This window comes from Candidatus Thiodictyon syntrophicum, from assembly GCF_002813775.1.
Taxonomy (GTDB): Bacteria; Pseudomonadota; Gammaproteobacteria; order Chromatiales; family Chromatiaceae; genus Thiodictyon; species Thiodictyon syntrophicum.
In genome coordinates, this window is sequence record NZ_CP020370.1 from 6,241,942 (window position 1) to 6,357,284 (window position 115,343).

Genomic DNA, 115,343 nt, shown 5'->3' on the forward strand with positions numbered 1-115,343 from the left:
CGGGCACGCGCACCCAGCCCTCCATCAACACCCGGGCGCTGCGGCTCATGATGGCCTTGGTCACGACCCATTCGCCGTCGACCTGGTTGGCCTCGGCACCGACCCGCAGGGTCCCCGAGGGATGACCGAAGCGCACTGCGGTGCGCGCACCGCCGCCGGCGGCGAGGTTCACCAGCGTGCCCGGGATCGCCGCCGCGGTGCCGATGGCAACCGCGGCCGTGCCCATCATGGCGTGATGCAGCTTGCCCATCGAGAGTGCCCGCACCAGCACGTCCATGTCGGCGACCGCGACCTGCTTACCACTCGATGATACATAGGCCGCCGGCTTGGCGACAAAGGCGACCTTGGGGGTGTGCTGGCGTTTGGCAGCCTCATCGATGTGTTTGATGAGCCCCATACGCACGGCGCCATAGGCACGAATGGTCTCGAACATGGCCAGGGCCTTGGCATCGCCGTTGATGGCGTCCTGCAGCTCGGTGCCCGTATAGCCGATGGCATCCGCATTCACGAAAATGGTCGGGATGCCGGCATTGATCATGGTGACCGTGAGCGTGCCGACCCCAGGGACCTCGAGCGTATCCACCAGGTTGCCGGTGGGGAACATGGCGCCCCCCGCGCCCTCTTCCTCGGCCGCCGGGTCCATGAATTCGAGCTGCACCTCCGCGGCGGGGAAGGTCACGCCGTCGAGCTCGAAGTCACCGGTTTCCTGCACCGCACCGTTGGTGATGGGCACGTGCGCGATGATGGTCTTGGCGATGTTTGCCTGCCAGATGCGCACGATCGCCACGCCGTCGCGCGGAATACGGGCGGCATCGACCAGCCCGCTGCTGATCGCAAAGGAGCCGACCGCGGCGGAGAGATTGCCGCAGTTGCCGCTCCAGTCGACGAAGGCCGTGTCGATGGACACCTGCCCGAACAGATAATCGCAGTCGTGATCGGGCCTGCTGCTCTTGGACAGAATGACCGTCTTGCTGGTGCTGGAGGTCGCCCCGCCCATGCCGTCGATCTGTTTACCGTAGGGGTCGGGGCTGCCGATGACCCGCAGCAATAGCGCGTCACGCGCCGCGCCCGGCACCTGCGCGCTTGCGGGAAGGTCCTGCAGGCGGAAGAACACGCCTTTGCTGGTGCCGCCGCGCATGTAGGTGGCGGGAATCTTGATCTGGGGTATGTGAGACATAAGGAATGTTTTCCGGGCGTTGCTAAGGCGATGTCAGGAGGACCTAGCGCTAAAGGAGCGGGGGCGTCCCGCCCCCGCATGGCAGGGTGTCGGGGCGGGACGCCCCGACTCCTTTGGGCTAGGCCGCTTTTGACGACTCGAGGAAGTCCTGCGCGAAGCGCTGCAATACCCCGCCGGCATCATAGATCAAGACCTCTTCGGCGGTATCGAGACGACAGGTCACCGGCACCTCCACACGCTCGCCGTTCCTGCGGTTGATCACCAGGGTGAGATCCGCGCGCGGCTTGCGCTCGCCGAGCACGTCGAAGGTCTCGGTGCCGTCTATACCTAAGGTCTTGCGGTTCACTCCCGGTTTGAACTCCAGCGGCAGCACACCCATGCCGACCAGATTGGTCCGGTGGATCCGCTCGAAGCCTTCGGCCGCGATGGCCTCCACACCGGCCAGGCGCACGCCCTTGGCGGCCCAGTCACGCGAGGACCCCTGACCATAGTCGGCCCCGGCGATGATGATCAGCGGCTGCTTGCGCTCCATATAGGTCTCGATGGCCTCCCACATCCGGGTGACCTTGCCTTCCGGCTCGATCCGGGCGAGCGATCCCTTCTTGACCTGCCCGTCGACCACGGCCATCTCGTTCACCAACTGCGGATTGGCGAAGGTGGCGCGCTGGGCGGTCAGGTGGTCTCCGCGGTGGGTGGCATACGAATTGAAGTCCTCTTCCGGCAGGCCCATCTTGGCCAGGTACTCACCGGATGCGCTATTCGCCATGATGGCATTGGACGGCGACAGATGGTCGGTGGTGATGTTGTCCGGCAGGACGGCCAGCGCACGCATACCCTTCAGCGTGCGCGCCCCCGCCAGCGCACCTTCCCAGTACGGCGGACGGCGGATGTAGGTGGACATCGGACGCCAATCGTACAGCGGGGTGACCTTGACGCCATCGTCCTGCGCGACGGCGAACATCGGGATATATATTTGGCGGTACTGTTCCGGCTTCACGCTGGCGGCGACGATGGCGTCGATCTCTTCATCGGACGGCCAGATGTCCTTCAAGGTGATCGGCTTGCCGGCGGCGTCCAAACCCAGCGCGTCTTTCTCGATATCGAAGCGGATGGTACCGGCAATGGCGTAGGCCACCACCAGCGGCGGCGAGGCCAGGAAGGCCTGCTTGGCATAGGGGTGGATACGGCCGTCGAAATTGCGGTTCCCGGACAAGACGGCCGTGGTGTAAAGGTCGCGGTCGATGATCTCCTGCTGGATCGCCGGGTCCAGGGCACCGGACATCCCGTTGCAGGTGGTGCAGGCATAGCCGACGATGCCGAAACCAAGCTTCTCCAGTTCGGTCAGCAGTCCGGCCTCTTCCAGATACAGTTTGGCCACCTTGGAGCCCGGCGCGAAGGAGGACTTGACCCAGGGCTTGCGCACCAGACTAAGCTGATTGGCCTTGCGCGCCAGCAGGGCCGCCGCCACCACGTTGCGCGGATTGCTGGTATTGGTGCAACTGGTGATGGCCGCGATGATCACGGCGCCATCGGGCATTTCGCCCTTCTTCTCTTCCCAGGCACCGGCGATGCCGCGCGCGGCCAGGTCGGACGTCGGCAGACGCCGGTGCGGATTGGAGGGGCCGGCCATGTTGCGCACCACGGACGACAGATCGAACTCCAGCACCCGCGGGTATTCGGCGTCGACCAGGCTGTCGGCCCATAGACCGGCAGTCTTGGCGTAGTTCTCGACCAGCGCGACCTGCTCCGGCTCGCGACCGGTCAGCTTGAGATAGTCGATGGTCTGCCGGTCGATATAAAAGAGGCCGGCGGTGGCGCCGAATTCCGGTGTCATATTGGAGATGGTGGCGCGGTCACCGATGGTCAGGTCGGCGGCACCTTCACCGAAGAACTCGAGATAGGCGCCCACCACCCGCTCCTTGCGCAGGAACTCGGTCAGGGCCAGCACGATGTCGGTGGCGGTGATGCCCGGCTGGCGCCGGCCGGTCAGCTTCACCCCGATGATATCGGGCAGACGCATCATGGACGCACGACCCAGCATCACGGTCTCCGCCTCCAGCCCGCCGACGCCGATCGCGATCACCCCCAGTGCATCGACATGCGGGGTATGGCTGTCGGTACCGACACAGGTATCCGGGAAGGCCACGCCGTCACGGACCTGGACCACCGGCGACATCTTCTCCAGATTGATCTGGTGCATGATGCCGTTGCCGGCCGGTATCACATCGACGTTCTTGAACGCCTTCTTGGTCCAATTGATGAAGTCGAAGCGGTCCTCATTGCGCCGGTCCTCAATGGCGCGGTTTTTGGCGAAGGCGTCCGGATCGAAGCCGCCGCACTCCACGGCCAGCGAGTGGTCGACGATCAATTGGGTCGGCACGACCGGGTTCACCTGGGCGGGATCACCGCCCATCCCGGCGATGGCGTCGCGCAGGCCGGCGAGGTCGACCAGTGCGGTCTGGCCGAGGATATCGTGGCACACGACCCGGGCCGGGAACCAGGGGAAATCCAACTCCTGCCTGCGCTCGATGAGCTGCGCAAGCGAGTCGGTCAGCGTGTCGGGGTCGCAACGGCGCACCAGGTTTTCGGCCAGCACGCGCGAGGTATAGGGCAGCCCGGCATAGGCGCCGGGCTTGATCGCATCGACTGCGGCACGCGCGTCGAAGTAGCTCAGGTCGGTGCCGGGCAGGGGTTTGCGGTTGGTGGTATTCATGGGGCTATACTTCTTGGGCGTTAGGGTGCGTCGCGATGGACGGTGAGAACAGGGTCATTGCCGTGTCGGCACGCCGCGAGGGCCTCGCACCGATGCGCAATTTTCAGAAAGTTAAACCCCCCGATTTTAGCCACCCGCAGGGAGCCGGGCAAGGGCCGCCGACCGCGGCGCACGCGCCAGCCGTAGGATGGGCAAAGCGAGAGCGATGCCCATCATCGAGGATCGCGCCGACAGATGGGCATCGCTGCGTTCTGCCCATCCTACAGGCGTCGCCGACCACATCAGGATCAGCCTGCGACACCCGGCGCTACCGCCGGGCCCGGCTGCCGGGCCGGCGGGACGGACTGCCGCGGCCTGTACCTTGCCCAAGCCGCAGACAATGACTACAATGCTATCAATGCAAGCATCCCCGAGGACTCGCCCATGGCGGCGATCACGATCCGAAATATCGACGACTCACTCAAGACCCGCCTGCGGATCAGCGCGGCGCAACGCGGCTGTTCGATGGAAGAAGAGGCACGGCGGATCCTGCGCGAGGCCCTGGGAGCACCCGCCGCCGAGACCTGTCTCGGTACCCGCCTGCACCAGCGCGTGCTGGAGGTCTCGGGGGGTGCCGAGCTTGCACTCCCGACCCGTTCCCAGCCCCGTGCGGCCCCTGCATTCGGCGACGACGAGCCGTGATCCTGCTCGACACCAACGTCGTTTCCGAGTGGATGAAGCGGGAGCCGGAACCGGCCGTCATTGCCTGGCTCGACGGCCAGCTCGCCAGCCGTTTATTCATATCCGCAGTGACGCGAGCAGAGATTGAAGTCGGCATCGGGATTCTGCCCGAGGGCCGGCGCAAGACCGCCCTCACGGCCGCCGCGCAGGTCGTGCTGCGGGACTTCGAGCAACGGTGCCTGGCATTCGACTGCGCCTGCGCGACGCGGTACGCATCCATCCTGGCCGAATCCCGGCGCCTGGGGCGGCCGATCTCGGTCGAGGACGCCCAGATTGCCGCCATCGCCTTGCACCATCAGGGACAATTGGCTACGCGCAATATCGCGGATTTCGATTTTCTCGCCGACCTGCAACTCGTCAATCCCTGGACCCGGCAACCATAGGTAGCTCGACCACATACGCAGAGACCTGCTTCGACTCCTACTCAGCGTCGTCGCTACCCTGGGCCTGGCCCTCACGCTGATTCGCTGGTTCGCCCCCGGACTCCTTGGTATCCCCGTCGACCTGCAACTCGTCGCCCTCGGCAAAGAGTCTCCGCCCAAGGTTGTGGTTGTCGCCATTTATTCCGGTAACGATCCGCTGGGCGCCTTCCTGCCGGCCTATGGCAACCCACTGTGGGCCGATGACCGTTCCAACCCCGGACTGACGGCGAGCGCTGCCCCGGCAGTCGCTTTTCCGGCGCCTCCCGGGCAGCAATGGCAGGCGCAGTTTGGCAATGGCGAACGGATGATCTTCACCCCGGAACTGCGCCACTCCAACAGCCGCGATCAGCCCGCAGTCAATGCCCGCTGGAAAATCATGGAGAAGGCCGCACGCCGTCTCGCGGAGTATATGGTCGGGACACAATCGGGTCTACGCGCCGAGCTACGCCTGATCACCCGGGAGGGGTGGTGGACCTTCGCGGACGACGCGCTGATCCTGGCCAACGGCTGGGGCACGCGAGACGCCGGCGGCGAGACGTCCCTGCAAGCCGAGCGTTCGGACGGGCGGGTCTTTTCCACTTGGCCTTATCTCGGCCGCATCGCGACCATAGAGCCACACCGCTTCGGGCCCATGGCGCACGCGCCCGCCGCCCCTGGACCAGGGCCGGCAGGTAACTGAGGAGCGGAACCGTGCCGATCCTGTAACGCCGCTCACAGTTCTGAGAATGACAACGACTTACAGCACCCGCAAACGACACCCTGGCCCTGAGACACGCCCACTGCTACCGGCGAAATCGCCCCAATCACGTCAGAAAGTGACAATTCTCGTCACCTTTTGCAGGATTTTGGCGCATCTCCCAAGGGCGCCAGGCCCGATGAACGGGTAGTGAACCGCGGCGCGCCTTTACTATCCTTTACATCACAGATGCTTGGCAGGAAGATCAGGGGCCCGGCAGGGCGGCCCAAGGCGCTGGCCCGGAACATGCTTGGGCCGATAGCGGGAGACAAGCAGGGCGCGGCTGCACGGCAACCGCGGCAGCCTCCCGGCTCAGCCGGTTCCACCCATTCACCCAGAGAGAATAGCCATGAAAAAGTACCAACAAGGCTTCACCTTGATAGAACTGATGATCGTCGTCGCGATCATCGGCATTCTGGCGGCCATCGCCATCCCGTCCTACCAAGATTTCACCACACGCAGCAAGGTGGCGGAAGGACTCAACCTCGCTGGCTCGCCGAAAGCTTCGGCGGCCGAATTTGCGCTCAATAATGGCCATTGGCCGGCAAGTGGTGTCGGGAGTCTCGGCTACCAGTCCCCGACGACCAAATATGTTCGGAGTATCGCCGTCGCCGGAAGCCACATCACGATCACGTATGCGGGCACCGCGGGCGTAGTGGCTGGCAGCAACATCATCATCGCCGGCTCGCTGAACGCAGGCGGCGCCAAGTGGGTGTGCACCGGCGGCAACGTTAACATCAGATATCGGCCGTCCAACTGCCGGCCATAGGCACTAATATGACTGCGTCGCAGTGGTTTTTCGCCTGATAGTAACCTGCACGCCGGCGATCAGATACTGCCTCAAGCCCCGGGGGACAATCCGGGGCTTTTTGGTTTTTCGAGCACACCCGCGGGGCCCACCAGGACTCCGACCCATGCCGAGGCCCATTAATCCGGAAAGAGCAGTTGTCCACAGATGAACACAGATTAATGGCTTGTGATTGGCCGTTGGCTCAGCTTGCCGGTGAATGTGACATCAGCGACAAGCATAGACAATGCTAAAGAATATCTGTGTTCATCTGTGTTCATCTGTGGATTTAGGGTTAACTATTCATGATGAAACTGCACACCTCCTTGCGCAACCCGGCCCTGATCGCGCTCACGCTATCACTGATCCTCGGCCTCGGCTGGTTCGCGTTTGCGCCCGGCTTGTCCGGCCCCTTTTTCTTCGACGACCAGATTCACCTGCCCAAACTCGCCGGTTCGGGTAACGGCATCCACACCCCGGATGAGGTGATGCGGTTGATACTGCCGGACGATGGGGGTTCCGGGCGTTCTCTATCCTACCTGTCGCTCTTGGTGGACGACAACGGCTGGCCCACCTCACCCCAGGCATTCAAGCGCACCAATCTCCTGCTCCATCTCTTGAATGGCGTCTTGGTATTCGTCTTTTTACGCGGGCTCACCCGCCTACTCCAGCCCGCAGGTGCCACCACTCACCACGCCGACTGGGTCGCATTGGCAGGGGCCGCCCTCTGGTTGCTGCACCCGCTGCACCTGTCGCCGATCATGATGGTGATACAGCGGATGACCCTGCTTGGGGGTACCTTCTCGCTGCTGGCGCTCATCGCCTATCTCCACGGTCGCGGGATAGCCGCGGAACGCCCCTGGACGGCCCTGTTTTGGCTGGGGCCGGTCTTCGGGGCCTGTCTGGTGCTGGGTATTCTTAGCAAGGAGACGGCCTTTATGACCCTGGCCTATGTGGCAACCCTGGAACTGACGGTGCTCGGGGCAAACCGACCGCCCCGCCCCGCCTGGTGGCGCGCCTGGTCTGCCGTCTTCCTGATCCTGCCCCTGATCCTGCTGGGGCTCTACTTCGCAACGGTCTTCAGCACCATGGCGGATGCATACCAGGCACGCGCCTTCAATCTCAGCGAGCGCCTGATGACCGAGGGCCGGGTCCTGATGCAGTACTTGCGGGTCATTCTGCTGCCCTCACTCAGCGAGTCCACGCCCTTTCGGGACGATTTCGCGATCTCGCGCGGGCTCCTCGACCCACCCCAGACACTGGCGGCCTTGGGGGCAATCGCCCTGCTGCTCGCCCTGGCGATCCTTAAGCGGCGCGCCTGGCCACTGTTCGCCTTGGCAATCCTTTGGTTCTTTCTTGGGCACCTGCTCGAAGGGACAGTCCTGCCACTCGAGATCTATTTCGAGCACCGCAACTACCTCCCGATGCTCGGTCCTATTTTCGCCCTTTGCTACGCGGTATTCGCGGTCCCCCTGGCCTATCGACACCTGCTCACCGCCGGTCTGCTGGGTATGATCGCGCTGGTCGGGGCCATTACCTGGAGTTCCGCGCGGGTCTGGGGCAATGCCAGGTCGATCGCCATCCTGTGGTCCGCCGAACGTCCGGCCTCCCACCGTGCCCAGGTCGTCGCGATCAACTACTGGGCCAACCAGGGGGATTGGGGACGGCTACGGACCCAACTCGACCAAGCCACGGCGGCGCAGCCGACCAATGCCAACTTACCGCTCTTTCGCTATGCCTTGGAGCACTGCACAGACGCGCGCCTGCCAAGCCTCGGCGCCGACGTCGAGGAGATCGCGCGGGTGGCGCAAACGGCCCCCTTGGACTTTGGGAGCCTGGAGGGCCTGAAATGGATCATCGACCGGGACCGAGACGGACATTGCCGGATCGACCCCAAGGAGATACAGCGGATCTTCGACATTTACCTGGCAAGTCCCAAATTCACCGCCAGCCCCATGCCCCACCGCCAGTTGGCGACCCTGCTCGCCTCCTACCGGCAGCAACAGGGTGACCTGGACGGGACCATCCGGGCACTTGACCGCGCCTATGCGGCTTCACCGTCTTTTACCACGGCCCTGGATCAAGCCTATTTTCTGATGAGCGCGGGGCTTCTGGACGATGCCAGGCATTATGTGGATATCGCTGTCGCGACTCCACCACGAAATCTGTTTCAATGGCTGGAACGCGATCGTCGGCTTGCTGCCTATCAGGACTTCCTTCGCGACAAGGGGGCGCAGAATGCCGCCCAGGCGCATGATGCCAAAGCTGCTTTGGAGGGCGAAGCGCAGACGCCTCGGGGGCACTGAAACGCCGGCAGACAAGACGCCCGCGCGGCACCTGGACGTCCGACAGCTACCGGGACTGCGCCCGACCCGGCGTCAGGTCCGCCAACCCACACCGGAGCAACCCATGCAAACCTACGAAGTCGATGTCGGGGCCCGGGCCAACGAGCAGGCGCGCCTGCCAGGTACCCGACGCTTCGCGCGGTTGCACAGCGAGCACATCGCCGAGCAGATCGAGGACGCCGGCAACGGTGTTCGGGGATGACCCCGCAGATCTTGAGAATGAAGCCTAAACCTCTGGTCACTATCGGTATGCCCGTCTACAACGAGGCGGGGTTTATCCGGGCAGCATTGGAATCGCTGGTGAACCAGGACTACCACCATCGCGAGCTCATCATTTCAGATAACGCATCCACGGACGATACGGGTGAGATTGCCCGCGCTTTCGTCGCGCGTTACCCCTGGATGCGCTATCACCGCTTCGCTGAGAACCGCGGGCCGGGTGACAATTTTGCATTTGTCCGAGACCAGGCACAGGGAGACTACTTCATCTGGGCGGCCGGACACGACAGCTGGTCGGAGAACTACCTGTCGGCATGCATTTGCCTGCTGCAATCCCACCCCCAGGCGGCCCTGGCGTTCGGCAGTACGACCTGGATCGATGCCAACGGGCACCCCATGACACGGGAAACGGGGTGGACCGACACCCGGGGAATGGATAACGCGGCACGCTACTTCAGCGTGCTATGGGGAAACATGAATCCCATCCTTGGCGTCATCCGCACGGATTACCTGAGGGACTGCCCGATCATCAATACGGTGGGAAGCGACCTTATTATCTTGTCCTATCTGGCTCTGCGCGGCGATTTCCTCCATGCGCTGGATGCTCGTTGGCAACGTCGTGAATTCCGCCAGGAGCGGCGTTACGCGGACAAATTGGCGCGCTACCGCACCCGGGAATTCGGACTTGCCAGGGGTTTCTTCAATCGCGCCTTTCCACTGGTACGCCTGCCCTATGAACTCATGCGGGGTGTCTGGCGATCATCCCACCCGCTTACGCGACGACTGTCCATTGCCGGGCTGCTGATTCCAACCATGTTCGTACGTTACCTGTCGGGACGACAGTGAAGACCTACCTGGCGGGTGCGCGGCTGAGAAATCTCGCGGAGCGTGCGCGGCCGGCGCGACGCCTGGCGTCCCGACTTTTCACCCCTCTGGCGCTCATCGCCCTGCTCTGGGCGATCTGGCACGGACGCCAGACGCTGGCGACGCTCGTTGTGGATGCGCGGCTCGACCTGCTGGCGGCCTCACTGTCGATTTGGCTAGGCCTGCATCTCGTGTCACCACTCTTTACGCTGCGCACGCTCCGCGGCTGGGGCCAGCCGCTGCGGTATCGCGACGCCTTATGCATTCACGTCGTCCGACTCCCGGCCAAGTACCTGCCGGGCGGAATCTGGCACAGTGTCGCCCGCGCCGCCGACTATCGACGCCTCGCCGTCAACCACCGGGTCATTGCCGCCTACCTTCTGATCGAGACCCTCACACTGGCCGGGGTCACGTTGTTTCTGGGTGGTGCGGGGGTATTCGCCACCGGCGTGGTGACTGGCGCCTGGGCGATCGCGACCGGGCTATGCGCCGTCCTTGGCGTCTGCGTGCTGTTGGCGGCGCCATGGGTGTCACAGACGTTATTCATAACCATTGAACCAAAGCTGTCTCTTCGTCAATATCTCATCAACGCGGCTGTGCTGGCTGTCTATTGGGGCTGGGCCGGTATGGCTTTCGCCCTGTTCCTGAATGCGTTTCCAGCGCTGAGACTGGCGGCGTCGAACGTTGAAGCCGCTGTTATCTATGTCTTTTCCTGGGGTATCGGATTTGTCACCCTGTTCGCCCCCCAGGGAATCGGCGTCTCGGAGTTGGTCGCATCCCATCTCCTGGGGGAACGCGACAGCGTGGTTACCTTGGCGGCCCTGCTGGCCGGCTTTCGGGTCGTCATCCTCGCCGCGGATGTCGCGGCCTGGCTGCTGGCGACGCTGCCACACACTTGCGGTCGCCCAGCGTCCGGCGTCGCGTCGCAGCCCCCCCCTCGCGAATCCTGAGGACTCTAACCATGAAAGCAGTCATTCTTGCGGGCGGCCTTGGAACCCGGATCTCCGAAGAGACCTACCTCAGGCCCAAGCCGATGATCGAGATCGGCGGCAAACCGATCCTGTGGCACATCATGAAGCTCTATGCTGCCCATGGGGTGAATGACTTCGTGATCTGCTGCGGCTATAAGGGCTATCTGATCAAAGAGTATTTCGCCAATTATTTTCTGCACATGTCGGACGTGACTTTCGACATGCGGAACAATACCATGCAAGTACATGAGCATCATGCCGAACCCTGGCATGTGACGCTGGTGGATACCGGCGAGGACACGCTGACGGGCGGCCGACTCAAACGCGTGGCCCCCTATGTGCAGGACGAGGACGCCTTCTGCTTCACTTACGGAGATGGCGTGGCTGACGTCGATATCACGCGCGAAATCGCCTTCCATCGGGGACACGGTAGATTGGCGACAGTGACCGCCGTGCTGCCTCCTGGACGCTACGGTGCCCTGCAACTGGCAGGGGATCAGGTGACTGGATTCATGGAAAAGCCGCGTGGTGATGGTGGACTGATCAACGGCGGGTTTTTTGTGCTCGCCCCGCGGTGTCTGACACTCATCGAGAATGACCAATCGAGCTGGGAGGGCGAACCTCTGACGGAGCTGGCACGGCAGGGCCAGCTCATGGCCTTTGTGCATCATGGCTTCTGGCAACCGATGGACACCCTGCGCGACAAGAATCAGCTCGAGGCCCTGTGGGATTCAGGCCAGGCACCTTGGCGGGTTTGGTGTTAGCGGATGATGAGAATCGGTATGGTTAGGCTTCGCACGCAAGTGTACATCAGACCTGATTTCGGCTACCCTGACCGTGACAAGGCACAACCCTGAATTCAGGAAAGCACAGGGGGATATCCGCCATGCTGATCACCCTCCACACGACGAAGCAACGCTATACTTCAGGTGCGTGATGGGGACCGGACACCCAGCATCCGACTCCGACCTGCAAGTACCCAGGAAAAATGATCTGGACCAACAAGAGCGTGCTGATCACCGGCCACACCGGTTTCAAAGGCGGCTGGTTGGCTTTGTGGTTGAATCGGCTCGGGGCCGAAGTGCATGGCTATAGCCTCGCCCCCCCAACCGAACCCAACCTGTTCGGGGTCGCACGGGTGGGTGCGGCGCTGGCATCGGACATCCGTGGTGATTTGGCCGATCTGGCCCGGCTCAAGACGGCGTTCAGCAACGCAGCCCCGCAGGTCGTCTTTCACTTGGCCGCTCAGCCGCTGGTCCGGGAAAGCTATCGCGACCCGCTGGGCACCCTGGTTACCAATGTCCTGGGTACGGCCCGTGTGCTCGAGGCCGTTCGAGGATGTGAGTCGGTGCGTGCCGTGGTATTGATTACCACCGACAAGGTCTACCAGAATCGCGAGTGGGCCTACCCCTATCGGGAGGTTGACGCGCTCGGCGGACACGACCCCTACAGTGCCAGCAAGGCGGCGGCGGAGGTGGTGGCTGCCAGTTACCGGGCAAGTTTCTTTTCAGAGACCGCCGGGCATCCGGCGCGGATCGCTACCGCCCGCGCCGGCAACGTCATCGGTGGGGGCGACTGGGCTTCCGACCGACTGGTGCCGGACTGTGTTCGCGCCTTTGCAGAGGGGGAGCCGGCCCGCTTGCGTTTCCCAGGCTCGGTGCGTCCCTGGCAGCATGTGCTGGAGCCGCTGGCCGGCTACCTGCGACTGGCCGAGCAACTGGTCCAACCAGCCGGCGGTCCCTTGGCCCGGGCCTGGAATTTCGGACCCGACGCCGGCAGCGATGCGACCGCGGGTGAGGTGGCCATGGCGCTGGCCCGGCTGTGGGGCGCGGGTGCCCGGGCGGAGGCGGGTCCAGACGTGGAGCAACCCCATGAAGCGGGCCTGCTTCGACTTGATAGTACCCTGGCCCGCTCGGTGCTGGGCTGGGCGCCGCGCTGGACCTTGGCGTTAGCCCTGGCGCAGACCGCCAGCTGGTATCGGGCATGGCTGCGGGGCGCGGACATGACGGCCTTTTGTCTCAGCCAGATTGACGACTATGAAGCGGCAGCCTCACCGTGACGACGACCTCCCGTTTTGAGATCCTGAACACGCCGATCAGTGGATTGCACCTGATCCGGCGTCGCCCCTTGGGTGACCGGCGGGGCTATCTGGAGCGCCTGTTCTGCGCGGAGGAACTGCGGGGGCTTATCCCTGGGCGAGGTATCGCGCAGGTCAATCATTCATTCACTAACCGGCGCGGCACGGTGCGCGGAATGCACTTTCAGTATCCACCCCATACCGAGACCAAGTTTGTCAGTTGCCTGCGCGGCGCGGTGTTCGATGTCGCGGTGGATCTGCGCAGAGGCTCCACCACCTTCCTGCGCTGGCACGCCGCCATCCTGAGCGCCGACAATCATCAGACCATTCTGATCCCGGAGGGCTGCGCCCACGGTTTTCAAACCCTGACTGACGATTGTGAGCTGCTGTATTTACATACCGCAGCCTATCAACCCAGCGCCGAAGGGGGCCTGAACCCGCGGGACCCCCGACTCGGCATCCACTGGCCCGAGGTCCTGACTGAGGTATCTTCCCGCGACACCGCACACCCCCTATTGACCGAAGCTTTCGGCGGGTTGGAGGTATGAAATGCCGACACTGCGGCGCTGACCTGAAACTGCCGCTGGTGGATTTGGGCAGTGCACCGCCGTCCAATGCCTATCTCACCGAATCCACGCTGCGGGCACCGGAGCGATGGTTTCCGTTGCGGGTACTCGTGTGCGAGGACTGCTGGCTGGCGCAGACCGAAGACTTCACCCAGGCGCACGAGCTATTCTCTACCGACTATGCCTATTTCAGCGGCTTTTCCCGGACCTGGTTGGCACACTGCGAGCGCTACGTAAACGACATGGTGATGCGCCTGCAGTTGACCGCCGCCAGTCAGGTAGTCGAGATTGCGGCCAATGATGGCTCCCTGCTGCAATACGTGCTCGCCCGCGGGATCCCCTGTACCGGGGTCGAGCCCACTGCCGACACCGCCGCCGCGGCGCGCGCCAAGGGCATCCCGATCGTGGCAGAGTTCTTCGGGGTACGCCTTGCGCAAGACCTGGCCGCCCAGGGTCTTCAGGCGGATCTCGCGGTTGCGAACAACGTGTTGGCCCACGTACCGGACATCAACGATTTCGTCGCCGGCGTTGCGCTCCTCCTCAAACCGGGCGGGGTCGCCACCTTCGAGTTCCCCCATCTGCTGCGGCTTATCGCCGAGAACCAGTTCGATACCATCTACCACGAGCACTTTTCTTACTTGTCTCTAACAGCGGTTCGGCGCATCTTTGCCGCCAACGGGTTGGCGGTCTTCGACGTCGAAGCGCACCCCACCCACGGCGGCAGCCTGCGTGTGTTTGCCCAGCGCGCGGCGACCGGCCGGCAACCATGCAGCCCGCGGGTGGCGGCCTTACTGCATCAGGAAGTCGCGGTCGGGATGACGAGTGCCTCGTATTACAGGGGTTTTCAGACCCGCACCGACCGGGTCAAGGATGATTTCCTGGCCTTTCTCCTGGACGCCAAACGGCGGGGGAAGACGGTTGCCGGCTACGGCGCCGCGGCCAAGGGCAACACGCTGCTAAACTACGCCGGGGTGCGGCCGGATCTGCTGCCGTTCGTGGTCGACCGCAATCCGGCGAAGCAGGGCAAATACCTGCCGGGCAGCCGGATCCCGATCACCGGCGAGGAGCGCCTGCGTCGCACCCGGCCTGACGTGATCCTTGTATTGCCATGGAATTTGAAGACCGAGGTCATGCAACAGCTCGCCTACGCACGTACCTGGGGTGCGCGGTTCGTGACGGCGGTTCCGACGTTGGAGAACGTATGAAGCCTCGCATCTACTATACTAAGCCCTCGATCACCGATTTGGAGATTCGGTACGCGACGGATGCCGCCGCCAACGGTTGGGGTGATCACTGCTATGAATACATTGCCCGCTTTGAAGACGGGTTCAAGACCCACCTCGGGGTTGATTACGCCATCGCGACCTCCAGTTGCACCGGCGCCCTGCATATGGGCATGGCCGCGCTTGGTATCGGCCCAGGCGACGAAATCATCCTTGCCGACAGCAACTGGATCGCTACGGCTGCCCCGATTGTGCATCTCGGTGCCACGCCCGTGTTCATCGATATTCTGCCCGACAGTTGGTGTATCGACCCACAACTTGCCGAGGCGGCTATTACCTCCCGCACGAAAGCAATCGTTGCCGTCCACCTATATGGCAACCTCTGCGACATGGACCGTCTGTTGGCGATCGGCGAGAAGCACGGGATTGCGATTATCGAGGATGCCGCCGAGGCGATTGGGTCCGTGTATCACGGCAGGCGCGCAGGTAGCATGGGTCGTTTCGGCGCTTTCTCGTTCCATGGGACCAAGACAGTGACAACGGGCGAGGGGGGCATGTTTGTTACCAACGACGCCGCCCTCTACGAACGCGTCCTTACCCTGAGTAATCATGGGCGCGCGCGCGGCCAGACAAAACAGTTCTGGCCCGACATGGTTGGCTTCAAATACAAGATATCCAATATCCAGGCCGCTATCGGGTGTGCGCAGATGGAGCGGATCGAGGAACTGATCGCGCGGAAACGCCAAATACTCGCCTATTATCGTGAGCGTATGAAAAACCTGCCGGGCCATCACATGAATCCGGAGCCTGCGGGAACGATAAATGGGGCATGGATGCCGACCGTTGTATTCGATGAAGAGACCGGCATTGGACGTGAAAGGATACAGGCTGCGTTCGCCAAGGACAATATCGATGCCCGCGTCTTTTTTCAGCCACTATCAAGTTTGCCGTTTTTTCAGGAGCAGCCGCGAAATTACTTCGCCTTTGCTGTTCCCGCACGCGCCATCAACCTCCCAAGCTTCCATGATATGAGCGAGTCAGAGCAGGAGCGGGTGATCGTGGTGTTACAGCAGATTTGTGATGCTTGAGATCACTCGCTATGTGTTATGGGGTAGCGCCGGACATGCGAAGGTGCTTGCTTCTTTAATAAATCTGCGAGGTGGAATCGTAGTCGCCCTGTTCGATAACGACCCTCAGGCCGAACCGGCCTTGTCCGGTGTGCCATTATATTTCGGTCTTGAAGGACTGAAACGCTGGGCCGATGATCAAGCGACCCCTCATTCGTTTCGCGGCATTGCGGCAATCGGCGGCGCACGAGGGAGAGAGCGGGTGGTCATACATCAACATTTTCGAGATCACGGAATCCAGGTCACCTCCCTGATACATCCGAGTGCTTCGGTGTGTGGAACAGCATCGATTGGTCACGGTACTCAGGTTCTCGCGCACGCATTGGTCGCAGCGGATGCTTGCGTCGGCGAGGCTTGTATTCTCAACCATCGCGCTGCCGCGGACCATGAATGCGTCCTCGGCAACGGGGTACATTTGGCGCCGGCATCAACTCTTTGTGGCTGCGTGGAAGTTGGCGACAACGTCTTGGTCGGAGCGGGGGCAGTCGTATTGCCGCGACTGGTAATCGGTAAGGATACGATCATTGGTGCCGGCGCGGTTGTGACCCGCAATATCCCCGAGGGAGTCGTCGTCGCCGGCAATCCTGCGCGGATGGTAAGAATCAACGTAAGCAAAAGTCCCTGAGGTGTTGAAAAAATGTCCCCGTACGAAAACTTCAAGATTGAATGCCGGGATGAAATTACTCGCCAAGGAGCCGATAGCCGCCTCTTACAGGCTTCGAGCACATGGTTTATATTAGCGAACGGGGGGAAATACTCCTATCACTTCGCGTGGCTTGGCCGGCCCATTATCCAATACCCCCAAGACATCCTCGCCATCCAGGAACTCATCTGGCAGGTCAAGCCCGATCTCATCATCGAGACCGGCATCGCCCACGGCGGCTCGCTGGTCCTCAGCGCCTCCCTGCTCGCCTTGCTGGACTATGGCGATGCGGCAGCAACCGGGACCCTGCTCGATCCGACGAAACCCAGGCGCACCGTGCTTGGCATCGACATCGACATCCGCGCCCATAACCGCGCAGCCATCCAGGCACATCCGCTGGCCAGCCGGATCGACATGATGCAGGGCTCGTCCGTCGACCCCGACATCATCGCCCAAGTCCACGCAAAGGCTGCCGGGAAGGAGCGCATCCTCGTCTGCCTGGACTCCAATCATACCCACGCTCATGTACTGGCGGAGTTGGAAGCCTACGCCCCCCTGACCACGGTGGGCAGCTACTGCGTCGTCTTCGACACCATCATCGAGGACCTGCCTGCCGACATGTTCCCCGACCGCCCCTGGGGACCCGGCGACAACCCCAAGACCGCAGTGTGGGCGTATCTCAAAACCCACCCGGAGTTTCAGATCGACAAAGCGATCGACCACAAGCTCCTCATCAGCGTCGCTCCGGATGGGTATTTGAAGCGGGTGGGCTGTCAGCCGGCCGATACATGAGCTGGGTGATCTGCTCCGATACCAACCCGATCAAAAATACGACCACGGCCGTGGTGAGCATGAAGACGGTCATGATGGAGAGACGTGCCGAGAGGCTGTAGGTGTAGGCCCAATAACCGCTGCCGAGCAGGAAGAACAGGATGGAGACCGGCAGAAAAAGCTTGAGCGGGGAATACAGAGTGCCGATCTTGAAGATAATAAGGAGAAAGCGCAGGCCGTCCTGCAGGGGCCGCAGGTGGCTCTTGCCGATGCGTTTGGCGGCGGTGATCGGGACGTAAGTCACATGATACCCGGCGCGGAAGAAGGCCATGGTGATGGTCGTCGGGTAGGAAAAGTGGTTGGGCAGCAGGTAGATGAATTCCCGGAACAGATCGGCGCGGGCGATGCGCAAGCCGGAGGTTAGGTCCTCGATCCGCTGGCCGGTCATGTAAGAGGCGAGTCGGTTATAGAGGCGGTTGGCGAGGCCGCGTGCGAGGCTGGCCTGGGACCCCGCGCGGCGGGCCCCGACGACCATGTCGAAGCCTTGCCGGTAACGCTCCAGCAGGCGCGGGAGGTCCGCCGGGTCGTGCTGGGCGTCGGCGTCCATGAAGATCAGGGTCTCGCCGCTGGCCGCCCGGGCGCCGGTCTTGATGGCGGCGCCGTTGCCCTTTTGGTAGGGGTGGCGGATACAGCGTGCACCCTGGGCGGCGGCGATCTGCGCGGACCCGTCGGTGGAGGCATCATCCACCACCAGCACCTCCGCCTCCGGGAGGACCTGACGGATAAGCGGGAGCAGGGCCTGCAGGGCGGCGGCCTCGTTGCGGCACGGGAGGATGATGCTGATCTGGGGGGGCACGGCTGATTGAGATCTTGGGCCTGGGGTTTGGGACCGGGTTCGTCGGGGCGGTGCCGCTCTGGGTGGCGCGCCACGATGAGGAGTTTGGCAGATTTTCGGCTGGTTTGCTGTGCCGCGTTTCGCGGTGTGCAGGCGTTGGAGGCCGGCTGCAACGGCGTCGGCGGCCCGATCGCCGAGTTGGTGCTACTGCCCTTCGCAGAGCAGGCGGTCGAAGTGGCTAGTGGTCCTGGTGAGCCCTTGCCAAGCGGTATCCGGGGTTCCCGGTCCAGATCCCCGCCACCAAGGGCAGCCGGCTCGGCGAAGACAACCCGACCCCGTCGCGCGCGCGTAAGGCCATTTTCGCGCAGACCCTCGCCGCCCCGGGGGCACTCCAGCGATACTCACGAGGCGACTGCGGTGCCTGGCGCCGCGAGGTCGGCGACCAGGACCATATTTATGATGCAGGGCGTGGACGTGGTTGAGCGACTGGCAAACGATCGGCAGGAACCGTCCCTGAACCAGCCCGACCGGGTGAACCGGCGCTGCAACCTGAGCCCCTATCCCGAGTTGCGTTAAAATGTTGTTTCCCCTCCCCTTGTGGAAAACGGCGGGACCGGGGGTCTGAACGGTCATGTCTCGCGCCAGGCGCCCGACGATGATCGAACCTTGCACCCACCGTATCGATGCCCTATCCATGACCACATGGTCATTCTTGGGAATTTATCATGCGCAGCGTACAAGTCGTAGAAGCAAAAGCAAAATTTTCTGCCCTTTTGGCGGCGGTCGAAGCCGGCGAAACGGTCGCGATCATGCGGCGCGGCCGGGTCGTCGCGCAGCTTGTCCCGGATTCCCCACGCATGGCCGCCGACCCATTCAGGCCCCTCTGGGCCGAGCAAGACGACATCGACCTGGTCCGGCCGGCGGATCTGGCCGCCGAACCCGTCACGCCGATCTAGAATGCGCTACCTGATGGACACCAACACCTTCATCGCCGCCATGAAAGGCGTCGCAGCTGTGCGCGACAAACTTGAGCACACCCCGCTGAGCGACCTGGTGCTTTCTCCCGTGGTGCTTGGCGAACTCGAACTCGGTATCGAAAAGAGTGCGCATCGCGAAAAGAATGCCGCCCGTTTGGCCGGCGTCGTGGCAAGGATCGAGTTGCTGCCGCTCGATGCCAGGGTTAGCCGGCATTACGCCACCATCCGCGCCGACTTGGAGCGTAAGGGCACTCCGATCGGCGCCAACGATTACTGGATCGCTGCGCAGGGTCTCGCCTTTGGCGCAGTGGTCGTTACAGACAATGAAGCCGAATTCACCCGCGTCCCGGGTCTGGCGGTCGAGAACTGGCTCCGCGCCGCGCCTTGAGTCGGAATGATCAGGACAACGGCTCCCAACAACGCAGCAGCGAGAGCCCCGAAGGGGCGTGACATCAGGCCGCACCGACATCGCCGGATGTTGCGACGCTGATCACCTGCGCTAAGATTCATGTCCACCGGAGAGACGATCATGACCACCGAATCCCTGAAAGACACCTTCCGACGCGAACTGCCCGACTGGTTACGCCAAGACCCCGACCTTCGCGCTTATATTCTGGACCTCACGCGGCAAGAATACGCCAACCGCAAGGACACCCAAGACCAGTTCTACGAATTGCTGACCGAGTTGCGCCGTGACCGCGACGATCAGAACCGTAAATGGGATAATAACCAGGCAGCGATGAGCAAAGAATTCAAGCAACTCTACGATGCGCTCAAAGCCCAGGCCGCCAAGCAGGAACGCGGTATCGGCGCCCTCGGTTCCCGCTGGGGCCTGCAATCGGAGAAGGCCTTCCGCGACGCCTTGGCGGGGATTCTGGAGCAGAGTTTCGGCATCGAGGTCATCAATGTCAATGAATACGATGATGAGGGCGTCGTGTTCGGCCGCCCCGATCAGGTCGAACTCGATGTGATCATCAAGAACGGCCTCCTGATCATCTGTGAACTGAAATCGTTCATCGACAAGGCCGGGATGTACAGCTTCGAGCGCAAGGCGCGCTTCTACGAGCAACGCCACGAACGTCAGGCGAGTCGCCTGATCGTCATTTCACCGATGATCGACGCCCGCGCCCGCCCGGTCGCCGAACGCCTGGGGATCGAGACCTATGGCGACTCGATCGATGTGGAGGCACTTTGACGCCCTGCATCGTCAGTCCCGACAATGGAGGTCGAGGCTTTAGCCGGCCCGGGTCTTGATCATAAGTCCGGCCAAGCGCCCTTGCGGCAACCCGTCGCGGCCGGGGGGCCGCTCCTACGGCGTAGGAGCGGCCCCCCGGCCGCGACGGATATCGCTGAGGAATTCGCGGCGTTCTGCAGCAGCACGGGGTTGCGGCTCGTACCGGTGAGTCGCGGTGCCTTCGCGCAGGCCGCGCGCCTGGCACGGACGGCAGGCAGCGGACTGCGAGCCGGCGATTCACTCCATCTGGCGGTGGCGATCGACATCGGGGCCGGCAGTCTCGCCGCGGCCGACGGCAACCTGGAGGCGAACATGCGGCGCCAGGGTTTGGCAACCGTCATATTTTAGGCGATTTCCGCGAGATCGTCGGCGAGCCATTAACCTGCTCAAGACGTCCCGCGGCTTGAGCGCCGACCGGGCGGCGCGGCGGCGGCGGCGGCCCTGTCGGGTTTTTGTGCACAGGGTCAGGGGCTTGACAAACGGCCTCAGGGGCTTGGGACCCGGGACCCGAACGGCGCCTGGCGACAAAATGCAAGCCACTGAACAACAATGATAAATCGTAGTCGGTCAATTTCCGGCCAATCTGTTCCAGCGGCAGTGAGGACGCGCCCTTAGCGACCCTGCCCAAAGGTTGCACACAGACTTATCCACAGGACCTGTTGGCAGTTCGCGCAAAGTCTTACGGCACACCGTCTTACCGCAGGCTCCGGGGTCGCAACGGCTGCGGTTGCGGCGGGCGACGCGACCGTGCGCCGCCGGACGGTCGGACTTGGACCGGCACTTGCGCTTATACTGGCGGGCTAACCAACCCTGGACCCCCGGGCAGCGCCGCGACCACCCACCTCCTGGCCCACCCCCCCGCCCATCCCGTCGGAGCATCCCCCGTGATCGAAAACCTTCGCAATATCGCCATCATCGCCCATGTCGACCATGGCAAGACCACGCTGGTGGACAAGCTGCTGCAGCAGTCGGGCACCCTGGGGGAGCGCTTCGGACCGGTCGAGCGGGTGATGGACAGCAACGATCTGGAAAAGGAGCGGGGCATCACCATCACGTCCAAGAACACGGCCCTGCGCTGGAAGGACTACCGGATCAACATCGTCGACACCCCCGGGCACGCGGACTTCGGCGGCGAGGTGGAGCGGGTGCTGTCCATGGTGGACTCGGTGCTGCTGCTGGTGGACGCCCAGGAGGGGCCCATGCCGCAGACCCGCTTCGTCACCAGCAAGGCCTTCCAGCACGGGCTGCGCCCGATCGTGGTGATCAACAAGATCGACCGGCCGGGCGCCCGGCCCGACTGGGTGATCGACCAGGTCTTCGAGCTGTTCGACCGGCTCGGGGCCACCGATGAGCAGCTCGACTTCCCCATCGTCTATGCCTCCGCCATCAATGGCTACGCCGGCCTGACCGACGACGTGCACGAGGGGGACATGACCCCGATCTTCGAGGCGATCATCCAACATTGCCCGCGGCCCCCGGTGGACCCGGACTCGCCCTTCCAGATGCAGATCTCCACGCTCGACTACTCCAGCTTCGTCGGTGCCATCGCGCTCGGGCGCATCCGCCACGGCAGCGTGAAGCCCAACCAGCAGGTGGTGGTGGTGAAGCCCGACGGCGTGCGCTACAAGGCCAAGATCGGCCTGGTCTACGGCTACCTGGGGCTGGAGCGCTACGAGGTACCCTCGGCCTCCGCCGGGGATATCGTGGCCCTGACCGGCATCGAGGCGCCCAACGTCTCCGACACCCTGTGCGACCCGGACCATGTGGAGGCCATGCCGCAACTCACGGTGGACGAGCCGACGGTCACCATGACCTTCCAGGTCAACACCTCCCCCTTCGCCGGGCGTGAGGGCAAGTACCTGACCTCCCGCCAGCTCAAGGAGCGGTTGGAGCGCGAACTGATCCACAACGTGGCCCTGCGGGTCGAGGAAGGCACGGACCCGGAAAAGTTCCGCGTCTCCGGGCGCGGCGAGTTGCACCTGTCGATCCTGCTGGAGACCATGCGCCGCGAGGGCTATGAGTTGGCCGTGTCGCGCCCGGAGGTCATCTTCCGCGAGCTCGACGGCATCATCTGCGAGCCCTACGAGCAACTCACGGTCGATGTGGACGATCAGTACCAGGGGGCCATCATGCAGGCCCTGGGGGAGCGCAAGGGTGAATTGAAGGACATGGTCCCGGACGGCCAGGGCCGGGTGCGCCTGGATTATGAGATCCCCTCGCGCGGCCTGATCGGCTTTCAGACCGAGTTCATGACGCTATCCTCCGGCAGCGGGCTGAAGTATCACAACTTCGACCACTACGGACCGGCCAACCAGGGCGGCATCGCGCCGCGGCGCAACGGTGCCCTGATCGCCAACGGCCAGGGCAAGGTGCTGGGCTACTCGCTCTTCAACCTGCAGGACCGCGGCCGCCTGCTGGTCTCCCCGGGGATGGAGGTCTACGAGGGCCAGGTCATCGGTATCCACTCGCGCGACAACGACCTGGTAGTGAATCCGCTCAAGGGCAAGCAGTTGACCAACATCCGCGCCTCGGGGACGGATGAGAACATCATCCTCACCCCGGCCATCCGCTTCACGCTCGAGCAGGCGCTGGAGTTCATCGAGGACGACGAACTGGTCGAGATCACCCCCGGGGCCATCCGTATCCGCAAGCGCTTCCTTACTGAGATCGAGCGCAAGCGCCATGCGCGCGCGCCGCGGGCCGAATGAGCCGGGCCGCCTCGGCAACCCCGGCACACCGTTGGGAAAGTCGGGGATCCAGTAGCACCTGACGCAATTGCTCGGACCATTGGCGTAGGGTGCGCCGTGCGCACCGTGAGAGGCTGCGGTTGATCGCGGCGGCCAGGGTTTCGGTCGGCGCCACGGCGCACCCTACAAACGCGGTGCGGTCAATAGCCCGAGCATTTTCATCATGCGGTACTGGTGTTTCAGCTGATCTTGCCTATCGACCCCAACGGGGTCGAACATACCAGCCCAGGGCAACGCCCTGGGTATGGGGTATCGCAGAGCCCAGCCCTGAAAGGGCGTGACATAACGGCGCGGCGCCTTATGTCACGCCCTTTCAGGGCTAAGCGGAATAAATAACGCTATCCCAGGGCGGTGCCCTGGGCTGGTATAACGCGCCCCTGCGGGGCTTGCGCAGGCGCAAGAATAGACTGGTATCGGGAATCGCGCTTCACGGTACTGGTGTGTAACCCTACCGAACCCGCGCCCCGATCCCACCGGAGCCCCTGGAGTCGCGGAAGGAATCCCAGGGGCCAAACCCGGAGTCATCGTCGCCCCAGGGGTCCGACCGCTGGTCGGCGGCCGCAACGCTGCCGTCGACTACCCGCTGCAGCCGCTCGAGCACATCCGCGGCGAGGCGGGCATTACCCTTACTTTCGTGATAGTGGGCGATCTCCATCAGCTTGGAAACGGCGACCTGCGCCTGCTCGGTCCCGGATTCCTGTTCCACAACCTTCAGGTACAGGCCGGCCGCCAGGTGCAGCCGACCCTCACCGTGGCGCTGCTGCGCCATGCGCAGCATCAGGTCGCTGCTGGTGCGATCCAGGTCCCCGCGGCCGGTGCCGACGGCGGGCCCGGCGACCCGGGCGGGAGGGACGGGCGGGAGGGACCGGACGGACGGGGAACAGGAGGCCCGGGAACCCTCGCTCATAGGGCAAACCCAGGGCTCGGATTGACCCGAGGCGCACAGGACCGGGGCGATGAGGCTCCCGATGATCTCCATCAAGGCGAGATCGGACTGGGGGGAGCACTCCTCATCGTAGCGGCGCAGTGCGGCCAAGACCCCGATCGGCAACTGCTCACGCACGATGGGCACGGCAAGAAAGGCGATCGGCTCGGGCGGGATTGCGTCCCGGTCTTCGACGCGGGCCAGAAAGCCGGGGTCCTGATGCACGTCGGCGACCAACACGGCCACGCCGGTTTCAAAGACCCGCCCCGTCACCCCCTCCCCGACGCGGTAGCGGCCGCGACCCACCTCTACCGGGGTCAGCCCGTGGGCGTAGCGGACGTAGATCTCCCGCGCGTCGGGGTCCGCGATCAGTACCCGTCCGCGCACCAGCCGGTGGGACACAGCCAGATAGCGCAGGATGTCCTGGATACGGGACTCGGCATCATCCCCACGGCTGACGATGCGGGAGATTTGCAGCAGTGCCAGCAAATCGGCCCCGGGAGGGGTGTGGCTCAAGGGTGTATCCATGAAGAACTCCGGTTGACAGGATCATCTTCATAGTTATGCCGACCGCCCGTCGCAAGCCAGTAAATATGCGTAAATTTACGCATTCTTAACCAATTGATCCAAGCGCGACGGGCCGGGGACCCGCGTTACCGAAGCCGCGCCGCAATGCCGCCGGAGCCTCCGGAGTCGCCGAAGGAGTCCCGGTCGGTGGTCGCGCCACCCCGGTCGCCCCAGGAATCGAGCCCCCGACCACCGTCCGCACGGCCGCCGCCCTCGTCGAGCGCCCGCTGCAGCCGATCCAGCACATCGGCGGCCAGCCGGGTAGCGCCCCGACCCTCGTAATACCCGGCGATCTCCAGCAGCTTGGACTTGGCGAGCAGGGCCTGCTCGCTCCCGTGATACTGCCCCGCGACCTTGAGGTAAAGGTCCGCCGCCTGGTGCAGCCGCCCTTGCGCGTGCCGCTGCGCGGCCATCCGCGCCATCAGGTCGCGGCTGGCGCTGTCCGGGTCCGCGGCACCCGGACTGACCAGGGAGCGCGCCGACCGCGGCTCCTGCGGCATCGGCGCGGCCCAGGGCCGGGCCTGCGGATCGGTGCACAGGATCTGGGCGATCAGGGTCGCGATGACCTCCATCAGTGCAAGATCGCACTGGGCGGAGCGCTCGTGGTTGCGCAGCCGGTGGGCGGCCAGGACCCCGACCGGCAGGTGGTCGCGCACGATCGGCACGGCAAGAAAGGCGATCTGCTCGGGCGGCAGCGCGCCCCGGGTCACGGCGCGGGCCAGATAGCCGGGTTCGTCGTGCACATTGGCGACCAGCGCGGCCTCCCCGGTCTGGAAGACCCGCCCGGACACGCCTTCACCGATACGGTAACGGCCGCGCTCCAGTTCGGCCGGGGTCAGGCCGTGGGCGTAACGGATATAGATCTCGCCCGCGGCGGGGTCCGCCAGCATGACGCGGCCGCGCACCAGCCCGGGGGAACCGGCCAGGTGGCGCAGGATGTCCTGGATACGTGACTCGGCGTCGTCCCCGCGGGAGACGACGCGGGCAATTTGCTGGAGCGCCAGCAACTCGGCGCCGGGGGCGGTGTCGATTTCGGTGGTGTCCATGGGATTTCCGATTGAAAGTGTGACTTGAGTCACATTATGCAATCATTGGACCAGGCGCCGCCGGACTTGCCTGAAATCCGGCACCGAGGCCCCGGCGAAAAGCCCGTCGCGAACACAATAAATATTTCTTATCATTGGCTTACGCACCATTGCCGGATCTCCGCCCGGGACCCGCGCCGAGCCTCGTCAAGCCTTGGCGATTGTTCGCGTTCCTCCACGGACTCAGGCGCCTTCCAGGACCATGCGCGGCTGAGTGTGCATTTTCGGACGCTTCCTGCCGCGGCATTGCCCCAAGCCGACGGCGTTTGGTCAGGCGGCGTTGGAAAGCTAACATGGACCCCCCTGCCCAGGCCGGCTACCGCTGCCGCTAAGTCAAGCGCCGACGGCCAACCCTCTCGTTCCCACGCTCCCGCGTGGGAATGCCGTGCGGGCGCTCCGCGTCCGGTCTTGGCACTGGACGCAAAGCGCCCGCACTTAGCTCCCACGCAGGAGCGTGGGAGCCAGAAGGGCCTAGCTTAGCGGCAGTGAGGCCGAGGTCCTTAGTGATCGGCGACGGGTCATGCCCCCCACTCTTCCAAGGTGCCCAGATGTCTTTACCGCGCTCCCTATCGTTACCCTCCTGGCCCCTGCTCGCGTCGCTCATCGCGCCCCAGGCCGGGGCGGTCTGCCCGCCCGGCGGGGGTCTCACCCTGCTGCATTTCAACGATTTCCACGGTCAACTGGAGTCCTACACGGACCCCCGGGAGCAGGTCGAACGCGGCGGCATCGCCCACCTCGCCGGCACCATCGCCGACCTTCGGGCGCAGGTCCAGGCCGGTCACCCGGGCCGCCCGGTGCTGCTGCTGTTCGGCGGCGACCTGCTGCAAGGCACCCTGACCTCCAGCCTCTTTCTGGGCGTGCCGGACCTCGCGCTCTTCGGGCGCATGGGGGTGGACGCCGCGGTGATGGGCAATCACGAACTGGACTATGGGCAGGACACCTTTCGCCGCCTGGCCGCGCTTGCCCCCTTCCCGATCCTGACCGCCAACGTTGAATCCAACCCGGAGCCGCTGCCGGTGCGGCCCCAGGTGCTCATCGAGCGGCCGGTCGCACCGGGAACGGGCGCGGTGCGCGTGGCGGTCCTGGGACTCACCGCCCCGGAACTGTCCACCGCCACCCACCCGCGCAACATGATCGGTCTGAGCGTGGAAGAGCCGGTGGCCGTCGCGGGGCGCCTGGTGCCCGACCTGCGTGAGGGGGCCGACCTGATGGTCGTGCTGTCGCACATGGGGATCGCGCAGGACCGCCGCCTCGCCCGCACCGTCCCCGGGATCGACCTGATCGTGGGCGGCCACAACCACAATCTCTATACCGAGCCGGTGCTGGAGGGCGAGACGGCCATCGTCCAGGTCGGCGAGCGGGGCGGCTGGCTGGGACGCATGGACTTCGACTGCCGGGACGGACACCTGGCCCGCACCGGTTACCAGGTCCTACCGATTACCGCCGCGAGCCCCGAGGACGCGCCGATGGCGGCCGAGGTCCGGCGCATCGCCGCGCAGGCGAACCTGGAACTCGACCAGCAGGTCGGCACCAGTACCCGGGGACTGAGCGCCCAGCGTGAGCTGATCCGCCGGGGCGAGGCCCCCTTCGGCGACTTCGTCGCCGACCTGGCGCGCGAGATCACCCTGACCGAGGTCGCCCTGTTCAACGGCGGCGGCTTTCGCGCGAGCATCCCGGCGGGTCCGGTCACCCTCAAGGCAATCTACCTGGCCATGCCCTTCCGCAATGAACTGGTCGTCGGCAATCTGAGCGGTGAGCAGCTCCAGGCCGCCCTGGAGCGCAGCGCCGCGCTGGACCCGCTGGACAACCCCGGGGGCTTCCTGCAGGTCTCCGGGCTGCGCTATGTCATCGCCGGGGGACACCTGGCCTCCGCCACCCTGGCCGGTGCACCCATCGACCCGGCGCGGCGCTATCGCGTCGTCACCTCGGACTACCTGGCCGCCGGCGGCGACGGATACACCATGCTCAAGGCCATGGACAATCAGGTGATGACGGGGCGCCTGATCTCCGACATGGTGATCGAGGCCTTCCGCACCGCCAGCCCCATCGACCCGCAACCGGACGGGCGCATTCAGATTCAGGATTTACGCGCAGAGCAATCCGCGATCCCGGACGCCCGGAGGCGCGTAAATCCTGAAAAATAAGGGATGGAAATGCTCGGACCATTGACCGCTCCGCAATCGTAGGGTGCGCCGTGCGCACCACGGCGCCGACCGAAACCCTGGCCGCGGCGATCAACCGCAGTCCCTCAAGGTGCACACGACGCACCCTACGCCAATGGTCCGGGTAAGTGCGTCGGGTGATACCAGACTCTCAGCCCGGACGCGCCGCTCGCGGCCGCCCGCGCCGCCCCGCCGTCTCCGGCAGGCCCAATGCGGACAGGATCGCCAACCTGGCCTGGCCGGACAGGGAGCGCGGTCCGGCCTCCGGTCCCGGGTGGATCGGGGTGAGGAACTGCACCCTGGCGGCCAGGCCCGGGTGGCGCAGGACGCCCCAGAGGTTGGCGGCCAGGGTCTGATCGCCCACATAGGCGATACTGCGATCGGGCGGGGGCGCGTCGGTGCAGCGGTAGCAGAGTGCGACCGGCTGGACCCCCAGGCCCGGTTGCAGGGCGATGGCGAAGAGGGGGGGATAGAAGCGGGCCACCCCGTCCCCGTCGGTGGTGGTGCCCTCGGGGAAGATCACGAGCGAGCCGCCGCGGGCGATGCGCGCACCGATCTCCGTGGTGACCGCGCCGACCTGGTTGGCACCGCGCGCGATGAAGAGGGTCCCGACCACGGCCGACATCCAGCCGATCACGGGCCAGTGACGGACCTCGGACTTGGACAGGAAGCCCAGTTGCCCCTGGGCGCCCAGCACCAGCACGTCCAGCCAGGTAATGTGATTGCAGACCAGGAGACAGCGCTCCGCGATCGTGCCCGTCACCTCCACCCGCACCCCCAGTGCCCGGCAGGCCCGCCGGTACCACCACTGCACGAGCGCGGGCAACCAGGCGGGGCGCGCCTCGGCCCGGGAGACCAGGCGGACCCAGCCGAGGATCAGTATCCCGGTCGTCACATGCTCGAAGTAGCGCAGGCCGCGCCAGAGGGTGGTCAAGGCCGCGGCGCGTCTTGGTCCGGAGTTGGACATCGGCTCAGGCACCCAGTCCGGGGATACGCCGGCGCGCGGCGATGGCCCAGAGGGCGCCGACCACACAGGCACTGAAGCCGACCAGGGCCCACTGCGCCAGGCCGAGCCCGAGGATCGGCGGCCCGGCCTCGTCACAGAACCCGGTGGCCAGAAACAGCGTCGGCAGGCGTTCACCCAACCAGTCGACCAGCGGGTCGATGAAGCCCAGGGGCCCGCCGCCGCAGGAGGCGCTGTCCGGCGGTTGGAGTTGCAGCCACACCTGGTAGGCGCTGATCCCGACCCCGGCCAGCGCGCAGGACAGCACGAGCAGCCCCGGGACCAGGGCCGCCCGACGCGGCCCGAGCCCGGCCGCCGCCAGGGCGAGCAGGCCCAGGACGATGAACAGCAGGCGCTGGAAGATGCACAGCGCGCAGGGGCGCAGATCCAGCCAGACGGTGAGGATCAGGCTGCCGACCACGAGCGCCAGACAGCCGGCACCCAGCACCGACCAGAGCAGGCGCGCGCTCGGACGGATCATGACGCCACCCCATCGGTGAAGCCAAAGTCCACCGGCACCCGCAGATAAAAGAGGTTCAGACCCTGCGCCACGATGTGGGCGAGAAAGCGGTCCGCCTCGTCCGCCGTGACGACAAATCCCACCTCCACCGGCAGGTCCCCGGCCAGCTCGAAGAACTGCTCCTCGTGCAGCCGCCCGTGGCGCCCGTAGCCGGCCAGGGCGCGGAAGGCCGAGCCGCCGTTCAGGCCGAGCGTCTTCGCCTCCTCCAGCAGCCACTCATAGGCGAGACGATGGCGGTGGCGGCGCTTCTCCGCCACATAGAATTTGAGAAAGCAGCCGTTCATGATGGGTTTCCTATCGGTTCGTCAGGGTCCGCGGCGGCCGATACCATAGCAATCATCCACAGATGAACACAGATGAACACAGATTATTCATTGGCTTAGGCTTAGTCGTGGGCTCACCTTGCGGGTGACGCCGGCAGGAGCGATAAGCGCATGACGATTCAAAGAAAATCTGTGTTCATCTGTGTTCATCTGTGGATTTTTTGGTTAAGGGCAAGCGTCAGGACCGTAGCATGATCAGGTTGGCCAGGGCCATCCCGAGCGCCGTCAGCGCGAATGAGCCGGCCAGGTGCGAGCCCGCGGCAGCAAGGCCCCAGCCATATTCGCCCCGGGCCAACAGGGAAACCACCTCCGCCGAAAAGGTCGAAAAGGTGGTGAGGCCACCGAGAAAGCCGGTGATGAAGAAGAGCCGCAGCTCCGGCGGCAGGCCCGGATGACGGCCGAGCCAGGCCACCGCGAAGCCGACCAGCAGGCCGCCCAGCAGGTTGGCCGCCAGGGTCCCCAAGGGCAAGGTGGGAAAGACGCCATTGAGCCGCAGACCCAGGCCCCAACGCAGCAAGGCGCCCAGACCGGCGCCGGTGAAGACGGCAAAGACAGCAATCAAGTTCTCAGGTCCCCTGGAGGAAAGGCCGACCGGATCAGCGGGCGGCGCGGCCGGGATGGCGCCGACCCCGAGGGTCCGGTCCGGCGTACAGGGACGGGGGCATCCGCCGGCGCACCGGCACCTGGCGCGCACTGCCGTCCTCTGGCCCCACATGCTAACCCGCTCGGCCGGGGATCGCCACCGGGGGACCGCGGATCGGCAGCCTCATCACCGTAACGCTTGAGTCTGACCCCGCCGAACCACGAACGGGCGACCACGGCCGTCAGACAGTCCCGCTGCGGACACCGGTCTGTCGTAGAATCGCCGGGAAACCCGACCCACCCGCAACCGGCCTTGTCGGCAGAATCCACCCCTGATGAATGACCTGAGCACCAAGCTGCGTCTTGACCTGCGAAGCGGACTGGCGGCGATCTATGGCCCCAGACTCAAAGGACTTTTTCTGTTCGGCTCCTACGCCCGCGGCCAGGCACAGTCCGAATCCGACCTGGACGTCCTCGTCGTCCTGGATCGGATCGACCACTACGGCGCCGAGATCGACCGCACCGGTCATCTGGCCTCGCGGCTGTCGCTGGAGCATGGGGTTACGATTAGCAGGGTCTTTGTCTCTCAGGCCGACTGGAAGGAGCGCCGAACCGCCTTCCTGGTCAATGCGCGTGCAGAGGCCGTGGCGGCGTGACCAAAGAGGCCGATCAGCTGTTGGAAAAGGCCGGCCGGGCCATCCGGGCCGCGACCGCGTTGTTGGCGGACGACGATGCGGACTTTGCCGCCAGCCGGGCCTATTACGCAATGTTCTACTGTGTGCAGGCATTGCTGATCGAAAAAGGACTGCGTTTCTCAAAACACAGCGGGGCTATCGGGGCCTTCGGCGCGCATTTCGCCAAGACCGGCGACCTCGACCCGCGCTACCACCGCTGGCTGCTGGACGCCTTCGATAAGCGCCAAATCGGGGATTACGGCATTGATGCCGTGCTGACGCAGGATGAAGTGCGGGAGATGATCGAGCGAGCCGACATACTCCTGGCGGAGACGGCAAGATATTTGACGGCGCCTGAAGGCGACTGATGCTCCCTCAGGTGGACGCCAACCGGGAGCAAAAGGCGAGCAAGTTAACCGGCGACAGGTCACGTTTCAAGACGTCTGCCTGCAGCGCTTCGATCTCGGCATCTGCCTCGGCCGGGGTCGCGAAAGGCTCAGGCGCGACGATGCACCGCAAGGCTTCCTCGACCAACAGGCACAGGGGAACGCCGCGCGCCTTGGCGACCGCCTGGACGTGCCGTCGCAGATGGCCGGCATTCGCCCTTGACCCTGCACCGCTCCAACCGAGGTGCCCAAGGCGCGTCCACCCAAACACAGAGTGCTGCTATGCCCCTGGTTACCATTTCCATACTGAAAGGAAAATCCCCCGACTATATCAAAGCGGTCGGGGATGCCGTCAATGCCGCCGTCATCGCGACGATGGACTTCCCCTGGGATGACCGTTACCAGATCATCCACCAACTCGAACCGCAGTGCCTGCAGTTGCAGGAGCGTGCGGGCGACCGGGTGATGATGCATCTGGTCATGCGCGCCGGGCGTTCAAACAAGGCCAAACAGGCATTCTACCAACAGGTTGTGGCAAACCTGGCCGCCAATCCCGGCATACCGCCCGCCAATGTGCTGATTACCATTACTGAGAACCACGATATCGACTGGTCATTCGGCGAAGGAGTGGCGCAGTTTGTGGTTTGACCTCTCGTCTTGATCATTCGCTTCACGGCCTTGATCATCGTTCCAGCCGCAGGGAGACAGGAGGTCGAGGCTTCAGCCGGTCGACATCGCAGATCAGCAATCCTGGTCCGGCTAAAGCCTCGACCTCCGGTGCGAAATGCCTGGGCGGCGGCCGGAACGACGATCAAGGCTCGCTGCCCTGCGGCTGCGGCGCCCCTACTCCGTTCATCGCAGATCATGAGGTTGCACAACAGCCATGCCCCCTGACCGCACCAAGCCGCTGCTGATTGCCTTGACCGTTCTGCTTGGCCTGCTGGCTTGGTCAGGCGCCCACCCCTACGACCGCCTGACCTGGGTTATGGAGGTCTTTCCCATCGTCCTGGCGATCAGCGCCGCTTACGAGCTCATCGAGTGGGGTGCCGCCCTGGCGCTGGGCACCGGTGCCGACGAGTTCCTGGGCACCCAGGGCGATCCCTGGGACACGCAGTCTGACATGTTCTTCGCACTCATCGGGGCGGTCACCTCGCTGCTCCTGCTGTCGAAGCTCCACGACCATCAACTCGAGCGACTGGAAGGTGCCGACGCGGCCTGATGCGACAACTGCCTTGACATCGACCGTTCTGGTCGCGCCCGGTAACGGACTACCCGTCGCGCCGACGCGACACCAGGAGTAAAAATCGGCGCCTATAACTCACGGTTCTCCCATTTCTTGAGCGATAAACGCACCCGCTATGCCTCATGCGCTGGAACTGGCAACAACCCGACTGGCCTGCCTTCACGTTTGACCCGGCGCCGCTGGCGGCCCTGGAGGCGCGTCTGCTGCATGAGTCCGGGCGCCTTTTCGGGGCCTTTGCCCACCTTGACGAGACCGAGCAGCGCCGACTGACCATCGACTGCATCGGCGACGAGGCCCTGATGACCGCCCGGATCGAGGGTGAGTATCTGGACCGCGACAGTCTTCAGTCCTCGCTCTTGTGTCAGTTCGGTCTGGCCTATGACGAGCGGCGTGTCCCCCCGGCCGAGGCGGGAATGGCAGAGCTGATGGTGGACCTCTATCGCCGGTTCCAGGCACCCCTGTCGCATGACACCCTCCGGGCCTGGCAGGCCATGCTGATGCGGGGACGCTCGGACCTGGATGAGGTCGGGTGCTATCGCCGTCGGGCGGAGCCGATGCAGGTCGTGTCCGGCGCCGTCTATGCACCGCGGGTTCATTTCGAGGCGCCGCCCGCGGCGCTGGTACCCGCCGAGATGGAACGCTTTCTCGCCTGGTTCGAGCATACCGCCCCGGCCGGTGCCGGCGCCCTGCCCCCCTTGACGCGCGCTGGTCTTGCCCATCTGTATTTCGTCAGCATTCACCCTTTTGAGGACGGCAATGGCCGTATTGCCCGGGCCATCGCCGAAAAGGCCTTGGCGCAGGGCCTTGGGCAACCCACCCTGGCGGCCCTCTCCCATTGCATCGAGCGGCACAAGAAGGCCTATTATGCGGCATTGCAAAGGGCCAACAAGGGGGATCCGGTCGACGACTGGTTGAATTACTTCGCCCGCACCACGCTGGACGCCCTCGACTACTCCCGGGCACGGGTCGGCTTACTCATCGTCAAGGCCAGGCTGTACGATCGGCTCAAGGGCCAATTGAACCCGCGCCAGGAGAAAGTGCTCGCGCGTCTGTTCGCGGCCGGACCCGAGGGTTTCCGCGGGGGCTTGAGCGCGGAGAACTATATCGCGCTGACGCGCACCTCGCGCGCCACCGCCACCCGCGACCTCCAGGACCTGGTGGCCAAGGGCGCGCTCACCCGCAGCGGGGAGCGCAAGCATACCCGCTATGCCTTGCAGGTCCCGGCGACGCCGGGACAGGGTTCGGATTCAATGGCTTTATTCTCATATCGGCGTATCGCACCGCATGGAGACAGGAGATCGAGGCTTACCGTGAAAGTGCGTAGTCAGGCCATCCTGGCCTGACGGTGTCGGGGCTGGAACAGTCAGGGCTGGAAGCCCTGACTACGCCGCCCCGCACGCTGGCCATCGAGCTAGCGGTCGCTGCGCGACGTTCACGGCGGGGGCTGAGGGACCGCGGGCGCGGGGTGAACGCTTGGTCGCGCGCCCCAGCGGACCGGCTGCTCGGCGGGCTCCGGCTGGAATGTGACGTGCTCGATCCCCAGGGCCCGGGCGGCGCGGCATAGGCCCTCCAGCGTCGCGGGCCAGTCCAGCAGGTCCGGGACCCGCACATGGGCGGACAGGGCGACGCGCCGCGACGACAGGGACCAGATGTGCAGGTCGTGGACCTCGGCGACACCGGACACCCGGGCCAGGGCCATCCCGACCGTCTCCAGGGGCAGGGCGCCGGGCACGCCGTCCAGCAGGGTATGCAGTGATTCGCTGAGCAGCGACAGGCTGGCGGAGAGGATCAGGCCGCAGATGAGAAGCGACAGCAGGGGGTCGATGGGCGTCCAACCGGTGGTCCAGATCACCAGGCCGGAGACGATGGCGGCCACGGACCCCAGGGCGTCTCCCATGACGTGCAGCAGGGCGCCGCGCACATTCAAATCCGGCTCGCCGCGGGCCAGCACCCAGGCGACCACCAGGTTGATCGCCAGACCCACCACCGCCACACCACTCACCGTCAGGCCGTCGATGGCCCGCGGCGTCTGCAAGCGGCCCCAGGCGGCGGCGGCGATCAGGACCACTACCGCCAGCATGGCCGCGGCGTTGATCAGCGCCGCCAGTGACTCGGCGCGCCCCAGGCCGTAGCTATGGCGGGGCGAGGGCGGGCGGGCCGTCAGCCAGGCGGCCAGCCCCGCCAGCCCCAGGGCGGCGGCATCCGTGACCATGTGGCCGGCGTCCGCGAGCAGGGCCAGTGAGCCGGACCACCAACCGGCGGCGGCCTCGACCAAGGCATAGCCCAGGGTGAGGATCAGGGCCAGGCGCAGGGCGGGCAGTGACGCCGTGTGATCCTGGCCCTGGGCCTGATGCTCGGCGTGATGGTGGTGGGCGTGACTCATCGCTGCTCCAATCGGGACTTCGGCACTTGTTCGGGACCATTGTCGCACCGCACCCGCCCCCGCCGGGCGGCCGAAGAAATGGCGCGCCGTTTGCTTGATATCATCGAAATGTGACCGGCGGGTGTCTGCCGGGGGCCTTTTGCGAAATTAATGATATCGATAAATTGCCTGTCGGCGTCCTTTGTCGTAAATTCGGCGTTGTGCGATGCAGCATTGTCGCAAACACGCTATTTTTGTAGGTTTTCCCGAGGTTACCGACGTGTCAGTCTCCCCTGCCGGCCCCCGTTTTCCGAGTCGCAATGCCGCTCCCGGCGAGGCTCGCAGTGCATTCGGGCCGACGGCCGATGCCTGAGACGATGCACACCCTGGATCTCGGCCCCCCCGATTTCGTCGAAGGCACCGCCCGCGTGGTGGAAGTCGTGGGGTCGACTGCCTGGCTGGAGCCGGAGCAGACCACCAGTTGCGGTCATTGTGCGGCCTCCGCCGCCTGCGGCGCCAAGGGTCTGGGCACGATCGCCAACCGCATCGCGGCGCGGCGCTTTGCCTTGACCGATCACCCGGGGCTGCGCGTCGGCGAGCGGGTGGTGGTGGGGATCCGCTCCGACGCACTGGTCAAGGCGGCCCTCACCGCCTACGCCATCCCGCTGTGCACCCTCTTTCTGGGCGGCGGTCTGGCGCAGTGGGCCTGGGGCCAGGATGGTACGACCATCGTGGGCGCCGTGACCGGTCTGTTCCTGGGCCTGGGCGCCGCCCGGCTGGGGGCCGCCCGACTGTTCGCGGGCGGCACCAGCGCGCCGCGGTTCCTGCGCCGGGCGGGGCCCGCGGACTGTCAACCGGCCCTCAAATAGAAACGGTCAACCGGCCATTAAAATCAGCATAAGGTACAGGTAATGCAGGAATATCTCCTTCTGATGGTAGGCGCGATCCTGGTCAACAACGTGATCCTGGCGCGCTTCCTGGGGCTGTGCTCCTTCATGGGCGTGACCACCCGCGTGGATACGGCCATGGGCATGGGGCTCGCGACCACCTTCGTCATCACCGTGTCGTCGATGCTCAACTGGGCCGCGCAGGCCTACCTGCTCGAACCCTTCGGCCTGGGCTATCTGCGCACCGTGGTGTTCATCCTGGTGATCGCCGGCGCCGTACAGTTCACCGAGATGACGGTGCGCAAGGTCTCCCCGCCTCTGTTCCAGATGCTGGGCATCTACCTGCCGCTGATCACCACCAACTGCGCGGTGCTGGGTGTGGCCCTGCTGCTGATCGAGGGCCGCATGAGCTTCATCGAGAGCACCGTCTTCGCCTTCGCCTCATCGATAGGCTACAGCCTGGTGATGGTGATTTTCGCCGGACTGCGCGAGCGCCTCGCGCTGGCCGAGATCCCGCGGCTGTTCGCCGGCCCGCCCATCGGCTTCATCACGGCCGGGCTGCTCGCCCTGGCCTTCATGGGCTTCTCTGGCATCAGCACGGTCTAGCCACCGGGGCGCTGCCTCTCCTGATTTTCTTTAAGGGTCTGCGATGAGATTGGAGGTCAACCATGTTCTTGTTGCTCGCGGTCGGTAGTCTCACCATCATCGGTGTTGTCTTGGGCGGTATCCTGGGTACCGCGGCCCGCCTTCTCGCGGTCAAGGTCGATCCGCTCGAGGCCGATCTGCAGGCCCTGCTGCCGGGCTCCCAATGCGGTCAATGCGGCTACGTGGGCTGCGCCCAGGCCGCCAAGGCGCTCGCCGCCGGGGATGCGGCGCCCACCGTCTGTCCCCCGGGGGGCAAGGCGACGGCCGAGGCCCTGGCCAAGCGCCTGGGGGTGTCGATCGATCTCTCCGACCATGTCGAGCGGGGACCCGAGTACGCCGCGATCGACGAAGAACTGTGCATCGGCTGCACCCGCTGTCTCAAGGAGTGTTCGGTGGACGGCATCTTCGGCGCTACCAAACAGATGCATACGATCCTCGCCGAGTCCTGCCACGCCTGCGGCAAGTGCATCCCGGTGTGCCCCACCGAGGCCATCACGATGCGCCCGATCCCGGTCACCCTGGGCACCTGGCACTGGCCCAAGCCGGTCACGGCGCATTAGCATTCTGGAGTGCGAGCGATGAAACTGTTTGCGATCCGCGGCGGCATCCATCCCGAATACCGCAAAGAACTGGCGAGCGACAAGGCGATCACCGCCCTGCCGATGCCGCAACGGCTGCGCATCCTGCTGCACCAGCACATCGGGGCCCCAGCCCGGCTGCTGGTCGCCGCCGGCGAGCGGGTCCTGAAGGGTCAGATGATCGCCCAGGGCCAGGGGCCGGTCTCGGCCCCCGCCCATGCCCCCACCTCCGGGTACATCGAGTCGGTCAGCGAGGTCACGGCCCCGCACGCCTCCGGCCTGGCGCAGACCGCCGTCGTCCTGGTGCCTGACGGCAAGGAGGAATGGGCGCCCCTGCCCACCCCGCTCGCCGACCCCCTGACGGCCGAACCGCAACTGATCCGCGACCTGGTGGCGCAGGCGGGCATCGTGGGTATGGGCGGCGCGGCCTTCCCGTCGGTGGTGAAGTTGCACCTGGGCACCCAGCGCAAGCTGGAGATGCTGGTCTTGAACGGCGCCGAGTGCGAGCCCTACCTCACCTGCGACGACCGGGTGATGCGCGAGCACCCCGACGAGGTGATCGACGGCGCCCGTATCATGGCGCACGCCCTGGGCGCACCGCTGGTGATCATCGGCATCGAAGACAACAAGCCGGAGGCCCTGGAGGCCATGACCCGGGAGGCCGCCGCCTTCCCCGAGGTGCAGGTGCGCCCGGTCCCGGTCCAGTATCCCATGGGGTCGGAGCGCCACCTGGTGCAGGCCCTGACCGGCCGCGAGACCCCGGCCGCCAAGCTCACCGCCGACATCGGCGCCGTGGTGCACAATGTCGCCACCGCCCAGGCCATCCATCACGCGGTGCGCTTCGGGCGCCCCCTGATCGAGCGCGTCGTCACCGTGAGCGGGCGTGCCGTGCGCGAGCCGCGCAACATCCTCGCCCCCATCGGCGCCCCCGTCACCGCCCTGATCGACTTCTGCGGCGGCCTGGTGGGCGTGCCCGCGCGCCTGGTGCAGGGCGGCCCCATGATGGGCCAGCCGTTGCCGAGCCTGGACGTGCCGGTGATCAAGGGGACCTCCGGCATCCTGGCACTCAACGCCGAGGAGACCGGCGAGGCCGAGGCAGGCCCCTGCATCCGCTGCGGCACCTGCGTGGCCATCTGCCCCTGTGGTCTGGTGCCCCTGGAGATGGCCGCCTTCATCCGCACGGACAACCTGGACGGCGCCAACAACCTGGGCGTGACCGAGTGTCTGTCCTGCGGGAGCTGCTCCTGGGCCTGTCCGTCCCATATCCCGCTGGTGCAGTATTTCAACTACGCCAAGGGGATGCTGAAAACCAAGGAGCGCGACCGGACCAAGCACGAGCGCACCAAGACCCTGACCGAGGCCCATCGGGACCGGCTTGAGCGGGCCGCTGCCGCCAAGGCGGCGGCCGCGGCGGCCAAGGCCACCACCAAAGGAACCCCGCCGGCCGCCCGTCAGCCGCGGGCAGAGGAGCCGGCAGAGGCATGATGATCGAGACCGCGACTACCAGCGCGCCCTATACCCATTCGGCGGCCAGCGTTCAGAAGACCATGACCACGGTGATCCTGGCCCTGGTGCCGGCCACCGCCTTCAACCTTTATCTCTTCGGCTGGCCCGCCGTCTTCCTGTTCGCCGTCACCGTCGGCGCCTGCGCGGCCATGGAGGGCCTCGCCCTGCTGATCAGCGGGCGCCGCCTGATGCCCACCCTGGGCGACGGCTCGGCCGTGCTGACCGGTTGGCTGTTGGCCATGACGCTGCCGCCCTGGGCGCCCTGGTGGACCGGGCTCCTGGGGGCGGTCTTCGCGATCCTGCTGGGCAAGCAGATCTTCGGCGGGCTGGGCCAGAACCTGTTCAACCCGGCCATGGTGGCGCGCGTCGCGCTGCTCGTCTCCTTCCCGGTGGCCATGACCTCCTGGGTCGCCCCCCATCCGCTGTTCTGGACCGGCACCCCCGGGTTCCTGGAGGCCCTGGCGATCACCTTCGGCGGTCAGATACCGGACGGCTACAGTGCCGCGACCGCCCTGGGACTGGTGAAGACCGGACTCTCGATGGGCCAGACGGTATCCCAGTCCGTGGGGCAGTTGCCGGACCTGATGGACATGGGCCTGGGGCTGCGCGCCGGCAGCCTGGGTGAGACCTCCGCGCTCCTGATCCTGGCCGGCGGGCTCTTCCTGATCTGGAAAAAGGTCATTACCTGGCACGTCCCCGCGGCGATGCTGGGGACCCTGTTCGTGGCCGCGACCCTGGGGCACCTCGCCAACCCGGAGCGCTTCACCGACGGGACCTTTCAAATCCTGTCGGGGGCGGCCTTCCTCGGCGCCTTCTTCATCGCCACCGACTATGTCACCTCGCCGGTCTCGAAGACCGGACAGCTCATCTTCGGCTTCGGGGTCGGGCTGCTCACCTGGATCATCCGCAGCTTCGCCGGCTACCCGGAGGGGGTGGCCTTCGCGGTCCTGCTGATGAATTCGCTGACCCCCATCATCGACCAGTACACCCGGCCGCGCCGGTTCGGACGGACCCGCCGGGGCGAGCCGCTGGCCCCCCAGGGGGACAAATGAACAAGAACAGTTCTCTCTATCACGGTCTGGTCCTGGGGGCCTTCTGTCTGGGCTTCGGGCTGCTGCTCGCCGTCACCGACGCCCTGACCGCCAAGGACATCGCCGCGCGGGCCATGGAAGACCGGCAGAACTCGCTGGCCGCGGTGATCCCCGACGCCATCCATGACAACAACCCGGTCGTGGACACCATCCTCCTCGACGTCGCCAAGGACGAGGGGCTGACGGTCTACCTCGCCAAGAAGGACGGCTTGGTAACCGGTGTGGCCTACGAGGTCAGCGGCATCGGCTACGCGGGTCGGATCAAACTGATGCTGGGGGTCGGCGCCGACGGACGCGTCCTGGGTGTACGGGCCCTGGCCCACAAGGAGACCCCCGGACTCGGTGACAAGATCGAGATCAAGAAAGGCGACTGGATCGAGCGCTTCACGGGCCTGAGCCTGGGCCATCCGCCGATCGAGAAGTGGAAGGTCAAGAAGGACGGCGGCCAGTTCGACCAGTTCAGCGGGGCCACCATCACCCCCCGCGGCGTGGTCGGGGCCATCCGCGAGGGCCTGGTCTTCTTCGACGCCCGCAAACAGGAGCTGACCCAGCCGCAGCCCCCCCAGAAAGTGAACGAGGTACGCTGAGATGGCAACCGGATACGGCAGAATCGCCCGCGACGGACTCTGGGACAACAACGGGGTCCTGGCCATGCTGCTCGGCATGTGCCCGACCATGGCCATGACCACCAGCGCGACCAACGGCCTGGGCATGGGGCTGGCCACGGCGGTCGTCATGGCCGCCTCCGGGGGTCTGGTCGCCACCTTCCGCGACTACATTACCCAAGAGGTGCGGATCCCGGTCTATATCCTGATCGTCGCCTCCATGGTGACCTTGGTGGACCTGACGATGAACGCCTACATGCACGACCTCTACAAGGTGCTCGGGCTCTTCATCCCGCTGATCGTCTCCAACTGCCTGCCGCTGGCGCGGCTGGAGTCCTTCGCCTCCAAGGAGCCGGTGCTGCCGTCGCTGGCGGACGGGGTCTTCATGGGCCTGGGCTTCACGCTCGCCTTGACCGCCATCGGCGCGGTGCGCGAGATCCTCGGTGCCGGCACCCTGTTCGCGGACGCCTCGCTACTGCTCGGCCCCGCGTTCAGCTTCATGGAGGTGCGGGTCATGCCGGAGACGATGGGGACCCTCATGATGATCCTGCCCCCGGGCGGATTCCTGGTCACCGGGTTCCTGGTCGTCGGCAAGCGCATGATCGATGTGGCCGGCGGTAAAGCCATCCAAATGGGCGGCGCCCACGCCGTCTGACGCCTCCCCAAGGGATCGATGCGATGAAGGTTCAACTCGTTTACGCCAACCCGGCGCGCCAGTTCTGGGTCTATGTGGAGGTGCCGGACGGCGCCACGGTGAGAGACGTCGTGCTGCGCTCAGACGTACTGCGGCAGTTTCCGGAGATCGATCTGGAGCAGCAGAAGCTGGGGATTTTCGGCAAGCTCACCCCCTTGGATGCACCGGTAGCGGACGGTGACCGGATCGAGATCTATCGCCCGCTGGTCGCCGACCCCAAGCTGGTGAAACAGCGCGGCAAGGCGGGCAGCGAGGCGACTTAAGACGCGGCGGTGCCCCTAAGCCCGCCCGCCACGATGACCGTAAGACGCGCATTTGGCGGCGCCTTCATTACTCCGGCCACCCTGTTGGACGGGAGCTCGCTGGCCCGCACAGCGGACCCTACGGGCTTAGTAAATCCTGGGGGCCTTGATCCCAATCTCCAATGCCACGTCATCTTGCGTCACGACCCCAACGGGGTCGTACATACCAGCCCAGGGCAACGCCCTGGGGATGGCGTTATATTGCTCAGGCAGCCCTGTAAGGGCGTGACATAGATGCCGTCTGGATGTCACGCCCTTACAGGGCTGAACTCAACTGCACCTCGAACCCAGGGCGTTGCCCTGGGCTGGTATGTCGCGCCCCTTCGGGGCTTGAATCGGCGGCGAGATTAGCCGAAATGCCGTACCAGTACCGCACGATGCAAATCCTCGGACTATTGACCGCACCGCGACCGTAGGGTGCGCCGTGCGCACCATGGCGCCGACCGAGACCCTGGCCGCAGCGATCAACCGCAGCCTCTCAAGGTGCGCACGGCGCACCCTACGCCAATGGCCCGAGCAATTGCGTCAGGTGGTACTAGCCATCGACGGTCGAGGCGAGACCAAGCTCGCTCAATGCCGCCTTGAACTCCTCGATCTGCTGCGCGGAGAGCCCCCCCGGCGGGCTGACAGCGACATTCACCCGCACGGTCAAGGCACCCGAGTTGACGAACTTTGCCAGGACCTTGGTGTAAAAATTCATCCACTTCTGCGGCGGCACCTGGCCCGACCAGTTGATCCCCGGGTTTGCTGGGGGCACCTTGCGCCGGTCGACCGGGTCCGTCTCCTGGCGCTTGACCCCAATCCGGACCGTCGCCCTGGTCATGCCGCAGGCCGCGGACACCGTGTAATCGCCCTCCTCGTCGCCCGCGCGGAACACGCCGGCCTCAGTCATCTCGCCACCGGTCGCCGACCAGTTCAAGGCCCCCAGCGGGTACTCCTGGCCGTGCTGATCCAGCCCCTTGAAGGTGAAGGCCAGGCTCTTGCCTGGCTCGACGCTTGCGTGATCGGGGTGCACCTCCAGATATTTCAGCGTCGGCGGCTCGATGCGCTTTTTCGCCTCCAGGGCAGTGACGATGAATAGATCGTCGCTGAACTCGATCTCGGCCGCGTCGAGGTCCTGCGCAAAGACGAAGGGGTCATAGCGCCCATCCGGGGTCTTACCGGCATAGGCGATCAGGCCGCTCGCCACCCCGCGGGCGATGGTGTCCTTGAGCTTGTCGATGACCAGCAGCCGCGGGAACCGGGGCGAGGCGAAGAAGGCGTCCCTGACGGACTTGGTGCTCCATTCGGTCAGGGCCGGCGGCCAATTGCGGACCAGGAAATTCGCATTCACAGCGTCCACGGCCTCGTCGTCCTGACGCAAGCGCCCGAGGATGAGCCCGGCCAGACTGTCCGCCGCGCTGGAATGCACCAGACCGAGGTCGATCGTGCGGATCTGATTGTCGCGCCCCAAGAGGCCGATCGTCTTGTAGGTACGCCAGACGGCCTCCCGCAGGTCCCGCTCGGATTTCTTCAGGCTTTGGGCCAGTTGCAGCCTTTGGGCATCGTCCAGGCGGTCGGATTCTTCCTCGTCGATGTCCTGCCAGGCCAGGAGCTTACGCGCCTCCTCCAAGAGACCCGCGGCCGCCTCGGGGATGGACCAGATCAAGGCGCTCTTGTAGGTGCGGCCCGAGTTCCCGTAGTCACGCGTGACCTGCTCAATGAAGGGCAGCGTCTGCGCATCGCCCAACCCCTGATCCGGCGCCAGGACCACGATGGCGATGACGGGCCGGTCCGGGACCTGGTTGCTGCGCTCCGGAAAATAGACCCGCTCGACGCCCGCCTGACTGGCGAAGACCTTCTGGACTTCGGCCCTTACCCGCTCCTCGATGCGCGGCGGCTTGATGTTGGCCCGGCGGTCGGACAGGAGCTTGTTGAGGTTCGGCGTCAGGCTGAAGCGATACCGGTTGTTATGGCTGGTGAGGAAATAGCAGTTGGTTTGGAGTTCCTCCAGCACCGTCTCGACGTTGCCGATCTCAAGACCAGGCTCGGCGACCGCCAGGCGAATCTCCGCCAGGCTCGCCTCCTTGTGCTGCTGCCCCCCGCTCGACTCGAAGAAGATGCTGGTGGCGACCTTGCGGTGCAGGCGCGCCTTCTTGATGGTGTCGACCGCGGTGCTGTCCAGGCGTATCGCGAATGAGTCCGGCTTGCCGATGATGTCGGTGGTGATCGCGCCCTCAAGGCGATCCTCGCCCAATTGCTCGAACATGGCGCGGCGAAACAGCGGGTCATCGAGCGGGGCCGTGCCCAGACCGATCAGACCGTCCCGATGGGCACCCTTGAATCCGCTCAGATAGGCGTTCGACACCCATTGCGCCAGCAGCCGCAACATGCCGCGGGTCTGCTGAAAGCGGGGGAGCGTTTGCCACTTGCGCTCGAAGACCGAGAGCACGACCGGATGGAAGGGATAGGTGGCGGCGAACTGGCGGCGCCCATCATCGACGGGGAACTCGGCGGGGATCGATTGGCGATGCTCCAGCAGCCAGTCCGCATAGTCATTGCAAGTGGCCAGCGCATCCTTCGTGAGCAGCACCCGCCCGTCCTGGCCGACGGCCCGCAGGTCCCACTCGAAGAGTCGGCGCCGGATGATCTCCGAGGTCTCGGCCTCGGCCGACATCACCACCGGCTTACCCAAGCGGTCCAACATCTTCTTGAAGCGGTCGTAATCGGACTGGTCCTCCGCCGTCATCTCCAACTCGGAGGCCGGAATGGACACTACCAGGACGCAATTGCGCTGCCCACGCGCCGTTTCTGACAGGTTGTGCAGGAAGTCATAAAGCTGAGCCGATAAGCCGCTCTTGCGGCTGCGGCTCACATAGTTCATCAATTCGTCCATGAGGATGAGTGCGGGTCTATCCTTGGGCAGGAAGTCGCGGATGACATCACCCGCCGGGGCCGTACCCTCCTGGTCGTGGCGTGCGACCGTCTCAAAGGCCGCCGCGCCGCCCAGTTGGAATGCGATCTCGCCCCAGGGCGTCAGGCGTTTCGGGGTGCCGTCGTCCCCACCACGCCCCCGGATGGAATCGAATTCGGTGCCGACGAAAACGGCGGTGGCCGCCGCAGGCACAGCACTGACTCCCGCCGCCAGAAGCAGCGTTTGTACACCCGTCCATCTGGATGCCAGAGGGCCGTGTTTGGCCAGGTGATAGACCAGGGTCTCCGCATGGGTCTTGCCGCCGCCGAACTGGGTCGCCATGTTGAACACGGCCGAGGTCTCGGTGACCTCGCCCGCGAGGCGCCGGATGACCTGAGAGGCCAACAGGATCAGACTCTTGGTGAGATAGGTCCGCTCAAAGAACCGCTCCGGGTCCTGGTAGTCCACCGCGGCGCGGCCGTCCCGGACATGATCGAGATGGACGGCAAATTCAGCGGCATCAAGCGGCCGGCCCTCGCGCAGGTCCTCGCGCGGCGTTGCGACCTTGTACCAGGGTTTGATGGCCATCAGCTTCTCCCAGCCTCAGTTTTCGGAATGACCCCAACGGGGTCACGCATACTAGCCCAGGGCAACGCCCTGGGTTGGCAGTTCAATCAAGTCCAGCCCTGAAAGGGCGTGACATAGAGAATCGCCGCCTGTAACGAACATCTATGTAACGCCCCTTCAGGGCTGATCGGTTGCGTGGCGCGAGCCCCAGGGCGTTGCCCTGGGCTGGTATGTCACGCCCCTTCGGGGCTAACAATGTTCCCAACATCTTCAATTTGCTGGCCGAACCGACGCGCGATCCGAATGTCCCGAGCGCACCGCCGCAAACTCAGGTGTCGAGCAGAGTCTCATGCCCCCCCGCTGACGATCAGAGGCTCGACCCGCTCAGTCTCGACCATCCGATGGGCGTAGGCTAGACAAGCGAGTATGTCCTCTCGTTCAAGCCAGGCGTAGCCCGCCAGAAGGGTGTCAGGGTCGTCGCCGGCCGCAAGCATTCCCAAGACATGCTCCACGGCCAGCCGACGACCACGAATGATCGGCTTGCCGCCGAAGATCGCCGGATTGATGGTGATGCGCTGTAACAGTGGATCTTGGTTCATTCGCTTATCACCGTGCTTCACCAATCTCCGCACGGTGCATTTCCTCCATCACCTCCTCAAAGGTCACCTGGACCACCTGAATCCGCCGACGCGCAAGCTCATCAATGAACTCCGCCCGCGAGAGACCGGCGATCTCCGCCCCCTTCTCTTGGGAGACCCGTTGCTGGTCATACCACTGGGCCGCCGCTTCGATACGCATCTCTTGAAGAAACTCATTCGGTGCCCGGCGCAACGCGGGGAACACGTCTTCCGGCAGGTCGATGGTCAGCGTCGTCATGTGGACATCCTCAAAAGCCGAGCGATTTTTTGCGCGCCAGGACCCCATCGACCCAGCGCTTCTCTTCGGTATGGGCAGGGTAGAGCGCGGAGAGTGCCTGGGCAAGCCCCCAGAAGCGCTGATCGCGACCCGCGCCGTCTTCGACCAGGAAGCGCTTGAGCGCCTCGCCGCGGCCGGCGGCGAACAGGATCATGCCCTGGTGGATGCGGTCCAGGGCCGTCTCGCCGGCCTTGGGTGCGCCGGTAACGCCCCAGCCGACCTCCTCCTCGAGGTCCTTGAGATCGGCGAACAGGTCGCCCTGAACCGGCTTCTTGTGGCCGCGACCGCGCATCGGGGTCTGTGCCTCGTCCTTGCCGAAGAGGTGTTTGGTGCGCTCGCAGACCGGCAGCAGTCGGGCCTGATCGCCCTTGATCTCGACCAGGTGCGGCAGTTCTTCCAGGTGGGCGCCGAGACCCTGGGCGATCTTGCGGGCGGCGTCGTATTCCAGCGTGAAGCCGCCCTTCAACTTGCCCTTGGCCACGGGTTCATCGTCGTCCGGCGCCGCGCTGAACAGATCGTCCGGACCCGCTGGCGGGTCGGCATTCGCGCCCGCGTTCAGCGTCCACAGCCACATGGCGGTGAGCCGGGCATCCGGCTCGAAACCCGCGGTATCGGCCCCGGCGAAGACCAGCGACAGGGCCTCCTTGGCGACCGCCGCCCAGACCTGCTCCAGGTACTCCTTGAGCGTGACGGTCTCGCCGCTGGCCTTCTCCACCCGGGCATAGCGCGAGAAGATCTCCAGGGCCGGACCGAGACAGGCGAAGATGGCGTCCGCGCCGACGACGCCCTCCTCGGCCAGGCGGGGCATCCAGTCGTGGATGCGCACCGGCAACTCGGCCAGCACGTCGCGCCAAGCACCGATGTCATCGGTGCGGACTGAGCCGTCGGGGTGTTCGCGCGGGCGGCAGACGAGATGGACGGAGGAGGCGAGGCGCGATTGGCCTTGGGCCGCAATCCGCGCTTCCCTCTCTGTGTCAATAGGCCAAGATCCGGTAATGATCCAACCGGCATCGACCACGGCCTTCAGAATCGCCTCCCAACTGGCCGTCGTCTTGCTGGCAAATACGATAGTTCCGATGGCGTCCGGTTTGGCGATTCGTCGGCCTTCCGCAAAGGCCTTGGTCAATTCGCTTTCGTAAAACTCGATGTCGTGCGTGGTAACGCTGAGTTCATGCGTCCGGTCGACGACGATCTCAGCATCCTTTGGGACCGCAGGCCCCTTGAATAAATCCGGGTGAACGTGACCAACGCTGCGCCGCAGCCAGACATAAAAAAAATCGGAGAGATAGGCGTAAGGTACCGCATCATAATAGGGCGGGTCAGTGACGAAGGCGTCCGCGCAATCGCTCGGTAAGGTATGCGCCGCGGCCGATGCCGCCTGCGCCACCCCCACTGTGGAAATGACCGCTTGGCGCTGGATAAACTCCAGCATCGTTTCAAGTGTCACGGAATAGTTCCCGGCCGCGTCGGCAAAGACCTGTGGCTCGGCGAAATCCCAGACCATTGGCACCGCTTGCCGGCCGAATAGGTTATGAACCTGGGTCTTCGTCGCCTCCCAGCGACAAAGTGAATTACAGATGTCGGTCCAACGGCTGATGGCCAGCCCCAGTATCGTCTGAACCGCCGCTGACATTCCGTCCGCAGGACGTTGCTCGGCAGCCGCCTTCACCAGTGAAATATAGGTAGTGAGCGCCAACAATTGGCGGGGAGAGAACAAATCTCCCCACACCGTCATTCCATAGATAGGAACACTGATTCGCCTGATTCCGTTGAGAGAGATTTCTTCGCTTGGAGACAGGCTCAGACTGCCACCGTGGGCCATTTTCCTACGCTTCAGCTCATCATCAGCCTTCTGAGCCGCCATCAGGTCAGCCGGAGTGGGCAACCGAAAAGATCGCCCCGGCTCATTGTCGCGCGATGCAACAATCGCCAGCAGTCTGGCATCTGCCGTTCCACCACGCCTTTCCTTCAACTGTTTGCGCACGTTCGCAACCGCTGTCGTATATCCGCAGCACGGGCATGTCGCAGAACCGCGTTTGACGGTACCATCCAAATCCGGGTCTCGGATCTGGTATGAGGGGTCGTCGTTATCCAACCAGCCATCGCGCGCTTTGCGGATGATCCGAAAATCCACCCGCTTGGCCTCGGGTCTCGGTGCCAACTGCAAGGCGATGGAGCGGGTGGCCTTCTTCGCCAACCAGAGCGAGCGGATCAGCGGCACCTCCGCCCCGCATCCCGGCCCCTCACATCGAATGGTCCGCGCCCACAGATAGGCAATAGGCGTCGCCCCGTCCGCGTCCTTGGGATAAAACTCGGCCAACTCCTTCTCGGCCTCGCGCTTGATCCACTCCCCCCACTTGCGGACCTCATCGGCAAGCCGCTGCCCGTACTTGGGAATATATTCGAGCACGACCTTGTTGAGCAGCACGGCCACCGGATTGAGGTCACTGGCAAAGGCATCCGCCCCCACCCGCAGCGCCTCCAGCGGGATGGAGCCGCCGCCGGCAAAGGGATCGACCACCAGCGGGCGGGTGCCCGGCTCCCCACCCAAGGCCTCATGCGCCGCCTGGGTCAGGGCGCGACTGGTGGCGAGATACGCGGGGACGGTGGAGTTGTCCCAGTTGGCGAAGTCGGCGATGAAGTCGAGCAGCGCCCGGCGCAACACCAGCGGGTCTGCGAGCCGGTCGGGGTCCTTCTGGGTGGCAACCATCCGCGCGGCACTCTCAGGGCTGGCAAGCCGCAGGTGCTCCCGCGCCCAGTCGAGCATCCGCTCCTTTGCCACGCGCGTGAATGCCTCCGGACAAAGGTCATCCGCCGGGTCCGGCCACAGGGCCGCGCAGATCACCGCCCGGCAGGCGGCCAGCGGACGTCGCGCCCACCAGATATGCAGGGTCGAGATATGCCCGTGCCGGATCGACTTCTCGCGCCGCGCATGGGCGGAGATGCGCTTGATCGGCAGGTCGACCTCGATCAGGCGTTTGGGGTAGGCGGTCACAAACAGGCGTCTCCATTTTCCAAAGGGCTTGCAAGCCCCGAAGGGGCGTCACATACCAGCCCAGGGCAACGCCCTGGGTGTTGCATATCACCATAGCCAGCCCTGAAGGGGCGTGATATCCGCAACGATTGCTGATTAGAAGGCATTTATGTCACGCCCTTTCAGGGCTGGTGATTCTCATGTATCCAACCCAGGGCGTTGCCCTGGGCTGGTATGTCGCGCCCCTTCAGGGCACGGGCAAAGACAACCGCGCCCAATAAGGTGCCAAGAAAACGGCGGGGCGCGGCTATAAACCCCGTCCCGCTCAGTAAGCCGTTCTGGCTCCCACGCTCCCGCGTGGGAGCAAGTGCGGGCGCTCCGCGTCCAGTGCCAAGACCGGACGCGGAGCGCCCGCACGGCATTCCCACGCTGGAGCGTGGGAACGAGACGCAGGAGGTTTCGCCTCATCATCAGTGGTCTTCATTCGCAGTGACCGTGCCATGTGTTCAGTTCGACGCCGCGAGGATCTGCTCCGCGCCGACATGGTAGTGTTCGATCTGAACCACCGGTTGCCAACCCAGGCGCGCCGGGTCCTGCACCAGATGGACCTTGGGCGTCGTCGCACAGGTGAAGACGGCGTAGAGCCAGTAATCGCGCTTCAGGCGTTCGGCGGTCTTGTACTCGTTGCTCGTCAGGGCGATTTCCCCCACCGCGGCGCGTCCCTTCACCTCGATGAAGCGGACCTCGACGGCCGTGGCGGGGTCTTCCGGATGCGGCCGTCGGGAGATCAGGTCAAAACCGCGGTTCTCCTGCTCGACACTCTCCACTACCCAACCCCGTGCAGTCTCGTGGGCGATCACCGCCGCGACTGCGATCCGCTCGATTTCTTCATCCCGCACCATGGGAGCGATGCCTGGCGATTGGCGCTGCGGATGCGGCAACACCCAGGCCCGGCCGTGATGCTGGATATCGGCGATGGTGCAGTGCCGCTCGCGATCCAGATCAGCCAGCCGGGATTCGCGCCGGTGATTCAGTTCATCGAGTCGTTCCTCGCTGCGCTTGAGCGCCGGCCGGAGATTGACCTCGCCCGCCTCGACACGCAGATGCAGGTCGGCGTACTTCAGGCTTTCGCGGTTGATCAAGGCGTTGAGACTGATCTCCAGATGGCGGCGGACGATGTCCGTCTCCCTGAGGCGCTCGTCGGCGACCTCATGGAGCAGTGGATCCAGGGCCTGCTCGATCAACGCCTGCTTGACCTGGGCGTCGCCCGCGAAGGTCGCGCCGTCAGGGATTGTATGCCCCGATTCACCTGCAACCAGGTCGAGAAACAGGGTCGGCTGTCGGATGTTGAGCCGACCATCCGCCTCTGACTCGACGACGAAAATGCGGCGATGCACGACGTTTCCGCGGCCGTCTTTGACGGCGCCGGAGAAGCAATCGAGGCGGGCTGGCGAGGACCGGTGGATGTCATAGAAGACCGCGCCCCGCTGTAAGTCTTCGCCGGTCTTCCCGGCCAGGTCCTCGCGTACCACCTCGAATAGCGGATGTCCGGGCGTGACCCATTCCAGGGTCGCGTCAAGCCCCAGGAACGACTTGTCGAAGACGATCTGGCCATAGTCCCGGCCCAACCGACCAAAGCGGGGTTCCTGGCGTTCTCCGACACCCCAGAGACCGCGGGGGACCTTGCCGATCTGATAGATGTGGGCGTCCTTGCGCACGCCCTTGGTACTCACTGCCTTCGTGCTCAGACCGGCGATCGGGCTCGCCTGGAGAAAGAAGTCCTCGATCACCTCGGGCACCAGGCGTCGCTCCTTGGCCGCCGCGGACCGGCCGATGATGGCCGAGAGATTGAGTTCGCGCTTGGCGAGTCCCTCCAGGGTGGAATGGGTGATGGAGCGGAAGCGTTCAGTGTCCACTTCCTTGACGATGCGCTCCTTGATGGCGGCCTCGGTCTGATTGCGGGCATACATCTCGCGCACCATGCGCTCCAGGAAGTTGACCGGAAACACCTCGCCCAGGACGTTGAAGACACAACCAGTCTGCTTGGGGTCCAGGTCGTCTTCGATGCGCTTGATACGCTCGAAGAGCTTGGCCATGACGCGGCCTTCGCGGGTGCTGATCGCCACGAAGTTGATGATGAGACAATCCTTATCCTGGCCGTAGCGATGGATACGGCCCATGCGCTGCTCGAGGCGCACCGGATTCCATGGGATGTCGTAGTTGATCATGAACCAGCAGAACTGGAGATTGATCCCTTCACCTGCCGCCTCGGTCGCCACCATGACCTGGGCCGACTCGCGAAAGGCCCGTTCGGCATGGATGCGGGTGCCGGGGGTGTCCCGGTCGCCGATCTTCATGCCACCGTGGATTTGCGTGACCGTGAGCCCCCAGGCGACGAGCTTACCCACGAGGTAATCGAGCGTCTCCTTGTGTTCGGTGAAGATGAGCAGTTTCATCCTGGGGTCGCTGAAGACCCCTTGCTCGGTGATCACGGCCTGAAGCTTGGTGAGCTTGGTCTCGATGGCGCGCGCTTCGAGTACACCCGCCTCAGTGATGAGTCGGGTCAACCGGGCGATCTCGTCGCGCAGCGAGGCGGGGTCGATACTCGGTACGATCTCCTCCAGGCGCAGCATGAGGTCCTGCTGTTCATCGTCGGGCAGATCCTCGAAGTCCTCCGGAATACGCCTGAGGATTTGCTCCTGCCGATAGGCGTCCGGATCGGCCAGGATGCGCTCGCGGGTCGCCTTCATACGCTCCAGGCTGCGCCGGACCGCATAGACGCTGGAGGCAAAGCGGCGCTGGAGCATGGCCATCGTGAAGCCGAGCGCCCGGCCGCGGGCACTGTCGTCCTCCGATGCCTTGATGGACTGATCTTCGACATAGCGCGTCAGCTCATCGTAGAAATCCATCTCCTCGGGGTTGAGCTTGAACGGTGCGGTCTGGACCTTGCGCCGGGTGAAGAGTTGGTGAACTTCCCCCGTCTCCGGGTCAGGGAAAGACACGAGCGCCTCCTTGACCCGCCGCAGATAGAAGGGCGCCTCATGTTCCCGCATCGCCTCTTCGAGACTGGTGATGTCGCCATACACGTCCTTGTCGAGCAACTCCAGGAAGAGCCTGAAGTTCTCCGGATCGCCCTTATGGGGCGTGGCGGTCATAAGTAGAAAGTGATCCGTCATTGCGGAGAGATGCTCCCCGAGCTGATAGGCCAGCGTCTTCTTGTCGCGGCTGTAGGCGCCCATCTTGTGGGCCTCATCGACGATGATGAGGTCCCAGTCGCTGCGCAGCAGACTCTCACGGGCATCCTTGATGCGCGAGACCCAGGAAACCGAGGTCACGACTTGGTCACGTTCCTGCCAGGGATTCATACCGTAGTTGGCGCGCAGGGTGTCGCCGCGGATGACCTCGAACGACTCGCGGAACTTGTCGCGCAGTTCGCGTTGCCACTGAAAGGTCAGGTTGGCCGGGGCGACGATCAGGATGCGGCGGATCAGGCCGCGGATCTTCAGTTCCTTGATCAGCAGCCCGGCCATGATGGTCTTGCCGGCGCCGGGATCATCGGCCAGGAGAAAACGGATACGCGGCACCCGCAGAAAATAGTCGTAGACCGCCTCCAACTGGTGCGGGAGCGGATCGACCCGGGCGATGGAAAGGCTGAAATAGGGGTCGTACTCGTAGGCGAGCCCCAGGCGCATGGCCTCGATGCCGAGACGGAAGCGCTTGGCATCGCCATCGAACGGGGCCTTCGCGGGAGGGGCCGTCAGGAGGGCAATCTGTTCCCGGCTCAGGATCGGGTCGTGGAACTGACCGGTTTCCAGGCCCTTGCCCAGGACCTGGGTCGCGACCCCCATGGGGATCACCGCGACGACCTGGATCGGCTCGGGGATGACGGGGCCGCGGATGATGACGCCGGGCTTGAGGTTTGCGGGTTCCATTTATCCTAAGAAAAGTATTTGGCCGCAAATGAACGCAAATAAGCGCAAATAAATCTGTCGGTTCGCATCGTCGGGGGCGTCACCCGGACGGTAAACATGGAGCAAAGGCCAAATCTCTGATTATTTGCGTCAATTTGCGTTCATTTGCGGCTAAACTGCTTCTTCTGGGTTTATTCCTTGACTGGCCATGTTGAGCCGCCCGATCCGTAGCCACTCACCGCGGGCCTCTCTGGGGGCTCGACCGGGCTACCAACGATGCCAGCGAGTGTAATCGGGTCCGTCGCTCAGGGCGAGCCCGATCCGGTGGCGCATGGCCATCTCGTCGGCGAAGCCGCCCGCGGTCTCATTCGACCCGACGTAGTAGAGGCGAAAGCCGCCGTCCGGCAGCGGTACGACGCAGGGCGTGCCGACCGCGAAGGCGTCCCAGCGGCCGGAGCCACACGGGGCGTGGGCAAAGACCGAGCCGTCGGGCTCGGGTCCGGGTTGCCTGACCCACAGCAGCGCGTCTTCCGAGGTCGCCAGTCCGATCGAGCGGTGGCCGTCGGCGGCCACGCCCTCGTAGAACATCAGGTAACGGCCGTCGTGGTGGATGACGTGCCGCGTGCCCACCCCCCCGGCATCGAAGGTCCCGGGCGCACCGGCCCCGAACACCTCGCCGCGCTTGGACCAGTTGAGCCCGTCCGCCGACTCGGCCAGGCAGACGACGAAGCGCATCCGCACCGGGTCCAGGCTGTGGTACCAGAGGCGCCAGACCCCGTCGGGACACTCCAGGACCTGGGGCCAGGCGCACAGGGCCGCATCGGGCTCACCGGGCGCGCCGAGATCGAGCAAAGCACCCCGATAGGGTCCCTCGACGCGCGACCAGTGCCGGCCGTCGCGTGAGATGGCGCAGCCCGGACGCAGGTTCAGGCCCTTGACCGCGAACTGCCCGAAGGTCTGGCGACTATGGTCGCCGCCGAAGTACCACATCCAGTAGAGACCGTCGCGCCGCTGCACGTCGCTCAGGCCCACATGGGCGGAGTCGAAGCGCGCCGGGTCCGGGTGGGCCTCGAAGACGGCCCCGCCGGTCAGCGGCCCCGGCACCCGCTGCCAGGTCAGACCGTCGGCGGACTGCGCCAGACCGCAACGGCCGGTCGGCAGGTTGATCTCCCGGTCGAATCGGGTGTCGCGCCCGTAGTACCACATCCGCCAGGTCCCGTCCGGCCCGCGCAGCACCCGCGGCCCCGAGACCCGCTCATCGTCCCAGGCACCAGCGGGTCCAGGCCCGAACAGCAGCCCCGCGGGGCGCTCGGCAGCGTCGGTCACGTCGTCCTGATTTGCGTTCAATTGCGGACCTCCCCCCTCTTGCACTTGCGAGCGAGACCCAAGCGCCCCGCCTTAGTGGGTAATGAGGACCGGATCGCCCGGACGCAAGCGCGAGAACAGGAACCGGGCGTCCGACCCGCGCAACCGCACGCAGCCGTGGGAGGCGGGGTAGCCCGGCAGTCGGCCCTGGTGGATGAAATAATTGCTCTGGAACTGGATCGCATAGGGCATGGACGCCGGTCGGCCGTCGGAGCCGGCGTAGCGGCTGGAGACCTTATGGCGCTGCTTGCTCAAGACCCGGTATGAGCCCGCCGGGGTCCCGTAGCCGCGCCTCCCGGTGGACACCGGGCCGGTGCGCAACACCTGCCCGCCCTGCGTATAGGTGAAGCGCTGCGCGCCCAGATGGATGCTGAGCCGACGCGACGGGCCTGAGGGAAGGGCCGGTTCCTTTTTGCCGGGTGCCGACGACTCCCCAGGGGCCGGGCCGACCGCCCCCGCCTGATCGGCGACGCCGTCCGGCGTTGCGGTCGCACTCGCCGCGGAATCGGCCGGCGCGCTCCCGGGGGCGCCCGCGATCCCGGCATCCGCGGGTGGGGCGGCGACCGGTGCGGGTGGGCTGGTCGTCGGGGTCCCGAAGGGGTCTTGCGCCAGGCACTCTGTGATCGGCAAGGCCGCCACCAACAGGGCTGCGGCCAAACGGACGCGGAACCAATTCATGTATTTCATTACCACACCCGCGTAATCGCGTAATCGTCGAACAGCGGGTGGACTGGTACCAGGGCCAGTCCGTCGCACTTTGCCTGGGCGATCAGCAGGCGATCGAAGGGATATAGTCCTCAAACCCGTCCGGGATGGCGTCGAAGTCGGACGCCATCCAGAGCAATTGGCCTTTCCCTGAGCCAGGCCGCCGGGCACGCCGGGGGGCCTGCACCGGGATCAGCCGAACCAAGGGGGTATTGGCCCGGGCGATGATGACCTCTTCCCCGGCCAGGACCCGGCGAGTGAGTTCGGAGAGTTGGGCCTTGGCTTCGGCGATGTTGTATTGGCTCATAGGGCCCTCTGGGGTCGAAACCGTAGTGGTCAGTTTAGATGACTAACCGCCACCATGAAAGGCTCGTTTACTGGACCGGGAGTTGGGGTATTGACCTTGATCAGCGCTGCGGGCGGTGGCGCTTGGTGGGCGGCGCTGGCCTTGATCGTGACTCCGGCCACACGCCCTTGCGGCAACCCGTCGCGGCCTGGGGGCCGCTCCTACGGCGTAGGAGCGGCCCCCAGGCCGCGACGGATGGCACCCACGAGGTGGCTGGCATCACGATCAAGGCCGCGGCGCTCGGTCCGCACAGCGGACCCTACGGCGCCCGGACCTTCTCACGGACCGGGCGTCGTTGTCGTTGTCGTTGTCGTAATCGAACAATCCGATCACGACAACGACAACGACCAGGACGGCGTACCCGGGATCTTGGTCACCACATCAGTTCCGAGCGCACCCGGGGCCCTCGTGCGTCTGGCGTAGGTCCCTAATTTGCGTTAATTTGCGTTGATTTGCGGACAACAGCCGCCCGGCATGACCGAACGCAGCCCTCCCTACCAGGCCCACCCGCCCACCGAGCACCTCTCGGGCTCCATCGAGCGCGTGACCTTCCACAGCGAGCAGAGCGGGTTCTGTGTCCTGCGGGTCAAGGTCCGCGGGCAGCGGGACCTGGTGACGGTGATCGGCTCGGCGGCCAGTGTGACCCCGGGCGAGTACCTGGAGTGCCAGGGCGAGTGGGTCAACGACCGGCAGCACGGGCTGCAGTTCAAGGCGCTGCAACTGCGCTCGGTCCCGCCCTCCACCATTGAGGGGATCGAGCGCTATCTGGGCTCCGGGATGGTCAAGGGCATCGGCCCGCACTTCGCCCGCAAGCTGGTGCACGCCTTCGGGGAGCGGGTCTTCGACGTGATCGAGGACAACCCGGACGAGCTGCGCAAGCTCCCCGGCATCGGCCCCAAGCGGCAGGCGCGGGTCACCGGCGCCTGGGCCGAACAGAAGGTGATCCGCGAGATCATGGTCTTTCTCCAGTCCCACGGGGTCGGCACCGCGCGCGCGGTGCGCATCTACAAGACCTATGGGGACGCGTCCGTCGCCCGGGTGACCGAGAACCCCTATCGGCTGGCGCTCGATATCCACGGTATCGGCTTCAAGACCGCCGACGCCATCGCCCAGCGGCTGGGGATCGCGGCGGACTCGCTGATCCGGGCCCAGGCGGGGGTGCGCCACTGTTTGCAGGAGGTCGCCGGCAACGGTCACTGTGCCGCCTACCGGGAGGCCCTGGCGGAGCAGGCGGTCGCGCTCCTCACCATCCCGGCACCCGTCATCGAGCAGGCGATCCGCGCCGAGGTCGGCGAGGGGAACCTGATCGAGGAACCGATCGACACGCGCCCGGCCCTCTTCCTCACGGCCTTGCAGCGCGCCGAGCAGGGCATCGCGGCCGGCGTGCGGCGGCTGCAGTTGCGCCTGCCGGTGTGGGGCCACATCGACCCCGAGCGGGCCATCCCCTGGGTCGAGGGGCGCACCGGGCTCGCCCTGTCCCCCTCCCAGCGCAGCGCGGTGGCCGCCGCCATCAAGGGCAAGGTCACGGTCATCACCGGCGGCCCCGGGGTGGGCAAGACCACGGTGGTGCGCTCTATCCTGGACATCCTCGCCGCCAAGGGGGTGGAGATGCTGCTGTGCGCACCGACCGGGCGCGCGGCCAAGCGCCTGGCCGAGTCCACCGGGCGGGAGGCACGCACCATCCACCGGGTGCTGGAGTTCGACCCCAAGGCGATGGCCTTCAAGCGCGACCAATACTCCCAGCTCAAGACGCACCTGCTAGTGGTCGATGAGTGCTCCATGGTCGATACGGCCCTGATGAACCAACTCCTGCGCGCGGTGCCGACCCCGGCCGCGGTGCTGCTGGTGGGTGACGTGGACCAATTGCCCTCGGTGGGGCCGGGCTCGGTGCTCGCCGACCTGATCGCCTCCGGGGTGGTCCCCACCTGCCGCCTGACCGAGGTCTTCCGTCAGGCGGCGGCGTCGCGGATCATCGTCAATGCACATCGCATCAACGCCGGGCGGCTGCCGGAACACGCGCACGAGGGGCCGGCGGACAGCGACTTTTATCTCATCCCCTGCAACAGCGCCGAGGAGATCCAGGACCGGCTGCTGCGGGTGGTGCTGGAGCGCATCCCGCAGCGCTTCGGCCTGGACCCGGTGGCCGAGGTACAGGTCTTGACCCCCATGAACCGCGGCGGACTCGGTGCGCGCTCACTCAATGTCACGCTGCAACAGCGTCTGAACCCCAGTAGCGCGCCCCGGGTGACCCGCTTCGGCTGGACCTATGCCCCGGGGGACAAGGTCATCCAACTCATCAACAACTATGACAAGGAGGTCTTCAACGGCGATATCGGGCGCATCGCCGCCATCGACGAGGAGGAGGGTCTGGTCCTGGTGGAGATCGACGGGCGGCGGGTGGAGTATGAGTTCGGCGAACTCGACGAGTTGTCGCTCGCCTATGCCACCTCCATCCACAAGGCGCAGGGGTCCGAATACCCGGCGGTGGTGATCCCACTGGCGATGCAACACTACATGCTGTTGGAACGTAATCTGCTCTATACCGCCGTTACCCGCGGGCGGCGGCTGGTGGTGCTGATCGCCGAACCCCGGGCCCTGGCGATGGCGGTCAAGCGGGTCGGGTCCAACCTGCGGTTGACGAAGTTGCGGCAGCGCTTGATCGAGGCGGCGGCCGACGCACCCGGCTTGGAGGACGAGACGCCGTAGCAGAGGATTCGGCCAGTAATGATGGCGCGCCAAGACCAACCGGAGGTCGAGGCTTCAGCCGGCCGGGGTCCGACCAGGAGTCCGGCGGCCGCAAGCGGGCGCTGCCGACTGAAGCCTTGACCTGCGGTTGGGGGCAGCGGGCCTTGGGGCGTATTCCCAGAAAGAGCGGTCGTCACGCCGGCATACAAGGCCCGATCTCGCGCCGCTCGATCCAGGGGGTTGCGCCCGCGGTCATCGTTGACCCCGCGCCTTGTTCACATATTGCAGATGCTTGAAGCGCGCCGGGATCGGACCACCCAGTTCGACCGCCGTGCGCTCCAGATGGTCAGCGGCTCGGCGCTGTTGCTCAGGAGTCAACTCGCCCCCGTTGGCCCGCCACTCGGCGTATTTGCGCAACTCGGCAGCGGCTTCGCCTTCGCCTTCAGGCGGCGCGGTGAACTGGCGCCGCACCGGGACCGTCGTCTTGTTGTCTGGTTCGCTCATTACAGTGCTCCTGTCTGGTCGGTCCCCGCACCCCACGGCGAGATCCGTAACCTGCAACTGCGCCCCCCGCGGCAAGATCAGTTCGGGCTCGGGGGCCAGCGAGAACGCGCCAGTCCACGATCAAAGTATAGCCCTCGTATTGCACACCGCCGCGGCCGCGAGGCGGGGTGACACCGCCGCGCGGCGCGCAGCGGCGCCTCACAGCAGCCGCCGGGTCAACAACGTCTGCATCTCCCGCCGACCATCGGCCACCAGGTAGACATAGACGCCATCCCCGAGCACGCGATAAACGATGCGATAGGGTTTGAAGTGGACCTCACGGTACTCGCGAATACCCAGTTTGACCAACTCCTTCGGGTGCCCACCCCGCTCCGGAAGGTCGGCCAACCCTGCGATGACCGCCTCTAGTCGATCCAGGACATCATGCGCCTTGGCCGGACTGTCGTAGTCGGCGATGTAATCGAAGATGCCATACAGATCCCGCGTCGCATCCTCTGTCACGAAGACCTCAAGGGACATCAGCCAAGATTCCGCAACCGGGCAAAGACATCGCGTGCGCGCTCGACCCGACCCTCCTCGATCTGACGGTTACCGAGCGCGAGGATCTTCAACAAGGCCAGCGTCTCCTGCGTCTCCTCGAAGGAGCGAACATCCTGCATCACAACCTTGGCCTCACCGTTTTGGGTGATGACCAGCGGCTCGCGCTCGTCCACGAGTTGGCGGACGACCGCGGCGGTATTAGCCTTCAGGTGACTGATAGGTTTGATATTAGTGGAAAGTTTCATGGTCTGTGACTGGTTGCTGGTATTATATTCAGGCTGATTTTAGACCCATCGCCCGGAATCGACCATCGCTCCGCTTGCGGCGGACCGAAACCGGCGCCGGCGGATGCTTCCTGAACAACAACAAGGCCCGCCGTGGTAGGCTTTATCAGATACGAATCCCCACGCAGCGAGAGACCCATGCAACAACTCACCCCCGCCGGCCAGCACCTGGTCGCTGAACTGGCGCAACGCCACGGCTTCAGCATCGATGCGGTCACGACCATGCTCTTCGCCGTGCGCAACGGCAACGGTTCCATGGCCCAGTTCAGCCACCCGGAGTTCGGCGGCGGCGGCCAGTGGATGCAGGGCGGGATGCTGATGCTCGGCGACATGTTCAACCAGGCATTGAAGGGCCGGGTGGACGCACTGTGCAACGACATCTCGGGCCTGCTCGCCCGTCAGCCGGGGCTGCTACAGACCGGCAGCTTCCAGTCCCAGAGTCAGGGCGGGGCCGGCTACCAGAACCAGACGACGGGGGGCTACCCCGGCCAGTCGAGCCTCTTCGTCCCGGACCCGGCCCAGCACTGGTGGCCCGCGGAACTGGGCTCACCCAGTGCCACCGGCGCCCAGAATCAGGTGAAGTACGCCTATTTCGCCGCGCTCCGGCGCCTGGCGGTGGACACCGGCGGGGAGTGCTGGGTCTACGACACCCAGGACCAGCAGATCGGCGGCTTCTCCCAGCAGCAGGGCAGCGGGTCCTCCATCACCTTTACCAGCCAGTACGGCACGGTCAACCTGGCAACCCTGCCGGTGGTCTCGCGGGGGCCATCGGCGCGCTGAACAGGAGCGGGGGCGTCCCGCCCCCGTTGGCCGCGGCGGGGCGGGACGCCCCGACTCCTTGTGGGTCGCGCCTCAAAACCGGATCACCGGCCCCTGCCGCTCACCCGGCGGCACCACCCGGGCGCGCGCCAGGGCCGCAGACGCCGGACCCCAGCCGCGACTGGCGGTAACCCCGGGGTGCAGGCGCAGGAGGTTGAGCAGGCGCTTGGCCCAGCCGTAGACCCAAAAAAAGCGGACCACACGGGCGCACTGTGCGGCGCTCGGCGGTTCCCGGGCACAAATCAGCTTATCATCATAGAGACCCCGGTCCATGAGGCCGACCGCCCCGTGGGCGGTGACCCGCACCCGGCTCCCGCGGGCCAGGCGCGGACCCAGAACCACGGCATCGAGCAGGTCGCCCTCCAGCCCGAGCAGACCGGGCACCGAGCCGTAGTTGTAGGGACAGGGCAGCGGCGAGATGAAATCCAGGGACCCGTCGGAGCCGCGTTTTAGGAAGCTGCCGCGGGGGATTTCAATCACAACTTCAACGACGGGGGCGACCAACGGGGCAACGACGGGGGCGGCCAAGGACCGGGCGCGGGCAACGGCGGCGCGCTCGGGGGCTGTGGTTCTTTCCGGCGCAGAACCCACATCGGTCTGATCAAGCATGGTCAGTTTGTCACGCGCCGGGCCGATGCCCGGCGCTCCCAGGTGAGTCATTATGATCTCGGTCGCCGCATACCTGGAAAACGAGAAGGTCGCGGATCTCAAGAGCGAGTATGTGAATGGTGAGTATCTCCCGATGGTGGATGCAAGCCGTTTGCACGATCAACTGTGCGTGCGTCTGGCCCGTCTGCTGCGCGGGCAACTGACCGGATCACCCTACCGCCTGTTCCGCCCCACCGTGAAGGTACACGTCCGGGGCGCGGGCGACGAGCGATTCTACTACCCGGACCTTCAGGTCAGTGGTGGCGAGGGCGCCGAATACCCCGACTTTCTGGAGGCGCCCAAGCTGATCCTGGAGGTGATGTCCCCGGCCAGCGAACGGCGGGACCGGGAGGAGAAGGCCCCGGCCTACCGCCGCATTGAGGGTCTCGAAGAGTTGGTCCTGATCGCCCACCAGGCGCGGCGCATCGAGGTGTGGCGGCGCGCGCTCGACTGGACGCTGGAGACGGTGAGCGGCACCGACACCCTGCGACTACGCAGCCTCGGTTGCGCGATCCCGCTGGAACAGATCTATGGGGGACTGGGCCTGCCCGGGGGCTGAGCCGGGGCGCAATATACGAGGCCGCTGGTCCGCACAGCGGACCCTACGGCGACCGCAGCGGGCGCTGCGTTCAGGACCGGCACAAAAAGAAAAGCCATCACAACCCGAAGGTTAGATGGCAGATACGGCTCGCGGGCCTGATGCGTGCGTCCTCGGCGTATTGTATTACCTAGCTGTTTGCCGGGGGCCCGTGCTGCTCGCATTAGTCATCCCTGTCCCGGTGGTCGCGGGCTCGGCCGGTCCGAAACCCGGGTCCTTGCGACTCTTCGGTTTTTTCACTGTGCGTCTGGTCATGGCCTTCGTTGCTGTGCGTTTGCTGCTTGGCGATGCCGCTGTGCGTCCGACCCTGGGGCTGCTCGCGTCGCTTTGATTCTTCCTGCTTACCGGAAGCTGAGCAGGCATCGTGCCAACTTTCAATAGCTATAAAAAACAGCCAGATAACATTGCGCGGGTGGATTAAATCAATTGCATCCCGAGAATGAGGACGATTTTGCGTCTCAGGGTCCGCGGGACGCCGGACGAATCGCAAGACGCGATGAAGAATGCGAATGTTCAGGCAGCGCACGCAGGGTTGCAGCCTCTGGCCCGGGTCTACAATGACGGGTTTTCCCGCACCTAGGCGACCGCTATCGTGGACCAAGCACCAGACCTCTTTTCCCATCGCAGGCACTGGGCGCACAAGCTCGGGACCGCCCCGGAACTGCCCATGTCGCGGGCGCAGATGGAACTGCTCGGCTGGGACGCCTGCGACTGCATCATCGTCACCGGCGACGCCTATGTGGACCACCCGTCCTTCGGGATGGCGATCATCGGCCGACTGCTGGAGGCCCAGGGGTTTCGGGTCGGCATCATCAGCCAGCCGGACTGGACCTCGGCGGCCGATTTCCGGCGCCTGGGCGCCCCGACGCTCTTCTTCGGTATCACCGCCGGCAACATGGACAGCATGGTCAACCGCTACACCGCGGACCGGCGGGCGCGCTCCGACGATGCCTACACCCCGGACGGCGCCGCCGGGCGGCGCCCGGACCGCTCGGTCACCGTCTATGCCCAGCGGGCGCGCGAGGCTTACCCGGGGGTCCCCATCATCATCGGCGGGATCGAGGCCAGCCTGCGGCGCATCGCCCACTATGACCACTGGTCGGAGAAGGTACGCCGCGCCGCCCTGGTGGACGCCAAGGCGGATCTCCTGATCTTCGGCAACGCCGAGCGCGCCCTGGTGGAGGCGGCCCACCGCCTGGCCCGCGGCGAGCCCATCGCCGCCATCCGCGACCTGCGCGGCACCGGCTTCATGGTGCGCGAGATACCCGCGGGCTGGACCGCAATCGATTCCAGCCGGATCGACCCACCGGGCCCGGTGGAGCCCCATCCCGACCCCTACGCCGCGGCGGCGCCGGGCTGCGCCGCCACCCGGGCCGAAGCCGAAGCCGTCCCCATCGGCTTCCACCACCGCCCCCGCCACCTGGACCGCGGCCGCACCGTCGTGCGCCTGCCGTCCTACGAGCAGGTGCGCGACGACCCGGTGCTCTACGCCCACGCCTCCCGGGTTTTCCACCAGGAGACCAACCCCGGCAACGCCCGCGCCCTGATTCAGGGCCACGGCGACCGGGCGGTCTGGCTCAATCCCCCGCCCATCCCGCTGACCACCGCGGAACTGGACCGGGTCTATGAGCTGCCCTACAGCCGCCGCCCCCATTCGGGCTACGGCACCGCGCCCATCCCCGCCTGGGAGATGATCCGCTTCTCGGTGAATATCCTGCGCGGCTGCTTCGGCGGCTGCACCTTCTGCTCCATCACCGAACATGAGGGGCGGATCATTCAGAGCCGCAGCCAGGCCTCCATCCTGCGCGAGATCGAGGAGGTCCGCGACCGCACCCCGGGCTTCACCGGCACCGTCTCGGACTTGGGCGGCCCCACCGCGAATATGTGGCGGCTCGCCTGCCGCGACCGGGCGATCGAGTCCGCCTGCCGCAAGCCCTCCTGCGTCTACCCGGCCATCTGTGGGAACCTGAACACGGACCATGGCCCCCTGATCGAGCTCTATCGGGCGGCGCGCCGGGTTCCCGGCATCAAGCGGGTGCTGATCGCCTCGGGGCTGCGCTATGATCTGGCGGTGCGCTCACCCGACTACATCCGGGAACTGGTCACCCACCACGTCGGCGGCTATCTCAAGATCGCCCCGGAACATACCGAGCCCGGGCCCCTGTCGAAGATGATGAAGCCGGGCATCGGCACCTATGACCGCTTCAAGTCGCTGTTCGACAAATTCTCCAAAGCGGCGGGCAAGGAGCAATACCTGATTCCCTATTTCATCTCCGCCCATCCGGGGACGAGCGATGAAGATATGCTCAATCTCGCCCTATGGCTGAAAAGGAACGGCTTCCGGCCGGACGCCGTCCAGGCCTTCCTGCCGACCCCGATGGCGATCGCCTCGGCCATGTACCATACCGGCCGCAACCCTTTAAAGCGCATCACCCGCAACAGTGAGCTGGTCAGCGTGGTGCGCGGCCAGCGCCAGCGGCGCCTGCACAAGGCCTTCCTGCGCTATCACGACCCGGAGAACTGGCCGCTGCTGCGCGCGGCACTCAGGGCGATGGGCCGCAGCGACCTGATCGGCAACGGCAAGCGGCACCTGATCCCCGCCTTCCAACCGGCCGGGACCGGCCTGAGCCCGGAGGGACGGCGCCGCGCCGGGGCGTCCACGGCCCCCGGCGGCACTACCGCCATGCGGCCGGTGCGGCCGGTCAAACCCCGACGACCTTCATCCTGAAAGAGCAGTTCTCTCACAGAGACACAAAGATCACAAAGATTTTCACAGCCCTGGGTATGAGGTATAACGAGGCCCAGCCCTGAAAGGGCGTGACATAAGGGCGCAGATCCTATGTGACGCCCTTTCAGGGCTGGGCCGATTGAACGACGCTATCCCAGGGCGTTGCCCTGGGCTGGTATGTCGCGCCCCTTCGGGGCTTAGACGGGTCGCAAGAAATGTGACCAAGGCCCTTGTCGCGTCGTTGTCGTTGTCGTTGTCGTTGTCGATGTCGATGTCGATGTCGATGTCGATGTCGATGTCGAGGTTATCGTAGCGCCCCGGATTCTTTCGCGCGCCAAATTGTATCGCTGTTGCAATTACGATTACGACAACGACAACGACAACGATCGCGTTCTTTGTAACCTGTTCTTGACTCGTCAACAAGCACCGCACAGAGTGCGGCGCTTAAGGTCACCGGTAACAATAGATATCGCGATACGCGATATAGCTCGCAATGATCAGCACCGGCACCAGAACGAAGAGGGCCAGGCCCAGGGTCAGGATACTGGCCAGCGACAGACCCAGGGCCGCCAGGCCAAAGACCAGGAAGGGCAGGATGTTGCGCCAGCAGCCTTGAAAACTGAGTGTGAAGGAGCGCAGTACCGGCACCTCATTCAGGGCCACCAGGACCGGGGCGAAGAACGTGGCCATCCCCAGGGGGACGAAGAGCAGCAGTAGGAGCAACACCGGCAGGAGCACGAACACCATGCTCTCAGGCCCCAGCTGGTTGGGATCGAAGCTCTGGTGATCGATCCCGGCGATGACCTCCGGGCCGGCAAGCAGATACACGGCGAGCGCCCCAAGCAGCGCTATGGCGAGCAGGAGCAGGACGGAAAACCCCAAGGTGGCCACCCCGATCAGGGCGAGGGACCCGGGATTACGCTGGAACCCCGCGAACAGGTGCGCGACCTGGAAGCCGCCGCCCTGTTGCTGGACCTGGGCGCCGATCATCAGGCCCCCGGCCAGGATGGGGCCCAGCGCGATCATGAGAATCCCGCCGAGGCTATAGGGCACCGCGTTGAGCACGATGGAGATCAGGACATAGACCAGGAAGGCACCGATCCAGGCCCAGGGCCGACCCTTGAAGAGCCCCCAGGCGTCGCGTACCCAGCCCCAGCCACGGCCGGCAGACACCGCCCGCGGTGGGCGCAGGGCCGCGCCGCGCCCACCGATCGCGGGCGGGGTCAAATCCGCCGTGGGCGGGGCATAGGGGTTGTCGCCACGGGCCGCGCCCGCCCCGTTCGCCTGTTCGGCGCGCCGGGCGAGATAGCGCTCCACCACGAGCCCGCACGCCTGGCAGACCCCCGTGACGGGGGAGACCGCGGGCTGCCGACACTTGGGGCAGCGCGACCAGTCGGCGGCCAGGCCCGAGGCGGGTGCGGAGGCCGGTTGCGAGAGCGCTTGCGAGGTGGGCGTGTCGTCATAGTACGAGGCCATTTCGCTATGGCCGATGTCGATGCTCGGGGTCAGATCCACCGACAGTTGCGACGTCGGGGGCGGGCTCTCGGGCTGGGGCTCCAGCACGATCAGGAGTCCGACCTTTTTGAGCGCGGCGCTGTAGTGTTGCGCCTTGGCCTGGTCCAGACCGTGCTTGAGCACGGTGCGGCGCCCGGCCAGGATGATCTCGCGGGCGCGCTGTTCGCGCACCCGAAAGCGCTTGACGAAGGCCGCGATGATCTGCTCAGCGGTCAGCCCGGGGAGCGTTTCACCGTTGAAGACGATGCGGTAAAGGGTTTCCATCGTGCTTGCAGTGCCTCTGGAGTTGAGTGGGCCGAAGGGCCGGGCGGTGCCCGACGCCCCCGGGTCAGACGGTGACCCGCTTGAGCCAGCGCAGGATGCCGGGCTCGGCCTCCCAGACGTCGCGCATGGCCTCCCGATACATCCAGGCCTGGTCCTCGCCGCCCGGGGTGACCCCGAGCGGGCTGAGCCGCGGCCGCTTGATGCGTTTGCGGGTCAGATAGCGGGGGATGCGCGGCAGCCGGTCGACCGCAGTCCCCAGGGCGGCCCGCGCCCGCTCCTGTTCGCCCATCCGATACAGGGCCAGCACCTCGCCGTAGGCCAGGTCCGCCAGCAGATCGTCCGGGAAGCGGCGCACCAGGGCCAGCGCCCGCTGGTCCTCACCGGTGCGCAGGTAGTGGTTCATGAGTTCGGCCCGCACCCCATGATTGTCCTGTGGATTGAGCCGCAGCAGGGTCTCCAGGGTGAGCGCCGCGGCCTGGGGCTGGCCTTCATCGAGCTGACACAGGTAGCGCCGGAACAGCAGCCGCAACGCCGGCCGGTTGCGCTCCCGCGTCCAGGGCAGGTGGTAGGAGACCTCCGGCGGCAGGGTGCAGGTGACGAGCGCCCAGGCCCGGTCCACCAGGGGCCGCAGCAGGGCGTGGGCGATCCAGGGCAGCGCGCTCTCCGGGTGTTCGTACAGGGCGGAGGCCAGGTCGTCCAGGCACTCCAGGCTGTCGGCCGCCTCCGGATGGCCGAGCAGGTAGTCGCTCCACTGGGCGGACAGCCAGACGCGCCCTTCATCGCCCAGGGTCAACTGGGTGGATTGCGGCTTGCCGCCGGGGAAGAGCTCACGCCATAGGGCCTCCAGACGCCGCACCGCCGGGGGCGGGCGCAACTCGGCGGGGATGCTGTAGACCATCAGGGGACGGCGTCGCACCAACCCCTGCCCGTCGTCGAACAGGGGGAGTTGGCCCGCCGCCTCGACCTCGCGCGCCGGACGCACCGGGGCCACCCGATAGGTCGGCAGGGGCCGGGCAGTCGCCACCGCCACCCAGTCGTGCAGGTCCAGGAGGATCGGGTCCAGCGCGTCGGCATGGCTGTCGACCAGGGCCTCCTGGGGGTCTTTGACGGCCTGGGCCAGGAAGTCCATGAACCCCTCCTCCCGGTACCCGACGCGGCGCAGCCGATGCAGCCAGAAGCGCGCCCGCGCCCGCGCCAGGTCGTCCTTGTGCTGGGCGGCGAGCAGGGTGATCTCCAACAAGGCGGTGCCGGGATTGTCCGGGTCACTGCGCAGCGCCGCGGCGAAGGCGCGCTCGGCGCCCGCGAAGTCCCCCTCGTCGAGGTACATGGTGCTGCGCCGCTGCCAGGCGGCGGCCTGCAGCGCGCGGCTGCCCTCGCGGCAGAGGCGCTCCAGGAAGGCGAGCTTCTTGCGCCAGTGATCGAGCCGGTCATAGGCGTCGCACAGCACGTCGAAGGCCGGCTCGTAGTCACCGTCCAGGTCCGCCAGGGGGCCGGCGAAGACCGGCTCCAGCAGGGTCACGGCGCGCCCGGGCCGGTCCTGCTCCAGCCAGCGGTCCGCCAGGCGGGCGAACAGGGGGCTGGGGATAGCCCCCGAGTCGAGGGCCTCTTTGAGCGCCCGCTCGGGGAGTTCGTCGAGCAGCAGCTCCCAGATCAGTTCGCTGGAGAGTTCCGGCAGGTCATCGACACCGCCGCAACAATCGCGGTAACGCTGCCCCGAGCCGCAGGGACAGGGCGCCTCGGGCAGGGGACAGGGCAGCGGCTGCGTACTGAATCCCAGCGCCGGGCGCGGGGTCGCGTTCCAGATGGAGGTGGCGAGCAATTGGGCCAGGCGCCTGATCTCAACCACGTCAAGCTCATGGTCATGCAGCCCAAGCAAGTCGGGGATCTCGGCCTCGGCCCAGGTGAGGAAGGCCTCCGGGGTGGCCCCGCCGATGATATGACGCACCGCGAGCAGGATGACCTGCTCAAAGCGTTCGGTGTCTGCGCTCTCATGGTGGAACATCTCGCGTTCCTCCTGCTCAGGTGGCGATCCGATAGCGCTCAAGTAGGATTCGGACGTCAGCGTTCTCACCTTGGATTCTACCCCGGTTGCGGGCCTTCGTGTCGACCGGAGGTCAGGCCGCCGACCAGCGCAGGCACGGACCGGGCGTCGTTGTCGTTGTCGTAATCGAACAATCCGATCACGACCACGACAACGACAACGACCAGGACAGCGTACCCGGGATCTCGGTCACCACAGCAGTTCTGATCGCAACCCCCGTGACCGGTCGGTCTGAAGCGAGGCCTCCCAAGCGTTATAGTGGGAGGAACCCTGAGAATCCCCTTCTTGCCCCCACCGAGTGCACGCGATGGCGCAGCCCCAGGTCAGAATCTTTGTCTCCTCCCCCGCGGACCTGGACCACGAGCGGGCCCTGATCAAAGACATCATCGAGGCGCTCGCGCAGGAGTATCTGCCCTATTTCAAGCTCCAGCCGGTGCTGTGGGAGGAGGAGGCCCTGACCGCGGCCCAGAGCTTCCAGGCGGGGCTGCTGCGGCCCGCCGAGTGTGAACTGGTGCTGGTGATGCTGTGGACGCGCCTGGGCACGCCGCTGGCGGACGACCCCTATGGCGGGATGACCGGGACCGAGTGGGAGTTCGTCGATGCGGTGGAGGCCTTCGCCCGCGGCGGCCAGCCGGAGGTCCTGGTCTACAAGAAGACCACGCCGCGGCTGATCGACATCACCGATGCCCCGGCCACCCACGAGGCGGTCGCCGACCGGGAGCGTCTTGAGGCCTTCTTCCGCACCCACTTCTTCAACGCGGACGGGAGCTTCCGTCGCGCCTTCCGGCAGTTCGACAGCGACCGCGTGCTGCGCGAACTGGTCGAGGGGCAGGTGCGCAAGCTGCTCAACCGGCGCATCAGCGTGGAACTGGGCCGCCGCCCCGGGGCCGGCGAGTGGCGCGACAGCCCCTTTCGTGCCCAGGACCCCTATCAACTGGCCGATGAGCCGGTCTTCGTCGGGCGCGAGACCGAGACCCGGGAATTGGTGGCGCGCCTGGATGCCAACCGCGGGGGCGGGCGCGGGCTGGTACTGATCACGGGACCCTCCGGGGTCGGCAAGTCGTCACTGGTGCACGCCGGGCTCCTGCCGCGGCTGGTGCGGCCCTACCTGTTCGCCGGGGTCGCCGGCTGCCGCTGGTGCCGGCTCGACTGCCAGGGTCCGGAGCCGGTCGCGGACCTGGCCCGGGCGCTGCTGGCACCGGCCCTGCTGGGCACGGCCCTGGACGGCTTCGGTCTGGACCAGGCCGGGCTTGCGCGCCTGCTGGAGACCGAGCCCGCGGTGGCGGCGGCGCAGGTGCAGGCGGCCCTGGCCCGGCTGGTCGGCGAGGCCGGGCAGCCGGTCGGCAGCACCGACGGCCGCCAGCAGTTGGCCCTGATCCTGGACCCCCTGGACGGGCTCTTCGGCGCGGGGGTGCAGGAACGCGCGCCGACCCAGACCTTCGCCCGGGCCCTGGCCGCCCTGGCCGCCCAGGACGGGGTCTGGATCGTCGCCACGCTGCGCAGCGACCACCTGCGCCGACTCCCCCAGATCCCGGCCCTGGCCGCCCTGCTGGACGAGCACAGTTGGTACCCCTTGGAGCCCCCGCCCGCCGCCCGCATCCGCCAGGTGCTCGAGATCCCGGCGCGCATCGCCGGGATCGAATACGAGGGCACGGCCGGGCGCGGCCTGGTGGACCTGCTGGAGGCGGAGGCGAGCGACCTGACCCACTGGCCGGCGCTCCTGGAGCCGGTCCTCGCCGACCTCTATGCGCGGGCACGGGCGCCGCTGGCGGACGACGACGGGGCCGACGGCGAGGCGGGGGAACGCGCCGCCCCGGACGCCGACGACAACGCCGCCGCCAGGCTGCGCCTGCGCATCAGCGACTATCGCGCCCTGGGCGGGATCAGCGGCACTACCCGCACGCGCGCCCAGGCACTCTGGGAGGGGCTCGATGATGCGACCCGCGCCGCCCTGCCCATGTTGTGCCGGGCGCTGATCGCACTGGAGGGCGGCCCCGCCTCACGCCCCATACCCCGCGCCGGGGACCTGCGCGCCCTGGAGCGGGACCCGGACTGCGCCCGCCTGCTCGCGGCCCTGATCGCGGCACGCCTGGTGGTGGCGGCCGGGGTCGCCGACCCCGCCGAGCACCTGCCGTGCGCCCGGACCGATGACCACCTGTTCGCGGCCGTCGCGCGCCTGGCGCGCGAGACCCGCGAAGAATGGCGGGCGCGGCTCTTCCCGCGGCGCGCCACCGCGGCCCTGGCCCGGGGCGACGCGACCCAGCCCCCACCCGCCGACCCCGGGTCCGAGGGGCCGCCGGCCGTCGCCCAGTGGCGCGACTTTCGACCCATGGCAAGCCTGATCCACCAGACCCTGATCGACACCTGGGCACCGGTGCGCGACTGGCTGGCCGACCCGGGCAACCGGCGCGACCTGCAGCTGCGCTTCCAGATCACCCGCCAGGCGCGGTTGTGGAAGCGCACCGACTGCAATCGCGAATACCTGCTGGGCGAGGTCGGCTACGCCGCCGCCCGGCGCTTCGCCGACGCCTTTCCCGGCGAACTGGAGCCGGTGGAACTGGAGTTCCTGGAGCGCTCCCGCGACCAGCTCCGCGCCCAGCGGCAACGCAACCGCTGGGCGCGCCTCCTCGGACTGACCCTCGTGGTGCTGCTACTCGTCGCCAGCGCGGCCGCCTTTTGGGCCGCCGATGCCTCGCGCGCCGCCACGCTCAACCTGCACCGCAGCGAGATCAATGCCGCCAACCTGGCGATCAACCAGGGCAACACCCCGGTGGCGGTGCGCCTGGCGCTCAACGCCGGCCGCGACCTGCCCCAGGCCGCCACCGATACCTTGAGCCGCGCCTTCAGCGCCAACCGGCTGATCGCCATGGTGCAGGCCGGCGGCTCAACCCCCGAGCGCCCGCTCTCACCCGGCATCAGCGACGACGGCAACCTCCTGGCGACCCTCAGCGCCCGGGATGGGGCTGGCCTGTGGCGCCTCACCGACAACCGCTTCGCCTTCGACCGGCCACTCGCCAGCCCCGCGTTCCCCATCCACGCGGTACGCCTTGCCGACAGCGAAGGTGAACCGTCACTGATCCTGGGGCTCGGCGAGGCCGGGGTCTGGCGGCTGCCGGCCGCGGACGGGGCGACGCCGGACTGGTCCTGCGGCGTGCGGCCCGGGGGGATCATCGCCCTGGACCCCAGGCACCGCTACCTGGCGCTCGCCCAGGGTGTTGCGGCCGACGGCTTCGGCCTGTGCCTGCTCGACCTCCAGCAGCCGGGGCCGCCCCGGTGGAACGTACCGCTGCACCGGAAGGAGATCCGCGGGGTCGCCTTCGCCCCCGACGGGCTGCGGCTGGTCACCGCGTCGCGCGACGGGACGGCCCGGGTCCTCGACACCAGGACCGGCGCCGAGCGGCTGACCCTGCACCCGACCGGCCCCCTGAACCGCCCGCTCACCCGTGCCATCTTCGACAATCGCGGGCAGCAACTGGCCATCGCCACGGTCGACGAGAGGGTAAGGGTCTTCGGCGCGGACGGCGGCGAGTTGATGGTGCTCGGGGAGGTGGTCCACGATGGACGCCCGGTCCGCATCCATCAGTCCGCCGTGCGCGACCTGGCCTTCGCGCCCGCCGACCGCTACCTCCTGGCCGGTGACGACGAGGGGCAGGTGGTGCGCTGGGATCTCAGCCGCGGGGACGCCGAGATCCTGGGTCAGCACCGCCTCGCCGTGGAGCGCATCCGCGTCTCCCCGGGGGTCGACCCCCGGGCCGGTGAGCCCTTGGTGTTGACCGCCTCGGCCGATCAGACGGCGCGCCTGTGGGGGCTGCGCAGCGGGCGCCAGTTCGCCGTCTACACCCACGAGGCCCCGATCTCCGCCGCGCGCTTCAGCCTGGACGGGCGGCGCGTCCTGAGCTACTCGGAACAGGACGGCTCGGCCCGGGTCTGGTCGGTGGGATACGCGAGCACCCTCGCCTTCCGACTCCCCCACGACGACCACGTCTCGCACCTGGACCTGGCGCGACCGCCCAAGGAACTGGACGCCGACCCCGGGGCCTTCCTGATCGCCAGCGGGTCATTCGACGGCCTGGTCCAGGTCTGGCGCTACGACCCCGCCGCACCCTGGGCGGCACCGGGGGAGATCTGGCGGCTCCTCGGGCACCGCGCGCGGGTGCGCCGCGTCGCCTTCTCGCCCTCCGGGCGGCAACTGGCCAGCGCCGCCTACGACGGCAGCGCCCGGGTCTGGGACCTGGTCACCGGCGGCGGCTGCGCCCTGGAACCGCCCGCGCCGCCCGCGCCCGCGCCGACCCCGGCGCCCCCCCGGGGCCGGGCGCCGGCGCCGGCGTCGACGCCGGCCCCGGCGCGGGCGCCGGGCAGCGAGTTCTACCGGGTCCTGTTCGCACCCGACGGGCGTTGGCTCCTCACCACCTCCAACGAGTCCGCCCACTCGGTGCGCCTGTGGGACCCGGCCGCCTGCCTGGAACTGCCGCTCCCCGCGGGCCTTGCGCAGGAGACCGGCAAGGTCCAGGCGGCCGCCGTGGCCGCCGCTGCCGACGGCACCCAACTGGCCGCCGTCGGCAGCGACCAGGGGTGGCTACGCCTGCTGCGCCAGACGCCCGACGGCACCTGGGACCTGATGTGTCGGCTCCAGCCCCACCAGGGGGCTATCACCGATCTCGCCTTCGCGCCGGACGGCGGCACCCTGGCCAGCGTCGGCGAGGACGGGCGGGTCGCCCTGATCGCACTGGCCGGCGGGCGCTGCGGCGAGCCCCTGCCCCTGAAGGGGGGCACCCAGACCCTCTACAGTGTCCGCTTCGCCCCGGACGGGGCAGCCCTGGTGACCGCCTCCCTGGACGGCCGCGCCCAGGTCTGGGACACCGGCGGCACCCTGCTCGCGGACCTGAAGGGCCACAACGACCGGCTCACCTACGCCGAATTCAGCCCGGACGGACACTGGCTGCTCACCGCCTCGCGCGACGGCGCCGTGCGCCTGTGGCGTCGCCCCAAACCGGTCGCCGTGGGGGCCGCCGGGCCGCCGACCCAGGAGTCCTACCTGGTGATGGAGGCCGACCTGGGCGGGGCGCGCATCGCCCGCTTCAGCCCCGACGGCAACAGCATCGCCGCCGCCTACCGTCAGGACGCGGTGGTCCTGTGGCGCGTCTGGGCCGAGGACCCGACCCCGGACCCGGCACTCAGCGCCGACTGGGGCGCGGAGCGGGCGCGCCTCGCCCTGATCCGGGAGGCGGTGCGCTTTCGGCGGGACAATGGGCTAGGGGGGCTGAGCGGGGGGAACTGAAAGGAGCGCGGGCGTCTCGCCCGCGCGCTTAGCTCCAGAGTCAGGACCAGATGCACACCGTCATCGAAACGCCGACCTTTACGAAGCAGGCCGACCGAGCAGTCCCACCTCAGCCCTGCCGATATTCCGGAGCGCCACACATGAGCACGATGCCACTGGAGCAGATAGCACAGGCGATCGAAGCGGATGCGGGCGAGCCCCTTCCCGGGCTGCGCGAATCACTCGCCGAGATGGCCGCCGATGAGCGCGGGCGCACCTATACCCGGGAGCAACTCGCCCTGCGCGCGGCCCGTACCGCCTTGGGCCTGTCCCAACCGGCCTTTGCCCGGCTGCTGCAAACCCCGGTCGGCACGGTGCGCGACTGGGAACAGGGGCGCTTCCCGCCTCCCGGCAGTGCGCTGTTGGTGGCACGGTTGGCAGTGGAACACCCGGAGATCTTGCGGCCTTATGCCGCGGCTGACTGATCGTTCGGCCCTCGCCGCGCGCACTTGGCCCCGCTGCGGCGTGGTCAGGGGGTTACGCTGACGCCTGCAACCTGCCAGGCACCAGCGCCCACCCGCCGTCGGGCAATAGGGGGACAGACCACCGGCAATAGGCGGCAATAGGGGACAGACCCTGAGGTATCCCCACGAATTTCGCCTCCGTTTATTCACCCAACAATAGCGCCTGATGGAATTGGGCCACCTGCTCTTCCGGCGCTAGGAACTCGGATAGAGCGATCTCCACTTTCGTGATATTCAGAATGAGCGAGGCAAGAAACGACAGGGAATAGACGCGGCGCTTGGAACTGCTCGCATGCATACCGCGCTGGAGGTTCAATCGCTCCGCCGTCGCACCGATCATAAAGAGTAGGAAAGCCGCCAGTGCGGCAATCATAACGAGAATGGAAAGGCGCTTGAGGTCGTGTGAACGGTTGGCCTCGTAGCCCTGACCAAAGTACAGGTTCTTCATGTCGCGGAAGCCTTCTTCTATCTGCATGCGCTGGCGATAGATGCGCACGATCGCCTTCGCTGCCAAATGCCCCAAACGGCGCGTCGCCATGAGCAGCCACGGCTCACGCTGACTGCGGGCGGCCTTGCGACTTTTGCGCGAGCGTGCGATGCGCCCGGATGCTGTCTTATCATGACGACCGCACTTGGGCAGACGGACCAAGACCATGACGACGGGCAATGGGTTGCTTCTCACCCAGTCGCCGATGCCGAGCCGAACGGGTTTTGTTGTTGCTTTCGTAAACAACGACTTGCCACTAATCCAATCGGCGTTCAGGCGCACATAGTCGCGCCCCCGCAGGCGTCCGACCCAGCGCCAGCCAAGGGCCTCGACGGCACGGAAAAAAGGCACCTTAAAGCCGGCATCGGCGATGATGATGGGTGCGGCACCAGGCGGCAACAAGCCCGCCACGGTGTGGAGAAAACGCTCTTGGACCTTGGGGTTGCCGAGGTCGCAGGTGGGATGAATTTCCTCGTAGAGGGTCAAGGCGTGACCGCCGACCGCGATCGACGCGCGCAACAGTTGAAAGGATTGATCGACCTTGATAGGCGACCAGTCGATGAGAATCAGCGGTTCGGGAATCCGGGCCAGGGTCACCCGGCACAGGGCGCCGTAGATCGCCGTGCGCTCGCGATACAGGTGAGGATTGCCGATCACGCGGTCGGCACGCTTGATCTTGTGTTTCAAGGACGTCGGGCCTGGCAGGCGCCGTCCCACCGAGGTGATGGATAAACCCGTGCCGGCAACGCAGGCGGCCACCATGTCGAAGAGCGATACCAAGCGTTTTAAGTGGATACATGACAGCCACTGACCGAGCCAAGAGTGCAACAATATCGACGCGTGCATGAGGGGCCTCCTGTGGGCTTTGCCTTCCTAACAGTGTGGCAACAAACCCTCATGCACGCACACCGAAACTGAAAATGAATTCTAGGCCGCTGTTTTTATGGCTGTTTTCGTGGGGATACCTCAGGGACAGACCACGGTTTCCCCCGGAAGTCCCCTGCCCCGGCAGTTAAGAAGACAAAGAATGGCCTAACGCAACACATGAGTCTTCCTGTCGGAGTTATTCGGCCGCTGTCATGCAGGCGCGCACCGCTTTGGTCTTTTGCGCCAGGTGAATAGCAACTATAAATGCCGCGCGGTTTATTGCATATGGTAGCGCACATGAACTAAGATAATGACCACCTGGCAATCCAAGCGGCGAATCGATCCCGATGAACCTGGGATCGATTTCGCCGATTTAGCTCCGTTCTTCGATGGCGATCTCTTGACTCGGGAAGACGTTGGAGAGGCATACGATGAACGCCGGTTTCAGGGCATTGGTGTGATCTGCGGTGTCGCCCTTTTTGTTGTGTGGACGCCACGCGGCGCAACGGGAGACGAACCCCATCTCATTTCAGCCCGAAAGGCAGTAGGTCATGAACAAAGAGCATGGTCGCAGCGCTACCGCAAAAGGCGCTGAAGAAAATACCGACTGGGAGAAGCTTCGCGCCTTGCCGGATTCTGAAGTTCTCTTTACCGACGACGCTCCCGCTACTTTGCCGGAAGATTGGGCCGATGCGCTGGCGCATACGGGACTGCCGGTTCCGCCGCGCAAGACTCAGATCGCACTACGCGTCGATGACGACGTCCTGGAGTGGTTTAAGGCCCAAGGCGTTGGGTACCAAACCCGCATGAACGCTGTTTTGAGAGCTTTTCGTGACGCGCATGTGCGTAGCGCTGGAGCCCAGCAGTAGCGCCAGCTCCCCTAGTCCGGGGTACAATTCATTGGATATAGGGGACGTACCACGCGGTCTATCTTGATATACCGGTTGGCTTAGTCGGCCGTTTTTCGACCAACGCACGATTCCTCATCATCACGGCTTATGAAATCAACGGCTAGCGGCGGCAACTATGCACGGGTATCATTGCGAGTATTGCCAGGATACGGTACGAGCAAGAGTCGTCAAAAGAGGGGCGTTTAGGCACAAGACGCAATTTGTGATACTGGAAGATATGACAACAGGGATTTGCGATACTTGCGGAAATCGCTACTACTCGGCGGATCTTGTTCGTTCCGTTCATGATATCGCAACTGGAGCAGGCACTGGTTCAGTTTGGTTCTTCCTTATCCTTATGTTTTTGTAGTATTTTTATAACCTGGGCTGTCGAACTCTAAGGACCTCATCCCACGAGAGTCCCTGCTGGAGAATCCCCAGAGCCACCGCAGGAACCTGTTTTGTCGTGAAGTGGCTGCGAATAAAGTTATGGACAATCCACAACATATCCAATGTTCTTTGCAAACCAGAAATGCTCTTCGCGTACGTATTCGTTCGGCGGCGATAAGCAGAATTCTTTCGCCGAAATGAAGCGTTCGATGCTTCCAAATGATTAGCATGAATATCGGCTGGCGTCACATCTTGATCGGTTTCTGGATGCTCCGGATGAGGGGTTTCGTATTTGGGACGCGAGTGCCCCGTTCTATCAGTTCCTTTCCCTTTATTCTTAAGGCGCACCTTCACACCGCGACGAAGCACTTTCGGTGGGCGGCCGCGTTTTCCGGTTCGCAATACTTCGTGGCAAATTTCAAACAGGAGATTGCCATACCGACGTTCCCCGTCGGTGACTAGAGTGACATCGCCAGTACGCAGGATGACATCTCTAAGTATTTGTATGGCATATGAAAATAGGCTGCGATCCTTTTTCCCGCACTGAAGCGCCCAGATAAATCGACTTGCCCTTTCCATCAGTACGATCGTCCAGCCTTCACAATCCTCCGGGGGGACATTCCTATTCACTTTCGTATAAAGCTCATCACCTTCGATCAGTTGCTCAATAAAGGTGTGCGTCAGGGCATATATGACCAGCACATCCTTGCAATCGGCCAGGCGACGCTCCCATAGGAGCAACGTATTCTTCGCAATCGCGAAGGCCCGGCAGGCGGCGTTCAAGCCGATCCCCTCAGTGCGCGTTTTGAGCACTTGAATGATGAAGCTGGTCGGTTTCCTGAGCCCCTCGATAAGGGTGGCTTTGGTCTCGGAAAAGAGCCTATTGCAACTTTGACATCGCCACAGCAAACGCGTACCGTTATGACCGGTTTGATACGTCTTGTGATGCCGACAATTCTGTGAATTGCAATGAGGGCATGTCCATTGTCCGTTCAAGAAGTTCTCACTTATTCAAAAAGTGACGGAAACCCGCGCCGAACTAGATATATTACATATATTTCAATGTCTTGTAAACAGGAATTAAACTGAACCAGTGCCCTGGAGCACGACCAGCGGAAAATACGGAAGCGGTTCTCGTCGGCCGGCAGAATGCCGCCAGGCGCTGATGATGGATTGAAAAAGGGCGCGGGATTCGTCGGGATACCTCAGGGTTTGTCCCCGCTTGACCCCCCGATTGATTCCCGATCGGGCATTGCAGAACCTTTGCGAGCTTGACGCCTAGGCGTGACCACTGCGCGGTTCGGGATCAAGGGTCTTGTCCATCGCATTCCCGCGGTTGCGGCCGCAGCATTGCCGCCTGGACCACTGAAGATGCAGCGCGCGGGCGCGCTCAAGGTCTTGACTTTCAGTCTGATTTTTGATTCACTGGCGGCCGCCATGCGACCTTTGAGCTAGTTCGTCTGCCGGCATCCGGTCAGGCGGCATAACCGGATTCCCTGCCATGCGGTACCGCGAAGCCAAACCGGAGGAACTTGAGCAGGTGCTCCAGGTGCACCGGCTCGCCTTCAACCGTCAGGACGAGTCCCTTCTCGTTACTGCGCTCCTGCAAGACGAGACCGCGCTGCCGGTGCTCTCTTGCGTCGCCGAAGAAGACGCTACCGTTGTAGGTCATGCGCTGTTCACAGCACTGGCCCTGGTCGCCACCAACTCCCCCGTTGAGTGCGCTGTCCTGGCTCCGTTGGCGGTACTGCCAGGGCACCAGAACGCAGGTGTCGGGCGCAATCTCATCGAGTACGGGTGCCAGGAGCTACGCCGGCGAGGAACAATGTTCTTGTTCGTGCTTGGCGACCCGGGCTACTACACCCGTTGCGGGTTTCAACCCGCCATCCCTCACGGGCTCCGTGCTCCGTACACCATCGTGCCCGAGGAGGCGTGGATGGTCCGGCCCCTGGGGCCGCACATTCTGGGCACTGTCCAAGGCACCGTGGTCTGCGCTCGGTCGCTTCAGCCCGAGTCGTACTGGAGAGAATAAGAACACGGGGCGAAAACGGGCAAAACAGGGAAAAAAGCGGGTAAAAAGGCCCAGGCGAGTCGCCGCCAAGGCGACGCAATGGCGCGCCGCGAGTTCGACCTGAGTGCGGCGCGTTCGTTCCCCGAGAGGGCAGGCGACAAACATCGCCGAACCGGTCACCTGCGATAAGGCTTGCCACGCCGGGCAGGTCCCGGCATCGGGTGCTGTTGTCGGCCTTGCGGATTGCGGTCTCTGCTTTGGTCGGGGCAAGGGGCCGGGGGCGAGTCGTTGGTTGCGCAGACGAAGATGGCAGGTTCAGCGCGAGGGGCGGTGACGGCCGCCGGCCGTTCGTCGGCCGCCGTGCCGCCCCATGCCGGACTGCAAAAGCGAACAGCCGGTTAGCGAACGACGCTAACCGGCTGTCTGATTTGGTGGGTCGTGTAGGATTCGAACCTACGACCGATGGATTAAGAGTCCACTGCTCTACCAACTGAGCTAACGACCCGAAAGAATTAAGCCGCGTAGTCTAGGGCTTCCGATACGTTTGTCAACCGCGGCCGCAGCGGCCGGCATCACACTTGATAATGGGGTGGACGATGGGGATCGAACCCACGACCACGGGAATCACAATCCCGCGCTCTACCAACTGAGCTACGTCCACCATTGACTCGAGCACGATCGCATCTTCATCGATCGGCCGCCCGCCGTGGGCGGTAAACTTGGCGCGCCCGGCAGGACTCGAACCTGCGACCCACGGCTTAGAAGGCCGTTGCTCTATCCAGCTGAGCTACGGGCGCCTAAACGCAGTGCGGACCGCAACCGTTGAGCGCGCGCCGTCCGGGCTCAAGTGCGTCCCTCACGCACCCTGTCCTGCGACAGTCTCCGAAAAATGGTGCTTTGGTCGGGGTAGAGGGATTCGAACCCCCGACATCCTGCTCCCAAAGCAGGCGCGCTACCAGGCTGCGCTATACCCCGGATTCGGAAGCAACTCCAAACTGGAAGACGCGGAAGTCTACCCCCGCGCCCGGGTCTAGTCAATCGAGTGCTGGCCGACACGAGTCCCGTGCCTCCCGACAGGGATCTGCGCGCACCCGGCCGCGGCGGCCAGGGCTGCCCCTTGGTGCGCTATCATGCAGGTCTGGTCAGCAGCGGGGCAAGATGGCGATGAGCGCACAAATTCTCGACGGCAAGGCGGTAGCGGCGGAGATCCGCGCGCAGATCCGGGCTCAGGTGGCCGCCGGACTGGCCGCGGGCGGACGGGCACCGGGGTTGGCGGTGATCCTGGTAGGGGAGCACCCGGCTTCCCAAGTCTATGTCCGCAACAAGCGCAAGGCCTGCGTCGAGGTGGGCTTCCTCTCCGAACAGCACGCGCTCCCCGCCGACACCAGTCAGTCGGACCTGGAGGGGCTGATCGACCGACTGAATGAGGACCCCCGCATCGACGGCATCCTGGTGCAATTGCCCCTGCCGGGGCACCTGGACGCGGAGGCGATCACCGAGCGCATCCTGCCGACCAAGGACGTGGACGGCTTCCACCCCTACAACCTGGGCCGTCTGGCCCTGCGTATGCCGCTCCTGCGGCCCTGCACCCCCAAGGGCGTTATGACGCTGCTGGGGCGCACCGGTGCCGACCTCGCCGGGCTGGACGCGGTGATCATCGGCCAATCCAATATCGTCGGCCGACCCATGGCCCTGGAATTGCTCGCGGCGCGCTGTACCATCACGGTCTGCCACAGCCGCACCCGAGACCTGGCCGGCAAGGTGCGCGGGGCCGATGTGCTGGTGGCGGCGATGGGGCGGGCACGCTTCGTGCCCGGGGACTGGATCAAGCCCGGGGCCCTGGTCATCGATGTCGGCATCAACCGCAACCCTGACGGCACGCTCGTCGGTGACCTGGACTACGCCGCCTGCGCCGAGCGTGCGGCCTGGATCACGCCGGTCCCGGGTGGGGTGGGCCCCATGACCATCGCCTGCCTGCTGGAGAACACCCTCCAGGCAGCGCAACTGCATGGGGCGCGACCGGCAGGAGACTGATCCGGGAGCGCCGGGCGCCGACCCCGCTGCGGGACGGGGCATGCGCCCCGTCCCGAACGTTCTTGACCGCGCAACACGCTGGAAGGCTGATGGTTCGCGTGGCGCGCCGAAACGGTTCCGGACGGGGCGAATGCCCCGTCCGGCCGCGGCGTCGGGCGCCGGCCACTGCCCACCGCCATCAAAGCACCTTCGTGACCAACTTGACGGCCGGGTCTTCGAGGTCGGCATCGATGCGGAAGCCCAGGGACTTCATCAGGGCCAACATGCGGGTGTTGGCGGTGAGGACCTCGCCCTCCATGACGCGGAAGCCGCGCCGCCGCGCATTGGCCATCAGTGAGCGCATGAGCCGCGCGCCGATCCCCAGGTTACGCCAGGTATCGGAGACCACGACGGCGAACTCGCAGGCTTCGCCCCCCGGGCGCGAGTTATAGCGGGAGATGCCCACCGCCGCCTCTTCGCCATCGTGTTCGATCACCCCGATCAGGGCCATCTCCCGGTCGTAATCGATGTGGGTGAAGCGCACCAGCATCTCCGGGGTCAGTTCCTTGATCGCCTGCATGAAGCGGAAATATTTGGTCTGCTCGGACAGTCCGCGGACGAATTCCTGTGTCATATCCGCGTCTTCCGGGCGGATCGGGCGGATCACCAGGTCCTTGCCGTCCGGGAGTTGGACCCGCTCCAAGAGACTCACCGGGTAGGGGTGGATGGCCATGTGACCGTAGGTGGTCTGCTGCGGCGGGCGGTAATTGACCTGGATTCGGGCATCCACGGCGAGCACCTCCTTGTCATTGCCGATCAACGGGTTGATCTCCATCGACAGGATCTCGGGCAGCTCGCAGACCATCTCGGAGACGCGCTGCAGGATGCGCGCCAGGGCCACCTTGTTCATCGACGGGATCTGTTGACGCGCCTCCATCATGCGCGCCACCCGGGTGTGCTCGATCATCCGCTGGGTAATGAAGGCATTGAGCGGCGGCAAGCCCAGGGCGCGGTCTTCCAGCATGTCGACATCGGTGCCGCCGGGGCCGAAGCTGATGACGGGACCGAAGATGGAGTCGCGCTTCACCCCGATCGCCAGTTCCCGGGCCGCGTGCTTGGAGACCATGCGCTCGACCGTCACCCCATCGACGCGGATGTCCGGGCGCAGGCGCTTGGCGCGTTCGACGATTTCGGTATAGCTGCGGCGCACCGACTGGGCATCGCCGACATTGAGCACGACGCCATCGACGTCCGACTTGTTTTCCAGGTCCGGGGAGTTGATCTTGACGACCACCGGAAACCCCAGGGCCTCCGCCGCCATCAAGGCCTCATTGGCGCTGTTGGCCCGCACCGCCTGCATGGTGGGGATGCGAAAGGCCGCCAGCACCGCCTTGGCCTCGATGATACCCAGGAGTTTGCGCCCCTCCGACATCACCCCTTCGATGATCAGGCGTGCGCCCTCCACGTCCGGGGGCTCCTGGTGGGACAGGGGTCCCGGAGACTGCATCAGCAGTTGCTGGTTGCGCAGGTGCCGGGCGAGAAAGGAGAAGGCCTCGATGGCCGTCTCCGGGCTCTCGAAGTGCGGGACATGGTACTCGGCGAACAGGGCCTGGGCCTCGGCCACCCGGTTGCCGCCCATCCAGGAGACGATCACCGGTTTCTTGTTCTTTTTCATTGCCTCGATCACCTGCTCCGCGGTGAGCGTCGGCTCACCGAAGCCCAGGGGGGCAAAGATGACCAGCACCCCGTCGACCTCGTGATCGGCGAGACAGGCATCGAGCGCGACCCGATAGCGCTCCGGGGAGGCATCCCCGATGATGTCCACAGGGTTACCATTGGACCAGTAACCGGGCAGGGCCTTTTCCAGTGCCTGGGAGGTCACCTCCGAGAGGGGGGCGAGCGTGAGCCCCAGGTCCTGGGCGCGATCCGCGGCCAGCACCCCGGGCCCGCCCCCGTTCGTAATGATGACGATCCGCTCCCCTGTCAGGCGCCGTCCCGTCCCGAACACCTGCGCGGCGGCGAACAGCTCCTCCAGGTGCGCCACCTGGACGACCCCGGCGCGCTCGGTGACCGCCCGAAAGACGTCCTCCGAGCCGACGAAGGCCCCGGTGTGGGAGCGGATGGCCCGGGTACCGGCCGCGTGCCGACCGGCCTTGACCACTACCACCGGCTTCAGCCGCGCCACCGCCCGCAGTCCGCTCATGAAGCGCCGCGCGTTGCGGATGCCCTCCACGTAGAGCAGGATGCACTGGGTATGGCTGTCCAGCGCCAGGAAGTCCAGGATGTCGCCGAAATCGACATCCGCCGCGGCCCCCATGGAGACCACAGCGGAGAGCCCGAGCTGGCGCCGCTCCGACCAGTCGATCATGGCGCTGCAGATCGCCCCCGACTGGGCCACCAGGGCGACATTGCCGCGCCGCGGCATGTCGTGGCCGGCGCTGGCATTGAGCCCATGTTGGGGGCGGATGACCCCGTGACAGTTGGGCCCGAGCAGCCGGATGCGGTTGCGCCGCGCCGCCTCCACCAGCCGGTCCTGCATGGCCGCCCCCAGGTCGCCGCGCTCCCCGAACCCGGCCGAGTAGACCACCGCCACCTGGACCCCGTAGCCGCCGCACTGGTCCAGGATCCCCACGACCTGGTTCGCCGGGGCGGCGATCAGGGCCAGGTCGATGTGTTTATCGAGCGTACTCAAGTCCTTGTAGCACGGCAGCCCACCCACCTCCGCATACTTCGGATTGACCGCGTAGGTGTGGCCCTTGAAGGTCCCGGTCAGCAGGTTGCGAAAGACCTGGCCGCCGACTGAATCCGCGTTGTCGCTGGCGCCGAAGACGGCCACGGCACCCGGCGTGAACAACTGATCTACATCAGACAAATGCATGGGGAGACTGCCCTCCCGGGCACGATTCGGTTTAAGCTTTAGGGGTGCCGGTCGGGCGTGAGCCTGACGGCAAACAGGACAATCATCAACAATAATCGCGCGGGTTCCCGCGGCCGACGGCCGCGGCCCCCACGGCAGTCGAGCACCAAGGACCCATCATGAACCTCGCTTTCATCTCCCACGAGTGCTGCCGGGAGCACCAAATGGGCGCTTTCCACCCGGAATGCCCGGAGCGGCTCCATGCGATCTCCGACCGCATGATCGCCTCCGGTATGGAAATGCTGGTCACCCATTATGACGCCCCCGAGGCCACCCTGGACCAACTGGCGCGGGTCCACGACCGGGCCTATATCGCGCGCATCTTTGCGGCCGCGCCCAAGGACACCGACGCGCTGGCCTGGCTGGACGGCGACACGGCCATGAACCGCGGCACCCTGCCCGCGGCCCTGCGCTCCGCCGGGGCGGCCATCATGGCGGTCGACCTTGTCATGAGCGACAAACACCACGCCGTCTTCTGCTGCGTACGCCCGCCGGGGCATCACGCCGGACGCGACAGCGCGGCGGGCTTCTGCTTCTTCAACAACGTGGCAGTCGCCGCCGCCCACGCCCTGGAGCAGCACGGGCTTAAGCGGGTCGCCATCGTGGACTTCGACGTCCACCACGGCAACGGCACCGAGGACATCTTCACGGGCGAGCCACGGGTGCTCTTCTGCTCGAGCTTCCAGCACCCCTTCTACCCGGGCACCGGGGCCGACACCGTGGAGCCCAATATCATCAACCTGCCCATGCCGCGCCTGACCAGCGGGACCGATTTCCGCGCCGCGGTCACCCGCGCCTGGCTGCCGCGCCTGGACGCCTTCGCCCCGGAAATGATCCTCGTCTCCGCCGGATTCGATGGTCACGCCGAGGACGACATGGCGCATTTCAACCTGCGCGAGGCGGACTATGCCTGGATCACGCGGGAACTGCACAACCTGGCGGTCAAGCACGCACATGGGCGGATCGTTTCGTTCCTCGAGGGGGGCTACAACCTGTCGGCCCTGGGGCGGTGCGTCAGCACCCATGTGGACGAACTGATCGGGCACGGGTAATCGGCGAGGAGGGCGGGCCGCCATTGTTGCACTGCAACATCAGAATAGGCGGGAATGGTCGCGGATGCAATGCTGATGCGACCGTCCCGCCGCGAGGTCCGCCGGTCGGCCCTGGCCCATGGAGCGCGGCACCTGTCAGGTCACGCTGGACCGGCCCAGGCGAGGTTCGGTTGGACGACGCTCAGGTCATCACAGCGCGCCGGGCTGACCGGTGCCGCCATCGATAGCCGATGGTCGGACCGCACGGCGCCCGGACTTGCCAAACTCAACGCATCCCTGAAGGCCATCGGACTGACCCTTACCGTAGGTTCCAGCCAGCCCGGCCGATCCGCCGAGCCCCAATCTATCCTTCGATCAGGGCCGGGTCAGGGCCCTCACCAGACAGCGCCCGAGTAAAGGCATCGAGGTCGAAGTCGTAGGCCCACTTGACCAACACCTTGCCAAGTGCCGCGTCCTGCTCCTGAACCTGCTCCACCAGCTCGGTGATCCGGATGAAGTCGCCCTGTTCAATCGCCGCCTTGAGGTCGCTGCGCCACCCACCGGGGCAGGCGGCCAGACGCCACGCCACCGCCGCGGGAGATAGCGGTGGCTCGGGCACCGGTCGTTGCGCGGCGCGAATGAACCGCAGCCCGACCCGGCGCTCAAGGATGGCAAAGAGTTCTGCGGCCAGGAACGGCTTGCAGGCGAATTCATCGCAGCCGCAGGCCAGGAACTGGTCGCGGTCTTCATTGAAAGCGCTGGCGGTGAGCGCCACGATGACGGTCCGCACCGCCGCGGGATGAGCCGCCATGAGTGCCTTGATCTGCCGGGTGGCCTCTTCTCCCGACAGGAGCGGCATCCGCATGTCCATGAAAATCACATGGGGTTGCCATTGGTTCCACACCGCCACGGCCTCCCGGCCATCGGCCGCCTCCCTGACGTCCAGCACCGGCGGTTGCGGATTCAGCGCGGTCAGCAGCGCCCGTAGCGGCGCTCGATTATCCGGCAGGTCATCGACGATGAGGACGCGGCACAACGGCTGGCCGGGTTCCAGACCGACAACGAGCCGCTCGGTGCGCGCGGTCGTCGGTGCGCCCGGGTCGCCCGGCGGCAATGACAGGGTAAAGGAGAAGCAACTACCCTGGCCCGGGGTACTGTCCGCGCTCAACTCGGCCCCCATCAGCCGCAGGATCTGACGGCTCAAGGCCAGGCCGAGCCCGGTCCCCTTCTGCGTTTGCCGGCCACTGGCGATCTGACTGAAGGGCTCGAACAACCGCGGCATATCCTCCGGGGCTATCCCCTCGCCTGAGTCGATGACACAGAAGCGTACCGCGTCACCCGTAAGCGGCGCGACCCGCAGTGTCACCGCGCCACTGGCCGTGAATTTGACTGCATTACCGACCAGGTTGATCAGCACCTGACGCAACTTCAATTCGTCGCCCAGCACCGTCCGGGGGAGCGCCGAGGCGGCAACGATCAGGGTCAACCCCTGGTCACGGGCGCGTCGCGCGAACAGCGCATCCAGGTCCGTCACCAGCCGTGGAAGGTCAAAGGGAGCCAACTGCTGGGTCATACGCCCGGCCTCGATCTTGGCCATGTCGAGGATGTCGTTGATGAGTGTCAGCAGGTGTTCGCCGCTGCGCTGGATGGTGGTCAGGGCGGCACTCTGGGAGCTATTGAGGTCGGGGTCACGAACCAGTACCTGGGTGAAACCGAGAATGGCGTTCAGGGGGGTGCGAATCTCGTGGCTCATGTTGGCGAGGAAGGTCGATTTGGCCCGATTGGCCTCCTCTGCCTCCTCTTTCGCAATGCGATAGTTTTGCTCACTCTCGCGCAGTGACTGTTCGCGTTGCGTGATCGCCTGTGCCATGGCCCGGAAGCGGGTGTGGATGTCGGCCAGTTCCTCGAATCGGTAGTCGGCGTCACCGTCGTGCACCGCCAACCGGCCCAATTCCAGGTCCCGCATCCGCTCGGCGAAGGCCGCGATGGGCTGTATGACCAGCCGATTGAATCGGCGGTTCTTGATCACGACCAGCAGGATCAAGCCGCCCAGGAAGGCGCCCAGGAAGGCCAGCAGGGTGTTGCGCTGGGTATCGAGCAACTGCGTGGGAATGAGGATCAGGATCCTGGCCCCGATGGCGCTGCCCGGCGCGATCATCGGTATCCAGCGACGGTTGCCGACAAGCAAGGTCCGACGTGCCGTGGGCGGCCCCGCCCACTTCCTTAAATCAAACATCGCGAGGTTCAGTCCCGGGTCGCCGGAGAGCATCACAAAGCCATCGCTCGCGACGAGCATCAGCGGGGTCCCGGAGAACTGGGAAAACTGGGTCAGGAAGTCCTGGACATAGGCGAGATTGAGGCGCCCCAGGTAGAGGCGCCCGCCGGGCCTGATGGCGAAATAGACGCTGGGTGCATCGTCCTCATGACCACGCATAATCTCGGACGCGTCGGTGCCCTCGCCAACCGATCTTAGATAGCCGCCCAGTTTTCCCCCCGAAAAGGAAAAGCCCGGAAACACCTTGGTGTCCGGGACGGACTTATAGATCCGCTCGACACGCAACTGTTGATCCAGTGAGTAGATGTCCGAAAAATCGGCAAAGAGTTTCAGCACACTCGGCGAACGCTCGGCCTCAGGCAGGTCCGCCAACCGCGCCAGGCTCGCACGCGCGTCATCGAGTTGACCCTCCAGAAACACCTGGACCCGGGCCGCGTCGGCCAGACGCAGGTCCAGATAGTTCCGGTTCATCTCGGCCAGCGTGAACCAGACGGCCGCGACCAGGATGGCGGATGTCAGGCCCAGCGCCGCAACCTCAAGCAGGAGATTGTAGCGCCGGAAGGTGGTACGGCGCCGCTGACTCATGGGAGTTCTTGCTTGGGATCAGTCAGGAAGTGGAAGGTGCCGGTGACATCCCCCGTCAGGTCGAAGGCGACCGGGCCCAGGCTGGTCTGATGCACCGGCACCGAGAGCAGGTAGCGCTTGACCTGCGCGGGATCGCTATAGCCTTGGGCGAAGGCCTCATCGAGCAGTTCCAGGGCCTGCCGCACCCCGATCGTCATGGCGTGGGCCTCATAGCCGAAGCGGGCGCGGTAGCGCCGCAGATAGTCGTCGAGTGCGCTATCCTGGTGACGCGAGGGATAGGGGCTGGGGAGGATGATCCGATCGATGGCGTCACCCGCGGTTTCCAGGATGGCCGGCGAGCGTGCCCAGGGGGTGAGCAGGATAGGGGCCTGCGGATGGAGATAGTGAAAGAGTTGCGCGATATTGCCGATGGGGGTCTGGAAGGTGCCGGCCAGGATGTAGAGCGCATCGAAGGCCTCCGCCATGAGTGCCCGATACTCATCGGGTTTGAAATCAGACACCATCAGTGTGCGGTGGACGATGCGCCACTGGCCCAGAACCTCGAGTTCAGTGGCGAAGGCCGCAAACGCCGGGTCGGTGTAGGCGAGATTGCCGGCGTCCTGCAACACCAGGAGGCGGGAACCCGGCCACTGGCTGACCTGGCGGGCGATGGCGCGCTGTTCCTGCTCGGCGTCGGGGATAATACGCAGGATCGAGTCATCCTTACCGGTCAGGGCCGGGCTGGTCGAGGCCGTAGTGATCATGAGGGCCTGGGAATCCGCGAACAGGTGCATGCTTGCGACGGCACAGCGCGACGGGTGGGTTGAGACGAAAAAGCGCACCCCGCGGCCGATGGCCTCGCGGATCACGGGGACCGAACGTTGCGCCTGCCACTCGTCGTCCAGCGGCAGCACCCGGATGCGACTTCCCGGATGCTCCTCCAGGAACAGATCGGCCGCGTTCATCTCGCTGGAACCAACCACGGCCGCGGAGGCCAGCCAGGCGACCACCCCCACCGATACGGGCGGCGCCTGGCGGACCTGCCGCCACAGGATCAGGGCCGCGGCGACCATGACCAACAGCGCGGACCACAGCAAAATTTTCTTGATCACTTTATCTCCAGCATCCCACAACGTCGCCGCGCGGCTTTCATGATAAGCCAGGGGGGGCAGGCGTCTCGCCGGTCCGGCGGGTGGGACGCCCGCCCGCCGCGAAGGCCCCCATAAACGCCTCGAGGTCATACTCGTAGGCCCATTTCGCCAGCACCGCGCAGAGTACCGGATCGGTTTCCCGAAGCGTCTCCAGCAGTGCGGTGATACGGCCGAAATCGCCCAATTGCGCCGCGCACTTCAGATCGGCCCGCCATCCTTCGGGGCAGGCGTCCACGTGCTCCATCAGTTCTTCGCCAGACAGCGGCAACGCGGATGGCGGCGGGTCACCCGCCCGGACAAACCGCAGCCCGGCCCGGCGCTCCAGAATGGCGAACAGCTCCTCGGCGCGGAACGGCTTACCGGCAAATTCATCGCAGCCGCAGGCGAGGAACTGGTCCCGATGTTCAGTGAAGGCGCTGGCGGACAGCGCCACCACGACCGAGCGTACCGAGTCGGGCCGGGCGGCCATGCGCGCCTTGATTTGACGAGTCGCCTCTTCACCCGACATGACCGGCATCCGCATGTCCATGAAGACGACGTGCGGTTGCCATTCCTCCCAGAGCGCCACCGCCTCCTGCCCGTCGGCCGCCTCGCGACACTTCAGGATCGCCGACAGCGGATTGAGCGTCTCCAGCAAGGCCCGCAGCGGTGCCCGATTGTCCGGCAGATCGTCCACGATTAGTATCCGACAGACCGACTGACCTGGCGCCAGATCAACCACGAAGGGGCCGGATTGCTCGGCCGTTGGCACAGCGACAGTGACCGCCGGAAGCGTCAGGGTGAAGGAGAAGCAACTCCCTTGGTCGGGGCGACTCTCCGCGGTCAGTTCCCCGCCCATGAGTCGGACAAACCGCCGGCTCAGTGCCAGGCCGAGGCCGGTGCCACCCGGCACCTGTCGGCCGCTGGCGGTCTGCCCAAAGGGCTCGAAGAGCCGCGCCATCTCCTGCGGCGCGATCCCGGTTCCGGTGTCGCTGACGCTGAACCGGATGGCGTCACCGGCCGCCGGCACGACCCGCAGCGTCACCGAACCAGCGGCGGTGAACTTGACTGCATTGCCGAGCAGGTTGATGAGGACCTGGCGCAGCTTCATCGCATCGCCGACGACCATTCGGGGCAAGGCCGCGGCCCCTACGGTCAGGGCCAACCCCCGCTCCAGGGCGCGCTGCCGAAAGAACGCCTCGGCCTCAGTGACGAGCGCGCTCAGGTCGAAGGGGGCCGCCTGAAGGGTCATCCGGCCGGCCTCGATCTTGGCCATGTCGAGGATGTCGTTGATCAGGGTCAGCAGGTGTTCGCCGCTACGCTGGATGGTCGTCAGGCTGTCGCGCTGGGTCACACTCAGGTCGGGGTCACGGCCCAACACCTGGGCGAAGCCGAGAATGGCATTCAATGGCGTGCGGATCTCGTGGCTCATGTTGGCCAGGAATTCGCTCTTGGCCAGGTTGGCCGCATCGGCGGCATCACGGGCCTGCTGGAGCATCGTCTCGTAGCGCTTGCGCTCGTCGATGTCGCGGGTCAGACCGAGGATTTCGACAAAGGCCCCGTCGGCCCCCCGCAGCGGGTAGGCCATGACCTCGGTCCAGAAGGTGGAGCCGTCTTTACACAAATATTCAAGCTCGCCCCGGAAATTTTCCGGCGCCCGGCCGGCCTGAATAGCGGCGTGCAACCGCTTGAAATAATCGATGACAATGGCTTGAGAATCAGGCGTATGGATAGCGTCGAGCGATTGGCGCATCGCCTCAGGCGGGGTGAAGCCACGTACCTTCTCCACGGCTGGACTGACATAGGTAATGGTGCCGTCAAGCGCCATGCTCCAGATGACATCCCTGGCATTGTCGGCCAACAGCCGGTGTCTTTCCTCACTGCGCCGCAGGGTCTCATTGGTGGATTCCAGTTCTTTGGTCCGGTGACGAACCTGGTCCTCCAGCGTCTCGTTCAGGTGCTCGAGCGCTTGTTGCGCCTGCTGCAAGCGGCGCTTTTCCTCTGTCAGGCGAGTCTCGGACTTCCTCAGATCGGCCGCGATGTGGCGCCTGACGGCGACGTCCCGGGCCAGCCGGCGGTTCCAGTAGAAGAAAGCGAGCGACACCAGGGTCGCACCGGCGACCACTTGCCATACCAGCGTATAGTCGATGCGTGGCCGCACCTCCACCGCACCCCATTTCTGGTTGATGGCGTTGATCTGGGCGGGGGTCATTGCCGCCAGCCCCTTGTCGATCAGCGAGGCCAGTGCCGGCCAGTCGATACGTACCGCCATCCCCTGCGTGTGCTGACCATAGGGCGTGCCGGCGGCGACCACCAAGTTGGTGAAGCGATTCTGTTTGATGAGGAAATTGGCAATGGCAAGGTTCCCTACGTAGGCCTCGGCCTGCCCCATGGCCACGGCCTCGAGGGCCTGCTGCGAGCGCCCCACTTCGAGGATGCGGATTCTGGGATGGTCGGTCCGGATTTTGTCCGTGATCGTAAAGCCCTTTTCCACCGCCAGGGTCTTGCCGCTCAGACCTTCGAGGCCGGCGATGTAGTGAGTGTCGTTGCGGGTATACACCACCCAGGGGGCGGTCAGGTAGTCGTTCGTCAGGGCGAACTGCTGTTCACGCTCCGGGGTACGGTGCATGGTCGGCAGCAGATCGAAATGCGCGCGGGCGCCCCTGACATCGGCCATCGCATCGAACCACTGAATGGCAGTGATCACATACTCGACCCGAAAGTTGAAACGCCTGGCGATCGCATCGAGATAGTCGACCGCCACGCCCGAGGGCCTCGGCTTGGTCATCATGTAGGGGGGCCAGTCGACGATGCGAACGCGGACGGTATGATTGGCGTCCAACCAGGCGCGCTCTTCCCGGGTCAACTGGATGGGGGCCGCAGGCGCGACGGTTTCCGCTTGCCCGGCCATCGCCGCAGAAGCGAAAAAAGGGCAGATCAGGATGATCGCGAGCAACCGGGATTTCATGCGCGGCGGCGAAATCCAAATCGCTTTGACGTCATACGCCATGGCGTCTTGCTACCCGCGCGCCCGGAGCGCCTGTGAAAAAGACTCAAGGTCATAATCGTAGGCCCACTGCTCCAGTACCCTGCGCAGAACGGCGTCATGGTCGTCGAGTTGCCCCACCAGTTCGGTGATCCGGCCGAAGTCGGCCAGTTCCACCGCGCCCCTCAGGTTGGTACGCCATTGCTCAGGGGGGCCGGCCAGGCGCACCGCCAGTTCCTCGGCAGTAAGCGGGACCGCGCCGGTCGGCACCGCCGCGGCGCACACGAACCGCAATCCGGCCCGCCGCTCAAGGATGGCGAACAGTTCCTCGGCCCGGAACGGCTTGCCGGCAAAGTCATCGCAACCGCAGGCCAGAAAGTGGTCACGATTTTCATTGAAGGCGCTCGCGGTCAGTGCCACCACCACCGAGCGTACCGCATCGGGCCGGGCGGCCATGCGCGCCTTGATCTGTCGCGCCGCCTCTTCCCCCGACATGACCGGCATCCGCATGTCCATGAAGACGACCTGGGGCTGCCATTGCTCCCAGAGCGCCACGGCCTCCTGCCCGTCAGCCGCCTCGCATAGCTCCAGCACTGGTGGTTGCGGATTGAGCATCTCCAGCAGGGCCCGCAGCGGCGCCCGATTGTCCGGCAGGTCATCGACGATGAGAACCCGACAGACCGGCTGGCCCGACTCCAGGCCAAGCACGGGGAGTTCGGCCCGCTCGGCCCTGGGTTCGATGGCAGCGGTCGGCGCCAGTACCAGGGTGAAGGAGAAGCAACTCCCTTGGCCCAGCGTGCTGTCGGCGCTCAGTTCCCCCCCCATGAGCCGGACAAAGCGGCTGCTCAGGGCCAGGCCAAGGCCGGTCCCGCCCTGTACTTGTCGGCCGCTGGCGGTCTGACCGAAGGGCTCGAAGAGTCGCGCCATCTCCCCCGGGGCTATCCCCATCCCCGTGTCGACGACGCTGAAGCAGATGGCATCGTCCGCGACCGGCTCGACCCGCAGCGTCACCGCGCCTGCGGTGGTGAATTTGACTGCATTGCCGACCAGATTGATCAGGACTTGCCGCAGCTTCATCGCATCCCCGACGACCATCCGGGGGAGCACCGAGGACGCGACGGTCAGGGCCAGCCCCCGCTCATGGGCGCGCTGCCGGAAAAAGGCCTCCGCCTCCGCGATGAGTTCGGTGAGGTCGAAGGGGGCCGCCTGGACGGTCATCCGGCCAGCCTCGATCTTGGCCATGTCGAGGATGTCGTTGATCAGGGTGAGCAGGTGTTCACCGTTGCGCTCGATGGTGGTCAGGCTGTCGCGCTGGGTGGCGTTCAGGGCCGGGTCACGGCCCAAGACCTGCGCGAAGCCGAGAATGGAGTTCAACGGGGTGCGAATCTCATGGCTCATGTTGGCGAGGAATTCGCTCTTGGCACGATTGGCCGCCTCCGCCGCTTCCTTGGCCCGGGCCAATTGCTCCTCCGCCTGCTTGCGCTCGGTGATGTCCTGGCCCTGGGCGATGGTGGCGAGCGGGGTCTGCCCGTCCGCGGCAAAGAGCGTAGCCGAATTCCACAGCACGGTCCGCACGGACCCGTCACGGTGCTGGATCTTGATCTCGACGACCTCCCACCGCTGGCCGCTCAGGGTCTGGCGGATCAGCGCCATCGAGTCCGCACAGAGCGCGGGCGGAAAGAGGATCGCGAGCGATTGCCCGAGCATCTGCACCTCGGTGCGCCCGCTCAGGAACTCAAAGGCGTGATTAAAGCGGGTGATGCGAAATTGCGGGTCCCACACGATGATGGGGGCATTGGCATAGTTGATCAGGTTCTCCAGATAGGCATTGGTTTCGCGCAACGTCTGCTCGGCCCGCTTGCGCTCGCTCAGATTCATATTGGCACCGGTGACCCGCAGCGGCCGACCGCCGTCGTCTCTGGTGATAAAGCCACGCGCAAGCACTGGTACATAGTGACCATCTTTGTGCAACAGACGAAGTTCCACCTCAAAAGTTTCCAGATGATTCCGCAGTGCCCCGTCCAAGACGCTGGTGACATGCGCAGCGTCATCGGGATGCATCCATAACCGCCAGAGATCGGCCTCCGGCCGCCGTTCGTCAGGCGCGTATCCCAATTGCTCCCACCATTGCGGAGAATAGTAGATGTCGTTGTTGATCAAGTCCCAGTCCCAGGGGGCATCGTGCGAACCCATAATGACCAAGCTTAAGCGTTCCTCGCTCTCCTCCAGGGCGTCCAGTCTGGTTTGACCGTGACTTAAGGCCGCTTGCGCCTGATGGTTCTTGACGATGGCGCGCAACAGCACCGCGCTGACGATTGAAAGCGCCAGAACCAGCGCCGGGACGGGCCAGATAATCGCGTGATGGTCGGCGCCAAACGCTTGCGGTTGATTGATAAAGGCAGGCTCGGCCGGCACCAGCCGCGCGTCGCGGCCGGCCTGAGCGCCAGCGCTCAGGGGAACGATCGAGCAAGTGAGACTCATTGCCGCTAAACACCAGGTAGGCCAGGTTCCGCGGGCCATGTGCATCGTCGCTGTCGCTCGCTCTTCAGTCCTGTCGGTCATACGATACGCCCCCGGGTCAGTGCGCTTGAGAACGCGTCCAGGTCATAGCGATAGGCCCACTGCGACAGCACGCTATGCAGTTCAGGGTGGTGCTCACCGAGTTGCTCGACGAGCACGCCGATCCGGCCGAAGTCGCCCAGTTCCACCGCGTCCCTCAGCTCGGCACGCCATCCCTCGGGGCAGGCCGCCAGGCGGGCCGCCAGCGCTTCGGCAGATAGCGCGACCGCCGCGGTCGGCGCTCCCCCGGCCCGCACGAACCGCAGGCCCGCGTGACGCTCCAGGATCGCAAACAGTTCCTCGGCCCGAAACGGCTTGCAGGCGAAGTCGTCGCAGCCGCAGGCCAGGAACCGGTCACGCTCCTCGTTGAAGGCGCTGGCGCTGAGCGCAACGATGACCGTTTGCACCGCCGCGGGCCGGGCCGCCATGAGCGACTTGATCTGCCGCGTCGCCTCCTCCCCCGAGAGCACCGGCATGCGCATGTCCATGAGGACCACCTGGGGCTGCCAGGACTCCCAGAGCGCCACGGCCTCCCGGCCGTCGGCCGCCTCCCGGACCTCCAGCACCGGCCGCAGCACCGGCCGCGGCCCATTGAGCGTGGTGAGCAGCGCCCGGAGCGGCTCCCGGTTGTCCTGCTGGTCGTCCACGATAAGGACCCGGCAGACCGGCTGGTCCGGCTCCAGGCCGATCACGGGGAGCTCGCCCGGGGTCCCGGCCGGGTCGTCGGTCACGGCCGCCGGGAGATCGATGGTGAAGGCGAAGCAACTCCCCCGACCCGGCATGCTCTCCACCCCCAGCTCCCCACCCATGAGCCGGACGTACTGGGCGCTCAGCGCCAGGCCGAGTCCGGTCCCGCCCTGCACCGTCCGGCCGGTGCTGGTCTGGATGAAGGGCTCGAAGAGTCGCGGCAGTTCGTCCGGGGCTATCCCCATCCCGGTGTCCAGGACGCTGAAGCGGATCGCCGCACCGGCGGCCACCTCGACCCGCAGGGTCACGGTCCCGGCGGCGGTGAACTTGACCGCGTTGCCGACCAGGTTCATGAGGACCTGGCGCAGATGCAGCTTGTCCCCTGCCACCAGCCGGGGAACCGCCGCGCGCTCAAGCGTCAGGGCCAATCCCCGGTCGCGGGCGCGCGGCCGGAAGAAGGCCTCGGTCTCGGTCAGCACGAGGTGCAGATCGAAGGGGGCCACCTGGCAGTTCATGCGTCCGGCCTCGATCTTGGCCATGTCGAGGATGTCGTTGATGACCGTCAGGAGGTGTTCGCCGCTGCGCTGGATAGTGGCCAGACTGTCGCGCTGGGCGGCGTTCAGATCCGGGTCGCGTGCCAGCACCTGGGCGAAGCCGAGGATGGCGTTCAGCGGGGTGCGGATCTCATGGCTCATGCTGGCCAGGAAGGACGACTTGGCCTGGTTGGCCGCCTCCGCCTGCTCCTTGGCGGCAATCAGGGCCTCTTGCCCCTGCTGTTGTTGGGTCAAGGCACGCGCCAAGGCGATATTGCCGTGGCTCAGGCGCGAGATCATCTGCGCGAACTGCATGAAGAAGTGCATCACCAGGGTCACCTTGTCGCGGCTCCAGCGCGGCACCTCGTCATAGGCGGCCAGATAGGCCGCCTCGTCGAACCCGTAACGGCGCGCCTGGGCGCGGAACCCCTCGCGGTCCGGCGGTTCGTCATCGTAGAAGAACTGACCGAGGAACAGATTGCCGAGGTGCTTGCCCTGGATCACGATCGGGGTCACCACATCGCGCATGCCGTTGGCGCAGCGGTAGGTGCGAAAGGTGCCCGGGGCCACACCCTGCGAGAGCAACGTGTCGCTTTCCAGACAGTTGCGGGCGGTTTCCGGATTTCTCCGGTGGAATTGCGTACAGATCGTCTGCCAGCCGGTGGCCACCAGCACCTTGCCCTTCAGATCGAGCAGGGCCACCGCGACATTGGTGAGCCGGAAAAAATTCTCCATCAGGCTTTGCAGTTCACGACAATCGATGATGTCGGCCAGATCCAAGGTGTCCAGATCCCCATCCGGGGACAGCAGGGCACTGAGCTTCGCGCGCACGCGCCCCTCGCTCTCGCCCAGTTCGCGGGTGCGTTCGGCCAGGGCCAGGTTCGCCCGACCGGCCTCTTCAAGGGCGGCGGTAACGCGCAGGTGGTTGCGCGACAGGGCGAACGCGACGAAGGCCAGGGCCAGGGTCAGGAGCGCGCCGGCGGCCATGACCGCGAGGCTCGTTTGCATGGAGCGCTCACCGCTCCGGTAGGCCGGCAGCGGCGCGATCCGAATGGTCCAGGCGCTGCCCGCGACGCTGAGCCGACGCTCGCTCTCCAGGGGCGCGGGCGCGGCACCCGCCTCGCGGTTGCGCGCATAGAGCAAGCCATCGGGGGACTGGGATGGCGTCGCCTCGATACTGATCGCGAGCCGCTTGGACAACTCGGGATATTCGCCGCTCAGATACGCATCCACCAGGTCCTTGATCCGCAGCGCCGCGTAGACCCAGCCGCGCAGGGCCGCGCGCCGCTGGGCGACGCTCTCCAGGGGGAGGCCGCTACGATAGACCGGCACGAGCATGAGGACCCCGGCCTGGACGTCCCGCTCGGTCTCCTGTTTCAGCGTCACATGCTCGGACAGGGCCGCCTGGTTTTCGTCGCGCGCCCGCGCCGCGGCCGCGGCGCGCACCGGCTCCGTCAACAGGTCGAAGCCCAGTGCACGCCGGTTGCGCCAATCCAGGGGCTCCACATAGACCACCGCGGCGTAGGGATCGCGGTCGCCGGGCGGCCGGATCTCGTAGTCGGGAAGACCCTGGGCGCGGATGGCCGCCACGTGGCGCGCCTTCTCGCCCGCGGACACCAGGGCGGCGTAGCCGATCCCCTGGATGCCGGGATAGAACTCGGCGAGCCGCAGCCCCTCGACATAGCGGCGGAACTGATCGCGGCTGACCTCGCCGGTGCTCGCAAAGAGCCCGGCGACCCCGCGCAGGATCTGGGCGTTGGCGAGCACCCGTTGCGCGAGACTGCTGACCACCTCGTTGACGCGCAGATCAAATTCCGCTCGCTCCATCGCGCCTTCGCGCTGGCGCAAGGCCGACCCCAACCCCCAGGTCAGCAGCAGACCGCCGACCAGGATCAACCAGGGTATGACCTGAAAAATGCGTCGTGCAGGCGGCGGATTGTTATCGTTGGTCGGCATTGACCACCTCCGTGCTGGGGCGGGGACGGGTCGGGAACCTGCCCCAACGCCACGCCAGGATACTGCCGGATTGCGGGGCTTGAGCCCCCAATGATGCTATCCTCTATATGATAGCGTTAAGCTGACGCAACAGTTCAGGCATCGTTTTTGCCTTGGTGGGATTTTTGATGAGACGACCAGACCAGACACCATGAACCAGGCTGGAACACGCACCCGGTGCCGGTCATGCGCATCCTGATCGTCGACGATGTCCCGGACAATATCCGGGTACTGAGCCGGATGCTGGTCGATGACGGACACCAGGTTTCCGCCGCCACCAACGGCCGCGCGGCCCTGAAGCTCGCCGCGTCCTGCGCCCCGGACCTGATCCTGCTCGACGTCATGATGCCGGAGATGGACGGCTACCAGGTGTGCGCGGCGCTCAAGGCCGACCCGCTGCTGAGATCGATCCCGGTCATCTTCATCACCGCCCTGAGCGATGCCGAGGACGAGACCCGCGGCCTGGCGCTGGGGGCCGTGGACTACATCGCCAAGCCGTTCAAGGAGGCCATCGTGCGGCTGCGCGTGCGCACCCACCTGGAACTCAAGCGCCAGCGTGACATTCTCAGCCAGCTATCGCACCTCGACGGCCTGACCGGAATACCCAACCGCCGGGCGTTCGACGAACGGTTGGATCGGGAGTGGCGACGGGCGGTCCGCGCCGGCGAACACCTGGCCGCGGCGATGGTCGATATCGACCACTTCAAGGAGTACAACGACGCCCACGGGCACTTGGCCGGGGATGACTGTCTGCGCCGCGTGGCCGAGGCCCTGGCGGCCGGGCTCGAGCGGGCGGGGGATTTCATCGCCCGCTACGGCGGGGAGGAATTTATCTGTCTGCTCAACGGGGTCGACGACCAGGGGACCGCAGTGGTGGCCGAACGGCTGCGCGCCGACATCGAGTCGCTGCAGCTCCCCCACGGCGCCTCACCGGTGTCGCCCTGGGTCACCGTGAGTGTCGGCGCAGCGTCCCGGCGGCCGACGCACGAGACAGCGCCGTCCGAAGTCGTCGCGGCGGCCGATCTGCAACTCTTCACGGCCAAGCGACTCGGGCGCAACCGGATCAGTGTGGCCCTGTAGACCTTTCAACCCAGAAAGAGCGGTTTGGCCGCAAATGAACGCAAAAGGACGCAAATAATCAAGAACCTGGCGGGCGCAACCCTGTTCATTGGCCCGATGCAGTGCATGATCACCGCAACCCATAGATTTATTTGCGTTTATTTGCGTTCATTTGCGGCTGATTACTCCTCTTGGGTTCAATCGCTCGGCCTGACCGATCGCTAGTCCTCCGGGCCCAGACTCCGCGGGTCCTGGTGAATGGTGATGTCCGCACCGGGGAACTCGACCCGCAGGGCGTCCTCCACCTGGTCGCAGATGCGGTGGGCGGCCAGCAGCGCCAGGTCGTCGTCCAACTCCAGGTGCAGTTGCATCACCGGGACGGAGCCGGAGCGACGGGTGCGCAGTCCATGCACGCCCAGGACCCCCGGCACGGCCGCCGCCACCGACGCGATCCGGGCCCGGTCCGCCACGCTCAGTTCCCGATCCATCAGCAGGTCCACCGCCTCCCGGGCGATCTGAACGGCGCTGTAGAGGATGAAGAGGGCGATCCCCAACGCGAAGATGGGGTCCAGGCCCGGCCAGCCGAACATGGCGCAGACGAGCGCAATGAGGGTGGCCGAGTTGGTGGCCAGATCCGTGGCGTAGTGCAGCGCGTCGGCACGGATCGCAGTCGATCCGGTCGCGCGGATGACGTGCCGCTGAAAGCTCAGCAGGAGCAGGGTCGCGGCCATGGCGAAGACCATGACCGCGACACCGACGCCCAGGTCTGCCAGGGGCTGGGGATGGATCAGCCGGTCCACTGCCTGCAGGGCCAGGAAGGCGGCGGAACCGGCAATGAAGGCGGCCTGGCCCAGGCCGGCGAGGGACTCGGCCTTGCCGTGCCCGAACCGGTGCTCGGCGTCCGCGGGCAGCAGCGACCAGCGCACCGCGAGCAGGTTGACCACCGAGGCCCCCACGTCCATCAGCGAGTCCACCAGGCTCGCCAGGACACTGACCGAACCCGTGATCAGCCAGGCGGCCAGTTTAACCAGGATCAACGTCGTTGCGGTCGCCACCGAGGCATAGGTGGCGAGGCGCAACAGGCGCGCCTTGTCATGGGCCATGGTCATGTCGGATAGGTCTCAAGAGCGGCGCGGATGCGCTCGGGGGCGAGCCCCAGGGCCCAGGCCGCGGCGATGGCGGCGAGCACGTTGCCGACCGGGACCAGGGCGTGGCCGGCCGCATCACAGGGCAGCCGCGCCAGGGGCAACAGGGCCTCTTCGCTGTCGCCCGTGACCAGCCGGATGCCGCCGTCACGCTCCACCACCGCCCGGCCGCCCTGCGCCAGCGCGGCAGTAACCACCGGGTGCGCCGGGTCGCGGGCGAACCACAGCACGGCGCCGCGGCTGCGCTCGGCCATCCCCGCCACCAGGGGGTCTTCGGCGTTGAGCACGGCGCAGCCGTGGGCCGGCACCGCCTCCACCACACAGCGCTTGACCCGTACCAGGTCCTCCAGGGCCGCACTGTCGGGTAGTGCCTGCGTGTCTGCGTGAGCGAGCGCGGTCACCACGCCGACCAGGCACCGGTCGAAGCCCAGCCCCTCGCCGCGGATACCCTCAGCCCCGACCGCCAGCACCGCCGCCGTGAGGCGCGGGTAGAGCAGCAGGTCATGGGCCGCCGCGGGACCGGTGGCGTCGCGCGCCGCCCACCGGCGCTCGCCGAGTTCCAGGCCCGCACTGGTCGCCAGCCCCACCAGGGCGTCCGGGGCGCGCAGGAGCCAGGCAATGAGCCGGGCGGTGCCGTTCTTGCCGCTGACCCCGGTGACCGCCACCAGGGGGATGCGGCCGTCCTCCCCGGGCGGAAACAGCAGGTCGATGATCGCCTCGCCCACCGGGCGCGGCAGACCGGCGGAGGGCTCCAGGTGCATCCGCAGCCCCGGCCCCGCATTGACCTCCACGATAGCCCCGCCCTGCTCCTCCAGGGGCCGACCGATGTCCTGCGCCAGCACATCGATCCCGGCCAGATCGAGGCCGACCACGCGGGCCGCGTCCACCACGCGGGCGGCGACCTGCGGGTGCACCAGGTCGGTCACATCGGTGGCGGTCCCGCCGGTGCTCAGATTGGCGTTGTGACGCAGGATGACCCGCACCCCGGCCGCGGGCACCGACTCGGGCGTCAGCCCCTGTTCGGCGAGGATCGCCAGCGCAATCGGGTCCAGTTCGATCAGGCTCAGCATCGTGGCATGGCCGGCGCTGCGGCGCGGGTCCCGATTGACCTCAGCCACCAGTTGGCGGACGCTCGCCTGCCCGTCACCGCTCACCTGGGCCGGCTCGCGGCACGCCGCCGCGACCACGCGCTCACCGACCACCAGCAGACGAAAGTCGGCACCGGGGATGTAGCGCTCGCACAGGACGTCCGAACCCTCCCGGCGGGCGGCGGCGAAGGCCTGCTCCACCTGCCCCGGCGTACTCAGGTTGGCCGTCACACCGCGACCGTGGTTGCCGTAACGCGGCTTCACCACCACCGGCGCACCCGACTCCTGGGCAAAGCGCCAGGCCTCCTCCGCGCTCGCCACCGGCCGCCCCTCCGGTACCGGCACCCCCGCGGCGGCCAGCAGCATGCGCGTCAAGTCCTTATCCTGGGCGATCGACTCGGCGATGGCGCTGGTCCGATCGGTCTCCGCGGTCCAGACCCGGCGTTGGCGCTGACCCCAGCCCAGTTGCAGCAGGTTCTCGCTGCCCAGGCGCCGCACCGGGATGCGCCGGGCGCGGGCGGCGGCGGCAATGGCATGGGTGCTGGGGCCCAGGCGCACCTCATGACAGAGCGCGCGCAGCGGTTCCAATTCGTCCGCCGGGTCGAAGGGGCGGTCATGGATGGCGGCGAGCAACAGGGTCCGGGCGGACTCCACCGCCGCACGGCCCAGGGCCTCCTCCGCGTATTCGATGGCGACCCGGTAGACCCCATCCTCGTCGGTCTCCCGGGCCCGGCCGAAGCCGACCGGGGTGCCGGCCAGGGTCTGCAACTCCAGGGTGACATGCTCCAGGCAGTGGGCCATGTAGGTGCCCCGCTCCAGGCGCTGGAAGAAGCCCCCGCGCTCACCCGGGCTACAGTGATGCTCGATCAGGGACGGCAGCCAGGACTTGAGACGGTCATTGAAACCCGGGATCTCCTCCGAGGAGCGATCCTTGATCTCCCCCAGGTCCAGCAACAGTTCGAGCACCGGGCGGTGCGCCCAGATATTGGGACCGCGCAGGACCCGCAGGCGTCGGATATCGAGCAATTAGACCCCCTTGCGCCGGCGCATGGCACGGCTGGGCAGAAGAAACGTAAACCTCACGCCTGCATCACCGGGGCCGCCGCGGCGCCCAGCGGCAGGTCATGCAACGGCAGTTCGCGGAACGCCTGATCCGCGGCCAGGCGGGCGCGGACATAGTCGACAGTCTCGTCGATCAGGTCCGCCTGGACCAGGATCAGGTCCCCCGGCTGGGCCAGCCACAGGGCCGCCTCCACCGCGGACCGCCAGCCGTGGATGGTCTGGACCTCCTGGACCCGCTCGCCGGCCGCCAACCCCCGGGCGAACAGTGACATGATCTCCCCCGGCAGGCGCCCACGGGTGCAGTGGTCCTCATAGAGGATGACCCGGTCGAAGGCCTGGCCCAGGATCTCCCCCTGCCGGATCAGGTCGGCATCGCGCCGGTCCCCCGCGGCCGAATAGACCGCGAGGCGCCGCCGGTGGGGAAAGGAGTCCAGGGCTGCGATCATCGCCAGCAGGGCCGAGGGGTTGTGACCATAGTCGAAGACCACGGTCGCACCGTTGATGCAGAGCACGTTGAAACGCCCGGGACTGCGGTCCAGATCGGCACCGAAGGTTTCAAGCGCGGCCCCGATGGTCTCCAGCGGCAGACCCAGGGCCCACAGGGTCGCCGCGGCGGCCAGGCAATTCTCCACCTGGAAGCCGATCCGCCCGCCGTTGGTGAGCGGAATCCGGCCCAGCGACAACAGGACCCACTGCGCCTCGCCCGCCGCCAGGATCAGGTCCTGCCCTTGGACGAAGGCCGCCCGGGCGCCCTCGCGCCGCTGCCGCAGGATCACCGGGTGCTCGCCGTCGCGCGCAAAAAACAGCACCGAGCCCTTGCAGTGAGCGGCCATCCGCGCGACCAGCGGGTCCACGGCATTGAGCACGGCGGTCCCCCCGGGGGAGACCCCGCGCACCACCGCCTGCTTGACCTCGGCCAACTCCGCCACGGTGTCGACCCATCCCAGTCCCAGGTGATCCCCCTCGCCGATATTGGTGACCACCGCCACGTCACAGGCGTCGAAGCCCAGCCCCTCGCGCAGGATACCGCCGCGGGCGGTCTCCAGCACCGCGGCCTCGACCTGGGGATTGAGCAGGACCAGGCGTGCGCTCTGGGGTCCGGCGCAATCGTCGGTGTCGATACGCCGATCCGCGAGATAGATGCCGTCGGTGCAGGTCATGCCGACGAAGCGTCCGGAAACGCTGAGCCCATGGGCGATCAGCCGGGTGACCGTGGTCTTGCCGTTGGTACCGGAGACGGCGACGATCGGGATGCGCCCGGTCTCACCCGGCCGGTATAGGGTCTCCAGGAAGGCCGCGGCGATCGGGCGTGAGCGCACGCACTCCACATAGAGGTCCAGCGGCGGGGCCGCGATGACCTCGCTGATCAGCCCGCCCTGGGACTCCAGGGGCCGGGCGATGTCCGCCGCCGCCAGGCGGACCTCCGCCGTCTCCAACCCCAGGACCCGGGCGGCGTCCAGGACCCGGGCGCGCACTTCCCCGTGGATCAGTCCGCTCACGTCGGTGACCGTCGGGCCGGCGCCATTGCCGCCCCGCCCCGGCTGCCAGTGCAGGGCGGCCAGGACGCGCCGCCCGGCGACCAGGACCCGGTAGTGGGCGCCCGTGACCGGCGCCTCGGCGCAGGCCAGACCGGCACACTCCAGAAGCGCACTGAGCAGGCCGCGCTGCGCCGCCGCGTGCTCGGCCAGGGGTGTGTCGGGGGCCAGCGCGGTACACGGCAGGCGCCGCTGCCGGGCACCGTGGCCGAGCTGCAAGACGCTCCCGGGGAGCCGCCGGGTGGGGATACCGCGCGCCTGGGCCGCCCGCAGCAGCGCCGCACAGGTCGGCGTCGGGCCCGCCTCCAAGGCCAGGGCGCGCAGCCCCGGCACAGGATTGGGAAGTTCGCCGTCGGACGCGGCCAGCCCGGCGCGGACCAGGTCCAGGGCGGCCGCCGCGCAGGCCTGCGGGGGGGCGCCCTCGACGAAGGTAAAGGCGAGCCGGTACAGACCCGGCTGCGAGGTCCGGCGCACCCGGGAGAACCCCGGCCGCACCCCGCTCTGAGCGCACAGTTCCAGGATGGTGGCGAGGAACACCTGGGCGAGCCAGCGCTGATGTCGCCGCTCATGCAATGGATGGTCCGGGTCCGCGGGCGGTCGCCGCGGCAGGGTCAGGCCCGGCAGCCGGGCGGTCAACTGGGCGCGCAGACGCCCGGCCGATACCAGCCACTCACCGGGCGGGTGATCGGACAGATCGAACCAGACCTCGACCACCGGAAAATCGGCCCAAAGGTTGGGGCCGAGCAACGCACGGACTCTGCGGATATCCACGGATCTGATCCGAACTCAATGCGAACAGGCTATCGGGTCCGGGCTGCCGGCCGGTCGGCGACTGGAGGTCGACCGCCGTCTCAAGGCCCGGGAGGCACCTCAAGGGTAGCGTCGGGGGCCGGACGCCCGCCGCGCGACCCAGGGTCGACCCTCCATGGTCCACAACGGCGACAGGCGTAAGGTCGAGGGGTGGGGAGGTCGGCCGGGGATAGTATGCCGAGCGCCGCGTAAAGTCGAGATCTGTAAAGGTGACGCGCGGTGCCGGGCAGGCCCGCGACCGGTCCGCGGGCGCGCCCGGGGCGCCGCGGCGCAAGCGCCACGCCCGACGCCCTGCCCAGGGCCCCGGATTCCCGGCGACGCGCGGCTTGTGCCTTGATTTTGCTGAATGTACCATGTGTCCTATTGAGTCCCTCAGCTGACAACCCGGCAGTGGGCGATGGTCCGCTGTTCCGCAGTCGTTGTCGTTGTCGTTGTCATTGTCGTAATCGAGGTTATCGTAACGCCCCGGATTCTCTCGCACGCCAAATGTCATCGCTTCTTCGATTACGATCACGACAACGACAACGACAACGACAACGATCGTGTTTTGTTTAGCTTGTTCTTGACTCGTGACTTATCTCGTCAAACCCAGTCCCGGCACCGAGGGGAGCTGCCGGACCTCACGCGGACGGTCATCGCAACACCATGAGCAAACTCTCGGCCGGAATCAAAGAGGAGTTCCTGGCGATCCTGCCGCCGACGCTCTTCTTCTTCATCGCCCTGCACATCGTCGCGCTCATCCGCAGCCTGATGCTCGAGGGCACCGGCATCGCGCTCGGCACCACGCTGTCGGTCGCGGTCGCGGCGCTGATCCTCGGCAAGGCCGTCCTGTTGGCGGACCTGCTGCCCGTCATCAATCGCTATCCGGACCGGCCCCTGATCTACAACATCACCTGGAAGACCCTGATTTACCTCGTGGTCGCCGGGCTCATCCACTACCTGGAGCGTCTCATCGACTTCGCCCGACAGGCGGGCGGCATCATCGCCGGCAACGAGAAGCTGCTTGCCGAACAGGTCTGGCCGCATTTTCTCGCGGTCCAGCTCCTGCTGCTGGTGCTGATCCTCATGTATTGCACCATGCGTGAACTGACCCGCGTGATCGGCCGGGAGCGGATGCACCGGATCTTTTTCGGACCGCGCACCCAGTGACGGGTGATGACGATGGACCACGCAAGCGATCAGCCGGTCTAGGACATCGTCGTTGTCGTTGTCGTTGTCGTAATCGGAGAAGCGATGCCATTTGGGCTGCAAGAGAATCCAGGGCGCCACGATAACCTCGATTACGACAACCAGGCCTTGACCATAAATCCGGCCACCCTGCTGTAGGGGAGGTCGCTGGTCCGCAGAGCGGACCCTACGGGCGCGGGGCCGTAGGGTCCGCTGTGCGGACCATAGACCTCGCTGTTGGCTGATAGGCCGGGATTATGATCAAGGCCGACAACGACAACGATTGCGTTCGTGTTTGACTCGTTACCAAGGGCAGCCAGTCACGGCTTGTCTCATTCGCGATGGCCGGCATTGATAGTCGACCCACGCACGCTGCCGCCCACCACGACGCTGCCGGGTCCGGCGGCGACCGCACCCGCGCCCTGGGCAATCACATTGCCGTTCCCGCGTATCCCGACCGCAGTGACAGCGGCTGACTTCGACTGATTGCGCAGGTCGGCGAGTTCATCCCTCAGGATGGGATCAGACAGCAGGAGTCGTTTGACGGCCACGCGCAGGGCCGCCTGGGCGTCCGCGTCGTCGGGGGTCAGGGCCAGTTCCTGCAAGGCGTCCGAGTCCGCGCCAAGCCGACCGTGCAATTTGTCCCAGATGGCCCGGACCTGCTCCCAGCCAGCCTGCCCGAGTTTTTCCCCGAGCGCCTCGGCGGCCTTCTCGCCGCCTTGAGTCAATAATGGGACCAGCGGGGCGAGCGGACTTGCCAGGTCCGCGGCCAAGGGGGCTATGTCCATGTCGTTCTCCGGTGGTCGAGGTGAGGGGAGGTTTCGTTCTGGTGTCGTGGGATCGAAATGGAATGTGATGGGGGTCTCATGCGTCGCTGGCCATTTCCAAGTCGGCCGTGGTAAACCGAGGCATTGGCGCGGACTAGTCGGGGCGGTATAAGACGACGCGGAACCCGACACCGTTGCTGCTGACGGTTGGGTCTTGGTAGTGCCGGCTGGTGCAACTAGCGCCGCGCAACACGCGTGGATCGGTTCGTTCCGCATCCAGGCCCTCGCGACCGTCTTGCGGCTTGTATGCGTAGCTGCACAAGCGGCTGTAAGTCGCCCGTATGGGGTAACCGACGCACATGAACTCGTCATGGCCGAGGTGGGATATTGCCTCCGGACGATAACCAACTGAAAAGTCGACCACTTCCGTCCGAGTGCGACTCCACAGACTGCGGGTCCACTCCGATACATTACCACTCATGTCCAGGCAACCGAAGGGATCGCCCCGTCAGGAAATACGCCGACTGGAGTAGTCTTACCCAGTCCTAGCCGTGGGCAATTGCAGCGAGTCACCTCGAATGTGTCTCCCCATGTCCCCATGGATACTGACGCTGGTCTTGATCCCCACGGGCTGCCTTTTCCCACTCCGCCTCGCTCGGCAGGCGGATATCCTGTTCCGTGACCATGCCCAGCCAGACGCAATACAGGTAGGCCTGGTATCAGGTGATGTTGACCACCGGATGACCCTCCAACCGCTTGGGCGGACGGTCGCCTTCGCAATGGCCAGGTACGCGGGCGACACGCCCCTCCGTGTGCTTGACAAATAGACGATACTACGCATTGGTGATGGGAACCCGCGAGATCCAATACGCAGGTAACTGCAATTGGTGAAGGTGAACGGGTGTCTCGTGGGTAGGGCCGCGTACGGTTGCCTTCAAGCTCCAGGTAGCGGTTGCGGCTGATGACGTGCCGGAGATAGCGCCCAAGGGCCAACTCCCGGTCGGCCGCACTCAGGGATAGCGGGCTAGCATCGAGCAGCGGGAAAATATTTTGGGTCAGATTGCCGCGGACGACGGTAGAACCTCCGGTCGCGGCGGTCGCTCCTTGACCCTGGGCCAGGGTATTACCGTGGCCCTGAATTCCGGTCCAGGTGCCGCCCGCAGACCGGGTGTCGTCAACCAGGGCGGCGAGCCCCTGGGCCAACGAGGGATCGTCCTTGAGCAGACGCGTTAGCTCTCCGCACAACGCCGCTTGCGCATCCGGGTCCCCCGGTTGGGCCGCGACCTCCTTCGCCGCCGCCGAGTCCTGGCCGAGCACGGGACCGAGCCGCTCCCAGATGACGTCGGCCTGTCTCCGGCCTGATTGGTCCAGCCCGTGCCGACCGAGCGGTTGGGTGCCGCGATCTGCGTCCTGGTTCAGTTCGCGTGGGACCGGGGCCAGCACCCGCACCAGATCCGCGGCCAGCGGCGCAATGTCCATCCGAATGCTGGGCTTCTCAACATTTGCCTATGGATCAGTACCTCCTGGTTCGATGGTAATGAATATTGCTACTGTTTTCCATCGAGTCTTCCCGTCGCGGTCGGCCTCGCCTGCACGCTGGTGGTCCCCCTCAACCGCGGCAAGCTCAGGGTCTACGAAAAACTTTGCGTCTTTGCGTGAAATAAATGCGACTTCCAGGTTGATCTGGTTGCCAGGAGCCTCGCCACTGCCATGAGGGCGCACTCGCCGACCGCGCCGCCTCTGCCCGGAGTCCAAGGCTTCAGCCTTGGCGCGCTCCAAGGCTGAAGCCTTGGACTCCAGGCGCTTGGGCTGCGGCGCTAAACCCCCGGGCGGGACGGGGCATTCGCCCCGTCCCAAGTGTTTATTCCGTCGCCGATGGGCACGGCAGACCCGCGGGTCCGGAGCAAACGTTGCGGACGGGGCGAATGCCCCGTCCGACCCAAGGCGAGTAGCCGCAACGCGTACTGGGAGCGCCGCACCCCAGTGCGGCCCGGCCTCCGCACAAGCCGCACCGCCGCGGTTATCCGCGAGATCGCGCCGCACTGGGGTGCGGCGCTCCCAGGCCGGACGCAAAATCGGCGTCTGTCCTGGTCAATCCCCCACACAAGTGCGACCATTGCGCGACCCGGCACTGTCGCCGGCGCCCACCAGCTCACGTCGATCCTTGCAGTCCAGTGGCCACATCACCGCCCCCAGTCGCAGCCGAACCCCCAGACCCCCAGATCAACGCGGTGCCCGGCTGGTCCGCCGAGGTCAAGGCCCTGCTCGAACCGGGCGAGACACCGCTCGCCTGGTTCGAGCCGGATCTGGATGAGCGCCGCCACTATGGGTCCGGGCAACTGTGCCTGACCGAGCGCCGATTGCTCGGGCGGGCGGCGGGGACCGCGGCGGGCGCCTGGGCCTCCTGGCCGCTCGCGGCCCTCACGTCGGTGCGCGCCGGCCACCGCGGCGCGGCGGGACGCCTGGCGGCCTTGGGGGCGACGGGACTGGTCGCCGTCTGGCACTACACCGGCGCCCGCACCGCGGCGGCGGCGCAGTTCGCCGAGGTCTGCCAGGCGGCGATCGACCGCGGCCAGGGTCTGACCACGGAGACGGCCGAGGCTCAGGGCACCATCTGCCCGACCTGCGGCGCCGCGCTCCCCCCCGGCCAGGCGACCTGTGTCTTTTGCGCCGCCCCGCCGCTGCCGCCGCCGGGGCGCTCGCTGTGGCGCCTGACGCGCTTCGCCCGCCCGCGGGCCGGTCTGATCGCGCTCGGCTTCGGCCTGATGCTCGCCTGCACCGCGGCCGGGCTGGTGCCGCCCTATCTCACCATGCCCTTGTTGGATAAGGTGCTGATCCCACACCAGGCGACCGGGGCCCCGCTCGACTACCACCTGGCGGCACTCTATCTGTACGGTCTGGGCGGCGCGGCGCTGCTCGCCTGGCTCCTGGGCTGGGGGCGTACCTATGTGATGGCCGTGGTCAGCGAGCGCATCAGCGCGGATCTGCGCACCGAGACCTATGCGCACCTCCAGGCCCTGTCGCTGGAGTTCTTCGGCGGCAAGCGCACCGGGGACCTGATGTCGCGCATCGGCAGCGACACGGACCGGATCTGCCAGTTTCTGTCGGTGAGCCTGCTCGATCTGCTCAATGACGTGCTGACCATCCTCATGGTGTCGGCGGTCCTGGTGTCGATCGACCCCCGCCTGGCCCTCGTGACACTCGCCCCCTTTCCGCTCATCGCCTGGCTGGTGCAGCGGGTGCGGGCGCGGCTGCGCCATGGCTTCGAGCGGGGCAGCCGCGCCTGGGCGGACATGGTGAGTGTGCTGGCCGACACCATCCCCGGCATCCGGGTGGTGAAGGCATTCACCCAGGAGCGACGCGAGATCGAGCGCTTCAACGAGGCCAACGAGAACGTCGTGGGCGCCAATATGCGCGTCAACACGCTTTGGGCCTTCTTCGGGCCTACCGTGAGTTTCCTCACCGAGCTGGGGCTCCTGGTGGTCTGGGCCTTCGGGGTTTGGGAGGTGGGCCAGGACAACGTCACCGTGGGCGTGCTGACCGCCTTCGTCGCCTACATCGGGCGCTTCTACGCACGCCTTGAGACCCTGAGCCGCCTGGTGGGCGCCGTGCAGCGGGCGGCCGCCGCTACCCACCGGGTGTTCGAGATCCTCGACCGGGTGCCCAGCGTGCCGGAACCGCTGCACCCGGTGGCACCGGGCCGGGTGACGGGGGCCATCGCGTTCCGGGCGGTCTCCTTCCAATACGGGCCGCGGCGCGTCCTGCACGACCTCGACCTTGCCATCCGACCCGGGGAGATGATCGGACTGGTGGGCCATACGGGGGCGGGCAAGACCACGCTGGTGAATCTGATCTGCCGCTTCTTCGACGTGGCCGAGGGGCAGATCCTGGTCGACGGGGTCGACATCCGCTCCTTCCCGGTAGAGGCCTATCGGCGCAACATCGGGATCGTGCTGCAGGAGCCCTTCCTGTTCTACGGCACCATCGCCGAGAACATCGCCTATGGCCGCCCGAGCGCCAGCCGGGCAGAGGTCATGGCCGCCGCGCGCGCCGCGAGCGCGCATGAGTTCATCCTGCGCCTGCCCGACGGCTACGATTCACTGGTCGGGGAGCGCGGCCAGTCACTCTCCGGCGGCGAGCGCCAGCGCATCTCGATCGCCCGGGCGCTCCTGACCGACCCCCAGATCCTGATCCTGGACGAGGCGACGTCCTCCGTCGACACCGAGACCGAACGCGAGATCCAGGGCGCCATCGACAACCTGACCCACGGGCGCACCACCATCGCCATCGCCCACCGCCTGAGCACGCTGCGCCGCGCCGACCGGCTGGTGGTCCTCGCGCGCGGGCGCATTATCGAGGTGGGGACCCACAAGGCGCTCCTGGAGCAGAAGGGGGCCTATGCGCGGCTCTACCATGCCCAGTTGGAGCAGGCGAAGCAGCATTTGACGCTGTAGGTCAAACAGTCCAGTTGAGATCAGGAGCCCAGGAGCATGACTGAGACGCCCCCGTCCGACCCCGGTTTCGCGTTGCGGATCGACCCCTTCGGCCGCCTCGTCTACCGCGACGCCACCGGCCGCGACTACCCGGACGCGGTGCCGGTGCGCGCCTACCCGATCACCGACCCCGGCCATTGGGTCATCATCTGCGATGCCGAGGGGCGCGAACTGCGTTGTATCGAGGACCTGAGCGCCCTGCCCGCCGCGCTGCGGACCATTCTGGAGGACGAACTGGCGCGACGCGAATTCGTGCCCCAGGTCCGGCGTGTCATCCTGGTCTCAAGTTATCTGGAGCCCGCGGAGTGGGAGGTCGAGACGGACCGCGGGCTGACGCGCTTCGTCCTCAAGACCGAGGACGATGTGCGCCGCCTGGGGCCCTACAGCGCCCTGCTGCAAGACTCCCAGGGCATCCGCTATCTGGTCCCCGATACCCGCCACCTGGACCCCTACAGTCGGCGGGCAGTGGATCGGTATCTTTAAGTCCCGAGGGAGTGATCCGGACCTGTCGACAGGGGCGCGAAGACTTGCCGAGGGCACCGATGCCCCACCGGCCCGCGCGCCGGAACACCCAATCGAAACGACGGCACCGGGCCTGCCACGGCATCCTCAAAGGCCCGGGATAAAGACCGGGCACTCCAGGCAACCAGGCGCCTCATCGTCCACTTCGCACCGGCCACACTAAATCGCTAATGTCCTTGCCGGGAAGGCCGGCCGCGCCGGCATCGTCGAGTTCCATGTCCCACGCAGAGGTGGGGGCTGGCGCGTAGGTTTCCGACGACCAGTAACGGCCCCCAACGTCCAAGAAAGGCGGCGTTGTTGCTGTGTTATAACAATTGCCGCCATAGGTGTCGGTCAAGACGGGCGCTTGACAATGCATGTCGTGTGCCTGGGCAACCGTCGCACCCCACTCCGCGGCAGTGGGCAATCGCCAGTCGCCGGCCGACGAGCCATCGCTCAAACCGCAGGTCCCGCTGGCCAATCCCGCGGCCGCTTGGTTCGCCAGACTCCAGGGCTTCTCCCCAAAGCAATTTGCCTGCTTCAGCCAGATCAGGCCGGTCACCGTATCCGTCACGGTACCATTATTGCAGTCCTGATAACGATCTTGGTCGTTATTATAGCAGGGACCGGCCGCCTTCGACCCGGCCGGGCCTTGCGGACCCATTGGGCCGGGCGCACCGGGAGCGCCGGGAGCACCGGCAACACCGGGAGCCCCGTCAGCGCCGGGGGCGCCGTCAGCGCCGGGTGCGCCGTCAGCACCCGCCGGCCCTTGCACACCCTGCGGACCGACCGGCCCGGTCTCATTCCAGTGGATCATGACCTCGCTTGCGCTGCAGTGCGTGCGCGCCGGGTCAATCAAGCGGACCACCGTCAACAGCTTGGAGTAACACCCCCAGAAGACCCCGTCCGCGTCCGGAATCGCGGGTTGCGTTGGCCGCCCATGGTGGGCTTTCTCGGCCTGGTCGGGACTCGCGGCTTGCGCTTGCGGCAGCAAACCCAAGGCCGTCGCTACCAAGGCGCTCTGAAGAAGTCGATGATTCAGCATGGTCTGTGCCCCTGAACTGCGGTTGAACTGATGACTTATGGCTGTGTGCGTCAAGCGTCGTACTACGGCAAGGGATTGATTTCCGAATCCCATCAAGCGTTCTTTGTTATCGAAAACAGACAGTCAGGGCAGTGATGCTGGCGACCAACGGCGAGTACCACCTGACGAACGCACCGAACTTAAGTATCGGCTATCCGCTGTGGAAAGCTGCGACGCAAATCGCAAAAGCGGTTTTCTGACCACCGGGCGCGAACGCCCGATCATCGGACCAGTGGTCAGCACCGTGGTGCAAACTGCGAAGCAAGCTGGAGTTAGGACGGGCGCCGGGGATATCCTATGGTGGGATCGCCGGGACCAGTGGACCCCGGCGTTGGGGAGGAGCCGCGCGATGGCATTGCAGATCGAGTTCGAGGCCACGGATGCGGACCGGGGGACCTTGCGCGTCCGCGGGCTGCCGCCGGTCGGCTCCGAGGTCCTGGTGGCGGTCCAGCGCCGCGTTGATGACCGCTATCTGACGCCGCACGGGCGCTGGGACGCGGCGCCCAGTTGGTATCCCTGCGCGCGCCTGGGCGACGACGACGATGCAGGGGTCCGCTTCGGCGTCGGCGCGGCGCTGACCATGGGCCTTCGCGCGGCCACGGGCGACGCGCTGCTGGTGCATGTGCGGCGCCGCGATTTCGCGGATTGCGGGCCGCTGGAGGGCCTCGCGCGAGCCCCCCAGGCCGTTGCACCGGACCGCGCAGCGACCCCCCAACTCGAACCTGACCCGGCGGCCGGGTCGGCGACCCCCGATCCGGCTCCCGATCCGACCCTGGCCGACGCGAGACGCCCCGCCGACCGACCCGCGGGTGACGCGCCCGCACCAGGTCGACCGCGGCCGGGGGCGGCGTCCCCGCCGCCGCACGCGATGCGGCGCGCACCGCTTGAGGCCCCGGAGTCGGTGGGGGCCGCAGCGGCCCTGGTCGCGGCCACGCCCGGCGGCCCAGGCACCGCGGACCGCGCACTCGCCCGCGGCCGGACACTGGGACACTGGGCCGCGGCAGCGCTGTCAATCGTCAGCAGCGCCGCCTTGCTCTGGTGGTATCTGGCCGCGCAGACCCGCGCACCGGTCCCGCCGCCAACCAGGCCGACACCGGGGCCAAGCGCCGGGGCCCTGGTCGGCAAGGCACTTTTTCTGGAGTTGAAGGGCCAGGACCTGGCCCCGGCGGACCTCTTCGGCCATGCCGAACGGGTCGCGCAGGCGGGTGACTGCGAGGCCGCCATCGGGCTCTTCATCGACGCCGCCAAGCGTGATGCGACGCTCGCGCGGCGCCTGGGGCAACGCTATGACCCGGCCGACTTTCAACCCAGGCCCTGCTTCGCCGGGCCCAACCCCGACAGCGCCCAGGTCTGGTACCAACGCGCGGCCGAGGGCGGGATCCCCGCGGCGCAGCGGCGCTACGCGCAACTGCTCCTGGCCGAGGCCGACGCGGGGCCCGTCTACCAGGACGCCATCGCGTGGCTGCGCAAGGCGGCGGCGGCCGGCGATACGCAGGCCGCCGACCAACTCGCGGCCCTGCAACAACGCTGAGCAGCCGAAACGCCCAAAGAGAGTATTCGGCCACAAATGAACGCAACCCGGAGTGCCACCGTGAAGCCTGTCACCCTGCGCCGCTCGCAGCGACCCGGACCCTGGCGTGCGGCCCTGCTGCTGGCCCTGCTGACCGGTGCCTGGGTCGCGTCGGCAGAACCGCTTCACCCCGCGGGCAAGCGCGACCTCTATGAGCGGGTGCTGACCCACCCGGGGGCCATGGTCGCCGCCACCCCGGGGGGCCCGGGCCGCGACCCGCTCAAGGCCCTGTCCCGACTCTACGTCTATGCCCGGGAAACGGCCGACGGGCAGGAGTGGCTGCGGGTGGGAACCGGGACGCGCGAGGAGAGCGTCCTGGGCTGGCTGCCGACGCGCCGGACGACCCCCTGGCGGCAGCAACTCACTTTGGCCTTCACCAACCGGGCGGCCGGGCGCGCGCCGATGCTGTTCCTGCGCGGTGCGGATGACCTGCGGGCCATCCTCGACAGCCCGGCCCCGGGACCAGCCGCCGCGGCCCTGCGAGACAGCGTCGCGCAGGGCCGGCCGGACCCGCGGGTCCTGGCGGTGGAGCCCTTTAATTTCATCGACTTAAGCCGGCATTTCTATCTGTTGCCGATCCTGGATTTCGCCGAGTACCGCGCCGCCACCGGCGACAAGGTGCGGGCGCTGAAGGTCGCCTCGGTGACCCTGCCGGACCCCGCTGCCAACCAGAACCCGAGCGACCAGGCGGCGTCCGCGCCCCCCACACCGGGGGCGCCGGCCGCACCCGCGCTGCCGACGCCCTACCGCGCCGCCGTCATCTTCGTCATCGACTCCACGCTTTCCATGGGACCCTACATCGCCCAGACCAAGGCCGCGGTCGCGCGCTTCTACCAGCAGGTCCGCGCGGCCGGGCTGCTCGATCGGGTCGCCTTCGGACTGGTCGCCTTTCGCGCCGCCGCGGGCGACCCCGCCAAGGCCGCGGGGCTCGAATTCATCGCCCGCACCTACGCCAACCCGGCCGAGATCAAGGATGGGCGCGATTTTCTCAGGCGCGTGCGCACCCTCGATGAGGCACGGGTCGCGACCGACCGGTTCGACGAGGACCCCTATGCCGGCATCCAGGCCGCGCTGGACACCCCCGACTGGCGGCAGCGCTTTGCCGAGCGCCACATCATCCTGATCACCGATGCCGGGGCACTCGACGGCTCCCAACGCGACCCCGCGACCGGTCAGCGGGTGCAATCCAGCACCGGGCTCGATGCCGCGCGCCTGCGCAGCCTCGCCGGCGAGGCCGGGACCTCCATCGCCGTGCTGCATCTCCTCACCCCCGAGGCCCGCCGCCAGGGCAACACCGAGCCCGCCGCCGCCCAGTACCGCACCCTGTCACGCAACGCCGTCAACCAGGAGACCGCCTATTTCCCGATCGACGAGGGCAGTGTCAGGGCCTTCACCGCGGCCATCGACACCTATGCCGGGCGCTTGATCGAGAACCTCGCACGCCCGGCCGCACCCGGCCAACCACCGCCCGGCGCGGCCACACCCGCCGGCACAGACCAGGCGGCGCAGATCCGGGCCATCGTCGACAGCCTGGGCCACGCTGCCCGACTCGCCTATCTGGGTCAGGTCGAGGGGACCCGGGCCCCGGAGGTCTTCGAGGCCTGGATCAGCGACCGGGACTTCGCCGATCCCTCCCGCTACGCCGTAGACGTGCGGGTGCTCCTGACCAAGGATCAACTCTCCGACCTGCAACAAGTCTTGAAGGGGATCGTGGAGGCCGCCGAGGCCGACCTGAACGCCGAACAGGGCACCCGCAGTTTCTTCGACCGCCTGGCCAGTGTCGCCGCCCGCTTCAGCGTCGACCCCCAGGCCGGCAGCCGCGACCAGTCCACCCGGCTCGCCGACCTCGGGCTCTTGGGCGAGTACCTCCAGGGGCTACCCTACAAGAGCGACGTCCTGGCCCTGACCCAGGACACCTGGACCCGCTGGGGCGCCATGCGCCAATACGAATTCATCGACCAATTGAACAAGAAGATCCGCCGCTACGGGCTCTATTACGCCGATCAGGACAAATGGGTCGACCTGGCGCAAAGCGGCGGGCGCGACCAATCGGAGCTGGTCTATCCCATTCCGCTCGGCGACCTGCCCTAGGTAACGAGTCAGGAACCAGTTAAACACAAACACAATCGTTGTCGTTGTCGTTTATCAGTGAACCGTTCCCAGACGTCGGTTTTTCGCGGACCAACTGCTGGAATCCGGTTGACGCATCGGCCACCGCGCGGGGACACTGCAGCGCTCGGGCTTACCTCTTTTCCAACCTTGCGCCGGAGACCACTCAGATGCCGAAGTTTAACCTTGGGGAATTGCTGCTCGTCTGCGCCCTGGCGCTCGGGGTCCACCCCGCCGCGGC

At 66.1% G+C, this 115,343-nt stretch carries 93 protein-coding genes and 4 tRNA genes (2 of these 97 only partly in view); 54 read left to right on the forward strand and 43 right to left on the reverse strand.

Annotated features, from left to right (window positions below; all coding sequences use genetic code 11):
* Positions 1-1,177, reverse strand: the 5' portion of a protein-coding gene (gene prpF, locus THSYN_RS26760; RefSeq protein WP_100921816.1) for a 2-methylaconitate cis-trans isomerase PrpF. The gene continues 17 nt to the left of window position 1, outside the view; the window shows 1,177 of its 1,194 coding nt (coding positions 1-1,177); it begins with the start codon at positions 1,175-1,177; its stop codon lies beyond the left edge, outside the window.
* 118 nt (positions 1,178-1,295) lie between these two features.
* Positions 1,296-3,890 carry a Fe/S-dependent 2-methylisocitrate dehydratase AcnD gene (gene acnD, locus THSYN_RS26765; protein WP_100921817.1) on the reverse strand — a complete coding sequence of 865 codons (2,595 nt, stop codon included), beginning with the start codon at positions 3,888-3,890 and terminating at the stop codon, positions 1,296-1,298.
* Positions 3,891-4,313: 423 nt separating this feature from the next.
* Between acnD and THSYN_RS26770 the strand changes: the two genes are divergently transcribed.
* The 15 genes from THSYN_RS26770 to THSYN_RS26835 all read left to right on the forward strand — a co-directional run bounded on the left by THSYN_RS26770 (position 4,314) and on the right by THSYN_RS26835 (position 17,382).
* A complete protein-coding gene (locus tag THSYN_RS26770; protein WP_100921818.1) occupies positions 4,314-4,571 on the forward strand; it encodes a FitA-like ribbon-helix-helix domain-containing protein in 258 nt (85 codons plus the stop codon).
* Positions 4,568-4,993, forward strand: coding sequence for a type II toxin-antitoxin system VapC family toxin (locus THSYN_RS26775; protein ID WP_100921819.1), 426 nt, complete (start codon positions 4,568-4,570; stop codon positions 4,991-4,993). Before THSYN_RS26770 ends, THSYN_RS26775 begins: the two co-directional genes overlap by 4 nt.
* A 163-nt stretch (positions 4,994-5,156) precedes the next feature.
* Complete coding sequence (locus tag THSYN_RS26780; protein WP_100921820.1) at positions 5,157-5,711, forward strand: hypothetical protein; 555 nt, start codon at positions 5,157-5,159, stop codon at positions 5,709-5,711.
* A 406-nt stretch (positions 5,712-6,117) separates the two neighbouring features.
* Positions 6,118-6,537 (forward strand): pilin, encoded by a 420-nt coding sequence (locus THSYN_RS26785; RefSeq protein ID WP_100921821.1) that lies wholly within the window; start codon positions 6,118-6,120, stop codon positions 6,535-6,537.
* 323 nt (positions 6,538-6,860) lie between these two features.
* Complete coding sequence (locus THSYN_RS26790; RefSeq protein WP_100921822.1) at positions 6,861-8,861, forward strand: hypothetical protein; 2,001 nt, start codon at positions 6,861-6,863, stop codon at positions 8,859-8,861.
* A gap of 103 nt (positions 8,862-8,964) precedes the next feature.
* Complete coding sequence (locus tag THSYN_RS34380) at positions 8,965-9,102, forward strand: hypothetical protein (RefSeq protein ID WP_157817961.1); 138 nt, start codon at positions 8,965-8,967, stop codon at positions 9,100-9,102.
* Entirely contained in the window at positions 9,099-9,965 is an 867-nt protein-coding gene (locus THSYN_RS26795) for a glycosyltransferase family 2 protein (RefSeq protein WP_100921823.1), read from the forward strand. Before THSYN_RS34380 ends, THSYN_RS26795 begins: the two co-directional genes overlap by 4 nt.
* Positions 9,962-10,933, forward strand: coding sequence for a hypothetical protein (locus THSYN_RS26800; protein ID WP_100921824.1), 972 nt, complete (start codon positions 9,962-9,964; stop codon positions 10,931-10,933). The genes THSYN_RS26795 and THSYN_RS26800 overlap by 4 nt, the downstream gene beginning before the upstream one ends.
* A gap of 11 nt (positions 10,934-10,944) precedes the next feature.
* The gene (gene rfbF, locus THSYN_RS26805) at positions 10,945-11,718 is read left to right on the forward strand and encodes a glucose-1-phosphate cytidylyltransferase (RefSeq protein ID WP_100921825.1); all 774 of its coding nucleotides are present in this window, start codon (positions 10,945-10,947) and stop codon (positions 11,716-11,718) included.
* Positions 11,719-11,942: 224 nt separating this feature from the next.
* Positions 11,943-13,013: a CDP-glucose 4,6-dehydratase gene (gene rfbG / locus THSYN_RS26810; RefSeq protein ID WP_100921826.1), complete on the forward strand. Its 1,071-nt coding sequence runs from the start codon at positions 11,943-11,945 to the stop codon at positions 13,011-13,013.
* Positions 13,010-13,579, forward strand: coding sequence for a dTDP-4-dehydrorhamnose 3,5-epimerase family protein (locus THSYN_RS26815; protein WP_100921827.1), 570 nt, complete (start codon positions 13,010-13,012; stop codon positions 13,577-13,579). Before rfbG ends, THSYN_RS26815 begins: the two co-directional genes overlap by 4 nt.
* The gene (locus tag THSYN_RS26820; RefSeq protein WP_100921828.1) at positions 13,576-14,802 is read left to right on the forward strand and encodes a class I SAM-dependent methyltransferase; all 1,227 of its coding nucleotides are present in this window, start codon (positions 13,576-13,578) and stop codon (positions 14,800-14,802) included. The genes THSYN_RS26815 and THSYN_RS26820 overlap by 4 nt, the downstream gene beginning before the upstream one ends.
* Entirely contained in the window at positions 14,799-15,908 is a 1,110-nt protein-coding gene (locus tag THSYN_RS26825) for a DegT/DnrJ/EryC1/StrS family aminotransferase (RefSeq protein WP_100921829.1), read from the forward strand. Before THSYN_RS26820 ends, THSYN_RS26825 begins: the two co-directional genes overlap by 4 nt.
* On the forward strand, positions 15,901-16,572 hold the full coding sequence (locus THSYN_RS26830) for an acetyltransferase (protein WP_100921830.1): 672 nt from the start codon (positions 15,901-15,903) through the stop codon (positions 16,570-16,572). The genes THSYN_RS26825 and THSYN_RS26830 overlap by 8 nt, the downstream gene beginning before the upstream one ends.
* Before the next feature lie 12 nt (positions 16,573-16,584).
* The gene (locus THSYN_RS26835; RefSeq protein ID WP_100921831.1) at positions 16,585-17,382 is read left to right on the forward strand and encodes a cephalosporin hydroxylase family protein; all 798 of its coding nucleotides are present in this window, start codon (positions 16,585-16,587) and stop codon (positions 17,380-17,382) included.
* Here the strand turns inward: THSYN_RS26835 and THSYN_RS26840 are convergent.
* Positions 17,324-18,217, reverse strand: coding sequence for a glycosyltransferase family 2 protein (locus THSYN_RS26840; protein ID WP_100921832.1), 894 nt, complete (start codon positions 18,215-18,217; stop codon positions 17,324-17,326). The genes THSYN_RS26835 and THSYN_RS26840 overlap by 59 nt on opposite strands.
* 704 nt (positions 18,218-18,921) lie before the next feature.
* Here THSYN_RS26840 and THSYN_RS26845 point away from each other — a divergent pair.
* From THSYN_RS26845 to typA, 5 genes are all read left to right on the forward strand, one after another.
* A complete protein-coding gene (locus tag THSYN_RS26845; protein WP_100921833.1) occupies positions 18,922-19,152 on the forward strand; it encodes a type II toxin-antitoxin system Phd/YefM family antitoxin in 231 nt (76 codons plus the stop codon).
* Between the two features lies 1 nt (position 19,153).
* Positions 19,154-19,561 carry a PIN domain-containing protein gene (locus THSYN_RS26850; protein WP_100921834.1) on the forward strand — a complete coding sequence of 136 codons (408 nt, stop codon included), beginning with the start codon at positions 19,154-19,156 and terminating at the stop codon, positions 19,559-19,561.
* 141 nt (positions 19,562-19,702) lie between these two features.
* Positions 19,703-20,368, forward strand: a complete 666-nt coding sequence (locus THSYN_RS26855) for a PD-(D/E)XK nuclease family protein (protein WP_100921835.1) — start codon at positions 19,703-19,705, stop codon at positions 20,366-20,368.
* 189 nt (positions 20,369-20,557) lie between these two features.
* Entirely contained in the window at positions 20,558-20,755 is a 198-nt protein-coding gene (locus tag THSYN_RS37480) for a PIN domain-containing protein (protein WP_100921836.1), read from the forward strand.
* A 536-nt stretch (positions 20,756-21,291) separates the two neighbouring features.
* On the forward strand, positions 21,292-23,115 hold the full coding sequence (gene typA / locus THSYN_RS26865; protein WP_100921837.1) for a translational GTPase TypA: 1,824 nt from the start codon (positions 21,292-21,294) through the stop codon (positions 23,113-23,115).
* Positions 23,116-23,602: 487 nt separating this feature from the next.
* Here typA and THSYN_RS26870 read toward each other — a convergent pair whose 3' ends face one another.
* Positions 23,603-24,607: a GAF domain-containing protein gene (locus THSYN_RS26870; protein ID WP_100921838.1), complete on the reverse strand. Its 1,005-nt coding sequence runs from the start codon at positions 24,605-24,607 to the stop codon at positions 23,603-23,605.
* 125 nt (positions 24,608-24,732) lie between these two features.
* Positions 24,733-25,692, reverse strand: coding sequence for a GAF domain-containing protein (locus THSYN_RS26875; protein ID WP_100921839.1), 960 nt, complete (start codon positions 25,690-25,692; stop codon positions 24,733-24,735).
* Between the two features lie 587 nt (positions 25,693-26,279).
* Here THSYN_RS26875 and THSYN_RS26880 point away from each other — a divergent pair.
* Positions 26,280-27,875 carry a bifunctional metallophosphatase/5'-nucleotidase gene (locus THSYN_RS26880; protein WP_100921840.1) on the forward strand — a complete coding sequence of 532 codons (1,596 nt, stop codon included), beginning with the start codon at positions 26,280-26,282 and terminating at the stop codon, positions 27,873-27,875.
* 169 nt (positions 27,876-28,044) lie between these two features.
* Here the strand turns inward: THSYN_RS26880 and THSYN_RS26885 are convergent, their stop codons facing one another.
* From THSYN_RS26885 to crcB, 4 genes are all read right to left on the reverse strand, one after another.
* Positions 28,045-28,860: a lysophospholipid acyltransferase family protein gene (locus tag THSYN_RS26885; RefSeq protein ID WP_100921841.1), complete on the reverse strand. Its 816-nt coding sequence runs from the start codon at positions 28,858-28,860 to the stop codon at positions 28,045-28,047.
* Positions 28,861-28,864: 4 nt separating this feature from the next.
* Positions 28,865-29,377, reverse strand: a complete 513-nt coding sequence (locus THSYN_RS26890; RefSeq protein WP_100921842.1) for a disulfide bond formation protein B — start codon at positions 29,375-29,377, stop codon at positions 28,865-28,867.
* Positions 29,374-29,700 (reverse strand): DUF190 domain-containing protein, encoded by a 327-nt coding sequence (locus tag THSYN_RS26895; RefSeq protein WP_100921843.1) that lies wholly within the window; start codon positions 29,698-29,700, stop codon positions 29,374-29,376. The genes THSYN_RS26890 and THSYN_RS26895 overlap by 4 nt, the downstream gene beginning before the upstream one ends.
* A gap of 217 nt (positions 29,701-29,917) precedes the next feature.
* Positions 29,918-30,301 carry a fluoride efflux transporter CrcB gene (gene crcB, locus THSYN_RS26900; RefSeq protein ID WP_236848712.1) on the reverse strand — a complete coding sequence of 128 codons (384 nt, stop codon included), beginning with the start codon at positions 30,299-30,301 and terminating at the stop codon, positions 29,918-29,920.
* A gap of 355 nt (positions 30,302-30,656) precedes the next feature.
* Between crcB and THSYN_RS26905 the strand changes: the two genes are divergently transcribed.
* The 5 genes from THSYN_RS26905 to THSYN_RS26930 all read left to right on the forward strand — a co-directional run bounded on the left by THSYN_RS26905 (position 30,657) and on the right by THSYN_RS26930 (position 33,967).
* Positions 30,657-30,977, forward strand: coding sequence for a nucleotidyltransferase domain-containing protein (locus THSYN_RS26905; RefSeq protein WP_100921845.1), 321 nt, complete (start codon positions 30,657-30,659; stop codon positions 30,975-30,977).
* A complete protein-coding gene (locus THSYN_RS26910) occupies positions 30,974-31,363 on the forward strand; it encodes a HEPN domain-containing protein (RefSeq protein WP_100921846.1) in 390 nt (129 codons plus the stop codon). The genes THSYN_RS26905 and THSYN_RS26910 overlap by 4 nt, the downstream gene beginning before the upstream one ends.
* A gap of 300 nt (positions 31,364-31,663) precedes the next feature.
* Positions 31,664-32,029 (forward strand): tautomerase family protein, encoded by a 366-nt coding sequence (locus tag THSYN_RS26920; protein WP_100921848.1) that lies wholly within the window; start codon positions 31,664-31,666, stop codon positions 32,027-32,029.
* A 235-nt stretch (positions 32,030-32,264) separates the two neighbouring features.
* The gene (locus THSYN_RS26925; protein WP_100921849.1) at positions 32,265-32,600 is read left to right on the forward strand and encodes a DUF2238 domain-containing protein; all 336 of its coding nucleotides are present in this window, start codon (positions 32,265-32,267) and stop codon (positions 32,598-32,600) included.
* A 146-nt stretch (positions 32,601-32,746) separates the two neighbouring features.
* Positions 32,747-33,967: a Fic family protein gene (locus THSYN_RS26930; protein WP_100921850.1), complete on the forward strand. Its 1,221-nt coding sequence runs from the start codon at positions 32,747-32,749 to the stop codon at positions 33,965-33,967.
* 89 nt (positions 33,968-34,056) lie between these two features.
* Here THSYN_RS26930 and THSYN_RS26935 read toward each other — a convergent pair whose 3' ends face one another.
* Complete coding sequence (locus tag THSYN_RS26935) at positions 34,057-35,007, reverse strand: cation diffusion facilitator family transporter (protein WP_100921851.1); 951 nt, start codon at positions 35,005-35,007, stop codon at positions 34,057-34,059.
* Positions 35,008-35,351: 344 nt separating this feature from the next.
* On the opposite strand from THSYN_RS26935, the gene THSYN_RS26940 reads away from it, so the two are divergent.
* The 8 genes from THSYN_RS26940 (at position 35,352) to THSYN_RS26975 (ending at position 41,255) form a co-directional block, all read left to right on the forward strand.
* A complete protein-coding gene (locus THSYN_RS26940; RefSeq protein ID WP_100921852.1) occupies positions 35,352-35,855 on the forward strand; it encodes a SoxR reducing system RseC family protein in 504 nt (167 codons plus the stop codon).
* Positions 35,856-35,897: 42 nt separating this feature from the next.
* Positions 35,898-36,479 (forward strand): electron transport complex subunit RsxA, encoded by a 582-nt coding sequence (gene rsxA, locus THSYN_RS26945; protein ID WP_100921853.1) that lies wholly within the window; start codon positions 35,898-35,900, stop codon positions 36,477-36,479.
* Positions 36,480-36,541: 62 nt separating this feature from the next.
* Positions 36,542-37,078 (forward strand): RnfABCDGE type electron transport complex subunit B, encoded by a 537-nt coding sequence (locus THSYN_RS26950; RefSeq protein ID WP_335582479.1) that lies wholly within the window; start codon positions 36,542-36,544, stop codon positions 37,076-37,078.
* An 18-nt stretch (positions 37,079-37,096) separates the two neighbouring features.
* Entirely contained in the window at positions 37,097-38,581 is a 1,485-nt protein-coding gene (rsxC, locus tag THSYN_RS26955; RefSeq protein WP_100921854.1) for an electron transport complex subunit RsxC, read from the forward strand.
* Positions 38,578-39,654 carry an RnfABCDGE type electron transport complex subunit D gene (locus THSYN_RS26960; protein ID WP_100921855.1) on the forward strand — a complete coding sequence of 359 codons (1,077 nt, stop codon included), beginning with the start codon at positions 38,578-38,580 and terminating at the stop codon, positions 39,652-39,654. The genes rsxC and THSYN_RS26960 overlap by 4 nt, the downstream gene beginning before the upstream one ends.
* The gene (rsxG, locus tag THSYN_RS26965) at positions 39,651-40,280 is read left to right on the forward strand and encodes an electron transport complex subunit RsxG (protein WP_100921856.1); all 630 of its coding nucleotides are present in this window, start codon (positions 39,651-39,653) and stop codon (positions 40,278-40,280) included. The genes THSYN_RS26960 and rsxG overlap by 4 nt, the downstream gene beginning before the upstream one ends.
* A gap of 1 nt (position 40,281) precedes the next feature.
* Positions 40,282-40,953, forward strand: a complete 672-nt coding sequence (locus THSYN_RS26970) for an electron transport complex subunit E (protein WP_100921857.1) — start codon at positions 40,282-40,284, stop codon at positions 40,951-40,953.
* Between the two features lie 23 nt (positions 40,954-40,976).
* Positions 40,977-41,255 (forward strand): RnfH family protein, encoded by a 279-nt coding sequence (locus THSYN_RS26975; RefSeq protein WP_100921858.1) that lies wholly within the window; start codon positions 40,977-40,979, stop codon positions 41,253-41,255.
* A gap of 574 nt (positions 41,256-41,829) precedes the next feature.
* Here the strand turns inward: THSYN_RS26975 and THSYN_RS26980 are convergent.
* The 8 genes from THSYN_RS26980 to THSYN_RS27015 all read right to left on the reverse strand — a co-directional run bounded on the left by THSYN_RS26980 (position 41,830) and on the right by THSYN_RS27015 (position 54,931).
* The gene (locus THSYN_RS26980) at positions 41,830-44,775 is read right to left on the reverse strand and encodes an ATP-binding protein (protein WP_100921859.1); all 2,946 of its coding nucleotides are present in this window, start codon (positions 44,773-44,775) and stop codon (positions 41,830-41,832) included.
* A 326-nt stretch (positions 44,776-45,101) separates the two neighbouring features.
* Positions 45,102-45,353, reverse strand: a complete 252-nt coding sequence (locus THSYN_RS26985) for a DUF433 domain-containing protein (protein WP_100921860.1) — start codon at positions 45,351-45,353, stop codon at positions 45,102-45,104.
* A gap of 7 nt (positions 45,354-45,360) precedes the next feature.
* Positions 45,361-45,630, reverse strand: coding sequence for a UPF0175 family protein (locus THSYN_RS26990; RefSeq protein WP_100921861.1), 270 nt, complete (start codon positions 45,628-45,630; stop codon positions 45,361-45,363).
* A gap of 10 nt (positions 45,631-45,640) precedes the next feature.
* Entirely contained in the window at positions 45,641-48,664 is a 3,024-nt protein-coding gene (locus THSYN_RS26995; protein ID WP_100921862.1) for a DUF1156 domain-containing protein, read from the reverse strand.
* A 485-nt stretch (positions 48,665-49,149) separates the two neighbouring features.
* Complete coding sequence (locus THSYN_RS27000) at positions 49,150-52,575, reverse strand: helicase-related protein (RefSeq protein ID WP_100921863.1); 3,426 nt, start codon at positions 52,573-52,575, stop codon at positions 49,150-49,152.
* A gap of 246 nt (positions 52,576-52,821) precedes the next feature.
* Positions 52,822-53,901, reverse strand: a complete 1,080-nt coding sequence (locus THSYN_RS27005) for a glycoside hydrolase family protein (protein WP_236848713.1) — start codon at positions 53,899-53,901, stop codon at positions 52,822-52,824.
* Positions 53,902-53,952: 51 nt separating this feature from the next.
* On the reverse strand, positions 53,953-54,606 hold the full coding sequence (locus tag THSYN_RS27010; protein ID WP_157817963.1) for a L,D-transpeptidase: 654 nt from the start codon (positions 54,604-54,606) through the stop codon (positions 53,953-53,955).
* Positions 54,607-54,688: 82 nt separating this feature from the next.
* Positions 54,689-54,931, reverse strand: a complete 243-nt coding sequence (locus tag THSYN_RS27015; protein ID WP_100921865.1) for a type II toxin-antitoxin system Phd/YefM family antitoxin — start codon at positions 54,929-54,931, stop codon at positions 54,689-54,691.
* A gap of 513 nt (positions 54,932-55,444) precedes the next feature.
* Here THSYN_RS27015 and recD2 point away from each other — a divergent pair.
* The gene (recD2, locus tag THSYN_RS27020; RefSeq protein ID WP_100921866.1) at positions 55,445-57,676 is read left to right on the forward strand and encodes an SF1B family DNA helicase RecD2; all 2,232 of its coding nucleotides are present in this window, start codon (positions 55,445-55,447) and stop codon (positions 57,674-57,676) included.
* 231 nt (positions 57,677-57,907) lie between these two features.
* On the opposite strand, the gene THSYN_RS27025 is transcribed toward recD2, so the two are convergent.
* The 3 genes from THSYN_RS27025 to THSYN_RS27035 all read right to left on the reverse strand — a co-directional run bounded on the left by THSYN_RS27025 (position 57,908) and on the right by THSYN_RS27035 (position 58,944).
* Positions 57,908-58,159 carry a hypothetical protein gene (locus THSYN_RS27025; RefSeq protein WP_100921867.1) on the reverse strand — a complete coding sequence of 84 codons (252 nt, stop codon included), beginning with the start codon at positions 58,157-58,159 and terminating at the stop codon, positions 57,908-57,910.
* A gap of 198 nt (positions 58,160-58,357) precedes the next feature.
* The gene (locus THSYN_RS27030) at positions 58,358-58,678 is read right to left on the reverse strand and encodes a type II toxin-antitoxin system RelE/ParE family toxin (RefSeq protein ID WP_100921868.1); all 321 of its coding nucleotides are present in this window, start codon (positions 58,676-58,678) and stop codon (positions 58,358-58,360) included.
* Positions 58,678-58,944, reverse strand: coding sequence for a type II toxin-antitoxin system Phd/YefM family antitoxin (locus THSYN_RS27035; RefSeq protein ID WP_100921869.1), 267 nt, complete (start codon positions 58,942-58,944; stop codon positions 58,678-58,680). The genes THSYN_RS27030 and THSYN_RS27035 overlap by 1 nt, the downstream gene beginning before the upstream one ends.
* A gap of 177 nt (positions 58,945-59,121) precedes the next feature.
* Here THSYN_RS27035 and THSYN_RS27040 point away from each other — a divergent pair, with 177 nt between their 5' ends.
* Positions 59,122-59,763 (forward strand): hypothetical protein, encoded by a 642-nt coding sequence (locus THSYN_RS27040; protein WP_100921870.1) that lies wholly within the window; start codon positions 59,122-59,124, stop codon positions 59,761-59,763.
* A 72-nt stretch (positions 59,764-59,835) separates the two neighbouring features.
* On the opposite strand, the gene THSYN_RS27045 is transcribed toward THSYN_RS27040, so the two are convergent.
* Positions 59,836-60,282: an inorganic diphosphatase gene (locus THSYN_RS27045; RefSeq protein WP_236848714.1), complete on the reverse strand. Its 447-nt coding sequence runs from the start codon at positions 60,280-60,282 to the stop codon at positions 59,836-59,838.
* Between the two features lie 181 nt (positions 60,283-60,463).
* Here THSYN_RS27045 and THSYN_RS27050 point away from each other — a divergent pair, with 181 nt between their 5' ends.
* Together THSYN_RS27050 and THSYN_RS27055 are read left to right on the forward strand one after the other, a co-directional pair.
* Positions 60,464-61,009, forward strand: a complete 546-nt coding sequence (locus tag THSYN_RS27050) for a Uma2 family endonuclease (RefSeq protein WP_100921871.1) — start codon at positions 60,464-60,466, stop codon at positions 61,007-61,009.
* 631 nt (positions 61,010-61,640) lie between these two features.
* A complete protein-coding gene (locus THSYN_RS27055) occupies positions 61,641-63,776 on the forward strand; it encodes a YgiQ family radical SAM protein (protein WP_100921872.1) in 2,136 nt (711 codons plus the stop codon).
* 450 nt (positions 63,777-64,226) lie between these two features.
* Here THSYN_RS27055 and THSYN_RS27060 read toward each other — a convergent pair whose 3' ends face one another.
* Together THSYN_RS27060 and THSYN_RS27065 are read right to left on the reverse strand one after the other, a co-directional pair.
* On the reverse strand, positions 64,227-65,555 hold the full coding sequence (locus tag THSYN_RS27060) for a BPSS1780 family membrane protein (RefSeq protein ID WP_100921873.1): 1,329 nt from the start codon (positions 65,553-65,555) through the stop codon (positions 64,227-64,229).
* Positions 65,556-65,619: 64 nt separating this feature from the next.
* Positions 65,620-67,557 carry an SEC-C domain-containing protein gene (locus THSYN_RS27065; protein WP_100921874.1) on the reverse strand — a complete coding sequence of 646 codons (1,938 nt, stop codon included), beginning with the start codon at positions 67,555-67,557 and terminating at the stop codon, positions 65,620-65,622.
* A gap of 346 nt (positions 67,558-67,903) precedes the next feature.
* Here THSYN_RS27065 and THSYN_RS27070 point away from each other — a divergent pair, with 346 nt between their 5' ends.
* Together THSYN_RS27070 and THSYN_RS27075 are read left to right on the forward strand one after the other, a co-directional pair.
* The gene (locus THSYN_RS27070) at positions 67,904-72,874 is read left to right on the forward strand and encodes an nSTAND1 domain-containing NTPase (protein WP_100921875.1); all 4,971 of its coding nucleotides are present in this window, start codon (positions 67,904-67,906) and stop codon (positions 72,872-72,874) included.
* 140 nt (positions 72,875-73,014) lie between these two features.
* Positions 73,015-73,338 (forward strand): helix-turn-helix domain-containing protein, encoded by a 324-nt coding sequence (locus THSYN_RS27075; protein ID WP_236848715.1) that lies wholly within the window; start codon positions 73,015-73,017, stop codon positions 73,336-73,338.
* Positions 73,339-73,519: 181 nt separating this feature from the next.
* Here the strand turns inward: THSYN_RS27075 and THSYN_RS27080 are convergent, their stop codons facing one another.
* On the reverse strand, positions 73,520-74,710 hold the full coding sequence (locus THSYN_RS27080) for an IS4 family transposase (RefSeq protein ID WP_100918740.1): 1,191 nt from the start codon (positions 74,708-74,710) through the stop codon (positions 73,520-73,522).
* Positions 74,711-75,041: 331 nt separating this feature from the next.
* Between THSYN_RS27080 and THSYN_RS27085 the strand changes: the two genes are divergently transcribed.
* The 3 genes from THSYN_RS27085 (at position 75,042) to THSYN_RS37485 (ending at position 75,991) form a co-directional block, all read left to right on the forward strand.
* Positions 75,042-75,326, forward strand: a complete 285-nt coding sequence (locus tag THSYN_RS27085) for a BrnT family toxin (RefSeq protein ID WP_100921876.1) — start codon at positions 75,042-75,044, stop codon at positions 75,324-75,326.
* Positions 75,283-75,600 carry a BrnA antitoxin family protein gene (locus tag THSYN_RS27090; protein ID WP_100921877.1) on the forward strand — a complete coding sequence of 106 codons (318 nt, stop codon included), beginning with the start codon at positions 75,283-75,285 and terminating at the stop codon, positions 75,598-75,600. The genes THSYN_RS27085 and THSYN_RS27090 overlap by 44 nt, the downstream gene beginning before the upstream one ends.
* A gap of 157 nt (positions 75,601-75,757) precedes the next feature.
* Positions 75,758-75,991, forward strand: coding sequence for a YgiT-type zinc finger protein (locus THSYN_RS37485; RefSeq protein WP_100921878.1), 234 nt, complete (start codon positions 75,758-75,760; stop codon positions 75,989-75,991).
* A 5-nt stretch (positions 75,992-75,996) separates the two neighbouring features.
* Here THSYN_RS37485 and THSYN_RS27100 read toward each other — a convergent pair whose 3' ends face one another.
* The gene (locus tag THSYN_RS27100) at positions 75,997-77,007 is read right to left on the reverse strand and encodes an IS1 family transposase (protein ID WP_100917404.1); all 1,011 of its coding nucleotides are present in this window, start codon (positions 77,005-77,007) and stop codon (positions 75,997-75,999) included.
* A 505-nt stretch (positions 77,008-77,512) separates the two neighbouring features.
* Between THSYN_RS27100 and THSYN_RS27105 the strand changes: the two genes are divergently transcribed.
* Positions 77,513-78,043, forward strand: a complete 531-nt coding sequence (locus tag THSYN_RS27105; RefSeq protein ID WP_100921879.1) for a GNAT family N-acetyltransferase — start codon at positions 77,513-77,515, stop codon at positions 78,041-78,043.
* 408 nt (positions 78,044-78,451) lie between these two features.
* On the opposite strand, the gene THSYN_RS27110 is transcribed toward THSYN_RS27105, so the two are convergent.
* The 4 genes from THSYN_RS27110 to THSYN_RS27125 form a co-directional block, all read right to left on the reverse strand.
* Positions 78,452-78,527, reverse strand: a tRNA-Lys gene (locus tag THSYN_RS27110).
* Between the two features lie 80 nt (positions 78,528-78,607).
* Positions 78,608-78,683 (reverse strand) — tRNA-His (locus THSYN_RS27115).
* A 59-nt stretch (positions 78,684-78,742) separates the two neighbouring features.
* Positions 78,743-78,819 (reverse strand) — tRNA-Arg (locus THSYN_RS27120).
* A 101-nt stretch (positions 78,820-78,920) separates the two neighbouring features.
* Positions 78,921-78,997, reverse strand: a tRNA-Pro gene (locus tag THSYN_RS27125).
* 189 nt (positions 78,998-79,186) lie between these two features.
* Between THSYN_RS27125 and folD the strand changes: the two genes are divergently transcribed.
* Positions 79,187-80,056: a bifunctional methylenetetrahydrofolate dehydrogenase/methenyltetrahydrofolate cyclohydrolase FolD gene (gene folD / locus THSYN_RS27130; RefSeq protein WP_157817964.1), complete on the forward strand. Its 870-nt coding sequence runs from the start codon at positions 79,187-79,189 to the stop codon at positions 80,054-80,056.
* 178 nt (positions 80,057-80,234) lie between these two features.
* Here folD and THSYN_RS27135 read toward each other — a convergent pair whose 3' ends face one another.
* Complete coding sequence (locus THSYN_RS27135) at positions 80,235-82,913, reverse strand: bifunctional acetate--CoA ligase family protein/GNAT family N-acetyltransferase (protein ID WP_100921881.1); 2,679 nt, start codon at positions 82,911-82,913, stop codon at positions 80,235-80,237.
* Between the two features lie 158 nt (positions 82,914-83,071).
* Here THSYN_RS27135 and THSYN_RS27140 point away from each other — a divergent pair, with 158 nt between their 5' ends.
* Complete coding sequence (locus tag THSYN_RS27140; protein WP_100921882.1) at positions 83,072-84,004, forward strand: histone deacetylase family protein; 933 nt, start codon at positions 83,072-83,074, stop codon at positions 84,002-84,004.
* Between the two features lie 343 nt (positions 84,005-84,347).
* On the opposite strand, the gene THSYN_RS27145 is transcribed toward THSYN_RS27140, so the two are convergent.
* The 5 genes from THSYN_RS27145 to THSYN_RS27165 form a co-directional block, all read right to left on the reverse strand.
* Complete coding sequence (locus THSYN_RS27145) at positions 84,348-86,843, reverse strand: ATP-binding protein (protein WP_100921883.1); 2,496 nt, start codon at positions 86,841-86,843, stop codon at positions 84,348-84,350.
* Entirely contained in the window at positions 86,840-87,934 is a 1,095-nt protein-coding gene (locus tag THSYN_RS27150; RefSeq protein ID WP_236848716.1) for an ABC transporter substrate-binding protein, read from the reverse strand. The genes THSYN_RS27145 and THSYN_RS27150 overlap by 4 nt, the downstream gene beginning before the upstream one ends.
* Before the next feature lie 37 nt (positions 87,935-87,971).
* Complete coding sequence (locus THSYN_RS27155) at positions 87,972-90,920, reverse strand: ATP-binding protein (RefSeq protein WP_172965346.1); 2,949 nt, start codon at positions 90,918-90,920, stop codon at positions 87,972-87,974.
* A 51-nt stretch (positions 90,921-90,971) separates the two neighbouring features.
* Entirely contained in the window at positions 90,972-93,419 is a 2,448-nt protein-coding gene (locus tag THSYN_RS27160; RefSeq protein ID WP_172965347.1) for a PAS domain S-box protein, read from the reverse strand.
* A 77-nt stretch (positions 93,420-93,496) separates the two neighbouring features.
* Positions 93,497-96,673, reverse strand: coding sequence for a CHASE domain-containing protein (locus THSYN_RS27165; protein WP_100921886.1), 3,177 nt, complete (start codon positions 96,671-96,673; stop codon positions 93,497-93,499).
* A gap of 225 nt (positions 96,674-96,898) precedes the next feature.
* Between THSYN_RS27165 and THSYN_RS27170 the strand changes: the two genes are divergently transcribed.
* Positions 96,899-97,792, forward strand: coding sequence for a diguanylate cyclase domain-containing protein (locus THSYN_RS27170; RefSeq protein ID WP_100922627.1), 894 nt, complete (start codon positions 96,899-96,901; stop codon positions 97,790-97,792).
* A gap of 200 nt (positions 97,793-97,992) precedes the next feature.
* Here THSYN_RS27170 and THSYN_RS27175 read toward each other — a convergent pair whose 3' ends face one another.
* The 3 genes from THSYN_RS27175 to THSYN_RS27185 are packed head-to-tail and all read right to left on the reverse strand — an operon-like array spanning position 97,993 to position 103,372.
* Complete coding sequence (locus THSYN_RS27175) at positions 97,993-98,880, reverse strand: cation diffusion facilitator family transporter (RefSeq protein ID WP_157817965.1); 888 nt, start codon at positions 98,878-98,880, stop codon at positions 97,993-97,995.
* Complete coding sequence (locus THSYN_RS27180; protein ID WP_100921887.1) at positions 98,877-101,030, reverse strand: cyanophycin synthetase; 2,154 nt, start codon at positions 101,028-101,030, stop codon at positions 98,877-98,879. Before THSYN_RS27180 ends, THSYN_RS27175 begins: the two co-directional genes overlap by 4 nt.
* 53 nt (positions 101,031-101,083) lie before the next feature.
* A complete protein-coding gene (locus tag THSYN_RS27185) occupies positions 101,084-103,372 on the reverse strand; it encodes a glutamate ligase domain-containing protein (RefSeq protein WP_236848717.1) in 2,289 nt (762 codons plus the stop codon).
* Positions 103,373-104,056: 684 nt separating this feature from the next.
* Here THSYN_RS27185 and THSYN_RS27195 point away from each other — a divergent pair.
* Entirely contained in the window at positions 104,057-104,560 is a 504-nt protein-coding gene (locus THSYN_RS27195) for a hypothetical protein (RefSeq protein WP_100921890.1), read from the forward strand.
* 350 nt (positions 104,561-104,910) lie between these two features.
* Here THSYN_RS27195 and THSYN_RS27200 read toward each other — a convergent pair whose 3' ends face one another.
* From THSYN_RS27200 to THSYN_RS37495, 3 genes are all read right to left on the reverse strand, one after another.
* Positions 104,911-105,366 carry a hypothetical protein gene (locus THSYN_RS27200; protein ID WP_100921891.1) on the reverse strand — a complete coding sequence of 152 codons (456 nt, stop codon included), beginning with the start codon at positions 105,364-105,366 and terminating at the stop codon, positions 104,911-104,913.
* Positions 105,367-105,499: 133 nt separating this feature from the next.
* Positions 105,500-105,826: a formylglycine-generating enzyme family protein gene (locus THSYN_RS37490; protein WP_100921892.1), complete on the reverse strand. Its 327-nt coding sequence runs from the start codon at positions 105,824-105,826 to the stop codon at positions 105,500-105,502.
* A gap of 88 nt (positions 105,827-105,914) precedes the next feature.
* Positions 105,915-106,031 carry an SUMF1/EgtB/PvdO family nonheme iron enzyme gene (locus tag THSYN_RS37495; RefSeq protein WP_100921893.1) on the reverse strand — a complete coding sequence of 39 codons (117 nt, stop codon included), beginning with the start codon at positions 106,029-106,031 and terminating at the stop codon, positions 105,915-105,917.
* 688 nt (positions 106,032-106,719) lie between these two features.
* Here THSYN_RS37495 and THSYN_RS27215 point away from each other — a divergent pair.
* From THSYN_RS27215 to THSYN_RS27225, 3 genes are all read left to right on the forward strand, one after another.
* Positions 106,720-107,004, forward strand: coding sequence for a hypothetical protein (locus THSYN_RS27215; protein ID WP_157817966.1), 285 nt, complete (start codon positions 106,720-106,722; stop codon positions 107,002-107,004).
* 572 nt (positions 107,005-107,576) lie between these two features.
* Positions 107,577-109,799: a cyanophycin metabolism-associated ABC transporter gene (locus THSYN_RS27220; RefSeq protein ID WP_236848718.1), complete on the forward strand. Its 2,223-nt coding sequence runs from the start codon at positions 107,577-107,579 to the stop codon at positions 109,797-109,799.
* Positions 109,800-109,835: 36 nt separating this feature from the next.
* Positions 109,836-110,321, forward strand: a complete 486-nt coding sequence (locus tag THSYN_RS27225) for a cyanophycin metabolism-associated DUF1854 family protein (protein ID WP_100921896.1) — start codon at positions 109,836-109,838, stop codon at positions 110,319-110,321.
* Positions 110,322-110,493: 172 nt separating this feature from the next.
* On the opposite strand, the gene THSYN_RS27230 is transcribed toward THSYN_RS27225, so the two are convergent.
* Positions 110,494-111,384 carry an Lcl domain-containing protein gene (locus THSYN_RS27230; protein ID WP_100921897.1) on the reverse strand — a complete coding sequence of 297 codons (891 nt, stop codon included), beginning with the start codon at positions 111,382-111,384 and terminating at the stop codon, positions 110,494-110,496.
* Positions 111,385-111,772: 388 nt separating this feature from the next.
* Between THSYN_RS27230 and THSYN_RS27235 the strand changes: the two genes are divergently transcribed.
* The 3 genes from THSYN_RS27235 to THSYN_RS27245 all read left to right on the forward strand — a co-directional run.
* Entirely contained in the window at positions 111,773-112,954 is a 1,182-nt protein-coding gene (locus THSYN_RS27235; protein WP_100921898.1) for a hypothetical protein, read from the forward strand.
* 60 nt (positions 112,955-113,014) lie between these two features.
* Positions 113,015-115,084: a vWA domain-containing protein gene (locus tag THSYN_RS27240; protein ID WP_157817967.1), complete on the forward strand. Its 2,070-nt coding sequence runs from the start codon at positions 113,015-113,017 to the stop codon at positions 115,082-115,084.
* 188 nt (positions 115,085-115,272) lie between these two features.
* Positions 115,273-115,343: the 5' end (the start) of a serine hydrolase domain-containing protein gene (locus THSYN_RS27245; protein WP_100921900.1), read on the forward strand. Its footprint extends 1,132 nt past the window's final position; 71 of the gene's 1,203 nt are visible here — the first part of the coding sequence; it begins with the start codon at positions 115,273-115,275; its stop codon lies beyond the right edge, outside the window.

What these genes read in the sequence shown, in the direction of transcription:
- rfbF (WP_100921825.1), top strand. Translation starts at nt 10,945, where the DNA reads ATGAAAGCAGTCATTCTTGCGGGCGGCCTTGGAACCCGGATCTCCGAA.
- THSYN_RS26770 (WP_100921818.1), top strand. Translation starts at nt 4,314, where the DNA reads ATGGCGGCGATCACGATCCGAAATATCGACGACTCACTCAAGACCCGC.
- THSYN_RS27225 (WP_100921896.1), top strand. Translation starts at nt 109,836, where the DNA reads ATGACTGAGACGCCCCCGTCCGACCCCGGTTTCGCGTTGCGGATCGAC.
- THSYN_RS27040 (WP_100921870.1), top strand. Translation starts at nt 59,122, where the DNA reads ATGCAACAACTCACCCCCGCCGGCCAGCACCTGGTCGCTGAACTGGCG.
- rsxA (WP_100921853.1), top strand. Translation starts at nt 35,898, where the DNA reads ATGCAGGAATATCTCCTTCTGATGGTAGGCGCGATCCTGGTCAACAAC.
- THSYN_RS26795 (WP_100921823.1), top strand. Translation starts at nt 9,099, where the DNA reads ATGACCCCGCAGATCTTGAGAATGAAGCCTAAACCTCTGGTCACTATC.
- THSYN_RS26880 (WP_100921840.1), top strand. Translation starts at nt 26,280, where the DNA reads ATGTCTTTACCGCGCTCCCTATCGTTACCCTCCTGGCCCCTGCTCGCG.
- THSYN_RS26785 (WP_100921821.1), top strand. Translation starts at nt 6,118, where the DNA reads ATGAAAAAGTACCAACAAGGCTTCACCTTGATAGAACTGATGATCGTC.
- THSYN_RS27195 (WP_100921890.1), top strand. Translation starts at nt 104,057, where the DNA reads ATGAGCAAACTCTCGGCCGGAATCAAAGAGGAGTTCCTGGCGATCCTG.
- folD (WP_157817964.1), top strand. Translation starts at nt 79,187, where the DNA reads ATGAGCGCACAAATTCTCGACGGCAAGGCGGTAGCGGCGGAGATCCGC.
- THSYN_RS26940 (WP_100921852.1), top strand. Translation starts at nt 35,352, where the DNA reads ATGCCTGAGACGATGCACACCCTGGATCTCGGCCCCCCCGATTTCGTC.
- THSYN_RS27200 (WP_100921891.1), bottom strand. Translation starts at nt 105,366, where the DNA reads ATGGACATAGCCCCCTTGGCCGCGGACCTGGCAAGTCCGCTCGCCCCG.
- THSYN_RS37485 (WP_100921878.1), top strand. Translation starts at nt 75,758, where the DNA reads ATGCACGGGTATCATTGCGAGTATTGCCAGGATACGGTACGAGCAAGA.
- rsxG (WP_100921856.1), top strand. Translation starts at nt 39,651, where the DNA reads ATGAACAAGAACAGTTCTCTCTATCACGGTCTGGTCCTGGGGGCCTTC.
- THSYN_RS26980 (WP_100921859.1), bottom strand. Translation starts at nt 44,775, where the DNA reads ATGGCCATCAAACCCTGGTACAAGGTCGCAACGCCGCGCGAGGACCTG.
- THSYN_RS27030 (WP_100921868.1), bottom strand. Translation starts at nt 58,678, where the DNA reads ATGTCCCTTGAGGTCTTCGTGACAGAGGATGCGACGCGGGATCTGTAT.
- THSYN_RS26855 (WP_100921835.1), top strand. Translation starts at nt 19,703, where the DNA reads ATGACCACCGAATCCCTGAAAGACACCTTCCGACGCGAACTGCCCGAC.
- acnD (WP_100921817.1), bottom strand. Translation starts at nt 3,890, where the DNA reads ATGAATACCACCAACCGCAAACCCCTGCCCGGCACCGACCTGAGCTAC.
- recD2 (WP_100921866.1), top strand. Translation starts at nt 55,445, where the DNA reads ATGACCGAACGCAGCCCTCCCTACCAGGCCCACCCGCCCACCGAGCAC.
- THSYN_RS26970 (WP_100921857.1), top strand. Translation starts at nt 40,282, where the DNA reads ATGGCAACCGGATACGGCAGAATCGCCCGCGACGGACTCTGGGACAAC.
- THSYN_RS27155 (WP_172965346.1), bottom strand. Translation starts at nt 90,920, where the DNA reads ATGAAATCCCGGTTGCTCGCGATCATCCTGATCTGCCCTTTTTTCGCT.
- THSYN_RS27080 (WP_100918740.1), bottom strand. Translation starts at nt 74,710, where the DNA reads ATGCACGCGTCGATATTGTTGCACTCTTGGCTCGGTCAGTGGCTGTCA.
- THSYN_RS26930 (WP_100921850.1), top strand. Translation starts at nt 32,747, where the DNA reads ATGCGCTGGAACTGGCAACAACCCGACTGGCCTGCCTTCACGTTTGAC.
- THSYN_RS27140 (WP_100921882.1), top strand. Translation starts at nt 83,072, where the DNA reads ATGAACCTCGCTTTCATCTCCCACGAGTGCTGCCGGGAGCACCAAATG.
- THSYN_RS26790 (WP_100921822.1), top strand. Translation starts at nt 6,861, where the DNA reads ATGATGAAACTGCACACCTCCTTGCGCAACCCGGCCCTGATCGCGCTC.
- THSYN_RS26935 (WP_100921851.1), bottom strand. Translation starts at nt 35,007, where the DNA reads ATGAGTCACGCCCACCACCATCACGCCGAGCATCAGGCCCAGGGCCAG.
- THSYN_RS34380 (WP_157817961.1), top strand. Translation starts at nt 8,965, where the DNA reads ATGCAAACCTACGAAGTCGATGTCGGGGCCCGGGCCAACGAGCAGGCG.
- THSYN_RS26975 (WP_100921858.1), top strand. Translation starts at nt 40,977, where the DNA reads ATGAAGGTTCAACTCGTTTACGCCAACCCGGCGCGCCAGTTCTGGGTC.
- THSYN_RS26820 (WP_100921828.1), top strand. Translation starts at nt 13,576, where the DNA reads ATGAAATGCCGACACTGCGGCGCTGACCTGAAACTGCCGCTGGTGGAT.
- THSYN_RS26895 (WP_100921843.1), bottom strand. Translation starts at nt 29,700, where the DNA reads ATGAACGGCTGCTTTCTCAAATTCTATGTGGCGGAGAAGCGCCGCCAC.
- THSYN_RS27000 (WP_100921863.1), bottom strand. Translation starts at nt 52,575, where the DNA reads ATGGAACCCGCAAACCTCAAGCCCGGCGTCATCATCCGCGGCCCCGTC.
- THSYN_RS27235 (WP_100921898.1), top strand. Translation starts at nt 111,773, where the DNA reads ATGGCATTGCAGATCGAGTTCGAGGCCACGGATGCGGACCGGGGGACC.
- THSYN_RS26890 (WP_100921842.1), bottom strand. Translation starts at nt 29,377, where the DNA reads ATGATCCGTCCGAGCGCGCGCCTGCTCTGGTCGGTGCTGGGTGCCGGC.
- THSYN_RS37495 (WP_100921893.1), bottom strand. Translation starts at nt 106,031, where the DNA reads ATGGTCACGGAACAGGATATCCGCCTGCCGAGCGAGGCGGAGTGGGAA.
- THSYN_RS27070 (WP_100921875.1), top strand. Translation starts at nt 67,904, where the DNA reads ATGGCGCAGCCCCAGGTCAGAATCTTTGTCTCCTCCCCCGCGGACCTG.
- THSYN_RS27060 (WP_100921873.1), bottom strand. Translation starts at nt 65,555, where the DNA reads ATGGAAACCCTTTACCGCATCGTCTTCAACGGTGAAACGCTCCCCGGG.
- THSYN_RS27010 (WP_157817963.1), bottom strand. Translation starts at nt 54,606, where the DNA reads ATGAAATACATGAATTGGTTCCGCGTCCGTTTGGCCGCAGCCCTGTTG.
- THSYN_RS27065 (WP_100921874.1), bottom strand. Translation starts at nt 67,557, where the DNA reads ATGTTCCACCATGAGAGCGCAGACACCGAACGCTTTGAGCAGGTCATC.
- THSYN_RS27035 (WP_100921869.1), bottom strand. Translation starts at nt 58,944, where the DNA reads ATGAAACTTTCCACTAATATCAAACCTATCAGTCACCTGAAGGCTAAT.
- THSYN_RS27175 (WP_157817965.1), bottom strand. Translation starts at nt 98,880, where the DNA reads ATGACCATGGCCCATGACAAGGCGCGCCTGTTGCGCCTCGCCACCTAT.
- THSYN_RS27170 (WP_100922627.1), top strand. Translation starts at nt 96,899, where the DNA reads ATGCGCATCCTGATCGTCGACGATGTCCCGGACAATATCCGGGTACTG.
- THSYN_RS26835 (WP_100921831.1), top strand. Translation starts at nt 16,585, where the DNA reads ATGTCCCCGTACGAAAACTTCAAGATTGAATGCCGGGATGAAATTACT.
- THSYN_RS26870 (WP_100921838.1), bottom strand. Translation starts at nt 24,607, where the DNA reads ATGGATACACCCTTGAGCCACACCCCTCCCGGGGCCGATTTGCTGGCA.
- THSYN_RS27230 (WP_100921897.1), bottom strand. Translation starts at nt 111,384, where the DNA reads ATGCTGAATCATCGACTTCTTCAGAGCGCCTTGGTAGCGACGGCCTTG.
- THSYN_RS27135 (WP_100921881.1), bottom strand. Translation starts at nt 82,913, where the DNA reads ATGCATTTGTCTGATGTAGATCAGTTGTTCACGCCGGGTGCCGTGGCC.
- THSYN_RS26990 (WP_100921861.1), bottom strand. Translation starts at nt 45,630, where the DNA reads ATGACGACGCTGACCATCGACCTGCCGGAAGACGTGTTCCCCGCGTTG.
- THSYN_RS27050 (WP_100921871.1), top strand. Translation starts at nt 60,464, where the DNA reads ATGATCTCGGTCGCCGCATACCTGGAAAACGAGAAGGTCGCGGATCTC.
- THSYN_RS26850 (WP_100921834.1), top strand. Translation starts at nt 19,154, where the DNA reads ATGCGCTACCTGATGGACACCAACACCTTCATCGCCGCCATGAAAGGC.
- THSYN_RS27165 (WP_100921886.1), bottom strand. Translation starts at nt 96,673, where the DNA reads ATGCCGACCAACGATAACAATCCGCCGCCTGCACGACGCATTTTTCAG.
- THSYN_RS26920 (WP_100921848.1), top strand. Translation starts at nt 31,664, where the DNA reads ATGCCCCTGGTTACCATTTCCATACTGAAAGGAAAATCCCCCGACTAT.
- THSYN_RS26875 (WP_100921839.1), bottom strand. Translation starts at nt 25,692, where the DNA reads ATGGACACCACCGAAATCGACACCGCCCCCGGCGCCGAGTTGCTGGCG.
- THSYN_RS26960 (WP_100921855.1), top strand. Translation starts at nt 38,578, where the DNA reads ATGATGATCGAGACCGCGACTACCAGCGCGCCCTATACCCATTCGGCG.
- rfbG (WP_100921826.1), top strand. Translation starts at nt 11,943, where the DNA reads ATGATCTGGACCAACAAGAGCGTGCTGATCACCGGCCACACCGGTTTC.
- THSYN_RS27145 (WP_100921883.1), bottom strand. Translation starts at nt 86,843, where the DNA reads ATGAGTCAGCGGCGCCGTACCACCTTCCGGCGCTACAATCTCCTGCTT.
- THSYN_RS26950 (WP_335582479.1), top strand. Translation starts at nt 36,542, where the DNA reads ATGTTCTTGTTGCTCGCGGTCGGTAGTCTCACCATCATCGGTGTTGTC.
- THSYN_RS26825 (WP_100921829.1), top strand. Translation starts at nt 14,799, where the DNA reads ATGAAGCCTCGCATCTACTATACTAAGCCCTCGATCACCGATTTGGAG.
- THSYN_RS26905 (WP_100921845.1), top strand. Translation starts at nt 30,657, where the DNA reads ATGAATGACCTGAGCACCAAGCTGCGTCTTGACCTGCGAAGCGGACTG.
- THSYN_RS27075 (WP_236848715.1), top strand. Translation starts at nt 73,015, where the DNA reads ATGAGCACGATGCCACTGGAGCAGATAGCACAGGCGATCGAAGCGGAT.
- THSYN_RS27090 (WP_100921877.1), top strand. Translation starts at nt 75,283, where the DNA reads ATGAACAAAGAGCATGGTCGCAGCGCTACCGCAAAAGGCGCTGAAGAA.
- THSYN_RS26885 (WP_100921841.1), bottom strand. Translation starts at nt 28,860, where the DNA reads ATGTCCAACTCCGGACCAAGACGCGCCGCGGCCTTGACCACCCTCTGG.
- THSYN_RS26985 (WP_100921860.1), bottom strand. Translation starts at nt 45,353, where the DNA reads ATGAACCAAGATCCACTGTTACAGCGCATCACCATCAATCCGGCGATC.
- THSYN_RS37490 (WP_100921892.1), bottom strand. Translation starts at nt 105,826, where the DNA reads ATGAGTGGTAATGTATCGGAGTGGACCCGCAGTCTGTGGAGTCGCACT.
- THSYN_RS27025 (WP_100921867.1), bottom strand. Translation starts at nt 58,159, where the DNA reads ATGAGCGAACCAGACAACAAGACGACGGTCCCGGTGCGGCGCCAGTTC.
- THSYN_RS26830 (WP_100921830.1), top strand. Translation starts at nt 15,901, where the DNA reads ATGCTTGAGATCACTCGCTATGTGTTATGGGGTAGCGCCGGACATGCG.
- THSYN_RS27105 (WP_100921879.1), top strand. Translation starts at nt 77,513, where the DNA reads ATGCGGTACCGCGAAGCCAAACCGGAGGAACTTGAGCAGGTGCTCCAG.
- THSYN_RS27085 (WP_100921876.1), top strand. Translation starts at nt 75,042, where the DNA reads ATGACCACCTGGCAATCCAAGCGGCGAATCGATCCCGATGAACCTGGG.
- THSYN_RS26845 (WP_100921833.1), top strand. Translation starts at nt 18,922, where the DNA reads ATGCGCAGCGTACAAGTCGTAGAAGCAAAAGCAAAATTTTCTGCCCTT.
- THSYN_RS26925 (WP_100921849.1), top strand. Translation starts at nt 32,265, where the DNA reads ATGCCCCCTGACCGCACCAAGCCGCTGCTGATTGCCTTGACCGTTCTG.
- THSYN_RS27015 (WP_100921865.1), bottom strand. Translation starts at nt 54,931, where the DNA reads ATGAGCCAATACAACATCGCCGAAGCCAAGGCCCAACTCTCCGAACTC.
- THSYN_RS27160 (WP_172965347.1), bottom strand. Translation starts at nt 93,419, where the DNA reads ATGAGTCTCACTTGCTCGATCGTTCCCCTGAGCGCTGGCGCTCAGGCC.
- rsxC (WP_100921854.1), top strand. Translation starts at nt 37,097, where the DNA reads ATGAAACTGTTTGCGATCCGCGGCGGCATCCATCCCGAATACCGCAAA.